Source organism: Acidovorax sp. LjRoot74, assembly GCF_964254355.1.
Lineage (GTDB): Bacteria > Pseudomonadota > Gammaproteobacteria > Burkholderiales > Burkholderiaceae_C > Acidovorax.
The window spans coordinates 3,068,345-3,183,407 of record NZ_CAXUTI020000001.1; the positions used below are offsets into that span (position 1 = coordinate 3,068,345).

Genomic DNA, 115,063 nt, shown 5'->3' on the forward strand with positions numbered 1-115,063 from the left:
CCATCCACCAGCGCCACACGCGGGGTAAAACGCAGGGCCCACCAGCCCGCAGCGGGGCCTGGCACTTCAGCCCCTCTGCCTGCAGCAGCCCCTGCGCCCGTGTTGGCCGGGCTGGCTGCGGGCTCATCCCGCCACGGCAGCGGCAATGCGATCCAGTGCATGCCCCCTCCCCTGCAGCCCCGCCGTCGCAGATTCCATGTGCACGGGCTGCGCCGTCCGGCCTCCCGGGGCCGCTGGGCTGTAGCGCACCACCGTGGCGCGGGCCACCATCTGCGCGGCGTGGCGGCGCTCGGCCTGCGCCACCAGGGCCTGCGCCAGCCGGGGGTGACAACCCGGCAGATTGAGCGCCTGCACCAGGGGCGGCCCCCGGCGCTTGAGGATTTGCACCTGCATGCCGGGCGCGACAGGCGTGGACGCCCCGGCAGACGGCACCAGCCCCTGCTGCACCTGCAGCCGTAGCAGGGCTGGCGATGCCTGTGGTGCTGCGCTGACCGGGCGGAACACCCACAGCAGTTGCTGTTGCTGCGCCGCCGCCAGCTGCAACCTGCGCAAGGCGGCGGCAGGTGCCTGCGGCAGCCAGGCCATGACGGCCAGCACACCGTGGCAGCGCAGCGCCTGTTCAGCCGCCCAGAATGCAGCGCGGGCACTGCCGGCGCGCACCACACACAGCCGCTCGGGCGGCAGCCCCTGCGCCTTCAATGCCGGGCCAAAGGGCTCGCAGGGGGGCGCCACCACCACCACGGCCCCTGCGCGGCGGGCTGTGGCCTGGGCCAGCGCGGGCAGCACCAGCTGCCATTCATGCAACCCCGCCAGGGACTGCAGCACCTCGCACAAAGCCCCCACCGGCCAGCCCCCGCCGGGCAGCTGGGCATCCAGCAACGCATACCCCGTGGGCTGGGCCGCCTGCGGGCCCGCACCCAGCGCATCCGCATGCCAGACACCGGGCACGGCAGAAGGCAGGTCGGGCGCAATCCGCAAGGACAGGCTGGGCGCAGGCATGGCGGGAAAGACGCTTCAAAGAACAAGAATACTGTAAATATAACCAGTATTTTGAAGCGTGGCGAGCCATGCGGGGGAAGGCGCCAGGGGCGAAGGGGTACAGGCCTGCGGGCGCTTGCAGACAAGAGCGAGGCGCCCTGGGCGGTCTTCAGAGCCCGTTCAAGTTCTCAAAGCCGCCGCAGCGCCCAGTCGCACCAGTCGGCCACTGCCGCCTCCATGGGCGTGGCGCGGTCCGACAGCTGGGGCCAGCGGCGGTGGCTGGCGTTAAGAATACTTTGCAGTTGCCACAGCGCCTCACGCCCCACCAGGGCCACCTCAGCCATGCCAATGGCATCGCCCTGCAACTGCGCCAGCAATTCACCCTGGTGCTGGGGGTGGGAACCCGCCTCAATCAAGGCCTTCTGCAAGGCCAGCAAGCGGGAGTCGGTAAATGCAAAGGCGCTGTCTACCGGGGCCTTGGCCGTGCCAGGGGGCAAGGCAGCCTTGAGCTGGTCCCAGTAGGTGAAGGCCTCGGCCAGCAGGTCAATCTGGCGCGAAGCATCGTTGCTCAGCGGCATGAGGGCCGACTCGCGCGCCACCTCCTCCTGCAGCAACGGCAGGATGTGGGCCACCAGGGCAGAAGGGAATTTGCGGTGGTTGAGCCGCAGCACCAGCGACAGCCGCTGCGCGGGCATGTCCTCGTATTTTTCGTAGAACGCGGTCACCACCTCTGCCAGCAGCAGGATGCGGCCCATGGGTGTGATGTCGGCACCGGCCAGGCCACGGGGGTAGCCACTGCCATCCATGCGCTCGTGGTGCTCCAGCACGGCCACCTCGGCAGCGCGGGCATAGGCTTTGGTATCGCGAATCATCAGCATGGCCGTGATGGGGTGCGCCACCAGGTGCTTGCGTGCCACGCCCACCACCTTGTGGTCAGGGTCGCTCCAGGCTGGGTCCATGTGCAGCACGCCCAGGTCATGCAACAAGGCCGCAGCAGCCAGGCTGCCGCAATCACGCTCCGCCAGACCGCTCTTGATACCCAGGAAAACGGCCACGGTCATCATCTGCAGGCTGTGTTCGAACAACTCGGGGCGCTGGTCGCGCATCACCGTGAGCTTGCAGGCCATGGGCGCCGGCAGGGGCAAGGAGCGCAATGGCGCCAGCAGGCGGGCGGCCGAAAGGCCCAGTGCCTCGGCCAGCATGTTGGGCAAGGCCTCCTGCTCGATGAGCGCCTGCCCCGCTGCCAGCAGGGCGGGCATGTCCACGGGGTTTTCGATGGACAGGTGGCGGTCGATGGGTTCGCGCAGCTTGTGCTGTACCAGGCGGTCGTACAGGCGGCTGTCGATGCGGGCCCCCTTCTCCACCAGTTTGATGCCGTTGTCGGTGTAGATGGCGGCATCCGCCACCACCGTCCTGCGGTCGGCCATGTCGGTCAGCGCGCGCAGGTAATGGGGGCTGTCAGCGGTGTCAATGTCCGCCGGAACAAGGGGGTCTGTCATGCGAGAAACAACAAATCGTTACCTCGGACTATAAGACGTCCTCTTGCGGGGCTCCGACAGAGAACCCGGTTCGGCACCTCACTGTCTTGAGGAAGATCAATTGCTGCCCCGGGCCGACAAAAGGGAGCGGCCCCACCCTAGCAACTCCGCCGAAGCCTGCCTGCCATGGCAGCCAGTCCAGCAGCAGGCCATGAGGAGGCCATCGGCACATCGTCCCAAATTCGCATCAGGGTTTCCATGGAACCCAGGTGGCCAAAGACAGTTTTTTGCCTTCCCCGGGCAGTCAGGCTTGGGCAAACCCTGAAAAGTTCCGCATTCATTGTTTCCAATACTGGAACAGTTAGTTCGCGACCCAGTGGTTTTTCCCTGAACACCATCGGCGTACAGTTCAACCCATCGATGAGCCGAACCCGCAAGGCGACTCACCGAACCCGGTTCAGGAATGGTTTTTTGGCCCGGCTTTTTTGAGACGCTTTTTAACTTCAAGGATTTTCATCATGAACAACACCGCACGTTTCCTCTCCATTGCCGCTGTCGCTGCTTTCGCCTCTTTCGGCGCCCACGCTGACGAAGCCGATGCTTCGCAATTCGCCACCAAGTTCGAAACGAACCGCACCCGCGCTGAAGTGGCTGCCGAAGCCGCCACTGTGGCCCAGACCCGCAGCATTGAGCCTGCTGGTTCCCGCGTCGTGACCTACAAGAGCACCGCTGATCGCGCTGCTGTGCGTGCCCAGGCTGCTGAAGCTGTGCGCACTGGCCAGATCTCTTACGGCGAGCGTGGTTGATTGATCAGCGCTTGATTCGCTGAATCCACCGCTCTTCCTGTTTCGTATTGCCTAGTACATCCCTCTTTTTTGAATTTCATCGGAGTTTCACCATGAACAAGACCGCTCGCATCATCTCCATCGCTGCTGTGGCTGCTTTCTCTGCTTTCGGCGCCCACGCTGACGAAGCCGATGGCTCGCAGTTCGCTCTGAAGTTCGACACCAACCGCACCCGTGCTGAAGTGGCTGCTGAAGCCGCTACTGTGGCCCAGACCCGCTCTATCGAACCCGCAGGTTCGCGTGTGGTGACCTACAAGTCCACGGCCGACCGCGCTGCGGTACGTGCCCAGGCTGCTGAAGCCCTGCGTACGGGTCAGATCCCCTCGGGCGAATTCAGCGCCATGTAATTCCAGCCAGCCTGTGCAGGCCGGTCGTGAAGTGCAAATGCCATACAAAAGGCCGGAGTCCCTTGCGGGGCTCCGGCCTTTTTTGCTGCATGCCAAGCAGCCAACGCATGGCTGCGAGCAGGTGTATTACTTAATCAGCGTAACGCCCGTCTTGGCCTGCAGGGCTTCAAACGTCACGCCGGGGGCCAGCTCAATGAGCTTGAGGCCTTCGGGCGTCACGTCCAGCACAGCCAGGTCGGTGATGATGCGGTCCACCACACCCACGCCCGTGAGGGGCAGCGTGCAGGCGGGCAGGATCTTCAGATCTTCAGTGCCGTCTTTCTTCTTGGCGACATGTTCCATGAGCACGATCACGCGCTTGACGCCCGCCACCAGGTCCATGGCGCCGCCCATGCCCTTGACCATCTTGCCGGGGATCATCCAGTTGGCCAGGTCGCCCTTTTCGCTGACCTGCATGGCACCCAGGATGGACAGATTGATCTTGCCGCCACGGATCATGGCAAACGACTGATCGCTGCCGAAGATGGACGAGCCCTTGATGGTGGTCACCGTCTGCTTGCCAGCGTTGATCAGGTCCGGGTCCACCTTGTCGTCGGTCGGGAAGGGGCCGATGCCCAGCATGCCGTTCTCGGACTGGAGCCACACCTCCTTGTCACCGGTGAAGTTGGCCACCAGCGTGGGAATGCCAATGCCCAGGTTCACATAAAAGCCGTCTTCGAGTTCTTGGGCCGCACGGGCGGCCATCTGGTCTTGGGTCCACGGCATGGTCAGGCTCCTGCTTTCTCGGTGATCGTTCGTTTTTCGATGCGCTTTTCGGGGTTGGCATTGAGCACGATGCGGTGCACGTAGATGCCGGGCAGATGGATGTCGTCGGGGGCCAGCTCGCCCACTTCCACAATCTTTTCCACTTCAACGATGCAGACCTTGCCAGCGGTGGCCGCTGCGGGGTTGAAATTGCGTGCCGTCAGATTGAAACGCAGGTTGCCCGACTTGTCGGCCACGTCGGCCTTGACCAGCGAGACTTCGGGCACCAGGGAGCGCTCCATCACATAGGTTTCGCCATCGAACTCGCGCAGCTCCTTGCCGTCGGCCACGATGGTGCCCACGCCGGTCTTGGTGAAGAAGGCCGGGATGCCCGCGCCGCCCGCGCGCAGCTTTTCGGCCAGCGTGCCCTGGGGGGTGAATTCCAGCTCCAGCTCGCCCGCCAGGTACTGGCGCTCGAACTCCTTGTTCTCGCCCACATACGACGAGATCATCTTCTTGATCTGGCGGGTTTCGAGCAGCTTGCCCAGGCCAAAGCCATCCACGCCCGCGTTGTTGGAGATCACGGTGAGGTTCTTTGCACCCGAATCGCGCAGCGCGTCGATCAGGGCTTCAGGAATGCCACACAGCCCGAAACCGCCAACAGCCATGAGTTGGCCGTCTGCAACCACGCCCTTCAGGGCTTCGGCTGCGGAGGGGAATATCTTGTTCACCACGATCTCCTTATGAATGGGATGCGCTACGATACTACGTATCTAAATAAGTAGTTTCTCGTAAAGACTTGCACTATGGACGTTGACTACCGACTGGCTTTCGACATGGCCCCCGTGGGGCTGGTGCTGTCACGCAACCGCACCATGGTCGATTGCAACCGGCACGTGTGCGAGATGTTCGGCGCCTCGCGCGAGGTGCTGATTGGCCAGTCGTTCCAGATACTCTATCCCAGCGCCGACGAATATGAACGGCTTGGGGCCCATATGGAGCCCATCCTGAACGCCAAGGGCCACTATGCGGACAACCGCATCATGAAGCGCGCCAATGGCGAAGTGTTCTGGTGCCATGTCTCGGGTCGCGCGCTCAACCGCGAGAATCCGCACGCTTCAGGCATCTGGAGCTTTGAAGACCTGAGTTCGCAACGCACCGTGAAGGCCGAACTCACCGGCCGCGAGCGCGAGGTGGCTGCGCGCCTGCTGGAGGGGCTGACCTCCAAGGAGATTGGCCGTGCGCTGGAGATCAGCCACCGCACGGTGGAGATCTACCGCGCACGCCTCATGCGCAAGTACAACGCCTCCACCGCTGCCGACCTGGTGCACAAGCTGCTGGCGGGGGGATAGCCCCCCTGAGTCGCTTCGCGCCTTCCCCCTGAGGGGAACGCCACCAGTGGCCTGGCAAAGCCAGTTCCACGGTGGCGCTGGCTTGGTGCATGCAAGTTCTACGGGCGACAGGAAGCAGTCCAAGCGGAAGACCGCGTCGTCAGCCCTTCTTGGGTCCGTCGATCACCTCGGCAGCAGTGCGGAAGGCCTCCACGGCTGCAGGCAGCCCGCAATAAATGCTGGCGTGCAGCAGCACTTCCTGGATCTCTGCCGACGTGGCGCCGTTGTTGAGCGCGCCACGCACATGGCCCTTGAGTTCATGCTGCTTGCCCAGCGCCGTCAGAAAAGCCACGGTGATCAGGCTGCGCGTCTTCATGTCCAGCCCCGGCCGCTGCCACACGTCGCCCCAGGCATTGCGGGTGATGAACTCCTGGATCGGCTGGGTGAATTCGGTGGCGTTGCCAAAGGCATTGGCCACAAAGTCCTCGCCCATGACCTGCTTGCGCGTGGCCAGGCCTTTGTCGAAGTCCTTGGTGGAGGGTGTGGATGGTTGGGTCATGCGGGCTATCTGGTTCAGTTGGGGCCGCCATCGTAGCCGCCCCCCTGCACGCACAAGGCGCGCACCCATAAAAACACCCCCTGCGGCGTCCCTCGGGACCTGCAGGGGGCGCGGGCATAACGCTCAGGCCTTGGTCGTCGCCAGATCAAACCGGTCCAGGTTCATCACCTTGGTCCAGGCGCGGGCGAAGTCCTGCACAAACACCGCCTGCGCATCGCTGCTGGCGTAGACCTCGGCCAGCGCACGCAGCACCGCGTTGGAGCCAAACACCAGGTCGGCCACCGTGCCTGTCCACTTCTTGGCGCCCGTGCTGCGGTCCACACCGTCCAGCACACCGGCTGCGCCCGCCGACTTCTGCCATTGGGTGCGCATGTCGAGTAGGTTCACGAAGAAGTCATTGCTCAGGGTGCCAGGGCGCTGCGTCAAGACACCATGGGGCGCCTGGCCCACATTGGCACCCAGCACGCGCAGGCCACCGATCAGCACCGTCATCTCGGGTGCCGTCAGAGTGAGCTGGTTGGCACGGTCCACCAGCAACTCGGCCACTGCGCCTTCCAGGCCGGGGCGCACATAGTTGCGGAAACCATCGGCCACGGGCTCCATGACCTCGAACGAAGGCACATCGGTCTGGTCCTGCGATGCATCCGTGCGGCCGGGGGTGAAGGGCACGGTCACGTTCTGTCCCGCCTGCTTCGCTGCGGCCTCGACGGCGGCGCCGCCGGCCAGCACGATCAGGTCAGCGAGCGAGATCTTCTTGCCGCCCGTCTGCGCCGCATTGAACGCCTGCTGGATCTTTTCGAGCTGGCCCAGCACCTTGGCTAGCTGCGCGGGTTGGTTCACGGCCCAGTCCTTCTGTGGCGCCAGACGGATGCGCGCGCCATTGGCACCACCGCGCTTGTCGCCGCCCCGGAATGTGGAAGCAGACGCCCAGGCCGTGGACACCAGCTCCGAGATTGACAGGCCCGAGGCGAGCACCTGGGCCTTGAGCGCTGCGATGTCTTGCGCATCGACCAGCGCGTGGTCCACCGCCGGGATCGGGTCTTGCCACACCAGCACTTCAGCAGGCACTTCAGCCCCCAGGTAGCGTGCACGCGGCCCCATGTCGCGGTGCGTGAGCTTGAACCAGGCACGCGCAAACGCATCGGCAAACTGCTCGGGGTGCGCCAAAAAGCGGCGCGAGATCTTCTCGTAGGCCGGGTCAAAGCGCAACGACAGGTCGGTGGTGAGCATGGTGGGCACCAGCTTTTTCGACAGGTCGTGGGCGTGCGGGATCGTGGCTGCCGCGCCCTTGGCCGTCCACTGGTGGGCACCCGCCGGGCTCTTGGTCAGCTCCCATTCGTAGCCGAACAGGTTCTCGAAGAAGTTGTTGCTCCACTGCGTGGGCGTGGTGGTCCAGGTGACTTCCAAGCCGCTGGTGATGGTGTCGCCAGCCTTGCCAGAACCATGGCTGCTCTTCCAGCCCAGGCCCTGCTCTTCGATGCCTGCGCCTTCGGGCTCCTTGCCCACCAGCGCAGCGTCGCCTGCACCGTGGGTCTTGCCAAAGGTGTGGCCGCCAGCAATCAGGGCCACGGTCTCTTCATCGTCCATGGCCATGCGGGCGAAGGTGTCGCGGATGTCGCGCGCGGCGGCGATGGGGTCAGGGTTGCCGTTCGGGCCTTCGGGGTTCACATAGATCAGGCCCATCTGCACGGCGGCCAGGGGGTTGGCCAGGTCACGCTCGCCGCTGTAGCGTTTGTCGCCCGCCAGCCAGGTGGATTCGGCACCCCAGTACACGTTCTCATCGGGCTCCCACACGTCGGGACGGCCACCGGCAAAGCCAAAGGTCTTGAAGCCCATGGATTCCAGCGCCACGTTGCCCGCCAGGATCATCAAGTCGGCCCACGAAATCTTGCGGCCATATTTTTGCTTGACGGGCCAGAGCAGGCGCCGCGCCTTGTCCAGGTTGGCGTTGTCGGGCCAGCTGTTGAGCGGCGCAAAACGCTGCTGCCCGGCCCCCGCGCCACCACGGCCGTCCGCCAGGCGGTAGGTGCCCGCGCTGTGCCAGGCCATGCGCACAAACAATGGGCCGTAGTGGCCAAAGTCTGCAGGCCACCAGTCCTGCGAATCGGTCATGACCGCATGCAGGTCCTTCTTCAGGGCCGCCAGGTCCAGGGTCTTGAATTCTTCGGCGTAGTTGAAGCCGTCACCCATCGGGTCGGTGAGCGGCGAGTTCTGGTTCAGGGGGCGGAGATTGAGCTGGTTGGGCCACCAGTCGGCATTGCGGGGGCCTGTGGGCACCGCCTTGGTGTGGTCAAAGGGGCACTTGGCTTCGGTGGTCATGGGGCATCTCCTGTAGGAACGTGAATGAACGTATCGACAGGACAGATGGTAGGAAGCAATCGATGACAGGTAAATTGAATCGATTGAATCCCTTTAATAGTCAATTTCAATAGAACATCCCATCACCATTGGTGTTTCCGAAAATGCACCCCGCCAGAGCGACCACCCAATCAGCGCGGCCGTGCCAACGGCAGCCCACCCACCTCCATCTGCGTATGCAGGATGTGGCCATGGGTGGAATCGGTCACGTACACCACGGTGCGCCCTTCTCCGCCAAACGCCAGGTTGGTGGTAGAGGCGCCCGCAGGCCCGCGCAGCACCAGCACGGGCTCGGCCCGGTGGTTGAGCACCCACACATAGCCCAGGCCCGGGTTGGCCACCAGCAGCCGCCCCTGCGCATCCACGGCCAGCCCGTCGGGGCCACTCGGGCCATATGACGTGAAGAACTGTCCCACCTTGGCCACGCTGCCATCGGGCAGCAACGGCACGCGCCACACGCAGTTGCCACGCGTGGCGGCGAGGTACAGCACACGGCCGTCGGGCGACAGTGCCACGCCGTTCGGGCTGGGCACATTCGCCAGCAGCAGGTCAAGCTGCCCGTTGGGGCGCAGGCGGTACAGGCGGCCGCTCGGGTCGTGCAGCCCGCTCTGGCCCTGGTCGGTGAAATACAGGTTGCCTTCGGCGTCGAAGATCAAATCGTTCACCCCCTTGAAGCGTTCGCTGTTGCGGCGCTCCAGGTAGGGCGTGACGGTGCCGGTGGCGACATCCAGCCGCATGAGGCCGTTCTTGTAGTCGGTGACCAGCAGCGTGTCTGCGTCCATGAACTTCATGCCGTTGGGTTCGCCGTCGTACTCGGCCACCAGCGTCCACGCGCCCTCGGGGTCGATGCGGAAGATGCGGCCCCAGGGGATGTCGGTCACGTACAGGTTGCCTGCACCGTCGAACACCGGGCCTTCGAGGAACGAGTCGGTGATGGTGCCGCCCCGGTTGGCGTCGGCCCAGGCACTGCGCTCCGGGCGGCGGAAGGCCTCGGGCATGGCGCTGAACAAGGCCAGATCGCGGATCTCAGGGGGTTGCAGAAGAAACATGGAAAAGTCCCTCGTTGTCAGGAAATGGCCTCGAAACCATACAGCCGCGCCGGGTTGTCCACCAGGATGCGGTGCATCACAGCCTCCGATCCCGCCCAGGCGTGCAGCAGGCCCACCAGGTCGGCATCGTTCACACTGCCCGGTGCCTCGGTGGTGTGGGGCCAGTCGCTGCCCCACACCAGGCGCTCAGGTGCGGCCAACACCAGCGCGCGGCCCAGCGGCAGCGTGTCGGCGTAGCTTGGGCCCTGCACGCGGGAGCGCATGTAGGCGCCCGAAAGTTTGACCCAGGTGTTGCCCCCGTCCAGCAACCGGCGCAGCGCGCCCATCGCCTCAGACGACGGCCTTTCGGCCGGATCCATGCGCCCCAGGTGGTCGATGACCAGCGGCACCGGCATGGCGCGCAGCACAGGTTCAAGCGCCACGATCTGCTCCGGGTGTGCAAACACTTGGATGTGCCAGCCATTGCAGTCTGCATGGCGCACCACCTTGCCCGCCAGCGTGGCCAGCATCTCAGGGGTCGTGGTGCCCCAGGACTGGGGCGAGACAAAGTTGATCCGCAGGCCGCGCACGCGCCGGGCGGCCAGGTGGGCCAGCTCCGCGTCGCTCACGCCGTGGTCCACCACGGCCACGCCGTGTGCGCTGTCGCCCAGTTGGTCCAGCGCATCCAGCGTGCAGGCGTTGTGGGTGCCATAGGTCGAGGGCGTGACCACCAGCGCGCGCGAGGTTCCAAGGCGCTGCTGCAGCTGCCGGTAGGCAGCCACGGGTGCATGGGGCGGCGTGCGCGGCCAGTGGGGCGACGGAGAAAACCGCGGATCGAAGATGTGCATGTGGCTGTCGCACGCGCCGGGCGGCAGCGGGCGCTGGGGGCGGTCCAGGCCCGCCGAGTGCGGCACAGGCGCAGTCAGCGCAGGCAAAGGCATGGCTCAGTCCAGCTTGATATTGCCCTTCTTGACCACCTCGCCCCACTTCGCGTCTTCCTTCTTCAGAAAGGCGGCAAAGTCGGCGGGCGTGGAGCCCACGGGCTGTGCACCCATGTCGGCCAGGCGTTGCTTCACCTCGTCTTCCTTCAGCACCTCCTGCAGCGCCTGCTGCAGCTGGGTGGCCACAGGGGCGGGCGTGCCGGCGGGCAGGAAAACGCCATTCCATTCAAAGGCCTCGTAGCCCGGAACGGCGGCCTCGGCCACGGTGGGCACGTCGGGGAGGCGCTTGGAACGCTCAGGCGCCGACACGGCCAGCGCGCGCAGCTTGCCACCCGACACATGCGGGTAGGTGGCAGCCACGGTGCCAAACATGAAGTCCACCTGCCCACCCATCACATCGGTGATGGCGGGGCCGCCACTTTTGTAGGGCACATGCACCATGTCCAGCCCCAGCTGCTGACGGAACAGCTCCGCCGCCAGACGCTGCACCGTGCCGCTGCCGCCCGAGGCAAAGTTGATCTTGCCGGGCTGCGCCTTGGCCTTGGCGATGAGGTCGCCCACGTTCTTGAAGGGCGCATCGGCCCTCACGATGAGCACGTTGGGCGCCAGCATCACCAGCGACAGCGGCTGCAGCGCGTTGCTGGCATACGGCATCTTGGGGAACAGGTGCGGGTTGATGGAATGCGGCGTGGCGTCGTACAGCATGGTGTAGCCGTCGGCCGGGGCCTTGGCCACAAAGCTGGCGCCAATGGTGCCGCTGGCCCCGGCCTTGTTGTCCACCACCACGCTGGTGCCCAGCTTGATCCCCAGGCGCGTGGCCACCACGCGGGCCACGGCATCTGCCGCGCCGCCGGGGGCGTAGGGCACGACAAGGGTGATGGGCCGCTCAGGGAAGGCGGCATGGGCCAGGCCAGCGGTCAGGGCGCAGGCGGCGATCAGGGGTTTCACAAAACGGAACATGGGGAGTCTCCTCGCGGGATTGAATGTTGGGGCGTAAAAAGTGCGGCGGTTTCTGCAGCTCAGTCCGCCTTCAGGTCCAGATCGCGCGCAATCTGTGTGTAGGTAACCACCTCGCGGCCCACCTGGCTGGCAAACGCGGCGCCGCAGGTGGCATCGGCGCCCAGCCCCAGGCCACGCAGCTTGTCAGCGGTCGCAGGGCTTTGCACAAAGTCCCGGGCCACGCGCTCCAGCTGCTGGGCTATGGCGTCGTCCAGGCCCGCCAGGGCCAGCAGGCCATACCAGGCGTCGGCCGAATAGTTGCCACCACCGGCTTCGGCAAACGTGGCCACGTCGGGCAGCAGCGACGACCGCTTGGGCGACGCCACGGCCAGCGCAGTGAGTTTGCCGCTCTTGATCTGCGGCAGCACCGAGCCCAGCGTGGCAAACGAGCTGTCGAGCTGGCCGCCCACCAGGTCCGTCACCACGGGCGCAGCGCCCTTGTAGGGCACGTGATTCAGTTGCAGGTTGTTGGCGCGGGCAAACATCTCAGTGGCAAAGTGGCCCGAACTGCCCACACCCGCCGTGCCCGCAGACAAGCGCCCCGGCTCCTTGCGCGCACGGGCCATGTAGTCGGCCAGCGACTTCACCGGCAGGGCCTGCCCCACCACCAGCACCGTGGGGCTGGTGGCCACGGTGCACAGCGGCTTGAACGATTTGACTGCATCAAACTTGACCCGCCCGGCATACAGCCCCGGGATCATGGTGTGGTTGGTGGCGCCAAACAGCAGCGTGTAGCCATCGGCCGGTGCGCTGGCCACTGCCTGGGCGGCCAGGATGGTGTTGGCGCCAGGTTTGTTGTCCACCACAAAGGGCTGGCCCAGCGCGCGGCTGGCGTGGTCGGCAAACGCGCGCGCCACCACGTCGGTGGGGCCGCCTGCGGCAAACCCCACCACCAGCTTCACAGGCTTGTGGGGGTATGCGGTTTGCGCCCCTGCAGCGCCAGATGCTATACAAACAATAGCTATCAGCGCTTGATGGACGCGCGCAGAGGCCGCTTTTTTCTTCACAATTTGGTGCATATCGTTGTCTCCACAGGCCGGGGCGCCCTGCCCCATGCCTTTTTCTTTTTGTGTTCAGCGCGTGGCTGTCGTCAGGCAGCAGCAGCCGCCGCCACTTCGCCAGGAGTGCGGGCCAGCACGGCCAGCAGGTTCTGGGCTGCACCCACGCCCATGTTCACGTAGGCATCGCTGGTCACGCCGCCGATGTGGGGCGACAGGATGACGTTCTTCTCACCCTGGAACGGATGGCCCGCCACCATGGGCTCGACTGCAAAGCTGTCCAGCCCCGCAGCCATCACCTGGCCCGAACGCACGGCAGCCAGCAGCGCGGCCTCGTCGATCAGACCGCCCCGCGCGGTGTTCACCACGATCACGCCGCGCTTGCATTGCGCCAGCGTGGTGGCGTTCAGCATGCCGCGGTTCTCGTCGGTCAGCGGGCAGTGCAGCGAGATTGCATCCGCTTCGCGCCAGAGGGTTTCGAGGGGAACGCTCTGCACATAAGTGGGCAGGTTCTTGGCGAAGGGGTCGAAACCGATCACACGCATGCCCAGCGCGTCGGCCATCTTGGCAAAACGCAGGCCGATGGCGCCCAGGCCCACCAGGCCCACGGTGCGGCCACCCAGCTCCAGGCTCTTGTGCGTGGCCTTGTCCCAGTGGCCGACGTGCATGCGCGCATCCAATGCCACCACGGATTTGGCGCAGGCCAGCAGCAGGGCCAGGGCCTGTTCGGCCACGGCGGCGGCGTTGGCGCCCACGGCGGCCACCACCTCAATGCCACGGGCTTTGGCAGCCACCTTGTCGATGGTGTCGGTGCCGCTGCCGTGCTTGGAGATGACCTTGAGGGCGGGGGCTGCGTCCATCACCGCCGCGCCCACCTTGCCGTAGCGCACGATGATGGCCACGGGGTTGTGCGCGCGGCACAGGGCCACCATGTCGTCTTCGGTAGGCGTCTTGCCTGCATAGACGACTTCGTAGCCTGTGAGCAAATCCAGGGCTTGTTGCGCCAGGTCGGCGCCGGTCACGATGATGACGGGGTGGGTTGCGTTGCTCACAGCGATTCCCCTTCCTTGAGAACACCGGCAGCGCGCAGTGCAGCGGGCAGCCATTTCGATGCGGTGTCGCCACGGGCAATGGCTTCGATGCGGGCGGCTTCGTCAGCCACCTTCTTGTCGGCCAGGGCCAGCATGCCGGGGGCCTTTTCGCGTTCGATGACGACCACGCCATCGGCGTCGCCCACCACCAGGTCACCGGGGTTCACCACCGCGCCACCGGCACAGATGGGATGGTTGATGCGGCCGGGCACATATTTGGTGGGGCCTGCGGGGTTGAAACCTGCGCTGAACACGGGGAAGTCCAGCTCCAGGAGCTCCAGCTTGTCGCGGATGGCGGCGTCCACGATCACACCCGCCAGGCCACGCTTCTTGCAGGCGCTGAGCATCAGCGTGCCCATCAGCGCGGCGGTCTGGTCGCCCTTGCCGTCGATCACCAGCACGTCGCCCGGCTGGGCCAGCGCAATGGCAGCGTGGATCATGAGGTTGTCGCCGGGGCGCACTTCCACGGTGAAGGCGGGGCCCGCTACCTTCATGCTCTGGTGCACCGGCGCCACGCGGCCGTGCATCGTGCCGCGCCGGCCCGCCACGTCGGCCAGGATCGCGGCCTGGTAGGTTGCGGCCTGGGTCACCACGTCGGCGCCCACGCGCTCAATGGTGCGGATGATTTCGGGGAGTTGGCTCATGGTGGGTTCCGTTCGATAGAAAAAGAATGTGAGGAATGCGCAAAGGGGCCGAGTGCGGGCCGGGCTCAATCGGCCTGGATGTTTCCGTCCTTGATGACCTTGGCCCACTTGGCGGAGTCGGCCTTTTGCAGGTCGCCCAGCTGCTGGGGCGTGCCACCCACCAGCGTCACGCCCAGCTTGTCGGCAAGGGCGACCACGGCAGGGTCTTTCAGGGTTTTGTTGATTTCATGGTTCAGGCGCTGCACCACGGCCGCAGGCGTTTTGGCCGGTGCAAACACGGCCTGCCACTGCTCGACCACAAAGTCCTTCAGGCCCGCCTCGCCCATCGTGGGCACGGCAGGCAGCGGCTTGAGGCGCTGGGCCGACGTGACGGCCAGCGCGCGCAGCTTGCCCGCCTGCACATGGGGCAACGCAGCGGCGGCGGGTGCGAACATGAACTGCACCTGCTCGGCCAGCGTGTCCTGCAGCGCCGGGGTGTCGCCCTTGTAGGGCACGTGGATGAAGCGTGCGCCCGTTTGCTGCTGCAGCAGCTCGCCCTGCATCTGCAGGATGGTGCCGTTGCCGCCCGAGGCAAACGCGAGCTTGCCTGGCTGCGCCTTGGCGGCAGCCAGCAGGTCGGCCACGTTCTTGAACGGCTGGTTGGCCCCTACCACCAGGATGTGCGGAATGGTGCCCACGGTGACCACGGGTTCAAACGCCGTGATGTGGTCATACGGCAGCTTGGCCATGAGGTGTGGCGCAATCGCCTGCGGGCCGATCGAGGTGCCCAGCAAGGTGAATCCATCGGGCTGCGCCTTGGCCACAAAGGCCGCACCAATGGTGCCGGTGGCGCCCGCCTTGTTGTCCACGATCACGTTGGTGCCCAGGGCCGGGCCCAGGCGCTGCGCGATGTTGCGGCCCAGCACATCGGTGCTGCCGCCTGCGGGGTACGGCATCACCCAGGTGATGAGCTTGTCGCCCGGCCAGTCTGCCTGGGCCCAGGCAGGCACAGCCAGCATGGCTCCCCCCAGAGCCAGCAGGCTGCGGCGGGCGATGCGATGAAGAGTGCGTGAAGTGGTGGTCATGGCAATGCCTTCCAAACAATCGAACAAAGGGGTTGTCACAGCGGGCGGCCGAAGCCGTAGAGCGCCTGCGGGTTGTCCACTAGCACCTGGTGCAGCAGCGCAGGGCCGCCGCAGGCTGTGGTCCAGTCCGCCAGTCGGTCCACCTGGCGGGCGTCGTCGGGCAGGGGCTGCACACCGGCCGATGCCGTGGCGTGGGGCCAGTCACTGCCCCACACCACACGCCCGGGCGCGCAACGCAGGTAGCTGGCGGCCAGGGCGTCGAGCAGCGGGTCTTCCACCGAATGCAGGCTGCTCACGATGTAGCCCCCCGACAGCTTCACCCACGCCCGCCCGCTTTGCAGCAGCCCCAGCAGCACCGCATGTGCGGCATGGCGCCCGGCCTGCGCGGGGGCGATGCGCCCGAAGTGGTCAAACACCAGCGGCACGGGCAACTGGCCGAGCACGGCGCCCTGCTCTGCCAGCTGCTCGGGCGGCATCAGCAACTGCAGATGCCAGCCCCACGGTGCGATGCGGTGGGCCAGCGGCACGATGGAGTCCACCGAACCCGACACTCCCAGCGACAGGTTGAGCCGCACGCCGCGCACACCGGCAGCATGCAGGTGGTGCAGTTCGGCGTCGCTTTCGCGGCCGTCAATCACGGCCACGCCGCGCGCCTCCACGCCCATCGCCGCGAGCGCGGCCAGCCCTTCGAGCAGGCAGCGGTTGTCACTGCCATAGGTCGAGGGCGTGATAAGCACCACCCGCGTGGTGCCGATGTGCTGCTGCAGCGCGCGGTAGTCCTGGGCCGAGGCATCGGGTGGCAACAGCCTGGCGCCGGGTGCGGCAGGAAACCGCTGGTCATACACATGCACATGGCAATCGCAGGCGCCAGCAGGCAGAGCGGTGTGTGGCGCGGCGGTGCCCGCCGAGAACGGGACGGGCGTGGCAAGGCAATCGCGGGACATGGCGATGGCTGGGCGAGCGTGGGTGGGGCTGCGGTGCGGGCGGCGGTGTCAGTCCAGGCTGGCGCCCGAGTCCTTCACGATTTTGGCCCAGCGCGGCACTTCGGCCTTGAGCAGCTGGCTGAACTGTTCGGCCGTGCCGCCCAGCACGTCGCCGCCTTCGGAGCGAAGCTTGTCGGCCACATCGGGCTGCTGCAGGGCCACGTTGATGGCCTTGTTGAGCTGCGCCACGATGGGTGCGGGCGTGCCAGCAGGCGCGAGGATGCCAAACCAGGTCACGGCCTCGAAGCCCTTGTAGCCAGATTCGGCCAGCGTGGGCACATCGGGCAGCTGCGGCGAGCGTTTGGCCGAGGTGATGGCGATGACCTTGAGCTTGCCGTTGCGCACCTGGCCCAGCAGCGTGGGCACGGAGGACATGTACAGGTCGATCTGCCCGCCCACCAGGTCCGTCATGGCCTGGGCGGCGCCCTTGTAGGGGATGTGGCGCAGCTTGATGCCTGCCGCGTCTTCCGCCAGTTCGCCTGCCAGGTGGGCAACGGTGCCGTTGCCCGAATAGCCCAGCGTGAGCGCATCGGGCTTGCCCTTGGCGGCCGCCACCACGTCGGCGTAGCTCTTGAAGGGGGAGTTGATGGGCGCGGCCATCACGATGGGAGAAGACGACACCAGCGCCACGGGCACCAGGTCCTTGATCGGGTCGTAGGGCAGCTTGGGGTACAGCGTGGGGTTGATGGCCAGGTTGCTGGTCTGGCCCATGACCAGCGTGTAGCCATCGGCGGGCGACTTGGCGACGGCATCCACGCCCAGGTTGCCGCCCGCGCCGGGACGGTTGTCCACGATCACGTTCCATTTGTTCTGGTCCGCGAGCTTTTGCGCCACGGTGCGCGCGATCATGTCGGTGCCACCACCGGGAGGGAAAGGCACGATGAGGCGGATGGGCTTGTTCGGGTATGCGGCCTGCGCCAGGGCTGCGCCGGTGGGCACGGCTGCGGCCGCAAGGCCCAGGAAGGCAGCGCACAGGGAGCGCGAAAGCGAAGTGAAGGCGGTCATGGATTTGTCTCCGTTGGGGTGGTTCGTCACACCGGTCTGCGGGCCTTTGTTGTGATACGTGTTCTGGCCCGGCGCCGTGGGTGCGACTGTACGCAGACGTTTCAACCCATACAATGCAGTTGCGCACCATGAAACGAATTGCATCATGAGCAACCACCCCACCAAGCCCTCCCAACCCGCCCCCGCGCCCCGTGCCGTGGCATCGGCAGATGCAGAACCCGGTGGTGGTGGAGTCATCGCCGTCACACGCGCCCTGCAGGTGCTGGAGGCCTTTGCCCTGGGCGAATCCAGCCTGCCCCTGGCCGAGTTGAGCCGCCGCTGCGGCCTGCACAAGACCACCGTGCTGCGCCTGGCGCGCACGCTGGCGCAGTCAGGCTTCATGGTGCAGCGCGAGGACGGCGACTGGCGCCTGGGGCCCGCTGCGGGCTGGCTGGGCGCGCGCTACCAGGCCGGTTTTGATGTGCAGAACGTGCTGGAGCCCGCGCTGCGCGAGCTGACCCACGCCACCGGCGAGAGCGCGGCCTTTTACGTACGCGAAGGCAATGTGCGCACCTGCCTCGTGCGCGTGGAAGGCCCGCAGGCGCTGCGCCACCACGCGCGCATGGGCGAGGGCCTGCCACTGGACAAGGGCTCGCCGGGCCGCGTGATCCTGGCGTTTTCGGGCGAGCCGGGTAAGGCCTATGAAGAGATTCGCAAGAAGGGCTACCACTGGTCGATTGGCGAACGCGAACAGGGCGTGGCCACGGTGTCAGCGCCCGTGTTCGGCATGCACTGGCGGCTGATGGGCTCGGTGTGCATCTCGGGCCCGGCATCGCGCCTGCCCGCCGAAAAACTCGAAGCGCTGGCGCAGACGGTGATGGCTGCGGCCACCCAGTTGTCGTATGCGCTGGCGGGCAATTCGGCTGCGCCCGCACAAAGCCCGGTGCGGGCCACCCACTGGCACCCTTGATCCATCCGTGATACTTGCGGTATCCATCACAACAACCCCAGGAGACCGCCGTGAGCCGCTACCCTTTTCCCGACCTGAACACCCTGCCCGAAGACATCCGCGCACGCATTGTGGAAGTGCAGGAGAAGGCGGGTTTCATCCCCAACGTGTTCCTGGCGTTTGCACGCCGCCCGGCCGAGTGGCGCGCGTTCTTTGCCTACCATGATGCGCTGATGCTGAAAGAGGAAGGCAGCTTGACCAAAGGCGAGCGCGAGATGATCGTCACCACCACCAGCGCCGCCAACCAGTGCCTGTACTGCGTGGTGGCGCACGGCGCGATCCTGCGCATCTACGAAAAGAAACCTCTCATCGCCGACCAGGTGGCCGTGAACTACCGCAAGGCCGACATCAACCCTCGCGAGCACGCCATGCTCGACTTTGCGATGAAGGTCTGCCAGCGCTCGCACGAGATCGAGGACGCCGACTTTGCCGCGCTGCATGCCCACGGCTTTGACGACGAGGACATCTGGGACATTGCGGCCATTACCGCGTTTTTCGGCCTGTCCAACCGCATGGCCAGCTTTGCGGGCATGCTGCCCAACCCCGAGTTCTATCTGATGGGCCGCGTGCCCAAGCCCAAGGCAGCCTGACACCATGCCTCGCCTTCGCCTGCACTCCAATGGCACCGCAGCTATGCTGCTGGCACTGGGCCAGGCCATGGCGTGCAGCCTGGCACAGGCTGCTGGATTTGGCGCGCCATCGGGCTCCTGGCCAGTGCACCCCCTGCCACTGCAAGTGCCCCAGGGCGCCCTGTCGCCGCTGATGTCGTCATCGCTGTACCGAGCCGAGGGCGAACCACCCGCCTACTACCTGAGCGCAGGCGCGGGCGTGCCACGGCTGCAGATTCCCGACCTGCCGGGCGCCACGGCCTGGGCGGTGGTGCCCGACGGGGTGTGTGCACACCTGGCGCAGGTGCCCATGGATGTACTCAAGACAGGTGCGATGGAACCCGTTGTGGTGCAGCGCAATCCGTTGCCCATGGACTGCGCTGCAGCCTTCGAAGGTACCTGCACAAGCCGCGATGGGCAGTTGCGCATCAGCACTTCATTTGATGGGCAGCGGCGCAAGGCCCAGGTACGCGGCGGCTTCTTTGGTTCGGAAGGCCTGATAGACACCACCTTCTACACCGGCACCCGCACGCTGCAGATCGAACACCTGCCCAGCGGGCAAGCGGTGCGCATGCGCGAACCCCTGGTCGATGACCTTGGTTACAGCGCTCCGCAGACCGCCATCCGCTACCTGCCAGAGCTGCGCCTTGTGCTTCTGCTGGGCGTGACGCAAAACAGGGGCATGCCCGTGGCCCATTGCATGGCTTTGCCACCGCAGCCCCCCAGCCCGCCTTCGTCCATCAGGTGACAAGCGCACGCATCCAGTCCGGCAGCGGCGCGGCCTTCTGCTGCGGGAAGTCCACCCAGATGGTGGTGGCTCCACCTGCAGCGCAGATCACGCCGGGCTGGTCCACGCGTTCCATCGTGCCCCAGGTCTCGAACGTGGTGCGGCCAGGGTCGCTCACGTAGAGCTTGAGCAACACGTCTGCCGGGTATTCGAGCTGCTTGTAGAAATTGCAGAACGCATTGACGATGACCGGCCCCTGGCCGCGTGGGTCGGGGTTGCAGCCCACCGACACCATCCAGTCGATGCGCGCCGTTTCCAGGTACCTGAAGTACACCGTGTTGTTGACATGGCCCATCGCGTCCATGTCGCCCCATCGCACCGGGAAACGTGTCTCAAAGACCAGCTTTTTGACCTCAGGGATTTCGATCTTCATGCCCGCATGTTCCCTGGGGATCAGACCGCAAAACCGTCGTCGGCCGCAATCACCGCGCCGTTGATGAAATGGCTCTGGTCACTGGCCAGCATGACCAGCAGCGCATCCAGGTCCTGCGGGCTGCCCACGCGCTTGCGTGGCAGCATGGCGATGAGCTTCTGGCCCTGCTCGGTGTCCCAGTGGTGGTGGTTGATCTCGGTGTCGATGTAGCCGGGGCAGATGGCATTGGTATTGATGCCGAACTTTCCCCACTCCATCGCCATCGCGCGGGTCATCTGCACCACGGCGGCCTTGCTCATGCAGTAGGCGCCGATCTGCGGCAGCACCTTGAGGCCCGCCATCGACGCGATGTTGATGATGCGCCCACCCGTGAAGCTGCCCGGCGCCGCGCCGCGCGAGCGGGCCAGCATGCGCTTGCCCACCTCTTGCGCCACAAAGAAGGCGCCCTTCACATTGGTGTCGAAGATGAAGTCGTAGTCCTCGGGCGTCACGTCCTGCAGGCGCTGGGTGGTGCTCACGCCCGAGTTGTTGATCAGGATGTCGATGGAACCCATCTCGGTCTCGGCGTGTGCCACGGCGGACTTGATCGAAGCGTGGTCGGTCACGTCGAGTTCGATCACATGGGCGTCACCGCCCTCGCCTTCGATGCGCGCGCGCAGTTCCTTGAGTTTTTCCACCCGGCGGCTGGCCAGCACCACCCCGGCACCGGCACGCGCCAGCGTGCGCGCAAACTGCGCGCCCAGGCCACTGGATGCGCCGGTGATGAAGGCCACGCGGCCCGACAAGTCGATGCTGTACGCCATTTAGAGTCTCCCCACTGATCAAAAAAGAACGGTCGTTCGATTGTCCATATTCCGTGAATACAATCAGTCGCCAGACAGACAGGGTCTGGCCCATGCTCTGCCGACAATAGTCCATTATCAAACGCCCGACGAGAAGCCCATGACAAACGAAGAAATCCTCGCCCAATATGGCCCCCGCGAATCCATGGAATACGACGTGGTGGTCGTTGGCGGTGGCCCTGGCGGCTTGGCCACAGCCATCCGCCTGAAGCAATTGGCGGCCGAAAAGGGCCAGGATGTCTCGGTCGTGGTGCTCGAAAAAGGCTCAGAACCTGGCGCGCACATCCTCTCGGGCGCCATCATGGACCCCAAGGCGCTGACCGAGCTGATCCCCGACTGGAAAAAGCGCGGTGCACCACTGAATCAGCCCGTCACCGACGACGCCTACATCTTCCTTGGTGAAAAATCGGGCTTTCGTGTGCCCAACATGTTCCTGCCGCCGTTTGCACACAACCACGGCAACTACATCATCAGCCTGGGTGCGCTCACCAAGTGGCTGGGCGAGCAGGCCGAAGCCCTGGGCGTGGAAATCTTCCCCGGTTTTACGGCTGCCGAGGTGCTCTACAACGACAATGGCTCCGTCAAGGGCGTAGCCACCGGCAACATGGGCATCGGCAAGGATGGCGAGCCCACCGAGAACTTCCAGCTCGGCATGGAGCTGCTGGGCAAGTACACCGTGTTTGCCGAAGGCGCACGCGGCCACCTGGGCAAGCAGCTGATCGCCAAGTTCCACCTCGACAAGGACCGCGACCCGCAAAGCTTTGGCATCGGCGTGAAGGAACTGTGGGAAATCGACCCCAAGAAGCACCAGCCCGGCTTTGTGATGCACACCGCCGGTTGGCCCATGGAAAACGACACCTACGGCGGCGCCTTCCTGTACCACCTGGAGGGCAACAAGGTGGCCCTGGGCTTCGTCACCGGCCTGGGCTATACCAACCCCTACCTCAGCCCATTCGAGGAATTCCAGCGCTGGAAGACGCACCCCAACGTCCGCTACTACTTCGAGAACGAAAAGGGCGAGATCACGGCCAAGCGCCTGTCGTATGGCGCGCGCGCCATCAACGCCAGCGGCATCAACGCCCTGCCCAAGACGGTGTTCCCGGGTGGCGCACTGGTGGGCTGCAACGCGGGCTACCTGAACGTGGGCCGCATCAAGGGCAGCCACGCCGCCATCAAGACCGGCATGCTGGCTGCCGAAGCCGCCTATGACGCCGTGGTGGCGGGCCGCCAGCACGACGAGCTGACCGCCTACCCCGAAGCCTTCGAGGCAAGCTGGCTCTACACCGAGCTGAACAAGGACCGCAACTTCAAGAACTGGTTCAAGTACGGCCTGACCACGGCCACGCTGATGAACGGTTTCGAGCAGTTCGTGCTGCGCGGCCACATCCCCTGGACGCTGCACCGCGACAAGCCCGACCACGCCTACCTGAAGCCCGCTGCCGAGTGCAAGCCCATCGTCTACCCCAAGCCCGATGGCAAGCTCACGTTCGACCGCCTCTCCAGCGTGTTCATCAGCAACACCAACCACGAAGAGAACCAGCCCGCCCACCTCACGCTCAAGGACGCGAGCGTGCCGGTCAACATCAACCTGACCAAGTACGCAGGCCCCGAGGCCCGTTACTGCCCCGCCGGTGTGTACGAGTTCGTGGCCGATGAAGCCAAGGGCGGCAACGCCCAGCGCCTGCAGATCAACGCGCAGAACTGCGTGCACTGCAAGACCTGCGACATCAAGGACCCCACACAAAACATCGTGTGGGTGACACCCGAAGGCGGCGGTGGTCCGAACTATTCAGGCATGTAATCAAAATTGATAGCAAACAATGCTTAAGGGGCCCGCGCATGGCCCCTTTTTTTATTGATTTTTACGCCGTCCGCGCCAGCTGAAACTGGCCCATCGCACCGGCCAGCCGGTTGGCCTGGTCCTTGAGACTCTGGGCGGCTGCAGCGCCCTCTTCCACCAGCGCGGCGTTCTGCTGCGTCATGTGGTCGAGCTGGTCCACCGCCTGGCTCACCTGGCCGATCTGTGTGCTCTGTTCGCTGCTGGCCTCGTTGATCTCGGACATCAGCGTGGTCACGCGTTCCACGCTGTGCACGATGTCGCCCATGGTGGAGCCTGCGGTCACCACCAATCTGGCGCCATCGCTCACCTTGGCCACGCTGTCGGAAATCAGCGCCTTGATCTCTCGCGCCGCGTTGGCGCTGCGCCCGGCCAGGCCGCGCACCTCGCTGGCCACCACGGCAAAACCACGCCCCTGCTCGCCCGCGCGGGCGGCCTCCACGGCGGCGTTGAGCGCCAGGATGTTCGTCTGGAACGCAATGCCGTCGATGATGCCCACGATGTCGGCAATCTTCTTGCTGCTGGCGTTGATCTCCTCCATGGTCTTGACCACCTGGTGGACCACCTCACCGCCCTTGCTGGCCACCTGCGTGGCGCTGTGGGCCAGTGCGTTGGCCTGGCGTGTGCTGTCGGCATTGGCCGCCACCATCTGCGCCAGCTGGGCGATGCTGGCCGCCGTCTGCTGCAGGTTGCTGGCCGCGTGCTCGGTGCGGGCGCTCAGGTCGGTGTTGCCCGCCGCCACCTCGGAGCTGGCCACATGGATGGACTCGCCCGAATCGCGCACCTCGGTCACCACGTAGTGCAGGGACTCGACCATGCGGTTGAGCGCCATGAGCAGTTGGCCGATCTCGTCGGTGCGCTGCGTGTCCATGCGCACCGTGAGATCGCCCCGCGCCACCACCGCAGCGGCTTCTGAGGCCTGGCGCAGCGGCAGCACGATGGAGCGCCGCAGCAGCCAGCCAAACAGCGCCGACAGGCCCACCACCACCAGCACCGCAATGGCGCTGATCCACTGCGCGCGCGAGGCATCGCTGATCATGCTGTCGCCCGCTTTTAGCGATGCCTGCTCCGACGCTGCCAGCAACTGGTCGATGGCCTTGAGGTACTGGGCCAGGGCGGCGGCATGCTCCTGCAGCTCCTTCTGGCTGATGATCTTGGCTTCGAGGGCGTTCTGCACCAGCGCATCGCGCAGCACCGCATAGCGCTGCCGCTGCGCCTGGGCCTCGGCCCACAGGGGCTTGGTGCTTTCGGCGGTCGAGGCCTGGGCCAGGGCTGTCTCGATGCGCTTGCGCAGGGCGTCTTCGGCGGCCAGCTGGGTGCGCATCTCGGCCACCAGCGGGAACACGTCCGACGACAGCGTGGCGCGCAGCGCAATCTGGCCGATGGCCACCGACTGCGTTTTCCAGTCGCGCACCGAGCGTTCGATGGGCAGTTGCTCCGCCGTCAGCAGCGCGGCCTGGCGGCCCGTGCCCTCACCCGTCATCCAGGTGGTGGCCCCCAGCAGCGCCACAGCCAGGCCCAGGATGCCGAAGCTGGCCGCGAGCTTCTGGCCCACGCTCAGGCTGCGGCGCCCCCGCTGGGCCACAACTGGCGCCTGGGCCTCGTCGGCCCGTGGCCCCTGAGCGGTTGCATCAAGAAGCGCTCCAGGCAAGGAGGTGGCGTGAGAGACCCCAGCTGTAGCGGGCAAGTAGTTCATGAGCGTTCTCCTGGTTCATCCATGCCCCGCACTCGGCGGGGCCGAATGCAGGACCGAAGGCGGCGCTGGCAGCAACTGCAGCCAGCGCCCGCCCCTATCGCGGCGGTCAGTGCGCGACACACTCTCCAAACCCGCCACCGCCGGGTGTGGAGATCTCGAACACGTCACCCGGCTCCATCAGTGCAGCGCCGATGTGGCCCAGCTCCTCGACCTGGCCGTTGGCACGCAGCACCCGGTTGGCGCCCGCGCGGCCCGGCTGGCCGCCTGCCATGCCGAAGGCGGGATTCAGGCGCCCGTTCGAAAGGATGCTGGCCGTCATGGCCTCCAGGAACCGCACACGCCGCACGCCACCGTCGCCCCCCGCCCAGCGGCCTGCACCGCCCGAGCCGCGCTGGATCTCGTAGCTGTCGAGCACCACCGGAAAGCGGAACTCCAGCACCTCGGGGTCGGTCAGGCGCGAGTTGGTCATGTGGGTCTGGACCACGCTGGTGCCATCAAAGCCACGCACGGCCTGGCCCGAGGCATCCAGCACCGCGCCCGCGCCGCTGCCACCGGCGATGGTTTCGTAGTACTGGTACTGCGCATTGCCAAAGGTGAAGTTGTTCATGGTGGGCTGGCTGCCCGCCATCACGCCCAGCGCGCCAAACAACGCGTTGGTGATGCAGGTGGAGGTCTCCACATTGCCCGCCACCACCGAGGCCGGCGGGTTGGGATTGAGCATGGACCCCTGCGGGATGATGACCTGCAGCGGCTTGAGGCACCCGGCATTGAGCGGGATGTCATCGTCCACCAGCGTGCGGAACACATACAGCACGGCCGCCATGCACACGGCACGCGGGGCGTTGAAGTTGTTCATCTGCTGCGCGCTGGTGCCCGCAAAGTCGATCACTGCACTGCGCTCGGCCACATTCACCTTGACCGCCACGCTGATCTGCGCGCCGTTGTCCAGCGGCAGCGTGAACTGGCCGTCCTTGAGGTGGGTGATCACACGGCGCACGGACTCTTCGGCGTTGTCCTGCACATGGCGCATGTAGGCCTGCACGACATCCAGGCCAAACTGGTCCACCATCTTCGACAGCTCTTGCACGCCCTTTTCGTTGGCGGCGATCTGCGCACGCAGGTCGGCCAGGTTCTGCTGCGGGTTGCGGCTGGGGTATGGCGTGGTGCCACCGCCCGTGGCCAGCAGTGTGCGCACTTCTTCCTCCAGGAAGATACCCCGGTCCACCAGCTTCACGTTGTTGATCTGCACGCCCTCTTCATCGATGCGCGTGGAGAACGGCGGCATGGAGCCCGGCGTGGTGCCGCCAATGTCCGCATGGTGGCCCCGGCTGCCCACATAAAACGTGGGCTCGGCACCTTCGGACACATAGACCGGCGTGATCACCGTCACATCGGGCAGGTGGGTGCCGCCGTGGTACGGGTCGTTGAGCATGTACACATCGCCCGGGTGCATCTTGCCCGCGTTCTCGCGGATCACGGTCTTGATGCTCTCGCCCATGCTGCCCAGGTGCACGGGCATGTGGGGCGCGTTGGCGATCAGGTTACCTGCAGCATCGAACAGCGCGCAGCTGAAATCGAGGCGCTCCTTGATGTTGACCGAGTAGGCCGTGTTCTGCAGCTGCAGCCCCATCTGCTCGGCGATGTTCATGAACAGGTTGTTGAACACCTCCAGCAGCACCGGGTCCACCGTGGTGCCGGCGGCGTACTGCACCTTGCGGGCGGTGACGCGGTCCAGCACCAGGTGGTCCAGATCGGTCAGACGCGCAGACCAGCCGGGCTCCACCACGGTGGTGGTGTTCTTCTCGGCAATGATGGCCGGACCGGGGATCACGTCGCCGGGGCGCAGGTCTTCACGCACCACCAGGGCGGCGTCGTGCCACTGGCTTCCCGAATACATGCGCACGGTTTCGCGCTGCGGGTGCTTGCGATGCGGGTGCACCGCCAGGCGCGGCTCGGCGGGGGCATCGCCTGCAATCACGGCCTCGACCGATACAGCCTCCACCACCAGGCACTTGCCCGCCATGAGGAAGGCAAAACGCTGGCGGTAGGCCGTTTCAAACGCAGCCTGGATGCTGGCCATGTCGCCAAACGGCACGACCAGGGCCGAGTCTGTGCCCTCGTAGCGCACATGCACGTTGTGGCGCACCTGCACGGGGTTGGTGCTGACCTGCTGGCGCTCCAGCTCGGCCTGCGCGGCATTGCCCAGCGTGTCCAGGCGTTCGGCGATCAGCGGCAGGGACTCTGCAGCCAGCGGCATCTCCACCGCCTGCTCACGGATCACGGTCTGGTCGGCCAGGCCCATGCCATAGGCGCTGAGCACACCGGCCAGCGGGTGCACGAATACGCGCGACATGCCCAACGCATCGGCCACCAGGCAGGCATGCTGGCCGCCCGCGCCGCCAAAACACTGCAGGGTGTAGCGGGTCACGTCATACCCGCGCGCCACGCTGATCTTCTTGATCGCGTTGGCCATCTGCTGCACGGCAATCTGGATGAAGCCTTCGGCCACTTCCTCGGGTTGGCGCTGGGTCTGGGTGGCGATCTCCTGAAAACGGGCGCGCACCGCGTCGGCGTCCAGCGTTTCATTGGCAGCGGGGCCGAACACGCTGGGGAAGTAACGCGGCTGCACCTTGCCCACCATCACGTTCGCATCGGTCACGGCCAGCGGGCCGCCACGGCGGTAGCTCACGGGGCCCGGGTTGGCGCCTGCGCTTTCGGGGCCCACACGAAAACGGGAACCGTCATACGCCAGCACCGAGCCACCGCCCGCCGCCACCGTGTGGATGCTCATCATGGGCGCACGCATGCGCACGCCAGCCACGTGGGTCTCGAACTCGCGCTCGAACGCACCGGCGTAGTGGCTCACATCGGTGGACGTGCCGCCCATGTCAAAGCCGATGACTTTTTCGTGCCCCGCCAGGCCCGCCGTGCGCGCCATGCCGACGATGCCGCCCGCAGGGCCAGACAGGATCGCGTCCTTGCCCTGAAACGTGCCCGCATCAGTCAGGCCACCAGACGACTGCATGAAGAACAGCTTGACGCCTGGCATCTCGCAGGCCACCTGCTCCACATAGCGGCGCAGGATGGGCGAGAGGTAGGCATCCACCACCGTGGTGTCGCCCCGGCTCACGAACTTCATCATGGGGCTGGTTTCGTGCGAGGTGCTGATCTGCGTGAAGCCGATCTCGCGTGCAATGCGCTGCGCCGCCTTTTCGTGCTGGGCATAGCGGTAGCCGTGCATGAACACAATGGCCACGCTGCGCAGGCCGCGCCCATAGGCCGCCAGCAGGTCACCGCGCAAGGTGGCTTCGTCCAGGTTCTGCAGCACGTCGCCATGGGCGCCCATGCGCTCACGGGCTTCGATGACCTCGGTGTAGAGCAGCTCGGGCAGCTGGATGTGGCGGTCAAACAGGCGCGGGCGATTCTGGTAGGCGATGCGCAGCGCATCGCGAAAACCGCGTGTGGTGACCAGCAGCGTGGGCTCGCCCTTGCGTTCCAGCAATGCGTTGGTGGCCACGGTGGTACCCATCTTCACGCATTCGACCAGCGCGGGTGTCACCGGCTCGCCAGGCGCAAGGCCCAGCAGGTGACGGATGCCTGCCACAGCAGCGTCCTTGTACTGCTCGGGATTCTCGGACAGCAGCTTGTGGGTGGTCAGGGAGCCATCGGGCCGCTTGGCCACGATGTCGGTGAAGGTGCCGCCCCGGTCGATCCAGAACTGCCAGCGGTTGCCAGCCGGTGCGGTGGTCATGGTGGAGGATGCTTGCATGGTGATGAGACTCACTGGTTAACGGACTAACGTTGAAAGTAGTAGGGAATGAAAATCTTGTTGGCCTCATTGCCAACCGACTGCACCCATTCCCGGGAAAAGCGTTCACCCAGGCGCTTGAGTTCGGTGTCCAGCTCGGCGGATGCGCGTTCGACCTTGATGCCCTTGCGCTGCAACTCGCCCACCGACTCTTCGGCCACGGCCGCGCTCAGGGCCCAGCCGCGCGTTTCAGCCTCGGCAGCGGCCTGGGTCACGGCCTGGCGTGCCGGGGGCGGCAGTGCATCAAAGGCCTGCTGGTTCACAAAAACGATGTTCTTGGGAAACCAGGCATTGATGCTGTAGTACTGCTTGATCTGGCCCCAGACCTGGTTCTCCACCCCGGTCAGGGCGGAGGTGATCATGGAATCGAGCTTGCCCGCCGACAGCGCCTTGTTGACCTCGACCATGGGCACATCCACCGGGGCGGCGCCCAGCAGCTCGGCAATGCGCACCGTAGCCGGGTTGTAGGTGCGCATGCGCGTGCCCTTGAAATCGGCCGAGGAGCGCACGGGCGCGATGGAGAACAGCCCCTGCGGCGGCCAGGGCACGGCATACAAGGCCTTGAGGCCCTTGGCCGCAAAGTGCACGTCGATCAGCGGGCGCTGCAAATCCCACAGGCGGCGCGCATCGGCATAGCTGCGCACCACAAAGGGCACCGCATCGGCCCCGGCAATGGGCATGGCCTGCACCAGGCTGGTCATGATGGTCTCGCCTGCCTGGGCTTTTCCGTCCTGCACGGCCTGGGGGATCTCGCCCAGCTTGAACAGCGTGTTGTTGGCATGGACCTCGATGCGCAACGCCCCGCCCGAGGCGCGCTCCACGTCTTGCGCAAACTGCACCACATTGCGGGTGTGGAAGGACTCTGCGCGGTAGCCCGTGGCCAGTTTCCACTGGGTTTGGGCGTGCAGCACCGGGGCCACGGCAAGCGCGGCCAGCAACACAACGGTTTTCATGGGGACTCCTGTGCAGGCTGGGTCGCAGTGCGGTGGATCAGCCCTGCATCTGGCGCGGCAGCCAGAGCACCACGTCGGGCACGAAGTAAGTCATGATGACCGCGACGATCATCAGGGCAAACAAGGGCAGCGCGGTGCGGGCGATCCAGGTGACTTCGCGGCGCGTCATGCCCTGCAGAACGAACAGGTTGAAGCCCACGGGCGGCGTGATCTGTGCCATCTCCACCACCAGTACGATGAAGATGCCGAACCACACCAGGTCAAAGCCCGCAGCCTCCACCGTGGGCAGCAGCACGGCAATGGTCAGCACCACCATGGAGATGCCATCCAGAAAGCAGCCCAGCATGATGAAGAACACGATGAGCAGCAGCATCAGCGCAAACGGCGACAGGTGCAGCGCGCCGATGAACTCGGCCAGATGCCGTGGCAGGCCGATGAAACCCATGGCCAGCGTGAGGAAGGCTGCGCCCGCCAGGATGAGGCCGATCATGCAATACACGCGGCAGGCCGCCACCAGGCCTTCCTTAAAGCAGGCCCAGTTGAGCGAGCCCTCGATCTTGGCCAGGATCAGCGACCCGGCCACGCCCAGCGCGGCGGCCTCGGTGGCCGTGGCGATGCCGCTGTAGATGGCGCCCAGCACCACCACGATGAGCGACACCACGGGGATCAGGTGGCGCGAGGCGTAGAGCTTCTGTGCAAAACTCAGCCGGGCATCAGGCGCGGGTACCTTGTCCTTGTTGAACAGTGCCCACACGATGATGTAGCCCATGAACAGTGCCGCCAGCAGCAGACCTGGAATCACGCCCGCCAGGAAGAGTTTGGAGATCGACACATTGGCCGCCACGCCATAGACGATCATGATGATCGACGGCGGAATGAGCAGGCCCAGCGTGCCCGCCCCAGCCAGGGTGCCCACCGAGATGTCTTCGGGGTAGCCGCGCTGCTTGAGTTCGGGCAGCGTGATCTTGCCAATGGTGGCGCAGGTGGCGGCCGACGAACCCGAGATGGCGGCAAAGATGGTGCAGCCCACCACGTTCACATGCAGCAGGCGGCCCGGCAAGCGCTCCAGCCACGGGGCCAGGCCCTTGAACATGCTGCTCGACAGCTTGCTGCGGAACAGGATCTCGCCCATCCACAGGAACAGCGGCAAGGCCGTGAGCGTCCAGCTGGAGGTAGATCCCCAGATGGTCAGCATCATGCTGTCGCCCACGGGGCGGTTGGTAAAAAGCTCCATGCCGACCAGGGCCACTGCCAGCAGTGACAGGCCGATCCACAGGCCCGAGCCGAGCACTGCGAACAGCACCACGATCAGGCCCAACGCGATGATGACGTCCATGATGGTGTCTCCGGGTTCGGTTTATTCGGAACGCGCCGATTCGGACACGGCCATGAAGGCCACACCCTGAAAGCGCAGGACAAGGGCATGGGCAAACGACAGCGCAAAGCCGATGCAGCCCATGGCCATGCTGATCTGCGGGATCCACAGCGGCGAGGCGTCGGCTGCGGGCGAGATGTCGTGCGTGATGTACGAGATCCAGACCGAGCGCACGGCATACCAGGCGATGTAGAGCGTGAGCACGAGCGCCGCACTCAGGCAGAACCATTCGAAGGCCGAGCGCAGGCGCGCTGGCAGGCGGTCCAGCACCAGCGTCACGCGGATGTGGTCGCCGTTTTGCAGCGTGCTGGGCAAGGCGAAGAACAGCGCAGCGGCGATGGCGTAGCCTGCGTACGCATCAAGCCCGTCGATGTTCAGGTGGATGACTTCACGGGCAAACACGCCCAGCGTGACGGCGGCGAACGCGGCCAGCATGGAGATGCCGGACAGCAGCATCAGCAGCCTGTAGAAATTTCGGACGAGTTTGTCCATGGCGTACTCCGGTAACGCTTGAAAAATGAAAAGGGAGTGGCTGGAAACGGGGCAGCACGCACTCAGGTGCTGCCCGGCCCCCTGGCGGGGCCTGGAGCGCGGCGCTTACTTCTTGCGGTAGGCGTCGATGATGGCCTGGCCCTCGGCACCGGCCGACTTCACCCAGTCAGCCGTCATCGATTCACCAATGCTGGCCAGCTCCTTCTTGATGCCGTCGCTGGGCTCGGCCACCGTCATGCCTTTGGCAGTCAGCTCCTTGATGAACTCCTTGTCCACCCGCTCGCTGGTGGCCCAGCCGCGCGCCTCGGCATCGGCCGCAGCCTTCAGCACAGCGTCCTGCAAGGGCTTGTCGAGCGCATCAAAGGCCTTCTGGTTGACCACCGTGGCGTTGCGCGGCAACCAGGCGCTGACGGGGTAGAAATACTTGACCTGCTCATACAGCTTGGACTCCACGCCGCTGGCGCTCGACGTCAAGAAGTTCTGCACGGTGTTGGTAGCCAGGGCCTGGCCCAGTTCGGACAGCTGGATCGTGACGGGCTGGGCCTTGAGCAGCTGCGCGATGCGTGTGGTGGCCGGGTTATAGGCGCGCATCTTGGTGCCTGCGAAGTCTGCAGGCGTGCTCACAGGCTTGAGGGAATACAGCGACTGGCCGGGCCATGGCACGCTGAACAGCACTTTCACCCCCTGCGATGCCAGCAGCTTCTCTTGCGCAGGCTTTGCAGCCAGGTACAGGCGCTTGGAGTCTGCGTAGCTCGTCGCCAGGAAGGGGATGGAATCCACACCAAACAGCGGGTTCTCGTTGGAGGCACCCGAAAGGATGAACTCGGCCGACGGCACCTGCCCGGTCTGCACGGCACGCTTGATCTCATTGGCCTTGTACAGCGAACCACCAGGGTGCAAGGTGATCTTGAGCTTGCCGCCCGTGAGCTTGTCCACATCGGTGGCGAACTGCTGCACGTTTTGCGTCTGGAAGCTGTTAGCACCGTAGCCGGTGGGCAGATCCCACTTGACCTGGGCCTGGGCCGCGCACACGCTGAGAGCGGCCGTCATACACAGTGCAAATTTTTTCATGGTGAGACTCCTGGGGGTAAGCCGCTTAGAAGCTGGCGAGTTGGTGGTTAAGAAGATCAGTGACCAGCATGCAACCCGGTGCGTGGGTGATGCAGAACGCCGGTTGGGCGTTGAGGATGGCGGACTGCGGCGTGACCCCACAGGCCCAGAACACAGGGATTTCGTCGGGCAGCAGCGCCACGGCATCGCCGTAGTCGGGTTGGGCAATGTCGGCAATGCCGATGAGTGCCGGGTCGCCGATGTGCACCGGGGCGCCATGCACGTTGGGGAAACGCGAAGTGACCTGCACGGCGCGGATCACATCGGCAGCAGGCATGGGCCGCATGGACACCACCATGGCGCCGCCAAAGGGCCCGGCGGCTTCGGTGGCGATGTTGGTGCGGTACATGGCCACGTTCTTGCCCTCGTTGATGTGGCGCAGGCTGATGCCGGCTTCTTGCAACGCCGACTCGAACGAGAACGAGCAGCCGAGTACAAAGGTCACGAGGTCGGCGCGCCAGAGGTCGGTGATGTCGGCCACCTCTTGCGCCAGCTCGCCGTGGCGCCAGACGCGGTACTGGGGCACATCGCTGCGGATGTCGATGCCCTGCCCCAGCGAAGGTAGCGTGACCTGGCCGGGCTCACTCACGGCCAACACTGGGCAGGGCTTGGGGTTGCGCTGGCAAAAGCGCAGAAAGTCACCCGCCTGCACCTCGGGCAGGATCACCAGGTTGCCCTGCACCCGCCCGTGTGCCAGACCACTGGTGTGCGACGACCAGGCCCCTTGCCGGATGACGCTGCGCACGTGGCCGGGGTTGTTGATTCCCTCGGCGCCAAACACTGCCAGCGCTTTGTCTTGAACTGAATCCACCGTGTTTCCTTGCATTGAGAAATGTCAATTGCATGACGTTGGGCGGATTGTGTTGGCCTGCACTGCCTGCTGGCAAATTCAAAAATTTTCTCTTAGCTCATCGATTTTTTCGATGCACTTCATTGGGGCGGAGTGAACCAGACTGGTGCCCAAGGGTTAACCCTTGGTGGCAATTTAAGGGTTAACCCGGAAAAAAAAGAGCCTCTGACGGCCGTGGAACGCGCGCGTGCTGGCCGACATGCTTTTCAATCGCTCTGTGTTGCTGCAGCGGATGCGCAATGCAGGTGCTGCGCCCATGCACTGCGCAGGTGCAGGGGCGCCTACGGTGGCACGAAAAATTGCTCAGGCGCGGGCTTTGCGCGCCTTGGGCAGTGGCGGCTGCGCGTCGATGAAGCTGAGTGCCGAGCGCACAACAGCTTCCATCGCCGGTGAGGATGGGTCTTCGTGGTAGCTCACGTGGATGGGTAGGGGGCGCAATGCCGTGTCGCAGGCCAGCGCCCGCAAGTCCGGAAAGGCCAGCAGCCGCTGCACCGCCAGCCGGGGCAGCGTGGCCACGCCAAAACCGCCCTGCACCAGCTGGACCATGGCCGAGATGGACGAGATGGTGTGCACGCAGCGCGGCTCCACCTGGGCCTGGCGCAACGTGTCGAGCAAGGACACATGGGGCTGCGAGCCGCGCTGAAAGGTCAGGATGTCGGCCCCCGCAAAGTCTTCGAGCGCGTAGCGCCGCTTGCGGTGCGTTTTGCTGTTGCCCACAAACACCATCTCCATGGGCGTGACGGCCTGGCTGCGGATGCCGTCGGCTGCCGCAGGCAGCGCGGCAAACACGGCGTCCAGCGTGCCCCGGCGGATCTGGTCGAGCAGCACGGGCGTGGTCTCCACTGTCAGCTCCAGCTCCAGCAAAGGATTGTCTTTGCGCAGCTGCTCCACCCACGGGATGAGCCACGAGTGCAGCACCGATTCGATGGCCCCCAGGCGGATCGACACCTCCAGCGGCCCGCCCGAGCCCATCTCGGCCTTGAGCTGGCGCTGCAGCTCCAGCATGCGTTTGGCATAGACCAGAAAACGGGCCCCTGCCACCGTGAGCTTGAAGTGCTTGTCGCGCCGGTCCAGCAGCAGCACACCCAGCTCCTCTTCGAGTGCAGCGATGCGGCTGGACATGGCCGACTGCGTGAGGAACAGCTTCTCGGCCGCACGCGTCACGCTTTTGAGGGAGGCCACCCAATAGAAGGCTTCGACAAATCGCAGGTTCATGGTAAGGGCTCCCAAGCGCATTCCGGCAAATGCAGAATGCTCCTATTTTTATAGCTTAAAGCGCTTATCCATAGCGCGGAAGCGGCCATTTTTACTCAAACTCACCCGACAAAAAGCGGCAGATCCGCCTTCTTGAGCGTGCGCAGCACAAAGCTGGAGCGGCTGTGGCGTATGCCTTTGATCTTGTAGAGCTTCTCACGCAACAGGCGCTCGTAGTCGCGCGTGTCTTTCACCACGATGCGCAGCAGGTAGTCGTAGTCGCCCGACACCAGGTGGGCCTCGATCACTTCGGGGATGCTGGCCAGCGTCTCGCCAAATTTTTCGAGCGTGTTGTCCGAGTGGCTGTCGAGCGTGACCTGCACCAGCACGGTGTCCGCCAGGTCCAGCGACTGCGGGTTGATGCGCACCGTGTAGCCCTGGATCACGCCCGCTTCTTCCATCTTTTTGATGCGGCCCCAGCAGGGCGAGGGGCTCAGACCCACGGCCTGGCCGATCTCTTGCAAGCTGGCGCGCGCGTTGCCCTGCAGCACGGCGAGAATTTTTCTATCGAGGCGATCCATCGGCCGGATTATTCACAAAAAATCTCCAGTACAGAAAATTTTTCTGCGAATGAGATGAAACCAAGCGAATTCAGCAAATTCATCTCTGCCACGCGGCGCATACTTCTTCCATCAAGGCGCTCTTACCGGAGTGCACAAATTGACAAGGCCCCGGCTGGTTACCGCCAGCACGGGGCCCTTGGCATTCCGGCCCCCATTGCTAGCACCCATCGGCCGCCATGCAGACTGCGTGCAAACATCTGCCAACCCGGCATCAGGGGTGTCGCCAACGCAACTGCAAGCGCCCTGCCGCCCAGTTGATAAGCACGCTTACCAGCACAAACCCGGATGCCTGCGGTCATGCTGCACCGCCATAATTTCAGCGAGGTCGGGGGCAGCTCCGCAAGGGTGCCAAACGCGCCCCCTGACCCACCATCAACAGGAGACACCATGCAATTGACCAAACTCGTCGTTGGACTGAGCCTCGCGCTCGGCTTTATGGCCACCGCTGGCGCGCAAACCACCATGCGCATCAGCATCTCGACGGCCCAGAATTCCCACCAGGGGGTTGCCATCGACACGTTTGCCAAGGAAGTCGAAAAGCGCACCAGCGGCCGCTACAAGGTCCAGACCTTCTACAACGGTGCCCTGGGCGGCGAGCGCGAGTCGATTGAAGCCGTGCAGCTGGGCACGCAAGAGCTGGCTTTCAGCTCCACGGGGCCCATCCCCAACTTTGTGCCTGAAACCAAGATCCTGGACGTGCCCTTCCTGTTCCGCGACAAGGCGCATGCCCGTGCTGTGCTGGACGGCCCCATCGGCCAGGAGATGCTGACCAAGTTCGACAGCAAGGGCTTCAAGGCCCTGGCATGGGCCGAAAACGGCTTTCGCCACATGACCAACAGCAAGCGCTCGGTCAACACGCCCGAAGACCTCAAGGGCCTGAAGATGCGCACGATGGAAAACCCCGTGCACATCGCTGCCTACAAGGGCTTTGGCATCATCACCACGCCCATGGCCTTCCCCGAAGTGTTTACCGCCCTGCAGCAAGGCACCGTGGACGGCCAGGAGAACCCGCTGCCCGTGATCATCTCGGCCAAGTTCGACCAAGTGCAAAAGCACCTGACGCTGACCGGCCACGTGTACTCGCCCGCCATCTTTGTGATGAACAAGGGCTCGTTCGACAAGCTCACGGCCGCCGACAAGCAGGCCTTCATCGAGGCCGCCAAAGAAGGCACCAAGGCCAACCGCGCCCGCGTGGACGAGGACGACGCCAAGGGTGTGGCTGACCTGCGTGCCAAGGGCATGACGGTGGTGGACAACCCCGACAAGTCCAAGTTTGTGGCGGCCCTGGCCCCCGTGAATGCCGAGTTCGAAAAGCAGTTCGGCAAGGCCACGCTCGACAAGATCCGCGACGTCAAGTGATGCGCGCGCTACTATCTTTGTAGTAGCAACCAACGCCCGTAGCCATTGCGCTATCGGGCGTTTTTATTCTTACCCCGTGTTTCCTTCCTGCGTTCCTACCGTGTTGTCCTACCTGTCGATTCAACAACTGCCCATGGTCGGCGCCGCCCCATGAAAAATGCTTTTCTCACTTTTGAGCGATGGACCACCTTCATCGCCATGCTAGGGGCCTGCACCATGCTGGCCCTGTCTGCCTCGCTGGGCATGTTCCAGATCCTCATGCGCTTTGTGCTGGAACAGCCCGCCGAATGGACTGAAGTGCTGATCCGTTTCAGCCTGATCTGGATGGTGTTCCTCGCCATCCCCGCAGCCTTCCGCCAGGGGGCAATGGTGAGCGTGGACGTGCTGTACCGCTGGAGCCGCCCTGCCATGCGGCGGGTGCTGGACTGGGTGGTGGCGCTGGCAGCGCTGGCGCTGATCGGGATTGTCATCTGGTACGGCTGGGACTACGCCCAGCGCGGCGGCGTGCAAAGCATGGCCGGGCTGGAGTCGGTCTCGATGTTCTGGGCCTACCTGGCCATGCCCGTGGGCGGCGTCTTTTGCGCCGTGGGCATCATCGGCAACCTGATCGACCCCTTGCGCATGGAACTGGAGACCGCCCAATGAGCGCCGTGATGATTTCCACGATGGTGCTGTGCTTCGCGCTCACCATCTCGGTGGCTGTATCGATTGGTCTTGCATCCATCCTCGGCATCCAGGCGTCCAACGCCAATATGCTGATCTCGGTGAAGGAGATGTTCGCCTCGATCAACAAGTTTCCGCTGGCGGCCATCCCCTTCTTCATCCTCGCGGGCAACCTGATGGAGACCGGCGGCATCTCGCGCCGCCTGGTGGAATTTGCCAAGAGCATTGTGGGGGGCGTGCAGGGGGGCCTGCCCATGACCTGCGTGCTGACCTGCATGATCTTTGCGGCGGTGTCCGGCTCATCGGTGGCCACCACGTTTGCGATTGGCGCCATCCTGATTCCGGCGCTCATCAAGCATGGCTACCCCACCAGCTACGCAGCCGCGCTGCAGGCCACCAGTGCCGAGCTGGGCGTGATCATCCCGCCCTCCATCCCGATGATTCTGTATGGCGTGAGTGCCGAGGTGTCGATTGGCGAGCTGTTCATTGCGGGCTTTGGCCCGGGCCTGCTGATCAGCGGTGCACTGATGCTCTTCGTATGGGCGTACTGCAAGTACAAGGGCTGGGGCAAGAACGATGGCGATGGCCGCCTGTCCTTTGGCAAGGCCACGCTGCAGGCGGGCTGGGCGCTGCTGATGCCCGTCATCATCCTGGGCGGCATCTATGGCGGTGTGTTCACCCCCACCGAGGCATCGGCCGTGGCCGTGTTCTATGCGCTGATCGTGGGCGTGGTGATCTACCGCGAGATCAAGCTCAAAGACCTGTACGCCATCCTGCGCAAATCGGCCATCTCGTCGGCGGTGATCATGTTCATCATCGCCAATGCGGGGCTGTTTGCGTTCCTCATCACCCGCGCCGGGGTGCCCGATGCCATCGGCCGCTGGCTGGAGGCGGTGTTGCAATCCCCCGCCCTGTTCCTGCTGGGCGTGAACGCGGCGCTGTTCGTGATCGGCATGTTCATTGAGACCAGCGCCGCCATCATCGTGCTGGCCCCCATCCTGGCGCCCGTGGCCATGCACTTCGGCATCGACCCGGTGCACTTCGGGCTGATCATGGTGGTGAATCTGGCCTTGGGCATGATCACGCCGCCCTTTGGCGTGAACCTGTTTGCGGCCTGCACGGTGGCCAAGATTTCGTTGGACCGGATCATCAAACACTTACTGCCTTTTGTGGGTGTGATCCTGGTGTGCCTGCTGGTCATCACCTATGTGCCATCGATTTCTCTGGCCTTGCGCGACCTGGTCTATGCCAAGTAGGCGTTAGAATCCCGCCCGTCAGGAGAGAGTGCTCCGCCCACCCAACCGGGCGTGCAGCACCGCCGAAGGCGCAGGCAGCAGCCGAACGCTCAGGCAAAAGGACTGGCAACCGCCCGCAGTGATGCGGGCGTTCCCTTGCTGGAGAGAGGTGGCCCCACAGAAAAGAAACTGTGTGCAGGCCATCCACCGAAGGAGCAAACCGCACGGCCAGCCAGGGCGTTGCGGTGAATCTCTCAGGTAAAGCGGACAGCAGGGCAAATCCCGTAGTCACCTTGGTGGCTGCGGCCCCCATTTGCCCCGGAGTTCCGCCATGTCCGCCACCGCCCCCCTGCTCACCACGCCCCTGAACGCCCTGCACATTGAGCTAGGCGCCCGAATGGTGCCTTTTGCCGGCTACTCCATGCCCGTGCAGTACCCCGCAGGCCTGATGGCCGAGCATGTACACACCCGCACCGCTGCGGGCCTGTTTGACGTGTCGCACATGGGCCAGCTCAAGCTCATCGGTGCCGATGCCGCTGCGGCGTTTGAGACCCTGATGCCCGTGGACGTGATCGACCTGCCCGTGGGCAAGCAGCGCTACGGCCTGCTGCTGACCGACGAAGGCACGGTCATCGACGATTTGATGTTCTTCAACCAGGGCGTGGTGAATGGTGAACCCACGCTGTTCGTCATCGTGAACGGCGCCTGCAAGGTGGGCGACATTGCCCATATAGAGGCCCGCATCGGCCAGCGCTGCACCGTGGCGCCCATGCCCGACCACGCCCTGCTTGCCCTGCAGGGCCCACAGGCCGTCACCGCCCTCGCCCGCCTTGCGCCCGGCGTGGAAAAGCTGGTGTTCATGACCGGTGGCGCGTTCAGCATCGCGGGCTGCGACTGCTTTGTGACCCGCAGCGGCTACACCGGCGAAGACGGCTTCGAAATCTCCGTGCCCGCCGCGCAGGCCGAGACGCTCGCCCGCGCCCTGCTGGCCCAGCCCGAGGTCAAGCCCATCGGCCTGGGCGCCCGCAACTCGCTGCGCCTGGAAGCCGGCCTGTGCCTGTATGGCAACGACATCGACACCACCACCACGCCCCCCGAAGCCGCGCTGAACTGGGCCATCCAGAAGGTGCGCCGCACCGGTGGCGCCCGCGCAGGTGGTTTCCCTGGCGCAGACAAGGTGCTGGCCCAGATCGACAACCCCGCCACCCTGCCCCGCAAGCGCGTAGGTCTGGTCGCGCTGGAGCGTGTGCCTGTGCGCGAGCACACCGAGCTGCAAAACACCGATGGCCAGAAGATTGGCGAAGTGACCAGTGGCCTGCTGGGCCCCACGGTGAACGAACCCGTGGCCATGGGCTATGTGGCGCCCGCCTTTGCCGCCATCGGCACGCGCGTGAACGCCATCGTGCGCGGCAAGGCCGTGCCGATGGAAGTGCGCGCCATGCCTTTCACGCCCGCCAACTACTTTCGCGGCTGATTTCGCAGGTGGCTGCACACCAACGCGGCCCGCGCCCGCTACATTGCTGATTCCTTTATTTATCCCCTTGCTTGAGGAGCTTCCCCATGACCGTCAAATTTTCCAAAGAACACGAATGGATCAACACCGCCGACACGGCCGCTGCCGTGGTGGGCATCACCGTGCACGCACAGGATGCGCTGGGCGATGTGGTGTTTGTGGACCTGCCCGAGGTCGGTGCCACGTTCAACCAAGGTGACGTGGCGGGTGTGGTCGAGTCCGTGAAGGCTGCTGCCGATGTCTACATGCCCGTCACCGGCGAGATCGTCGAAGTGAACGAAGCCCTGCGCGCCGACCCCTCGCTGGCCAACAGCGACCCGCTGAACGCTGGCTGGTTCTTCAAGGTCAAGCTGGCCGATGTCGCCCAGCTCGACGCCCTGATGGACGAAACCGCCTACAGCGCATTTGCGGCCAACGCCTGAAGGCGCTTGGCCCATTCATCTCTGGTTTCAAAAACCATAGCTGCCAGCGCTTGATTCCATTAGGTTTCAGATAAAAAACCTCTGAAACCGATAGCTAAAAAGCGCCAGCAGCTCTTTTTTCATAGCACCTCGAACGCCCGCCATGACTGCCGCCCTGCCCACCTTCTTGCCGTTGTCCGCGCTGGAAAACGCCGCTGAATTCCTGCCCCGCCACATCGGCATCGACGCAGCGGACGAAGCCCACATGCTGTCCGTGATCGGCGAGGCCTCGCGCCGCGCGCTCATCGACTCCATCGTGCCGCGCTCCATCGCACGCAGCCGCGCCATGGACTTGCCAGCAGCCACCACTGAGGCATCGGCACTGGCCGAGCTCAAGGCCATCGCGGGCAAGAACAAGGTGCTCAAGAGCTTCATCGGCCAGGGCTACTACGGCACACACACGCCGGGCGTCATCCTGCGCAACATCCTGGAGAACCCCGCCTGGTACACCGCCTACACGCCCTACCAGGCCGAAATCTCGCAGGGCCGCATGGAAGCGCTGGTCAACTTCCAGACCATGGTGTGCGACCTGACCGGCATGCCGATTGCCAATGCATCGATGCTGGACGAGGCCACCGCCGCTGCCGAAGCCATGACCCTGGCCAAACGCTCGGTCAAGAGCAAGAGCAACGTGTTTGTGGTGGCGGGCGACGCGCACCCGCAGACCATTGAAGTGATCCAGACACGCGCCAAGCCCCTGGGCCTGGAAGTGCGCCTGGCCAATTCGGCCGAAGAATGGAACAGCCTGCTGGCGGGTGACTACTTTGCCGTGCTGGCCCAATACCCCGCCACCAGCGGGCGCATTGACGACCTGCGCGCCGACGTGGAAAAAGCCCACGCCAAGCAGGCCGCCTTCATCGTGGCGGCCGACCTGCTGGCCCTCACGCTCATCACCCCGCCCGGCGAACAAGGCGCAGACATTGTGGTGGGCACCACCCAGCGTTTTGGCATGCCCATGGGCGCGGGCGGCCCGCACGCGGCCTTCATGGCCTGCCGCGACGAATACAAGCGCAGCCTGCCTGGCCGCCTGGTGGGCGTGAGCGTGGACGTGCACGGCAAGCCCGCCTACCGCCTGGCGCTGCAGACGCGCGAACAGCACATCCGCCGCGAAAAAGCCACCTCCAATATCTGCACGGCCCAGGTGCTGCCCGCCGTGATCGCCAGCATGTACGCCGTCTACCACGGCCCCGAGGGCCTTGCGCGCATTGCCCAGCGCGTGGCCAGCTACACCGCCATCCTGGCCCTGGGGCTGCAACAACTGGGCGCCCCCGTGCGCGAACAAGCCACGTTCGACACGCTGGTGCTGAAAACCGATAACGCTACAAAATCAATAGCTGCAAAGGCAATACAGTCAGGCGCAAACCTGCGTATTTACTTCGAAAACTACCTGTGCATCTCGCTCGACGAGACCACCACCCGTGCTGACATCGAGCTGCTGTGGAAGATCTTTGCCAAGGACGGCCAGGCGTTGCCCACGTTTGACGCGTTTGAGAACGGCATCGAGCCCCTGATCCCCACCGCGCTGCGCCGCACCAGCCAGTACCTCACGCACCCGGTGTTCAATACCCACCACAGCGAAACCGGCATGCTGCGATACATCCGCCAGCTGTCCGACAAGGACCTGGCGCTGGACCGCAGCATGATCCCGCTGGGCTCGTGCACCATGAAGCTCAACGCCACCAGCGAGATGATCCCCATCACCTGGCCGGAGTTTGCCCACATGCACCCCTTTGCCCCGGCCGACCAGCAGCAGGGCTACAAGGAGCTGGACGAGCAACTGCGCGCCTGGCTGTGCGAGGCCACGGGCTATGCGGGCATCAGCCTGCAACCCAACGCGGGCAGCCAGGGCGAATACGCGGGCCTGCTGGCCATCAAGGCGTATCACGAGTCGCGTGGCGAAGGCCACCGCAACATCTGCCTGATCCCCAGCAGCGCGCACGGCACCAACCCCGCCAGCGCACAGATGGTGGGCATGCAGGTGGTGGTGACGGCCTGCGACGCCAGCGGCAACGTGGACCTGGCCGATCTGCAGGCCAAGTGCGAGCAGCACAGCGGCAACATCGCCTGCGTGATGATCACCTACCCCAGCACGCACGGCGTGTTCGAGACCCAGGTGAAGGAACTGTGCGCCCTGGTGCACAGCCACGGCGGCCGCGTGTATGTGGACGGCGCCAACATGAACGCCCTGGTGGGTGTGGCCGCCCCCGGCGAGTTTGGCGGCGACGTGAGCCACCTGAACCTGCACAAGACCTTCTGCATCCCCCACGGCGGTGGCGGCCCCGGCGTGGGCCCGGTGTGTGTGGTCGCGGACCTCGTGCCCTTCCTGCCCGGTTTGCCTGGCCAGGATGACCAGCCGAAGAGCCCTACCAACGGCAAGGTGGGCCCCGTGAGCGCCGCCCCCCTGGGCAACGCCGCCGTGCTGCCCATCAGCTGGATGTACATCCGCATGATGGGCGCCGACGGCCTGCAAGCGGCCACCGAAACCGCCATCCTCAGCGCCAACTACATCAGCGCGCGCCTCAAGGACCACTACCCCACGCTGTACGCGAGCGAGAACGGCCATGTGGCGCACGAGTGCATCCTGGACTTGCGCGGCTTGAAGGACACCAGCGGCGTGATGGCCGAGGACGTGGCCAAGCGCCTCATCGACTACGGCTTCCACGCGCCTACGCTGAGCTTCCCGGTGCCCAACACGCTGATGGTGGAGCCCACCGAGAGCGAAACGCTGTTCGAGATCGACCGTTTCATCGACGCCATGATTGCCATCCGCGAAGAGATCCGCCAGATCGAAGCGGGCAAGCTGCCGCAGGACAACAACCCGCTGAAGAACGCGCCCCACACGGCGGAGAACCTTCTCACCGGCGAATGGGCCCGCCCCTACAGCCGCGAAGCGGCTGCCTACCCCGTGGCAGCCCTGCGCCAGGCCAAGTATTGGTCGCCCGTGGGCCGCGTGGACAACGTGTGGGGCGACCGCAACCTGAGCTGCAGTTGCATCCCGGTGTCGGACTACGCCTGACGGGGCGCAGCGCTGTGACCGCCTCGCCCAGCGTCTGCAACGTCTGCGAACCGCCCGCGCTGGAGGCGCTCGTCCAGACGGAGCCCGGTCTGGCTGCACTGTGGCAAGCGCTGCCCCGCCGCCAGTTCAGCGCCGGTGCGCTGCTGCAGCGTGCCGGAGAAACCAGCACACACTGCTGGCACCTGCGCAGCGGCGTGGTGCGGCTGTTCTACCTGAACGAACAAGGTACCGAGCGCAACCGCTCGTTCCACGGCGCGGGCAAATGGGTGGCGGGCAGCCTGCCGCCGCTCGCGCTACGCAGCCCCTACGCCATTGAGGCACTGGCGCCCGTGGACGCAGTGGAGTTGGACTATTCCACCTTGCAGGACTGGATGGGAGCCTTTCCGTACATCGCCCCCCCGCTGCAAGAAGCCCTGGGCTACGTCTTCCAGTCGCACGCCCGGCGCGAGGCCGAACTGCTCAGCCATCCGCCAGAGACGCGCTACCAGGCGTTCCTGGCTTCGCACGCAGAGTTGGCCAGCCAGTTGCCCCAGCACCATGTGGCCAGCTACCTGGGCATCTCGCCGGTGTCGCTCTCCCGCATCCGAGCCCGGCTGGGCATGCTGGATGCAGCACGCGGCGGATGAAACCGCCGTTCACCGCCCCAGCGGCCAGGCGCTGACCGTGCGGTCCCGCCCCGGCATCACCACCTGGGGCAGGCTTTCCTTGTTCATTACCGCACTGGCGCTGACCAGCCCATTCAAATGCAGCAGATGCGCGGTCACGGCATATACCTCGTCATCGGTCAGGCTCTTGGGCGCATGCATCGGCATACCCCGGCGAACGTAGTCGAACACCGTGGTGGCATACGGCCACATCGCCCCCACCGACAGCACCTGCAAAGGGTACTGGCGCACACGCAAAGGCCGCAACAGGTCGTTCCAGGCGATGAAGCCATCCGACCCCACGAGGCGGGAGGCCGGCCCCTCCATGCCCTGCGCGCCGTGGCACGCCGCGCAGTGCCGCGCGTAGAGCTGCGCGCCCTGTGCCGCGCTGCCTTGGCCCGGCGGCAAATTGCGACCATCGGGAAAGATGGTGATGGAGTAGCGCGCAACCTCCTCGGAAGACAGTGGCTGCGCCAGACCAATGACGGCCGGCGGGGCCGCAGGTGCCATGCTGGGCGCGGGTTGCGTCTGCGCCTGGCTGGCGACCCCGGCGTACAGCAGCAGTCCGGCCGCGGCGAACATCCCTCCGCCCCACCGCAAGGTGGCCATCCTCGTGAAAAGGCGGTGATGGAACAGGCGCTCACGCATACAGGTTCTCCACGCGCCCATCGGCCTGCACGCGCCAGGCCTGCATCGCGTTGTAGTGGTTGAAGGAATGCATGGCGTAGCGCCGCTTCCACTCGCTGCGCAGCGGCTGCGTGCGACCATGCTCATCGGTGGCCCGGCTCAACAGGTCGGCACGGCGTCCATTCCACTTCCAGGGCAGCGTGAAGCGCGTGAACGCGCGGTCCAGCACAGGCCCATGCAGCTGCGCTGCCGTCCAGGTGCGGCCGCCGTCCACCGACACATCCACCCGGGCAATGCGGCCGTAGCCGGACCAGGCCAACCCGGCGATCTCGTAGAAGCCCTGGGTTTCGGGCATCGTCTGCTGGCCCGAGGGGTGGGTGATGACGGATTTCACGTCCATGTGGAAGGCAAAGCGTTCGATGCGACCGTCGGCCAGTACCTGGGTGTACAGGCCCGATTCGTCCTTGGTGTAGGCCGGCGCGTCGGTCACCTCCAGCCGGTGCAGCCATTTGATGTTGACGTTGCCTTCCCAGCCGGGCATGAACAGGCGCATGGGGTAGCCCTGCGAGGGCCGCAGCCGCTCACCGTTCTGGTACAGCGCCACCATGCCATGCTTCAGCAGCGCTTTGAGCGGAAGGCTTCGGCTGTGCGATCCGCCATCGGCCCCCTCAGCCACCACCCAGCGGGCGCTGTCCTTCAGCCCCGCCTCGTTCAGCAGGTACGCCAGCGGCACTCCCGTCCATTCTGAGCACGACACCTCGCCTGCGAGTTCGCCCAGGGTCTGGTCCAACGCTGTGGGCGACAGCGCATTGGCTGCCGAGTTGCCTGCGCATTCCAGAAAATGCACGCGGCTGACCATCGGGTAGCGCAACAGCCGGGGCAGGTCAATGCGCAAAGGCTTGTTAACCAAACCGTGCAGCCGCAGTTCGTGCCGACCAGGGTCGATGTCGGGCACCCCGTTGTGGTGCACGGCAAAGTGCAGCCCGCTCGGGGTGATGATGCCGCGCTGGTGCTGCAGCGGCGTGCGCCACCCCGCAAAACCCGAGACGTGCGACACCGAGCGCTGCACGGCCGCCTCGTAGGCCGACGGCTGCCCATAGGGCACATCGGCACCGCCAGCCCGCGCCATGCTCTGCGGCAGCCGCGCGGCCAGGGGTTCTTGCGAGGATGGCGCTGGCTGTGCGGCTGCCGCGCCACTGCCGACTGCCAAAGCGCCCAAAAAAGCCCTGCGTGCCCACAGTCCGCCAGGGCCGTCATGTGATTGCATCCGTCTATCTCCGCGAATGAAAACGGCACCCATCGGCCGCGGCGCCAGTGTGGTGGCGTGCGGCGCCGCGCGCATTAACGCTTGTTAACGCGGCCTCCTGCGTCCGAACCCCCTTACACTGGCGCGCCACTGGCCCCACGTCCCTGGTGCCAGCCCGTCCCCTTCGTTGAATTCAAAGGAACCCCGTGCGCATCTCCCCCGCCCTCCTCGTCGTTGGCCTGCTGGCTGCTCCGTTTACCGCTGCACATGCGCAGACCTCCAAGCCCGTCACCACCGCCAGCGGCCTGGTCTACGAATCCCTCAAGGACGGCACGGGCGAATCGCCCAAGGCCACCGACACGGTCAAGGTGCACTACAAGGGCGTGTTCCTCGACGGCAAGGAGTTCGACAGCTCCTACAAGCGTGGCGAACCGACCTCGTTCCCGCTCAATGGCGTGATCCCTTGCTGGACCGAAGGCGTGCAGCGCATGAAGCCAGGCGGCAAGGCCAAGCTGACCTGCCCACCCTCCATCGCCTACGGCGCTCGGGGAGCAGGTGGCGTGATTCCACCCAACGCTACGCTGAACTTTGAAGTCGAGCTGATTTCCGTCGGCCGTTGATCCCATGTTGCTGAAGGTCGGTGACCTCGCGCGGCGCACTGGCCTCACGGTGCGCACGCTGCACCACTACGACGAGATCGGCCTGCTCACGCCCTCGGGCCGCTCGGAGGCGGGTTACCGGCTCTACAGCCAGGCCGATGTGCAGCGCCTGCACGGCATCCAGACCATGCGCCAGATGGGGTTGGCGCTCAGCGACATCGGCGATCTGCTGGCCGGCGAAGGCATGGCACCCGAGCGCATCATTGCCCAGCAAATTCGGGCACTGGACCAGCAGATTGCGCAGGCTACCGAACTGCGCGGGCGCCTGACCATTCTGCGCGATGGCCTGATGGCCGGGGCAGAGCCCAACATGGGCAACTGGCTCGAAGCACTGGCGCTGATGACCACCTATGGCAAGTACTTCAGCACCACCGAGCTCAAGCAGATCTTCACCAACTGGAGCCTGATCGAGGCGGACTGGCTTGTGGTCAAGGACCTGGTGCGCGATGCCATGGACCGGCAGCTGCCACCCGAAGCGCCCGAGGTCCAGGCACTGGCCTACCGCTGGATGGCGCTCATGCTGCACTGGATGGGCGGCGACCTCGACCTGCTGGAGCGCTGGGGCCACATGTTCCGCACCGAGCCCAGCACCCAGGGCCGCAACCACGCGCCACCGGGCGACATGATCGAGTACGTGGAGACAGCAATCAAGCTGCGCCTTGCCCTGCTGGAGAAGTACCTGACCCGCGACGACCTGCGCATGCTGGGCCATGTGCCGCACACCGCGTGGGCGGCGCTGGAGCGCGACGTACAGCAATTGCTGACCCGCCAAATCCCCACCGACCACGCCGAAGCAGCGGCGGCTGCACTGCACTGGAACAAGCTGTTTGACCAGCTGACGCGCGGCGATGCGCCACTGCGGCAGAAGCTGCTCACGGCGTCGGCCAACGAGCCACTGCTGCAGGCAGGCTCGCCCCTGAGTGCCCCCGTACGCGCCTACCTGCATGCGGCGCTGGCGCTAGCGATGCCAAGCCCTGCTGTGGCTGTAGCCATCTCTGCGCACCGCTGAAACGGTCTCGCACCGCCTCCAAAAAAACCACTGAAAAGCGCTTGACCCTCACGCGACGTGAGGCACCACAGTTGGTCCCCATGAACGGATCGACGCCCTCCCCCGCCCCCTCCACCCGGCGGCTACACGCCCTGGACAACCTGCGTGCCACCATGATGTGGCTGGGCATCGTGCTGCATGTCTCGGTCCTCTACATGAGCCGGCCATCGCCCCTGCCCTGGCACGACGACCAATCCAGTCCTCTGGCCGACCTGCTGGTGGCGGTGATCCATGCCTTCCGCATGCCCTTGTTTTTTATCCTCGCAGGGTTCTTTGTGGCGGCGCTGGTCCAACGGCACGGGCTGGCTGGCATGGTGCGCAACCGGCTGCGTCGCCTGGGACTGCCCTTTGCGCTGTTCTGGCCGCCGCTGTTCGTCGCCTGCGCGCTGCTCGGGCTGATGTTCCTGCACCGCATGGCCTATGGAACCTGGGGCGTGGACCGCAGTCTGCTGCCCCAAGGCCCCAACGTGCCCCAGGGCCCGGCCACCATGCACCTGTGGTTCTTGTGGATGCTGTTGTGGCTGGCGCTGCTGACGCCCGTGGCATGGACAGCGGTGCGTGCCTTGCCGCACAAGATGCAGCAGGCCCTGCAACGCGGAGCCCTCTGGATGGGTGGCACCCCGGCGGGCCTGCTGGTGCTCACGCTGCCGCTGGCCTGGATTGGCGCGGGCTACGACCATGGCATCGTCACGCCCAGTGGGTCCTTCCTGCCGCCGCTGGCGGAATGGATACACAACGGGCTGTTCTACGGCTTTGGGCTATGCCTGTATGCGCACCGCAAGGCGCTGATGGCACGCTACGAACGGCACTGGCCTGCGCTGGCGGGCCTGGGGCTTGCGGGATTCCTGATCACTGCGCTGCTGTCAGAAGTGCTGGCCCAGCCGGAGGCATCGGCCTTTGCACTGGTGCTGGTCACCGGGGCGTTCACCGACCTGCTGGCCGCGCCCGTGTCTGCCACCCGGCACCTGCAGTTCTGGATGGCGCTGGCCTACAACAGCGCGTCGTGGCTGTGGAGCTTTGCGCTGATCGGGCTTTTTCTGCGCCATGTGGGCCAGCCCCGCGCCTGGCTGGCCTACCTGGCCGACAGCTCGTACTGGGTGTACCTCGTGCACCTGCCACTCACGATCGGCCTGGGTGCGCTGCTGTATGGCCTGTCCATTCCGGCCCTGGCCAAGATGCTGATCAACGTGCTGGCCACGACGGCACTGTGCCTGGCCAGCTACCACCTGTTTGTGCGTTTTACCGCTGTGGGCCGCTTGCTCACGGGGCGCACGCACGCCCGTCATTCTTTGGGAGACCTCATCCATGCGACCTGACACCTCACCCCGTCCTGCCCACCCACCCGCAGACCCGCGCGCCACGCTGCTGCAGGACCGCAACTTCCGCTGGATGCTTGGCGGCTCGGCCTTGTCCATGCTGGGCGACCAGTTCACCCTGATTGCCCTGCCCTGGCTGGTGCTGCAGATGACCGGCGACACGCTGGTGCTGGGCACCGTACTGGCCCTCGTCAGCGTGCCACGTGCGCTGTTCATCCTGATCGGCGGCGCACTGGTAGACCGGCATTCGCCCAAGCAGGTGCTGATGATCACCAAATACATCAACCTGGTGCTGCTGGCCGTGCTGGCGGGGCTGGTGTTTGCGGGCACGCTCACGCTGTGGATGGTGTATGCGCTGTCGCTGGGCATTGGCCTGGCCACCGCCTTCAGCATTCCGGCCGGCACGGCCATGATGCCGCACGTGGTGGAACGATCGCAGCTGCAGGCCGCCAATGGCATCAGCCTGGGCCTGCGGCAGTTGACGATGTTCCTCGGCCCTTTGCTGGCAGGGCTGCTGATCGCGCTGTTTGGCACGGGCGAGGCCCCTGGCACTGTGGCCGCTGAAACACCCACTCGCGCCAACGCTTTCGGCATTGGCCTGGCCTTTGCACTCGACGCGCTGAGTTTTGCCGTGTCGGCCTGGACGCTGTCCAAGGTGCAAACCCATGCCAGCCATGCAGCTCCCGCAGCCGCACCCCAGGCAGTGCTGGCGTCGGTGGCCCAGGGACTGGTGCATTTCTGGCGCGACAGCGAGCTGCGCACCTGCTTTCTCTACTGGAGTGCGATCGCACTGTTCATCATGGGCCCCATCCACATAGCGATCCCGGTGCTGGCCAGCAGCACGCCCGCGCTGGGGGCGGCGGCTTTCGGCATCATCGTGGGCGCCCACGGTGCGGGCACGCTGCTGGGCATGGTGGTGTCAGGCATGGTGCCCCGGCTGCGTTTTGGCAGCCTGGGGATGACCATCCTGGCATTTGACGTGGTCATCGGCGCGCTGTTCATGCCCATGGGCCTGATCACCGCCGTGTGGCAGGGGGCAGCGCTGATGCTGCTCATCGGCCTGCTGGGCGGCTTCATGCAAGTGAGCGTGTTCACCTGGATACAGCAGCGTGTGCCCCCGGCGCTGCTGGGCCGGGCAATGAGCCTGTTCATGTTCATCTTCATGGGCCTGGCGCCCATCTCGGCCGCTGTGACCGGCTGGGTGATGAAGAGCATCACGCTCACCCAGCTGTTTGCGGCCAGCGGTGGCACGCTGGTGGTGCTGGCAGCACTGGCCTTTGTGCTGACACCCATGCGCCACGTGACGGATGCGGCGCCCGCCACACGCTGATACTCCACACGCAAAAAAGGCTGGACCACTGTCCAGCCTTTTTTGTGCTTGAGGAGAAGAGCCTCAGACTTCGGTAACGAACTGCTCGCGGGGGCGGCGCACCTTCTTCAGGTTCACCAGCCAGTCGCCTTCGTCGGCACGGTAGCCCAGCGGCAAGATGGCAACGCTGCGCAGGCCACGAGCCCGCAGGCCCAGGATTTCATCGAGCGCGTTGGGATCGAAACCTTCCATGGGCGTCGAGTCCACTTCTTCAAACGCCGCAGCGATCAGGGCTGCGCTCATGCCGATGTAGGCCTGGCGGGCGGCGTGCTGGAAGTTCACTTCGGCATCGCGCTGGGGGTAGCTGTTCAGCAGCATCTGGCGGTAGTTTTCCCAACCTTCGTTCTTGAAGCCACGCTGGTCGTTGGTCATGTCGAACATCATGTTGATGCGGTCAGCCGTGTAGTTGTCCCAGGCAGCGAACACCAGCAGGTGCGAGCCGTCGGTGATCTGGGCCTGGTTCCAGGCGATAGGCTGGATCTTGGCGCGCACGGTGGGGTCGGTCACCACAATGATCTCGAACGGCTGCAGGCCGCTGGAGGTGGGGGCCAGGCGTGCGGCTTCGAGAATGCGCTCCACCTTGTCCTGCGGAACCTTCTTGGCGGGGTTCATCTTCTTGGCGGCGTAGCGCCATTGCAGCTTGTTCAGCAGGGGTTGGGCGAGGGTGGTGTCTGTGGTCATGGCAGGGTCCTGAAAGAATGTGTGGATCGAGGGATGTATCGATGGTTGAACTGTAGGCACCCCACAACGGTTCGGTAAGCCCTGCCAAAGAAACGGATTGTTCGCGATTCATCAACAATCGACCTCCATCCACGTTGCAACTGCGCTTTAACGCTGCAGTCGCCATCGCATGGCGTCAGATGGGCGGGCGTACACTTACTTGAGAAAGCCTGGGCGAGCGCCCGGGCACGCACCCGGCTGACCGCGCCCCTCCATGAGTGAACCCGACCTGTCTTTTCTGGACCCTGCAGGCCGCCAGCCCGCAACTGCAGAACACATGCCCCGCCAGCCTGCCAGCCCACCCCGCACGCCCGGCGCTCCGGCCGAGGGCCTGGTGGCTGAGTTGCGCGCCTACCAGGCCGAGCTAGAAAACCAGAACAAGGTGCTGCGCTACAGCCAGACCGTGGCCGAGAGCGCCTACGAACGCTTCGAGACTCTGTTTGCCAGCGTGCCGCTGGCCCTCATGGTGGTGGACGACCACGACATGGTGGTGCAGGCCAACTCCATGGCGCACCGCTCTTTCCAGCCCACGGAGCGCGACCGGCCACTGACCGCGCTGATGCCTTTTGTGTGCCCGCAAGACGCCGCCCGCGTGCGCGAGGCCTTTGCCCAGGCGCAGGACCTGGGGCACAGCGAGGTCAAGGAGGTTGTCTTCACCATCAGCGACACCACGCGCATCACCGGCGACCTGCACATCGCCCACATCGAGGCACCGCAGACCAGCGGCCCGCCGCTGTCGCAGTTCTTGTGCGCCGTGATCGACCAGGGCCCACTGCTGGCCGAGCGCCAGGCGCTGCAGCACAGCGCAGAGACCCTGCAGCAGCGCAACGAGCAGATCCGCGCCAGCGAAAAGCGGCTGGAGGCCGTCATCAACTCCGCGCTGGACGCCATCATCTGCGTGGACCAGCACCAGCGCATCACCGTGTTCAACCCCACAGCCGCCGCGCTGTTCCAGTGCAGCGCCAGCGATGCGCTGGGCAGCACGCTCGACCGCTTCCTGCCTGACGCGGCGCAGGCCCTCGCGTTTGCACAGCTCACCACGCAGGCCCTGCTGGGCGAGATGACCGCGCTGACCGCCAGCGGCAAGGAGCTGGCGGTGGAGGTGAGCGTGTCGTTCGAGCGCCATGCCGACGGGGAAACCACCACCGTGTTTGCCCGCGACCTCACCGGCCGCAAGAAGGCCGAGGCGCACCGCAACGAACTGGAAGCCCAGCTGCGCGAATCGCACAAGATGCAGGCCGTGGGCACCATGGCCGGGGGCATTGCGCACGACTTCAACAACATCCTGGGTGCGATCCTGGGCAACGTGGAGCTGGCCAAGGCCGACTGCGCCGCAGGCTCGCCCGTGCTGGAAAGTCTGCTGGAGATCGACAAGGCCGGCCGCCGCGCGCGCGACCTGGTGCGCCAGATCCTCACCTTCAGCCGCAACGAGCCCCCGCAGCGTTCGGCGGTGTCGCTGGCCGAGGTGGTGCACGACACCGAACGCCTGCTGCGCGTGACCCTGCCCCCTGCCATCGAGCTGCACATGCAGCTGCAGGCGGGCCTGCCGCCCGTGCTGGCCGATGCCACGCAGGTCGAGCAGGCACTGCTCAACCTGTGCACCAACGCCGTCCATGCCATCCAGGGCCAGGGCGCAGAGCGCGGCAGCATTCATGTGGAGGCTGCCACCGTGCAGCCCGACCAGCGCCTCTCCGAACGCCTGGGGCTGGCCCCCATCGACTACGTCGCGCTGACGGTGCGTGACACCGGCCCCGGCATGGATGCCGCCACCCTGGAGCGCATCTTTGAGCCCTTCTTCACCACCAAGCCCGTGGGCCAGGGCACAGGCCTGGGCCTGGCCGTGGTGCATGGCGTGATGCGCACCCACGAAGGCGGTGTGGACGTGCAGAGCACGCCCGGCCAGGGCAGTCGGTTCACGCTTTACTTTCCGGTGGCGACCAGTGCCACAACCGCTGCGCCAGCCAACTCGGCGCCGCAGACACAGCCCCTAGCCACGGAGGCCGCAGCGCCCGCACCTGCGGCACCGTCCAGCTCCACACCCGCCAAGAAGCACCATGTGATGTACGTAGACGACGACCAGGCGCTGGTCTTTCTGGTGCAGCGCCTGCTGCGCCGCCGGGGCTACGAGGTGAGCGGCTTCACCGACCCCCACGAGGCCACGGCAGCATTGCGCGCGGCGCCCCAGCGCTACGACCTGCTGGTCACCGACTACAACATGCCCGGCTTTTGCGGCGTGGACCTGGTGCGCGAGGCCCGCCTCATCCGCCCCGACCTGCCCGTGGCCCTGGCCTCGGGCTACGTCACGGCCGAGATCGAACAGGCCGCGCTGGCCGAAGGCGCCCAGGCCCTGATCCATAAACCCAACGACGTGGAAGAACTCTGCGCCACCGTGCAACGGCTGATCGTGGGCAATGACCCTGCCTGAACCCGTGGCAGATGGCGTACTGGCGCTGTACGAAGACGACGACCTGCTGGTGCTGTGCAAACCCTCGGGCCTGCTGTGCGTACCCGGCCGGGGGCCCGACAAGCAGGACTGCCTGAGCGCCCGCGCGCAACAGCGCTGGCCCGGCGCGCTGATCGTGCACCGGCTGGACCAGGCCACCTCGGGCCTGGTGCTCATGGCGCGCCACATCGACGCGCAGCGCCGCCTGAGCCATGCCTTTGCCGAGCGCCAGGTGCACAAGCGCTACCAGGCGGTGGTGCACGGCCTGCTGGGCGCGGCAGACCCGGGCTGGAACGAGATTGACCTGCCCATCGCCGCCGACTGGGAGCGCCGTCCGCTGCGTGTCATCGATCAAACCCTGGGCAAGCCCAGCCAGACCCGCTGGCGCCTGCTGAGCCAGGATGGCACCACATGCACCTCGCGCGTCGAACTGGAGCCCGTGACGGGCCGCACCCACCAGCTGCGCGTGCACCTGGCCGCCCTGGGCCACCCCATCCTGGGCGACATGCTGTATGCCGACGAAGCGGCCCAGCAAAAAGCGCCCCGGCTGCTGCTGCACGCCTGCGTGCTGGAGTTTGCGCACCCCCGGCACGGGGCCGCGTGCAGTTTCGAATCCGCGCCGGATTTCTGACGCCACACACGGCAGCTGCCAGCCCAGCGCTCACACCCGTACTCAGGCCAGCGCCAGCACTTCGGCCACCGGCCTGCGCGGCTTGGGCGGTGCCACTGCTGCAGCGCGCCCCACTGCCACCAGCATCACGGGCAATTCGTCGGCCTGCAGCCCGAAGGCGCTCGCCACCCCCGCTGCATCAAAACCGCCCATCGGGGCACTGGCCAGGCCCATGCCCTCGGCCGCCAGCATCAGCGTCATGGCGGCCAGCGAGGCCGAGCGCACCGCCTCGTCGCGCTGCAGCTGCGCATCGGGTGCATGGGCTGCAGTGGCCTGGGCCACCCAGGCATCGCCCACCGCCTGGGCAAAAACACCGGCATGCACCACGGGCGCCAGTCTGTTGGCCAGCTGTATGTGGGCGCCTAGCGTGCCGCACACGATGTAGGTGACAGCCGCATCCAGCACCTTCTGCTGCCGCCAGGCCAGCGCGTGCAGCTGCGCCTTGGCCGCTGGCGTACGCACCGCAATGAAGCGCCAGTTCTGCAGGTGGTAGGCCGTGGGCGCCAGCGTGGCCAGGCGCACCAGCTCTGCAATCTGGGCTTCGTCCAGCCCATGGGTGGGGTCGAAAAAGTGGGTGGAGACACGGTTTTCAATGGCCGAAGCCACGGTGTGGGCAGACATGGAAGAACAGACCTTTCAGATCAAACGAAGAAGAAGGGAGGAAAACGAAGAGCGAAACCAGACGGCCGGGCGTGGGCAGACGCCAGGGCGGGCTCACCGCCCCGCGCCGCGCTGCGCCATGGCCCACTGCACCGCCAGCACACAGCCCAGCACCGTGGCCATGCCCAGCAGCGACACGCCACGCATGGACTGACCCAGCAGCGCCCAGCCCAGCACCACGGCGGTGAGCGGGCTCAACAGCCCCAGCGATGCCACCGCCACCGTAGGCAGGCGCTCGATGCCCCGGAACCACAGCACGTAGGCCACCAGCGCCCCCGCCAAGCAGAGGTACACATACCCAGCGGCCTGTGGGGCCGTCAGTGCGGGCAAAGGTGGGTCGGCCCACCAGGCCACCGGCGCCAGCATGAGCCCGCCCAGCAGCAGCTGCCAGCCGGTAAAGGCCAGCACTGGCAGGCCGGACTGCCAGCGGCGCGAGAGAAAGGTGCCCATGGCCATGCACACCGTGCCCGCCAGCGCCGCCGCCACGCCCCAAGCGTCCCAGACGGTGCCGGGTGCCAGCAGCAACAGCGCCATGCCCGCCACCGCCAGCACACCCGCCCCCAGCGCCACGTCTGGCGGACGGCGTTGGTCCACCGCCCAGGCCAGGCCCATCACCACCAGCGGGCCAATGGCCCCAACCACGGCCGCCAGCCCGCCCGGCAAGCGGTACGCCGCCACAAACAGCAGCGCCTGGAAAACACCAATGTTGAGCGCAGCCAGCAGCGCCATGCGTCCCCAGCCACCGGGCACCGGCCAGCGCCGTGCCCACAGCACCAGCAGCAACCCGGCGGGCAGCGCCCGCAGCAGCGCGGCGGTGAACGGCCGCCCGGGTGGCAGCAGCTCGGTGGTGACGATGTAGGTAGAGCCCCAGATGGCAGGCGCCAGCGCGGTGATGCACACGTCAAGCCAGCGGGAGGACGGTGAAGGGGTCGAGGTGGAGGTCATGATTTTTATCTTTAATTCAAGATAAATCACTGTAGCATAAAATCTCGACATCAAGATAAATAACGCCTATGCCTGACCTTCGCCCCGCCGACGCCGTGGATGCCATCCTGGCCCAATGGCACACCGAACGCCCCGACCTGGACGTGTCCCCCATGGGCCCCATTGGCCGCCTCAAACGCTGCGCCGCACTGGTGGACCGGCGGCTCGAAGCCGCCTTCGCGCCCCTCGGCCTGTCGTTCTGGGAGTTCGACATGCTCGCCACGCTGCGCCGCTCTGGCGCGCCTTATTGCCTGGCGCCCACCACGCTGTTCTCCACGCTCATGGTCACCTCGGGCACCATGACGCACCGCATGAACAGGCTTGAAGCCAGCGGCTGGATCACACGCCTGCCCAACCCTGCGGACGCCCGCAGCCTGCTGGTCCAGCTCACCCCGGCGGGCCTGGCGCTGATCGACCGTGCGGTAGAGGCCCATGTGGCCAACGAACACGCGCTGCTGGCGCCGCTGCGCGCGGCCGACCTCGCCGCCCTGGACCGCAAACTGGCCCAGCTGCTCGCCGTGCTGGAGTCGCCCGAAGGTCAGTGAGAGCCTTTGTGCGGTGCGTACTGCGCAGTAACATGGCGGGATGCCTCACAACCACCTCATCATCCTCACCGGCGCATCGCGCGGCATGGGCCTGGCCATGGCCCAGCAGCTGCTCCAAAGCGGCAACACCCTGATCTGCATCGCCCGCAGCACCAACCCCGATCTGGCCGCCGAGGCCAAGGCCGCAGGCGCCACGCTGGAGCAGTGGCAGCAAGACCTGTCGCAGGGCGCACAGGCCGCCCACCAATTGCAGGCCTGGCTGCAAGCCCAGGGCCCGCAGGCGTTTGCCAGCGCCACGCTCATCAACAACGCGGGCGTGATCCCGCGCATCGCGCCACTGTCGGCCAGCGCCAATCCGCATGACCTGGCCGACCTGGCCCACGCGCTGCGTGTGGGGCTGGAGGCGCCCATGCAGCTCACCGCCGCCTTCCTGGGCGCGACGGACGCCTGGACGGTGGCGCGCAAGGTGCTCAACATCTCGTCGGGCCTGGGCCGCCGGGCCATGGCCTCGCAGGCCGCCTACTGCGCCGCCAAGGCGGGCATGGACCATTTCACGCGCTGCGTGGCGCTGGACGAGGCCATCAAGCCCCATGGCGCCAAGGTATGCTCGCTGGCGCCCGGTGTGATCGACACCGACATGCAGGTCCAGCTGCGCGGCGCCGACCCGGCCGCCTTCCCGGACCGCCAGAATTTCGCCAACCTCAAGACGGGTGGCCAGCTCACATCGCCTGCCGACGCCGCCACCCGCGTGCTCGCCTGGCTGGAGCGCGCAGACTTCGGCGCCAACCCGGTGGCCGACGTGCGCGAGGCGTGAGCCCGCTTACTCCTTTTTTAATAGCTACTAACGCATGATGGACGCGCGGAAGCGGCCATTTTTATCCATATTTTTTCTACAAGGACCTCCCCATGACCCGTGAAGTCGTCGTCGTCAGCGCTGTGCGCACCGCCATTGGCACCTTTGGCGGCAGCCTCAAGGACATCGCCCCCACCGACCTGGGCGCCCTGGTCGTCAAGGAATCGCTGGCGCGCGCCAGCGTGGAAGGCAAGGACGTGGGCCATGTGGTGTTTGGCCATGTGGTGAACACCGAGCCCAAGGACATGTACCTGTCGCGCGTGGCGGCCATCAACGGCGGCTGCGCCGAAGGCACGCCCGCGTTCAACGTGAACCGCCTGTGTGGCTCGGGCCTGCAGGCCATCGTGTCGGCCGCGCAGGCCATCCAGCTGGGCGATGCCGATGTGACCATTGGCGGCGGCGCCGAGGTGATGAGCCGTGCGCCCTTTGCCAGCCTGAACATGCGCTGGGGCGCCCGCATGGGCGACACCAAGATGGTGGACATGATGATCGGCGCGCTGCACGACCCCTTCCACACCATCCACATGGGCGTGACGGCCGAAAACATCGCCGCCAAGTGGGGCATCAGCCGCGAAGACCAGGACAAGCTGGCCGTGGAAAGCCACAACCGCGCCGAACGCGCCACCGCCGCGGGCTACTTCAAGGACCAGATCGTGCCCGTCACGCTCAAGTCCAAGAAGGGCGATGTGCAATACGCCACCGACGAGCACTTCCGCTCCGGCGCCACGATGGACGACATGGCCAAGCTCAAGCCCGTGTTCGTGAAGGAAAACGGCACGGTGACGGCGGGCAACGCCTCGGGCATCAACGACGCCGCCGCCGCCGTGGTGCTGATGGACGCCGCTGTCGCCAAGGCGCGCGGTGCCAAGCCCCTGGCACGTCTGGTGGCCTACGCCCACGCGGGTGTGGACCCCAAGTACATGGGCATTGGCCCCGTGCCCGCCACGCAGCTGGCGCTGAAGAAGGCCGGGCTCACCGTGGCCGACCTGGACGTGATCGAGGCCAACGAAGCCTTCGCCGCACAGGCCTGCGCCGTCACCAAGGACCTGGGCCTGGACCCGGCCAAGGTCAACCCCAACGGCTCGGGCATCTCGCTGGGCCACCCCATTGGCGCCACGGGCGCGCTGATCACCGTGAAGGCCATTCACGAGCTGCAGCGCGTGCAGGGCCGCTATGCGCTGGTGACCATGTGCATTGGCGGCGGCCAGGGCATTGCGGCGATCTTCGAGCGCCTTTGATTCTCAGCGTCGCGGTGTGGTTACCATCGCCAGCGGCGATGCTGCCACCCGCTATTGGCAAGGCGGGCGCTGCCAGTGATCAGCGATCATTGGCGCCCGCTGACCCAGATCAGCCGGGCGCCCCCTCCCCCCCCCAGCGGCAGCCCGCACACCCCTGAACCGACGGAGACATTGCCCACCATGATTCGCACCCTGCTTTCCTTCACCGCCCTCGCCTTCGCCATGGGTGCCACGGCCTACGCCCAGGCGCCTGCACCGGCTGCGGCCTATCCCGCCAAACCCATCCGCTTGATCGTGCCCTTCCCGCCCGGCGGCGGCACCGACATCCTCTCGCGCCTGGTGGCCACCAAGCTCACAGAAAGCGCCAAGTGGACCGTGGTGGCCGACAACAGGGCGGGTGCGGGCGGCACCATCGGCATCGGCGAAGCCGTGAAGGCCGCGCCGACCGGCTACGACATCGTGATGGGCCAGAAAGACAACCTGGTGATCGGCCCCTGGCTCTACAAGAACCTGCCCTGGGACCCGACCAAAGACCTCACGCCCGTGGCCCATGTGGCCTGGACGCCGGTGGTCATCGCCACCAGCGTCAACTCCAAGTACAAGACCCTCGCCGACGTAGTGGCTGCCGCCAAGGCCGCCCCCGGCACCATCACCTATGGCTCGCCGGGCAACGGCACGTCCATCCATCTGGCGGGGCATCTGTTCGAGCAAGCCGCTGGCGCCAAGCTCAGCCACATCCCCTACAAGGGCTCCAACCCCGCACTGATGGATGCGCTGGCGGGCAATGTGGACCTGCTCGTGTCCTCGCTGCCCTCGGCCATGGGCCAGATCAAGGCTGGCAAGCTGCGCCCGCTGGCCGTCACATCGGCCAAACGCAGCTCGTCGCTGCCCGACGTGCCCACCGTGGCCGAATCCGGCTTCAAGGACTTTGACGTGAGCACCTGGTACGGCGTGTTTGCCCCCGCTGGCACGCCTGCGCCGGTGGTTGCCGCGCTGAACGCTGAGGTCAACAAGCTGCTGGCCACGGCCGACATGAAGGCCGCCATCCATGCCCAGGGCGCCGAGCCCGAAGCCATGACATCGGCCCAGCTGGGTGCCCTCCTGAAGAAGGAATACACGCAGTGGAAGGGCATTGTGGAAGCCTCTGGCGCGAAGATCGAGTGACCCCCTGAGTCGCCTGCGGCGCCTTCCCCCTGAAGGGGGACGCACCCGGTGGCCTGGCGGAGCCAGCTCCACGGGTGCACTGGCCTTGGGGCGTGCCTCTTCCACGCGCAGTGGGCTGCGGGTAGTGTTCCGCGTTGTCGAGAACTGAAATGAAAACGGCTCCTTTCGGAGCCGTTTTTCATGGAGGGAAGGCGATCAGTCGCGCACAACCAGCACGGGGATGTGCACCACGCCCAGCACGCGCTGGGTGACACTGCCCAGCACCAGCTTTTCCAGCCCACGGCGGCCGTGCGAGCCCATCACGATGAGGTCGGCGCCCGAGGCTTCGAGTGCGCGCAGGATGCCGTCGTGCACCGCATGGCCCTCGCCCACCAGGGCGTTGGCCTGCACGCCCGCTTCGGCCATGGCCTTTTTGGTGGCGTCCAGGGCGGCATTGGCTTCGGCCGTGGCGGCGTTGATGTATTGCGCCTGGCCGTAGGCAAAGTCGGCGCCCACGCCGGTGAAGGGATAAGGATCGATCACATACACCGCCGTCACGGCACTGCCAAAGGTCTTGGCAAGGGCTGCGGCTTTGGAAACAGCCAGCATCGAGGTCTTGGAGCCATCGACGGGAACCAGAATGTGCTTGAACATGGTGCTACTCCTTGAATGAAGGGGGGGACCAGGCTTAGAACCTGTTCAAGATCTTTTCGGGGATCGCATTGGAGTGCAATCGGGAGGAGTGGAGGCTTCGGGTGCGCCGCATGGGCTCGTGCCCGTGCAAGCAGCCGGGGCGTCCAATCGCCCGATTTCACTCCAACCCTTCGGGCAAGTGCCTTGCCGGGCGGTCTGCGGCGTTGCGGCGCTTGCCAATAGCCGAGCTATTGGCTGCGCACCGCGCCTAGCATCCCATCCCAGTAAGGTACTTGTGCGACCCCGAAAAGATCTTGAACAGGTTCTTATGGCCTGACCATGGACACAGTGTGAACCGCCACCATACCCTGCATCTTGATTCGCATCAAATCCAGCGCACTCGCACCGGTTTTCAGGCGGCCGGGCTCCGCCCCACCACATCGGCGCCCTGGAAATTGCCACGTCGGCAGGTCACCACCAGCGTGTCGCGGTGCCCACCCGCAGCCACGGGCTGGATGGGGGTGGATTCATGGATCATGCGGGCATCGTCTAGCAGCAGCAGCGACCAAGGCTCGGTGAGGGTGAAGCGCTGGCCGCTGGGGCCTGTGGCCTCGAACACGCGGGTCTCGCCGCCCTTCACGCCTTCGCGCCCCACCAGAAACACCGCCACCAAGTCCACACCATCGCGGTGCGCGCCCTCGGGTGTGGGGCGGCCAATGCCGTCGGTGGTGTCGATGCGGAACTGGTGCGCTTCCACAAACCAGGGTGCGGGCGCGTGCGGCCCGGCAAACACAGCATCGGACACGCCCGCCAGTGCAGCCAGCAACTGCTGCCACACGGGCTGGGCCACAGTGGCAAGCTCCATGGGCGCAAACCAGCGCTCCATGCCGCCATGCAGCGCGTTGTATTCGACCGGCTGCCAGTGCGCGCGGTGCGGGGCCTGCTGCACCTGCCCGCCCTGCACCACAAAACAGGCGTGGCGGCGGCGGCGGTAGCGGCCACCGTCCTTCAGAAACTCATCGGGCGGCAGCGCGGCCCAGTCGCTGTTGAGGGCCATCAGCGCAGGCAGATCACAGCCAATCCACTCGGCCACAGCCGCCGGGGACAACACGGCAAAACCGCCCTGGCGCAGCTGGCTGGCGACTTCGGAAGGGGTAGTGAATGGTGGGGAAAAGGTGACTTGGGCCATAGAAGCCCGAGCTTAACCGCTGGCGCAGGCCCGCGATCTGCGGTGGCGCAAGGAGAGGACGGGAGCGGGCGTAACACCCGCCGCACGCAGCCGCTCAGGCCGCCAGTCCGTCCGGCAGCTCAGGCCGTTCAGTCCCGGGGGCCATGGCCCTTGCCACGGCCTTCGCCACGCTCACCACGGTCATCACCCCGTCCATGGCCACGCCCGTGATCGCGGTCGTGTTTGCCGCCGCCGTGGCGGTGGTCGTCGTCCCAGCGGCGGTCATCGCGGCCCTGGTGGTGGTGTTTGGGGCCCTTGCGTGGCGGGGGTTCTTGAACAAAGTACACCGGCTGGTTGCAGGCGTTGTAGCGTGCGCAGTGTTTGCCCCAGTTCTTGGCGTGGCCCGGGGGCACATACAGGTAGATGGGTGCGCGTGGCACCACCACGGCAGGGCGGTGGATGATGACGGGCTCGGCGTAGATCAGGGGTGGCGGTGGCGCATTGCCGATGTTGATGCGGCCATACACGCCGGGTGCCAGTTCGCCCCCCACCGTGGCGTTGATGTAGGTCTGGGCGTGCGCGCCGCCTGCGGCCGCCAGCAGCAGCGCAGCTGCGGCGCCATAAACCTGGCGACGCAAGGTGGTGAAGGTTGTTGTGGTTGTGATGGTGTTCATGGGGGGACTCCGAAAACATGCCAGCACCGCTGCGCGGGCTGGAGGGGGCCTGCGCTGATCGCCAAGCCTGCCGTACCTTACCTCCGGGGAGACAGCCAGGATGTCAGCCAATGGCGACAGATGCCGCGCATCGGGTGCCCCGCTACAGGGGCGGAGCATCATCCAATTTTATGAATAAAAATGGCCCCCACCGCGCATCCATCATGGCCTTTAAGCTATCAAAAAAGGAGTTCCAACACCCCTGGCGCTCCCCCATCAAGGCGCCACAGCATGGGCGGCGGCGGCCGCCAGCAGCGCATCCGCAGGGCCCGGGCGCCCAAACAGGTAGCCCTGCCAGGTGAGGCAGCCCAGGCCGACCAGCATGTCGCGCTGTTCGCGGGTTTCCACACCTTCGGCAATCACGCCCAGGTCCATGCTGTGCGCCAGCGTGACGATGGTGCGCGCAATGCTCGCGTCGTCGGCATCGGTGAGCAGGTCGCGCACAAAACCCTGGTCGATCTTGAGCTGGTCCAGCGGCAGCCGCTTGAGGTAGCTCAGGCTGGAGTAGCCTGTGCCAAAGTCATCGAGCGAGAAGCCCACGCCGTGGCGGCGCAGCTGCTCCATGCGCTCGATGGTGTCTTCCACGTCGTCGAGCAGCAGGGTTTCGGTCAGCTCCAGCTTCAGGCGGTGGGGGTTGGCGCCGGTTTCCTCCAGCACGCCCAGCACCTCGTCCACAAAGTGGCTGTGGCGGAACTGCCGCGCACTCACGTTGACGGCCAGCGTCCAGTGCGCGGTGCGCGAGTCCTGGCCCCACGCCACCAGCTGCTGGCAGGCGGTGCGCAAGATCCAGGTGCCCAGGGGCACGATCAGGCCCGAGGCCTCCGCCACGGGGATGAACTCGGCGGGCGACACCAGGCCGCGCTGCGGATGCTGCCAGCGCACCAGGGCCTCGGCGCCCACCACGCCCTGGTGCGCGTTGATCTGCGCCTGGTAGTGCAGCAAGAACTGGCCCTCGCGCAGCCCCTCGCGCAGCCCGGCCTCCAGCAGCGTGCGTGCCGTGACGTTGGCCTGCGTGCGCGGGTCAAAAAACCGCAAGGTGTTGCGCCCCGCGCCCTTGGCCTGGTACATCGCCATGTCGCCATGCTTGAGCAGCTCGTCCACCGAGCCCCGTGCATCGGCATACAGCGCAATGCCGATGCTGCACGCGCTGTGGTGCGACAGCCCGCCCAGCAGGTAGCTCTGGCTCAGTGCCGCCAGCACCGTGCGGCCCACGGTCTCGGCCTGGGCCGCGGCTTCGGCGGCCTGGGGGCTCAGGCCCTCCAGCAGGACGATGAACTCGTCGCCCCCCAGGCGGGCCACGGTGTCGCCCATCCGCACGCAGCCCGACAGGCGGGCCGCCACCTGGCGCAGCAGCTGGTCGCCCAGCTCATGGCCCTGGGTGTCGTTGAGGTCCTTGAAGTTGTCCAGATCCACAAACAGCAACGCCCCGCCCGTGCCCGACCGCGCGCTGGCCGCCAGGCTGTGCTGCAGGCGGTCGGTCATCAGGCGCCGGTTGGGCAGGCCGGTGAGCGGGTCATAGAAGGCCAGCAGGCGGATCTCCTCCTCGGCCGCCTTGCGGCTGGAGATGTCGGTCTGGGTGCCCACATAGTGCGTGACTTCGCCCTCAGGCGAGCGCACTGTGGTGATGGTGATCCAGGCGGGGTACTCCGTGCCATCCTTGCGCCGGTTCCACACCTCGCCCTGCCACATGCCGGTGGTGCGCAGCGCAGTTTTCATGGCGGCATAGAAGGCCGCGTCCTGTCGGCCCGAGTGCAGCAGCCGGGGCGTCTGCCCCACCAGTTCTTCCACCGCATAGCCCGTGAGGCGCGCATAGGCCTGGTTGGCCTTGAGGATGCGCTGGTCCGGCCCGGTGACGATCATGCCCTCGAACGACTCGAACACTGTGGCGGCGATCTGCAGCGATTCCTCGGCCTTGCGGCGCTCGGTGATGTCGGTGGAGATGCCACACAGCGCATGAACGCTGCCGTCGGCATGGCGCAGCGGGATCTTGACGGACAGGTAGGCCCGGGTCTCGCCGGTGGCCAGCTGGGTGTTCACTTCCTCGGCTTCCAGCGTCTCGCCGTCCTCCAGCACACGCCGGTCGTTGGCGCGCAGCCGCGCAGCCGTGGCGGCATCGAACACGGCGGTGTCATCGTGGCCCACCACCTCGCTAGCCGCCTTGCCAAACAGCTTGAGCGTGTGGTGGTTGGCGTATTGGTAGCGGTAGTCGCGGCCCTTGATGTAGATGAAGGCGCCCACGCTGTCGAGGATGGTGGCCAGCTTCTGCTCGCTGTCCTGCAGGTGCCGGGTGCGCTCCTGCACCTGGCGGCGCAGCACCAGGGCCGCCAGCGCCGCCAGCAGCCCAAACGCCAGCAGCCCGCCCAGGCTCCACCACACCAGGGGCGACATGCGCCTCTCCTGCGCCTGCACGCCCCAGCGGCGCAGCACCTCGGCATACGCGGGGTCGGCACCGCTGCGCCAGTCCTGTACCGACCGGTCGATGGCCGCCAGCAGATCGGTGTTGCGCCCCGGGGTGGTGGCAAAAAACAGCGTGGCAGGCTGAAAGACGATGCCCGAGTCCGCCACCCCGAACCGCACCGAGTGGAAGTTGCCGAACAGGTGGTTGGCAATCACCGCATCGGCCTCGCCGCGCTGCACCAGCGCAAAGGCCTCGATCAGGCTCGGAGCATCGACCAGCGACACCTGGATGCCAAAGCTGTCCATCATGTTGATGAAAGTGGCGCGCTGCACCGAGCCCTTGAGCACCGCCACTCGCTTGCCCTGCAGGTCAAACAGCGAGTGGATCGCGCTGCCCTGCGCCCGGTAGATCTGCGACCAGCTGTGCAGCACCGGCAGGGTGTGGAAGTCGTACAGCGCCTCGCGCTCGGGCGAACGGGCCACATCGGGCATCAGGTCAAGCTGCCCGGTGCGCAGGGCCTCCAGGCAGTCCTGCCAGTTACAGGGCACAAACTTCAGCGTCCACTGCTCGCGCGCGGCCACCAGCTGCAGCAGATCCACAAAAATGCCCGCAGCCTTGCCGTCCTCATCGACAAACACCTTGGGCTCGTTGGAATACACCCCCACCCGCAGCTCGCGCGGGGCCGCAGATGCGTTGATCGCGCTGACGCCCACCCACAGCAGGGAGATCACCACAACCCATCGCAGCACGCCAATACCTCGGCGCCTGAACCGGTAAACGCCTGGACCCACGGCCTGACTCCATCCATCAACGGCGGAAGCCGCATCGTAACGAAAGCTTGCCAAAAGCTCCAAAGGCAATCTGACCAGGCGGTGGTTGGAGTAGCATGTGCCCACCACGCCTCGCTCAGGAGACAGCAATGCCCCATGAACGCCGCCACTTTGTCCGCGTCAGCTTTGATGCACCGGCCCTGCTCACCACCTCCCACGATGCGTTCAGCGTGCATGTGCTGGACTTGTCACTCAAGGGCGCCCTGATCACGGTGCCCGCCCAGGCCGAGCTGGAGCCCGGCATGCTCTGCCAGATCACCATCCCCCTGGCCGAAACCGGCAACCACATCGCCATGTCCACCGAGGTGGCCCATGTGCACGGGCTGCACACTGGCCTGCTGTGCCGGGGCATCGACCTGGACAGCGTGACTCACCTGCGCCGCCTGATCGAGCTACAACTGGGCGACCCGGCCCTGCTGGAGCGGGACCTGGGCGAGCTGACCCTTGCGTCGGCTGCGTCCTGACGCAGCCCCACCCCGCCCTACCCCACCCGCCAAAAGAAAGGGCTGCGCACCGGCAGCCCTCCACACAGTCTTCCCGCTTTTCCTTTCCCGCGCTAAGCGGCCTCTTGCTCCTGCAGCGTGCGCCACATCACCTTGCCGCTACCACTCTTGGGCAGCGCCGGCACAAACTGCACGATGCGCGGCACCTTGTACACCGCCATGTTCTCGCGGCACCAGTCGATGATCTGCTGCTCGGTGGTGTCCTTGTGGGATGCGCGCAGCACCACCACCGCCTTCACCGTCTCGCCCCGATAGCTGTCCTTGGCAGAGATGATGCAGGCCTCCTGGATCGCAGGGTGGCGGAACATCAGCGCCTCCACCTCAGCGGGCCACACCTTGAAGCCGCTCGCGTTGATCATGCGCTTGAGCCTGTCGGTGAGGAAGAAATAGCCGTCCTCATCCATGCGCCCCAGGTCACCCGAGCGGAAAAACCGCTTGCCCTCGAACTCGATGAAGGCCGACGCCGTGGCATCGGGCCGTTTCCAGTAGCCCTCGAACACCTCGGGGCCGTGGATGATGATCTCGCCCTGCTCGCCCACGGGCACTTCCTGCAAGGTGTCGGGGTCGATCACCCGCGCATCGGTGCTCATGAACGGGATGCCCAGGCACTGCTGCTTGGGGTTGTCGGGCGGGTTGGCATGCGACGGGGCCGCCGTTTCGGTCAGGCCATAGCCTTCTGCGTAGCGCAGGCCATATTGCTCCAGCAGGCGCTGCGCCACCGCCTGGGGCATGGCCGCCCCACCGCCGCCGATGTAGGCCAGGCTCGACAGGTCGTAGCTGGCAAAGTTCGGGCTGCCCAGCAAGTCGATGACCATGGTGGGGATGTTGGTCCAGGTGGTGACCCGGTAGCGCGAGATCAGGCGCCCGGCGAGGTCCCGGTCCCACCGGGGCATGATCACCAGGGTGGCACCGCAGTAGATGGACGTGTGCATCACGCTCACCATGCCGGTAATGTGGAACATGGGCACCACGGCCAGCGTCACGTTGTCGGCCGACCCACTGCCCCACAGGCTGCTGGCCACCGCGTTGTGCATGACGCTTTTGTGCAAGTGCATGCAGCCCTTGGGCAGGCCCGTGGTGCCGCTGGTATAGGGCAGCAGCGCCAGGTCGTGCGGCCCCACCGCCAGCGCCGGAGGGGTGTCGGTGCAGGCCACAGCGTCCGTCCACGCATGGGCCTCACCGCCCTCCAGCACGGGCAGCGGGTGCCGGGTGCCCAGCCACTCGGCCCAGGCCTCGGGCGGCGCATCGGCACCCGTCACGTTGACATCAAACGCATCGCTGAACTGCGTCACCACCAGGTGCGCCAGGCGCTCCGACGGGTGCAGCGCATTGCTCGCCTTGGCCATCTCCGGGGCCAGGTCGCCCGTGGTGATCGCCACCTTGGTGTCGGGGTCGGTGATGTAGTGCTTCAGCTCCTCGGCCCGGTTCATGGGGTTGACCGGCACCACCACCGCATTGGCGCGCAGGATGCCAAAGTGCGCCATCACCAGCTGCGGGCAGTTCTGCATGCACAGCACCACCCGGTCGCCCCGCTGCACCCCCAGCGCCGCCAGCCGTGCCGCCACCCGTTCGGCCCCCGCAGCCAGCTGCGCATAGGTCACGGTGCTGCCAAAAAAGACCAGCGCAGGCTTGTCCGGATAGCGTCGGGCATTGGTGGCCAGGTTGTCCCACAGCGAGGTGGCAGGCAAGGTGATGGAATGCGGCAGGCGGCGAGGCCAGAACTTGTGGTGCGAACGCATAGGGCAGACAGTCTCCTTTTGCCCGCTAGCCTAGATGCCGCGCGGTGGCCGGGCAATGGGGGTGGCCCGGTTCGGCGTCGCCAAAGTGACCATGCTGCCACGCAGAGCAGCTCGGCACAGGCGAGAACGTATGTGCCGCGACAACGCATGCGGTTGTGGAGGAGTTAGGTGTCAGATTCAGGCTGGCAGCAGCCACTCATGCCTTGACCCTTGAATGACTCCACACACCGAAACCAGCTGCTTCACTTTCGTTAGGGAAGGCGTACAAACCCAACATGCCGATTAATAAACTGGTGTGCTAAAAAATCCTCGAAACTTCCGCGAGGAACTCCTGGTGGCAATGATCATGCATGCCAAGCAATTCTCGTCGCAGCAATGCGCCACTCACTGGTTCGAGCCAGCTCGCAGAGCGAGCCGCGGTTAGACCGTTCGCACCCTAGAAATCGTATTGTTCTCGTTGCTGCCCAAGAGTTGTTCGCTTTTGACGCGAGGGCATTGTCTGTCACGCCCAACTCGTTGGTGAAATACCGGAGGGACATCAAGACAAACTTCACTTGCCCATAGCTTTTTGGCCACTCTACTTGGAATGCAGGTGATCGCATGGGACCATGCGTTCTGCAAGTTTCGAGACCTTCCCACCTCGCTTAAAGCCTTAGTGGGGCCGCTCGCAGATTGGCTACAAGCCAACCCGAGCCGGCCGACCGTGCAAACCTGATCCGAGCATCGAAACTGGCTCGCTTTGCGCTGGACCATCCCGGCTTGATGGGTGACCTGCAGGCGCTGCCAAGCGCTGGTGCACCTTTAGCGCCGAGAGGCGGACATCGTCATCCCGCTGGAGCGTCCCGCCTGCGGTGCACTGGTGGGCATTCTTGCGCGATACCGTAGCGGCGCAGCAAGGGCTTCTGCTGTCCACTGCATTGCCATCTAATTGATAGCTATTGGGGCCTCATAGATAAGCGCTCAGGGTACTTCGTATTGGTTTTTAGCTGCGGATACTTTTGCGAAACATCCAGACGCTTTCGGGACACTGCTGGCGAGATGGCGTGGACTGACAGTGCAACGGCACTCCAACCTGCCGGTGGGGCGTGAAGGTTCCTCGTATCCACAAATTAACATTCGTAGTTGAAATTACTTTCTGGTAAAAAACGGTATCGCCGTTGGTCACTTCTGCCCAGAGTGATGCCAAACCCCGGGTTGGTATTCGAAATGCAAGGTACAGCGCCCTGCATAAAGGGCATTGCAGTGAACTACGCCCCTTCTTCGCCCCCCCGCGCGCAGATCTGCCCAGAGGGTTCCTGTGTGCAGCCAGTGTCCCCTTTCGTGAATCCACAACCATCTGCTACCCCTTGGTGACCTACCGGACTCCCCGGCGTCGCCCCCCCTTGCGCACGCATGGGCGCAAGCCGTGCCGACAGCACCAGGCGCCCCCTGCACTGACTACGATTTGATAGCTGCCACCGCAATAACCATAAGCGCTAGAGCCACTTTCTCCCCAAACCACCATGACCACTGACACCCATACCCGTGAAATCTTTATTGTCGACAGCCGTGTGCAGGACGTCGCTACGCTGCTCAAAGGCCTGCCCCCGGGTGCGGAGGTGGTGGTGCTGAAAGCCGGTGAAGATGGCTTGCAGCAAATGGCTGCAGCGCTGGGGGAGCGTGGCGACGTGAGGGCGGTGCACGTGCTGGCCCATGGAAGCGAAGGGCAGTTGCTGCTGGGCAATACCGTGCTGGGCAACCAACTGGACTCCCATAGTGCGCAGTTGACCGCCATCGGCCGTGCCATGACCCCGGATGGCGACCTGCTGGTGTATGCCTGTGATGTGGGTGCCGGCGAGGGGGGCGCGCAATTCGTATCGACACTGGCCCAGTTGACTGGTGCCGACGTCGCGGCTTCAACAGACTTGACGGGAGCCGCGGCACTGGGTGGCAACTGGGCGCTAGAAGCGCACGAAGGCAAGATCGACACCAAAACCCTAGAGATTGCCGACTATCAGGATGTATTCACCCTGATCAGCCTCACTGGCATGGATGCCGACTACTCTTCCACCACTATCGTAAAACAGGTCAACGGCCAAAATATCACCTTTACAGGTGGCGCCGCCGCCGGCGGGCTGGGCATAGATAATTTTTCTTATAGTTCGGACGGCTTGTACTCCTATCAAGGCCCCACCAACGAGATCAAGCTGACCATCACCGCCGCGGCTGGCTACTCGTTTGACATCAACTCATTTGCTGTCGGCGTCCTGACAGGTAGCCTGACGATAGACTTTACGTATGCCGACGGTACGACGGACACCCTGACAGTCAACTCGCTCGCCAACTCCTGGCAAACGCTAATCAATGGCAGCCTGAGCAAACCGATCAACGACGTCAAGCAGGTGGTGTTCAGTTCCGGCGATTTCGGGCTGTTCCAGAATTTCGACATCACCGACGTCAAGGCCGTGCTGCACCCGCCCACGGTCACGGTCAGCAGCGCCAGCCTGTCGGCCGACACCGGCACCAGCGGCAGCGACTTCATCACCAAGACCGCCGCGCAAACCATCAGCGGCACGCTGTCGACCACGCTGAGCACAGGCGAAAAGGTCCAGGTGTCGTATGACAACGGCGGCAGCTGGAGCGACGCCACCACCTACGCGGTCGGATCCAGCAGCTGGAGCACCACCACCACGCTGGCCGGCAGCAGCACCTTCCAGGCCCGCGTCACCAACGCCGACGGCTCCAGCACCGCCTACACGCACAGCTACACGCTGGACACCACGGCGCCCACCACCAGCTTCACCGCCATCACGCTGTCGGCCGACACCGGCACCAGCAGCAGCGACCTGATCACCAAGACGGCCAGCCAGACCATCACCGCCACGCTCAGCGGCGCGCCAGCCGGCACCGACATCGTCTGGGGTTCCGTCGACGGCGGCAGCCACTGGACCGACGTCACCAGCAAGGTGGCTGGCACCTCCTTGACCTGGAATGGCGCCACGCTGGGCGCCGGCAGCAACGCCATCGCGTTCAAGGTGACCGACGCGGCCGGCAACGACAGCGGCTTGAGCTCCCAGAACTACACGCTCGACACCACCTCGCCCACCACCACCGTGGCCAGCGCCAGCTTCTCCAACGACAGCGGCACCTCGTCGTCCGACTTCATCACCCGCACGGCGGCGCAGGACCTGAGCGGCACGCTGTCGGCCAACCTGGCCGCCGGCGAGTCGGTGCTGGTCTCGCTCGACAACGGCGCCACCTGGGCCACCGCCACCACCACCGTGGGCCAGAACACCTGGTCGCTGACGGGGCGCACGCTCACCGCCAGCAACACCCTCAAGGTCAAGGTCAGCGACACCGCCGGCAACGACGGCAGCGTGCTATCCCAGGCCTACCAGTACGACATCACCGCGCCCACCACCACCTTCAGCAATCTGTCGCTGTCGGCCGACACGGGCGCCAGTGCCACCGACTTCATCACCAAGACCGCGGCCCAAACCATTACCGCAACGCTCAGCAATGTTCTGAGCGGCGGCGACATTCTGTATGGCTCGCTCGACAACGGAGCCACATGGACTGATATCACCAGCAAGGTGTCTGGAACGGCGCTGACCTGGAATGGCGTCACGCTGACTGCCAGCGATACGTTGCAGCTGCGAGTGACCGACTCTGCCGGCAACGATGGCACCGTGCGCAGCCAGGCCTATGCGCTCGACACCAACACCCCAGCCACGCCAGGCACCCCGGTGCTGAACAGTGCTAGCGACAGCGGCTTGTCCAACAGCGATGGCATCACCAGCGACACTACTCCGACATTGACCGGCAACGCAGAAAACGGTAGCACCGTCACGGTTTTTGACGGTGCTACCCTGCTTGGCGCCGTCACTGCCGGCGCTGGTGGTTGGACCTTGACCACTGGCGTATTGGCGGAGGGTGGCCACACCATCACCGTCGTGTCGACCGATACGGCCGGAAATGCTTCGGCCGCCTCGGCTGCGCTGGCCTTCACCGTCGACACCACCGCCCCTGCCGTAACATCGGTTACAGTGCCTGCCGACGGCACTTACTACAGTGGGGCCGCACTGGACTTCACGGCGAACTTCTTCGAGGCGGTTGTTGTAGACACCAGCGGGGGTACACCACGCATCGCCCTCGTGGTCGGCGCCACCACCCGCTACGCCGACTATGTGTCTGGCTCGGGTACAAGCGCGCTGTTGTTCCGCTACACCGTTCAAAGTGGCGACGTCGACGCCAACGGTATCACCGTTGGTGCACTGTCGGTCAATGGTGGCACACTGCGGGACGCCGCTGGCAACAGCGCCGCGACCACTCTCAACAGCGTTGCCAGCACCGCCGCTGTCGATGTCGACGGCTCCAACCCCAGTATCACCAACGTCAGCGCCAGCACGGCCGACGGCGCATACGCAGTCGGTTCGACGGTCACCATCACTGTCGACTTCTCCACGGCAGTGGATGTTGATACCACCGGCGGTATTCCGACCCTGGCGCTGGATGGCGGTGGCAGCGCTACCTATTCAGGTGGCTCTGGGAGCAGCACACTGACCTTCGTCTACACGGTCGGCGCCGGCCAGAACAGCGCCGACCTCGACTACAGTTCGACCGGCGCGCTGACGCTCAATGGCGCCACGATTGTTGATGCAGGCGGTTCTCATCAGCCTGCCGCACTGACCTTGGCTACGCCGGGAGCGGCCAGTTCCTTGGGCGCGAACAAAGACCTGGTCATCGACACGACTGCGCCGACCAACACCATTGCCAGCGCCACCTTCTCGGCCGACACTGGCACGTCCGCTACTGACTTCATCACCAAGACAGCCGCGCAAACCCTCAGCGGCACGCTGGTATCCAATCTGGCCGGTGGCGAGAAGGTCTATGTATCGCTCGATAACGGAAGCACATGGGTGCTGGCTGCTGCCTCGGCTGGGGCCAGCGCTTGGTCGCTTCCCGGCCAGACTCTGGTGGGCAGCAATACGCTTCAGGTCAGAGTGGTGGACGACGCCGGTAACAGCGGCACCGCGTACGGGCACGCCTATGTGCTCGACACCACGGCGCCGACCATCAGCTTCAACGGCATCGCGCTGTCGGCCGACACCGGCGTGGCGGGCGACCTGATCACCCACACGGCGGCGCAGACCATCAGCGCCACGTTGAGCGGCGCGCCGGCCGCTGGCGACGTGGTGTACGGCTCGCTTGACAACGGCGCCACCTGGACCGACGTCACCAGCAAAGTGTCTGGCACCACACTGACCTGGAACGGCGTCACTTTGGCCGGCAGTAACACCCTGCAATTGAGAGTGAGCGATGTGGCCGGTAACAATGGCACCGCAACCAATGCGGCCTACGTGCTTGACACTACCGCCCCGACCACGAGCGTAGCCTCGGTGGTCTTGTCGGCTGACACTGGAGTCTCGTCCACCGACTTCATTACCAAGACGGCAGCGCAGACGGTCAGCGGCACATTGTCTGCCAACCTGGCTGCTGGAGAGCAGGTGCTGGTCTCGCTCAATAACGGCGCCACCTGGACTGCAGCCACATCGACTGTCGGCAACAACGCCTGGTCGCTGGGGGGCCAGACGCTGAGCGTCAGCGACACACTGCTGGTCAAGGTCACCGATACGGCAGGCAACGATGGTGCTGTGCTCGGCCAGGCCTACATTTACGACACAGCAGCTACCGTACCGACCGTCGCTGCCTTGTCGAGCCAAAGCTTGACGCCGGTGCTAACGGGCGCCGCCGCCTTGGGAGCCGGTGAAACCATGACTGTCACGGTGGGCGGCGCCACCTATGACGTCGTGCCGGTGGCCGGTGCCTGGAGCCTGGATCTGGCTACGGCGGTGCCGGCCACCGGCACACTGACACTGGCACTGAACCAGCGCTACGAGGTGGTGGCTACAGTTACCGATCTCGCTGGCAATGTTGCAAGTGATACAACGGCCGGAGAACTGCTACTGGGTACTTTGCCAGTCACTCCCGACCCGGAACCACCGGTAACCCCACCCGTGACCCCGCCGACGCCCGGGGTGCCAGACAACGACGGCGTGCCTAACGCTGTGGAAGACCTGACCCCAGGGATCCCTGGCCCCGGTGGCACAACAACCACCGGAGACGGTAACGGAGACGGCGTCAGGGACAGCGAACAGCCGGGAGTGGCCTCGATAGGCTTCGTGCTCAGCCCCACGGGCGAGAGCAACCCCGGCAACGCACCGCCTACCTTCACCACGTTGGTGGCCAGCAGTCAAGACGGCAAGGTGGGCAGTGGCAACGACAATTCACGCATCACCAGCCTCAAACAACTGGATGCGCCGCAAGACCTGCCAGCGGGCATGCAAATGCCCATTGGATTGGTGAGCTTCACGGTAGAGCTGGGACAAGGCAAGACAGGAGAGAACTTCAGCCTGTACGTGGACCCGGCGCTGGGCGTGAATGGATACTGGAAAGAGAACGCCAGCGGCCAATGGGTGAACATCGCCAGCGAACCTTACGGAGGCAAGATGGTGATGGAGGGAGGACGCCTGCGGCTGGACTTCCACATCGAAGATGGCGGGCAGTTCGACGCGGACGGGAAGGTGGATGGGATCATCACGGACCCGGGGGCGCCGGGGCACATGGCGCTGTCGGTAGTGGGGATGGCGCCGGACATGCCACATGGGTTCTGGTTCTGAATGACACATGCCCAGGACCTCACCCATTCTGAAATCGTAAAACGCGAACTATCAGCAACCATGGAAGAGCAACAACAGCCATCAAAGACTGTGACCAAGTACACCTTAAAGTGCCTGCAATCGCGCTCACTGTAGTCCCGACCCGCTTGCTTGCTGCTTGTGGCGGAGTTGGAGGGGGTGATGCAGCTGGTCCCACCATCGACCCCACCCAGCTCAAGGGCCGCTGGGTCACGGCAGCTGGCGTAACGCCAGCTGTAACCGCTCTGGTGCCTGATTGCCGAGCCAGGACGCTACCCGGCTGGTCAAGCTGGTAGTGCGCGGTGACAGCAGTGCCAATGGCAGGTCCTATTCATTGAGCCAGGGCAATATCGGAATTTGCGCTCCGCAATGTCTGGAATGCGTCCTAGAGCGTGAGTAGTGCGCAAGTTATCGGGCGGCCGCAATCGCTGCAAAGCCGCCTGGAACGCCCATAGCCCCGCCTGCCGCCCGTCCCCTTACATCAGCTATTCACCTGCGCCCACAGCTTGTCCAACCGCTTGACGCTCACCGGCTGCGGCGTGCGCAGCTCTTGTGCGAAGAAGCTCACGCGCAGTTCCTCCAGCAGCCAGCGCAGCTCCTGCATGCGGGCATCCACCGCGCCCTTGCGCTCGGCCACCAGGCGCCAGTAGCGCTGCTCTTGAGGGCGCAGTTCGGCCAGCTTGGCGGCGTCGCGGGCAGGGTCGGCGCGGACCTTGTCCAGGCGCAGGGTGATGGCCTTGAGGTAGCGGGCGTAGTGCGCCAGTTGCGTCCACGGGGCCACGGCGATGAAGTTCTTGGGCACGAGGCGCTGCAGCTGTTGTTGCGCGTCGGCCGTCGCATCCGGGGCGTTCTTGGTGTCCTTGATCTTGCGGGCGGCGGCGGCGTATTCGATGAGGATGGTGCCCGCCAGGCGCGCGACCTCATTGGCGATCAGCGTGAGGCGGCCCCGGCCCTCTTCCACGCGGCGCTTGAAGGCGTACTCGTCGGTGGGCAGCGGGTCGAGCAGAAAGGCGCGGTCCAACGCCACATCGATGATCTGGGTGCGCAGCTCTTCCTGCGTGCCCAGCAGCATATAAGCCACGGCCATCTTCTGCAGGTCGGGAATGTTCTTTTCGAGGTACTTGAGCGCGTCCTTGATCTGCAGCGCAAACAGGCGGCGCAGGCCCGCGCGGTGTTTGGCGGCGGCCACCTCGGGCTCGTCAAACACTTCGATGCTCACGGCGTCGCCGCCGTCGATCAGGGCCGGGAAGCCAATCAGCGTCTGCCCAGCCTTCTTGATCTCCATGAGTTCGGGCAGCTCGCCAAACGTCCAGCTGGTGTAGCGCTGGCCTGCGGGGGCCGATGGCGTGGCGTGCACTGGCGAGGTGGCCTGCGCGGGCTGTGTTGACGCAGACGCTCCTGATTTGATAGCTGCTTGCGCTTGACCATCGCGCGCAGAGGGCATTTTTGACTCAGGTTTTTGACCCTCTGCCGCTGTGCCGCCCAGCTTGAGCCCCGCCAGCGCCTGGAAGGCGCCGCGCGCCTTGGCGCCCCATTCGGCCTTAAGCGCGCCCAGGTTGCGGCCATGGCCCAACTGGCGGCCATGTTCGTCCACCACGCGGAAGTTCATGAACAGGTGGGGGCTGAGCATGTCGAGCTTGAAGTCGGCGCGCTTCACGTCGAGCGAGGTCTCGTCGCGCACCTGCTTGAGCAGCGCGTCCGTCAGGCTGCCGGTGCCAAAACGCTCGGGCGCATTAAACAGCTCGGCCAGCCGCGCGGCCGATTCGGGCAGCGGCACAAAGCGGCTGCGCGGGCGCTGGTGCAGGCTTTTGAGCAGCGCCTGGATCTTGTCCTTGAGCATGCCGGGCACCAGCCATTCGCAGCGCTCGTCGCTCACCTGATTGAGCACAAAGAGCGGGATGGTCACAGTGATGCCGTCGCGTGCGTCGCCGGGTTCGTGCAGGTAGGTGGCGGTGCAGTCCACGCCGCCCAGGCGCACGGTCTTGGGGAAGGCGCTGGTGGTGATGCCCGCCGCCTCGTGGCGCATGAGTTCGTCGCGCGTGAGCTTGAGCAGCTCGGGGTTGGCGCGGCTCGCGTCCTTGTACCAGCGCTCGAAGGTGGTGCCGCTGCACACGTCCTGCGGCACCTGCTGGTCGTAGAAGGCGTAGATGAGTTCGTCGTCCACCAGCACGTCCTGGCGGCGCGACTTGTGCTCCAGCTCTTCGACCTTGGCGATGAGCTTCTGGTTGGCGGCCAGGAACGGCAGGCGGGTGTCCCACTCGCCGCCCACCAGGGCTTCGCGCAGAAAGACTTCGCGGGCGCCCTGCGGGTCCACCTTGCCGAAGTCCACGCGGCGGTTGTTGTAGACAACGATGCCGTAGAGCGTTGCGCGCTCCAGCGCGGTGACCTGCGCGGCTTTTTTCTCCCAGTGCGGGTCCAACATCTGCTTCTTGAGCAGATGGCCGCCCACCTGCTCCAGCCACTGGGGTTCGATAGCGGCGATGCCCCGGCCGAAGAGGCGCGTGGTCTCGACCAGCTCGGCCGCCACGATCCAGCGGCCCGGCTTCTTGTTCAGGTGGGCGCCCGGGTGCTTGTAGAACTTGATGCCACGCGCGCCCAGGTACCAGTCTTCCTCATCGCTCTTGACGCCGATGTTGCCCAGCAGGCCCGAGAGCATGGAAAGGTGGATCTGTTCGTAGCTCGCGGGCTGGGTGTTGATCTGCCACTTGTGCTCGGTCACCACCGTGAGCAGTTGGGTGTGGATGTCACGCCACTCGCGCAGGCGGCGAATGCTGATGAAGTTCTGGCGCAGCAGCTGCTCGTACTGGCGGTTGCTGAGTTTGTGGGTGGGCGCTGGAACGGCCGCAACGGTCGCAACGGCCAATGCGGGTGCCGCAGCAGCCACGGCACGCTGAGCCACGGGCAGATGCGCTTGCGAAGGCGCCTTGTGCTGGGCCATGGCTTTTTGTGCGCGCGCCGACGGCAGGCTGGGCGCCCCGCCCCGTGCTTCGTTGATCCACTTCCAGAGCTTGAGGTAGCCGCTGAACTCGCTTTTTTCGTCGTCGAACTTGGCGTGTGCCTGGTCGGCCTGCTGCTGCGCTTCGAGCGGGCGGTCGCGCACATCCTGCACGCTGAGCGCGCTGGCGATGACCAGCACCTCGTCGAGCGCGCGGCGCTCGCGCGCTTCCAGGATCATGCGGCCCACGCGCGGGTCCAGCGGCAGCTTGGACAGCTCCACGCCCATGGGCGTGAGTTCGTTCGCATCGTCCACCGCGCCGAGTTCACCCAGCAGCTGGTAGCCGTCGGCAATCGCGCGGCCCGAGGGCGCCTCAATGAAGGGAAACTGCCCCACATCGCCCAGGTGCAGCGACTTCATGCGCAGGATGACGCCTGCGAGCGAGCTGCGCAGGATTTCGGGGTCGGTAAAGCGCGGGCGGCTGTTGAAGTCCGCCTCGTCGTACAGGCGGATGCAGATGCCGTTGGCCACGCGGCCGCACCGGCCTGCGCGCTGGTTGGCGGCGGCCTGGCTGATAGGCTCGACCAGCAGCTGCTCTACCTTGCTACGGAATGAATAGCGCTTGACGCGCGCGGTGCCTGCGTCAATGACGTATCGGATGCCCGGCACGGTGAGCGAAGTCTCGGCCACGTTGGTGGCCAGCACGATGCGGCGGCCGGTGTGGCCGTCGAAGATGCGGTCCTGCTCGGCCTGCGACAGGCGGGCGAACAGCGGTAGCACCTCGGCGTTGCGCATCACGGGCTGGTGCGACAGGTGTTTGCGCAGGTGGTCGGCGGCTTCGCGGATCTCGCGCTCACCGGGCAGGAAGATCAGGATGTCGCCTTCGGCGTTGCCCTGCCAGAGTTCATCCACGCCATCGGCAATGGCCTCGTTCAGGCCGTGGTCGCGCGTCTCCTCAAACGGCCGCCAGCGCTGCTCCACTGGAAAGGTGCGGCCCGAGACCATGATGACCGGGGCCGGGCCCTTGGCCGACTCGAAATGCTTGGCAAAGCGGTCGGCATCAATCGTTGCAGACGTGACGATGACTTTCAGATCAGGCCTGCGCGGCAGGATCTGGCGGATGTAGCCCAGCAGGAAGTCGATGTTGAGGCTGCGTTCGTGCGCCTCGTCGATGATGATGGTGTCGTAGGCCTTGAGCAGCGGGTCGGTCTGCGTCTCGGCCAGCAAGATGCCATCGGTCATGAGTTTGACGGAGGCATCGCGCGAGAGGCGGTCCTGAAAGCGCACCTTGAAGCCCACCACATCACCGAGCGGCGTGTTCAGCTCTTCGGCAATGCGCTTGGCCACGCTGCTGGCGGCAATGCGGCGCGGCTGGGTGTGGCCGATGAGCTGGCCTTTCTGACCTGGCTTGGCATTGCACTTGCCCCGGCCCAGCGCCAGCGCAATCTTGGGCAACTGCGTGGTCTTGCCCGAGCCCGTCTCGCCGCACACGATGATGACCTGGTGCTTGGTGATAGCCGCCATGATCTCTTCGCGCTTGCCCGAGACGGGCAGGGATTCGGGAAAAGTGATGCGCAGCGGCGGGGTGGCAGGGGCGGCGCGGGGGGCGGTGGGCGGGGGGGAGAAAGGCGCGGATTCGGTCATGAAGGCACGCATTATCCGAGAGCCCGCATTTTCGGTATGTAATGCGCACAGTTCCTGCACCGCCTGGCGATGTCTCCGTGGCGTGCGCCCCCCTGGAATGAATGCCCGAATGCCCTTTCAGACATCTGCCCACCCGCTCGCCGCCGACGACCGCGCCCCGCCCCGTGCAACATCCCGCACCCCATCACGCCGCGACTGGCTGGCGTGGGCGGGAGCCACCGCCCTCGCGCCCCTGCCCGCCCTGCTGTCGGGCTGCGGGGGCAGCAACAACCCCGGCCCCCATCTGGCGGCCACCCAGGCCTGGGGGCGCCATGAAATACGGCAGGCCATGCAGGCCAGCCAGGCGCGCGCTGCCTCCGTCGCATTGCTGCAGGGCGACCGCCTGGTCTGGCAGGAGGCTTTTGGGGTGCTGGACGAAACCTCCCGCGCGCCCGCCACGCCCGACACACGCTTTAACGTGGGCTCCGTGAGCAAGGTGCTGGCGGCGCTGGCCGTGATGATTCTGGTGGACCGCCAGCTGGTGGAACTGGATGCACCCGTGGTGCGCTACCTGCCGCAGTTCACCATGCTGTCGCCGGGCTACCGCGACATCACGGTGCGGCACCTTCTGAGCCACGCATCGGGGCTGCCCGGCACCTATGCCCGCCACATGTTTGCCTTTGCCCCGCAGCCAGGCTATGCGGCAGACCTGGAGGCGGCCCTGGCCGACATGCACCTCAAGCACGCACCCGGCGCCATGGCGGTGTACTGCAACGATGGTTTCACGCTGGTCGAACGCATCGTGCACGCCGTCACAGGGCAGGCCTATCCGGCGTTTGTGCAGTCGGCCATCCTCAACCCGTTGGGCATGGCGCGCTCGGGCTACACGCTGCAGCCCTTGCCTGCGGGCAGCTTTGCCCCGGGGTACATCGGCGATGTGCGCCAGCGCCAGGAGTTTGTGATGGGCCACGCCACCGGCGGGCTATGCACCACCCCGGGCGACATGATGAAGCTGGCCACCTTGCTGATGCGGGGCGGCGAGCTGGATGAGCAGCGCATTGTTTCCAAGGCTGGTGTGGCCGAAATGGGCAGCGCCCAGAACCAGGGCATGCGCCTGAACCTCACCCCCGACTGGCACTGGGGCCTGGGCTGGGACAGTGCCCGCCAGCAAGGCCTGGCTGCGGCGGGCTTTGTGGCATGGCAAAAAAGCGGCGGCACGATGTTTCACTCCAGCGACTTCTATGTGCTGCCACAGGCAGGGCTGGCGCTGCTGCTCACCGGCAATGCGCCTGGCTTCAAGCCCGGCCCCATTGCCGAAGGCATCTTGCTGCGTGCGCTGCAGGAAACAGGCCAGTTGCGCGTGCTGCCGCCGAGGGTGTCGGTGGCCATGCCTGCGCTGGCGACCATCTCTTCTGTGGCGGTGGAGGCAGTGCTGGGCATCTACGGCTGCTCCTCCCACCCCATGAAAGCGGCTTCGCCCGACGGCCAGCAAGTGGATCTATCGATCTGGTCGGCCAAGGCCAAAGACTGGGAGCCGCTGTGCACGGGGATGCGCCTGCGCAGTGACGGCTGGTGGTGGTCGGACACGCAGCCCCGCACCCAGTACCGCTGGGAGCAGGCCGAAGGCCGCCGCTACCTGCTCTCGCGCGAGCCTGCCACGGCCGGGCATTACGGGGTGACCATGCCAATGGCACAGCAGATGCCCAAGGCACCGGCCCCGCTGCCGCCGCAGTGGTCCGCGCGGCTTGGCAGCACCTGGCTGCTGGCCAACGAAACCCCCGACTCCATCCCGCTGGCCATGGGCGCAGGGACCGCCACCCTGCAAGAGCTGCCGGAGCTGCCTGGCTACCTGCTCTGGGACGACAGCCAGCTGTTGCTGCCCCTGACGGCAGACCGCGCAGGCATGACTGTGCAGGTGCCGCTCAACGCGGGCCGCGACCTGGTGGAACTGGTGGTGCAGATCCGTGACAAGGAAGAGTGGATACACGCCGCAGGCTGGGCGTATCGCCGCCACGACTGAGCCGCCCCGCCCTTTGCACTGTGCGTTTTGTGCGACATATCCGCCGGTGCCGCGCCCTGTGCGCTTGCCACGCGCGGCACGCCTCGCCACAATCGCGCCTTCTTTCAGCACTGCGTGGCCCTGTCGGCCAGCCCCTGAAAGCCCTGGAGGTCACCACTATGTTTGTTCCCTTGTTCGCTCCCGCCTGACCACTGTCCACCGCCCCGGCTGGACTGTGTTTTCACGCATCCAGCCACGGCAGACAAGCGACCTCCTGCACCCCAGTGCAGCGCTCCACAAGCCCTGGCTTATTTGCCGGGGTTTTTTGTTTGTGGAACGCACACATGAGTGCCAAAAAACTGTCTCGGGCCTTCGCCCAGGGTGAAATCAAAAAGCTGCGCCGCATGAAGCAGCCCCTGGTGCTGAAGCTCGAAGCCTCGGGCCCGCCCCGAAACCCTGTGGCCGCAGCACTGGCCCAACGCAGCCTGTCCAGCGCAGCAGGCAAACACATCCGAGCCCGTGGCGCCCAGCGCCGTGCGGACACCGTCGCCCTGCGCAAGGCGACCCTGAACGCTCGTTTTACCGAGCGCGACTGACAAGAACGATAGAAAACATGGACCTTTCAATCCAAACCCCAACGCTGCCGCATGGGCAGCACCCGCCCTCACCTACACACCGGGCACTGCTGGCCCAGCGCCAGCAGGCACTGGCCCACGCTGCCGAGCAGCTCAAGACCGAGCTGTTCGGCATCGACGACGTGATCGACCGCGTGATCGACGCGGTGCGTGCCTGGTATGTGCTGCCACAGCTCATCACCCGGCCCGTCATCGTCTGCCTGTGGGGCCTCACCGGCACGGGCAAGACGCAGCTCACGCGGCGCCTGGCGCAGCTGCTGGGCTTTTACGACCGGTTTGTGGAAGTGCAGATGGATGGCTTCAGCCATGGCGCCAGCTACCGCAGCTCGTCCATATCCGGCATGCTGGGCGACTCGGGCATCCACGAAGGGGCGCCCGGCATCCTGGTGCTGGACGAGTTCCAACGCTTTCGCACCGTGGACCGCAAGGGCGAAGACGTGAAGGTGGAACGCTACCAGGACGTGTGGACATTGCTCTCCGACGGGCGCCTGCCCCCGGCCCTGAGTGCGCTGACCAACATCGAACGCAAGCTGGCCGATGCGCACTACGAGGCCGAACGCGCCGAAGACGGCGACGACGAGCGCGCAGGCAAGAAGCCCTACCGCTTCCAACTCGACGCCTGGGATGCGCAGGAACTCAAGCGCATGCTCAAGCTGCAAGAGCCCCTGGCCGAAATCATGCAATGGCCGCCCGCGCAGGTGCAGGCGCTGTTCACCCGGTTCCAGCAGTCGCTCACGTCATGGGAAACCGACTACAGCAAGCTGCTGGTGTTTGTGTGCGGCAACCTCGACGAGATGTACCACGAGACTGCGCAGCGCGTGGAAGACTGCGACACCGATGCCGACATCTTTCACCGCCTCACACGCAAGCTGTCGCTCATCGATGTGAAGAAGGCGCTCGCTGAGCGCTTCAAGCCCGAGCAGATTGCGCGGCTGGGCAACGAGCATGTGGTCTACCCGTCGTTCAACAAGGCCACCTACGAGCAGCTCATCCGCACCCTGTGCGCGCGCTATTGCGACGACATTGCCGCCCAGTGTGGCGTGCGCTTTGCCATCGGGCAGGATGTGCTGGACGAGCTGTATGCCAACGCAGTGTTCCCGGCGCAGGGAACGCGCCCTTTGTTCTCGTCGGTGCACGCCATCCTGAGCGCCAATCTGGTCAAGGCCGCGCTGTGGGTGCTGGAGCAGGCGCTGCCCCTGGGCACCACCTACCCCATCGCGCTGGCGGCAGACAAGCGCCACCTGGTGGTGCAGGCCGGGGCGCAGCAGGCCCTCCTCCCAGTCACGTTGGAGCTGAACCGCCTCAAGCAGCGCGCCAACGCCGACTTTCGCGCGCTGCTGGCAGTGCACGAAGCAGGCCACGCGCTGGTCTATGGCCTGCTGCTGGGCCAGGCCCCGCAGGAGGTGAAGATCAACATCGCATCTTTTGAGGGCGGCTACAACAGCTTTGCAGGCCTGAAGGTCACCACACGCCAGAACGCGCTCGACATGATGTGTGTGGGCCTGGCAGGCCGCGTGGCCGAGGAGCTGGTGTTTGGCGAAATGGCCTGCACCACGGGCGCCGAGCAGGACTACAAGCAGGTAACAGCCGAAGCCGCGCGCTACATCCGCCACCACGGCTTTGGCGCCCGGCTGGCGCGCACCGATGTGACGGTGGAGATGGACCACCACATCAACACCGATGTGGGGCCCAGCAACGCCGCCATTGAGGAGCTGCTACAGGCGCAATACCAGCGCGCAGGCACCTCGCTGCGCCAGCACCAGGGCGCGCTGAACCGGCTGGTGGATGCGCTGATGGACCACGGCATGATTGCCCGGACCGAAATGCAGGCGCTGATGGCCGACAGCGGCATCGCTATCGCCGTGCCGCCCGCATCCGGCACGGACGAAGCCCTGGTGCTGGAGCCCTTTGCGGCGCGGCTGGCGGCGTTTCAGCAACACACCAACGGCACCGCTGCACCCGCTGTGGCGCCGAATGTGGCGCGGCAAAGCTCAGCATGCTTATGATGCGCGGTTTGGCGGCCCCAGGGGGCCGCCCACCGTTGCCGCTTTTTCCGTCATTCCAAGGTCCGCCCCACCGCTTGCACCGCCATGTCCGCCGTCTTCAACTTCACCTTCGTGCCCTGGTTCCGCTCGGTGGCGCCTTACATCCACAAGTTCCGCAACCAGACCTTTGTGATCGGACTCACGGGCGAGGCGATTGCGGCAGGCAAGCTGCACAACATTGCGCAGGACTTGGCCTTGATTCAGGCCATGGGCGTGAAGATCGTGCTGGTGCACGGCTTTCGCCCGCAGGTGAACGAGCAGCTGGCAGCCAAGGGGCATGCAGCCAAATACTCCCACGGCATCCGCATCACCGACTCGGTAGCGCTCGATTGCGCGCAGGAAGCTGCGGGCCAATTACGCTATGAGATCGAGGCCGCTTTCAGCCAGGGCCTGCCCAACACGCCCATGGCGGGCGCCACGGTGCGCGTGATCTCGGGCAACTTCCTCACGGCACGGCCCGTGGGCATTGTGGATGGCGTGGATTTTCAGCACTCGGGCCTGGTGCGCAAGGTGGATGTGGCGGGCATCCGCCAGACGCTGGACATGGGCGCGCTGGTGCTGCTGTCGCCGTTTGGCTTCTCGCCCACGGGCGAGGCCTTCAACCTGAGCATGGAAGAAGTCGCCACCAGCGTGGCCATTGCGCTGCGGGCCGACAAACTGATCTTCTTGACCGAGGTGCAGGGCATCCGCATGTCGCCCACCGAGCCCGAGAGCGACGACAACCCCATCGACACCGAACTGCCGCTGGCCGCCGCGCAGGCCCTGCTGGCCCAGTTGCCACCCGCCCAGCAGCCCACCGACACGGGCTTTTACCTGCAGCACTGCGTGAAGGCCTGCAAGGCAGGCGTGGAGCGCAGCCACATCCTGCCGTTTGCGGTGGATGGCTCGCTGCTGCTGGAGGTCTATGTGCACGACGGCATCGGCACCATGGTGATTGACGAAAAGCTCGAAGAGCTGCGCGAGGCCACGATTGACGATGTGGGCGGCATCCTGCAGCTGATCGAACCCTTCGAGAAAGACGGCACCTTGGTCAAGCGCGACCGCACCGAGATCGAACGCGACATCGCCACCTACACCATCATCGAACACGACGGCGTGATCTTTGGCTGTGCTGCGCTCTACCCCTACCCCGAGGCCAGGACGGCCGAGATGGCCGCCGTGACGGTGTCGCCGCAAAGCCAGGGCACGGGCGACGGTGAAAAGCTGCTCAAGCGCATCGAGCAGCGCGCACGCCTGCTTGGGCTGGACAGTATCTTTGTGCTGACCACCCGCACCATGCACTGGTTCATCAAGCGCGGCTTCTCGCCCGTGGACCCAGACTGGCTGCCCGATGCGCGCAAGCGCAAGTACAACTGGGACCGCAAGAGCCAGGTGCTGGTCAAGAAGCTCTGAAGAACCGGGCTTCAAAATCACACCACCGTTCGGGCTGAGCACGTCGAAGCGCTGCGCAAGGCTTCGACAGGCTCAGCCCGAACGGTTTGGAGACATGCCGACCAAGGTCCGCCCTGGCTCAAGAACCCGCAGGCGGACTACCCTTGGCGCGCTGCCACCACGGCGCGCGCCACCTGCGCAATCGCCGCATCCCGCTGCTCGGCGGATGCCTTGGAGCGCGTGAGGTAGCAGGTCACCAGCACCGGTGCGCCCCCGCCTGCGGGCCACAGCACGCCGATGTCGTTGGCCGTGCCGCTCTCGCCCGCCGTGCCCGTCTTGTCGCCCACCTTCCAGCCCGGCACACCGGCGCGCAGGCGCTTGTCGCCCGTGCTCGTCTCCACCAGCCAGCGCTGCAGCCAGGCGCGCGACGTGGGGGTGAGTGCATCGCCCAGCACCAGTTTTTGCAGCGTTTGCAGCATGGCCAGTGGCGTGGTGGTGTCGCGCGGGTCGCCCACGGCGGCCTCGTTGAGTGTGGGTTCGGTGCGGTCCAGCCGCGTGATCGGGTCGCCCAGCGAACGTACGAACGCAGTGAACCCGGCCGGGCCGCCATGGCGGGCCAGCAGCACATTGGCGGCGGTGTTGTCGCTCAGGCTCACGGTGGCAGAGCACAGCTCGCCCACCGTCAAGCCGCCGCCGTTTCCTGCACGCGGGCCGCTCACAGGAGAATAAGCCACCACGTCGGCGGCGGCATAGTGCACGCGCGCATCCAGCCGCTCCTTGCCTTGGTCTACCAGCGCCAGCATCCAGCCCGCCAGCACGGCCTTGAAGGTGCTGGCCATGGCAAAACGCTCGTCCTGCCGCCAGCCCAGGGCCAGGCCCGACCCGGTGTCCAGCATGGCCACACCCAGGCGGCCCTGGGCGGTACGTTCGATGTTGGCGAGGGCATCGCTCCAAGCACGGGTGGTCTGGTCGCTGGGGGCGGGGTTGCTGGCAGCGGCACAACCCCACAGAGGCAGGGCCGTGGCAGCTATCAAACCCAAGGAAAACTGTCTTCTTTGCATATCAATTGGAAGCGTGATGGGACGCGTGATGGGAGACAAGGCACGAACGATACGGAGGTTCTTCCCGCAGCACCATCGACAATAATTGCCAAAAGCCCCAAGAAAAACTTTTACCTTTTGACAATATGCACCTGCCGCTCAACGCCCTGCGCGCCTTCGAGGCGGCTGCACGCCACCAGAACCTCACCCGCGCCGCCGAAGAGCTTCACGTGACCCAGACCGCCGTGAGCCAGCACATCCGCAAGCTCGAAGACCGACTGGGCAAGCCGCTGTTCCGCCGCCTGCCGCGCGGGCTGGCGCTGACAGACGAGGGCCAGGCGCTGCTGCCGGTGGTGGTGGAATCGTTTGGCAAGCTGCAGCGCGCACTGGAGAAGCTGGGCGACACCCGCCCGCGCGAAGTGCTGACCGTGGGCGCCGTGGGCACTTTTGCCGTGGGCTGGCTGCTGCCCCGGCTGCGCGACTTTCAGCAGGCTTGCCCCTTTGTGGACCTGCGCCTGCTTACGCACAACAACCGGGTGGACATGGCGGGTGAAGGGCTGGACTTTGCGATCCGCTTTGGCGACGGCGCCTGGCACGGCACGCATGCGCAGCGCATCATGGATGCGCCCATGTCGGTGATGTGCGCGCCCGCGCTGGCCCATGGGCTGCGCACGGTGGCCGACCTGGCACGCCAGCCCCTGCTGCGCAGCTACCGCACCGACGAATGGGCAGCCTGGTTTGACGCCGCAGGCGCGCCCTGCCCCGTGGTGCGCGGCGCGGTGTTCGACTCGTCCCTCACCCTGGCCGAGGCCGCCGCCCAGGGCGCAGGCATGGCCTTGCTGCCCGTGAAGATGTTCACGCGCGAGCTGCAGCAAGGACGGCTGGTGCAGCCCTTTGCGCAGGAGCTGCCTCGCGGCGCCTACTGGCTCACACGGCTGCAGTCGCGCCCGGCCACCGGGGCCATGGCGGCTTTCAGTGACTGGCTCATGGAAGAGGCCCGTGTGGACGAGAGCAGCGAAGCAAGATGAAAAACATGAAGAAAAATAGGCCTTTGCGCGCGTCCATCATGCCCTGATAGCTATCAAAACAATAGCAACAAGAGGCAGTCTGTAGCGGTACAGCGCCACAACCGATGGGGGCATTGGTGCCCGCGCAGCGTCTACACGGCGGATGTGGCCAGCGCGGGGTGTTCGGCCTGCGGCTGGTCCAGGTGGTAGCCCTGCACCATGTCTACGCCCAGCGTCTTCAGCATGTCCAGGATCTCCTGGCTTTCCACAAACTCTGCCACCGTGCGCCTGCCCAGCCCACGGGCCACGTCGATGATGGCGCGGACAAACACCTGGTTGTCGTGCTCGTGGGTGAGGTTGCGGATGAACAGCCCGTCAATCTTCAGCACATCCACCTTGAGGTGCTTGAGGTAGGCAAACGACGCAAAACCGGTCCCGAAATCGTCCAGGCACACCTGGCACCCCGTGTGGCGCAAGGCGTCGATGAACCGCTCGGCATCGCGCAGGTCCGACACTGCCGAGGTTTCCGTCAGCTCCACCAGCAACCGCTGGGGCGCAACGCCCGCTGCCTGCAGCTGGCCCGCGATGTAGGCAGGAAGGCTGGGGTCGTCGAACGAGCGCGCCGAGATATTGATCGCCAACGCAGGCAGCTGCGGCTGCGCACCCAGCAGGGCAATGCTCTCGCGCGCCACCCAGCGGTCGATCTCCAGGATCTTGCCGCTCTTCTCGGCATAGCCAATGAACTGGCGGGGGGCGATCAACCGCGTGCCATCGGCCTCGTCCCGCATGCGGACCAGCACCTCCAGGTGGGACAGCTCCCCGGTGGCGGCGTCGTACACCCCCTGGTAGTGCAGGCGCAGCAGGTCTCTTTCGAGGGCCCGGGATATGCGCTCATTCCAGGCCAGGCGCGTGATTGTTTCTTGTGATGCGTGGTGACCTGGCTGGTAGACCGACCAGCAGTTTTTGCCCAGGTGCTTGGCCTGGTACATCGCGGCATCCGCGTGGGCCACCAAGTCTTCCGCGTTGTCCGCATGCTGCGGCGCCAGGGCAATGCCCAGGCTGGTGGTCAGCCGCAGGCTCTGCCCCTCGATGACAAAAGGCCCCTCTGAAATGGCGCGAACAATGCGCTCGGCCAGATGCTGGGCCTCTTCCACCGAGGCATGGGGCATCAGCACTGCAAACTCGTCACCGCCCAGGCGGCACAGGGTCTCCGTCTGGCGCACCAGCGCCTGCACATCGCCGCCCACCCGCACCAGCACCGAGTCCCCGATGCGGTGGCCAAAGGTGTCGTTGATGGCCTTGAATTCGTCCAGATCAAAGAACAGCAAGGCACCCTGCCGCTCGCGCAGGTCACTCGGATCGCGCGGATCGCGCCGGTCATGCCGCTCGTACCCCCGGAAGAACCGCAGCAATTCGTCTTCAAACCTGCGCCGGTTGTACAGGCCCGTGAGGGCATCGCGCTCGGCCAGATAGATCAGCTGTGCGGCCGTCTCGCGCTCGCGTGTCACGTCCTCGTGAATCCAGAGCCTGCCGATGTAGCGTTTGTCGCTGTCGTGCACGGGGTGCGATCGCAGCAGCAAGGTCCGCCCGTCGCCCACGTCCATCTCGTAGCGACTGGAAAGCCCTGGCGCCACCAGCGACTCCCGCGCATGGTGCGCGTGGTGTGCCAGGGCCGCCAAGGACGTTGGCCCATGCTGCACGGCCTGGAAGATGTCGCTGGCAGGGCGGCCCACAAACGAGGCTTCATCGCCTTCGATACGCCAGATGCTCAAGAACGCGGGGTTGCAGTAGGTCACCTGGTTCTCGGTCGTGACAAAGAGGATGCCCAGCTTCATGGCCCCCAGGAGCGCAAAAAGGCGGGCCCGCTCCTCCTCCAGGCTCACCATGTACTGGCGCCGCCCGTCCACCTCGGCCTGCAATGCCTGCGCCTGCGCCGTGGCCATGGCGCGCTTCTGGACCAGTTCGGACACCATGCAGTCAAATGCCCGGGCCAGGCGGCCCAGTTCGTCTTCAGTGTCCAGGGCGACAGGGGTCGGCGTCTGTCCCTGGCCCAGGGTATCGACGGCCTCCGTCAGGTGCTGCAGCGGGCGGACCACCAGCGTGTTCACCCTGCGGCGCATGGACCACAGCACCGGCACCAGCCCCAACAGGCCAATGCCGCCCAGGCCCAGCATGCCCCACATGACCAGTCCGTCCACCCGCGACTGGGGCATGAGGTAGATCTGGTACCAGTTCGGCCCCCGGATGCGCGACCAGGCAATCCACTGCGTCCCGTCGGCACTCAGGCCCGCACCCCGGTCGGTATGCGCGTTCGACACCATGCGGTGCACCTGCTCCAGCAGGGGGTCCTTGAGGCCTGCAATCTGAAGCTGCCCATTCGCTGCAGCGATCCGGTCCCGCAAGTCGGGGTGGGAGATCAGATCGCCCTCCGCACTCAGGATCAGCTGCATGCCCAGTTGGTCCCGGCTGGCGGCCACGGCGTCAATCAGGGTTTCAATCGACAGGTCGTGGCCCACCGTGCCCACCCAGCGGCCCTGCCAGTCCAGGGGCTGGATCACCGACACCATCCAGGCCTTGGCCTGCTCGTCAAAGTACACCGGGGTCCAGAAGATGCGCCGCTCCGAATTGCGCTGGGGGTCGGCCCCCCGCATGGTGGGGTAGTCGGCGTTGCTGGCATCGGCCGTGGCGCCGCTGCCCCAGTCCACACCGCGCGCATAGACCATCAGGCCGTCTTCCACAAAATCCATATAGGCAGAGAAAAAAGGCGGCACCAGCGCAGGCCCCCGCTCCCTGAACAGGTCATAGCTGACGGCTGCGCGCACGCGCGTGGACTCATCGGGGCCAGCCGGGCCGTGGTGCAGGTACAGCGTGGGCGCATTGGCCGTGTCCACCTTGCCGGGCCGAAGCCGCCACAGCCCGTCCGGCCCGCGCGCAAACAACTCATCGAACCGGCTCAGGGCAGCCTCGGTATCGGCAGCGCGCAGCCGTGTGAGCAAGTCCTGCTGCACCTGCTGGGCACTCTGCCCCGCCTGCACAAAAAGGCCCTCGACCGCCTGCGCACGCAGCTCCACCGCCTGGCGCATCAACAATGGCACCGCGTGATCGGCTACCGCACTCAGTGCTGCGTACCCTAGCAGGGACAGAAGGACCACCAAGCCCAGAAACAATCCCCATATCGACAGGGACAGCCGGTGAATCACCGATGCACGAAGCCGGGAAGTCAGCAAACAAGGCCTCTTGAAAAGGTCAGGAGACGAATGGAACGGCGCAAGCGTTTCAACATGTTACTGAATTCTGGCGCGAGCATGTGCCGTTCTGGCACGCCACACCAGGAAAACCATGGGGCGCCTAAAACCCCAGCGCCCCCACATCCACCGCATCCACCTGCCCCGCGTCCAGAAACGCCTGCCCATAGCGCAGGTACACCCCTTCGCGCACAAACACCTCGAACAGGTCCGGATCGATGTGGCCGTTGTCACGCATGCGGCACATGATCGCCAGCGCCTGCGACAAGGTCATGCCGCTCTTGTAGGGCCGATCGGCGGCCGTGAGGGCCTCGAAGATGTCGGCGATGCCCATCATGCGGGCCTGCAGCGACATCTGCTCGCGCGTGAGACCGCGCGGGTAGCCCTTGCCGTCCATGCGCTCGTGGTGGCCGCCCGCGTATTCGGGCACGTTCTTGAGGTGGCGCGGCCAGGGCAGCGTCTCCAGCATCTTGATGGTGGCGACGATGTGGTAGTTGATGGTGTCGCGCTCGGACTGGTTCAGCGTGCCTGCACGGATGGTGAGGTTCTCCACCTCCTCGGCACTCAGAAAGCTCGTCTGCACACCCTGCGGGTTGCGCCAGTGCCGCATCACGGCGATGTCGCGCACGCGCTGCTGGTCTTCGGGCCGCATGGCCTCGGTGCCGGTGTTGCAGCGGCGCAGAAACTCGCGGTCTTCCTCCAGCGTGTGGATCTCGTGCTGCAGGGCCTGCAGCTCCTGACCCTCGGCCCGCGCGTCCACCACGGGGCGCAGCGCCAGCTGGCGGCGCAGCGCGGCCATTTCGGCGTCGCGCTTGAGCACTTCAAACCGCGTGTCCACCAGGCCGATCCGGTCGTAGATGGTCTGCAGCTTGGTCGCCTTGTCCACCACATGCACGGGCGTGGTGATCTTGCCGCAGTCGTGCAGCAGGCCGGCCATCTTCAGCTCGTAGCGGTCGCGGTCGGTCATCGCAAAGCCCGCCAGCGGCCCTTCGCGGGTGGCATCCACGGCCTCGGCCAGCATCATGGTGAGGGCGGGAACGCGCTGGCAGTGGCCGCCGGTGTAGGGGGACTTTTCGTCGATCGCCAGGTTGATCAGGTTCACGAACGATTCGAACAGGCGTTCAAGCTGCGTGATGAGCAGCCGGTTTGTGAGCGCAATGGCCGCCTGCGAGGCCAGCGACTCGGCCAGGCTCTGGTCGGCCTGCGAGAAGGTGATCACATCCCCGGTATCCGGGTCACGCGCATTGATGAGTTGCAGCACGCCGATGAGTTCGCGGTCGTGGTTCTTCATCGGCACCGTGAGGAACGACTGCGACCGGTAGCCCGTGCGCTGGTCAAACGCGCGTGTGCCCGAAAAATCAAACCCCGCCGCGCTGTAGGCGTCGGCAATGTTCACCGTGCGGTCATGGATGGCCGAGTGGGCAGCCACCAGCGAGTCGTTGGGCGCGCCAGCGGCCGTACGCAAGGGCAGCAGCGGCAGGTCGATGGGCTTGCCCGTGGTGCCCCCCAGGCGGATGCCCAAGGAGTCGGTGCGCAGGATCTCGAACTTGAGGGCCGACTGGTCTTCCGTCACGCTGTAGAGCGTGCCGCCATCGGCTCCCGTGATGGTCTTGGCGGCCTCCAGGATATTCTCCAGCAGCCGGTCGATGTCCCGCTCGCGCGAGAGCGCGGCGCCAATGCCGTTGAGCTGCTCCAGCCGGCGGAACAGATGGATCGTGGATTCCTTGCTCATACAACCACCTTGGAAACAGCGTTGGCGACCCTGCATCGTAACGAAAGGTGACAGCTATCATCACCCCCTTGTTTCAAAAACGCCCATTTAGTGGACTCGGTAACACCCCGCTTTCTCACCGCCGCGCTCTACCAGTTTGTGGACCTGCCGGACTTTGCCGCCCTGCGTGAGCCCCTGCAGACCCTGTGCGACACCCACGGCGTGCGCGGCATGCTGTTGCTGGCGCCCGAGGGCATCAACGGCACCATCGCGGGCGAACCGCAGGGCGTGCACGCCGTCCTGGCCTGGCTGCGCAGCGACGCGCGATTCGCCGCCCTGCAGCACAAGGAGGCGCAGGCAGAGCGCATGCCCTTCTACCGTATGCGCGTGCGCCTCAAGCGCGAGATCGTTACCCTGGGTGTGCCAGGCCTGAACCCCGCGCGCAATGCGGGCACGTATGTGAAGCCCGAAGACTGGAACGCGCTCATCGACGACCCGGGCGTGGTCGTGGTGGACACACGCAACGACTACGAGGTGGGCATTGGCACGTTTGAACGTGCGGTCAATCCACACACAAAAACCTTTGCGGAGTTTCCCGCGTGGGTCGAACGTGAAAAACAGGCCGGTGGCGTGCTGGCGGGCAAGCCCCGTGTGGCCATGTTCTGCACCGGCGGCATCCGCTGCGAAAAATCCACCGCCTTCCTCAAGTCACAAGGCTTTGACGAGGTGTACCACCTCGAAGGCGGCATCCTCAAATACCTGGAGACCGTGCCCGAAGAAGCCAGCCGCTGGCACGGCGACTGTTTTGTGTTCGACGAACGCGTGTCGGTAGGCCATGGCCTCGCACCGGGCCACCACCAGCTTTGCCGCTCTTGCCGCATGCCCCTGGGCGAAGCAGAGCTGCAGTCGCCACACCACGTGCCCGGCGTGAGCTGCCCCTACTGCCACGGCACCCGCACACCCGAGCAAGAGCGCGCCCTGGCCGAGCGCGAGCGGCAGATGCAACTGGCCCGGCATCGCGGGCAAGAGCACATCGGCGCGCAACAACCCGGCCGCCCCCCGCGCACTGCGGCCAAGGACACCGATGGCGACGGCACGGATGGCACAACGTGACCGCCCTACCCGTCCTGTACTCATTCCGCCGCTGCCCCTACGCCATGCGCGCCCGCCTGGCCCTGGCCGTGAGCGGCCAGATGTGCGAGCTGCGCGAAGTGGTGCTGAGGAACAAGCCCCAGGGCCTGCTGCTGGCATCGCCCAAGGGCACCGTGCCCGTGCTGGTGTTGCCCAGCGGCCAGGTGCTGGAGCAAAGCCTGGACATCATGCAGTGGGCGCTGGCGCAGCACGATCCTGAAGGCTGGCTCACGCCCAGCCACGGCACCGTGGCGGACATGCTAGCGCTGATTGCCGAATGCGATGGCCCGTTCAAGCAGGCGCTGGACCGGTGCAAATACCCCAGCCGCTACCCCGATGCCGACCAAGGCGCAGAGCGCGCCTGGGCCATGACCTGGCTGGGTGCGCTGGACGCGCGCCTCTCGCCGGACCAGCCCTGCCTGTTCGGCACCCACGCGGCCCTGGCCGACATGGCGATTGCGCCTTTTGTGCGGCAGTTTGCCGGCATTGATGCCGACTGGTGGGCCGCACAGCCCTGGCCCCGCCTGCAAGCCTGGTTGGCTCAGTGGCAGGCTGGCGATCTTTTGGCCAGCGTGATGCACAAGCTGCCGGCGTGGGTGGATGGGACAGAAGGAGTGCTGTTCCCGCACGGGGTCGAGAGCACCGACTGAATCCCTCGCCAAGGTTCTGCTTGAGATTGAGGCCCAGGGCACCATGTTCTTCAGACACCCCGCGCACCACACCGTCTAAAGTGGCCGGAGCGCGCCCTATTTCGGCAATCCGCCATCGGCCCCTCCCGGGCTTTGCGGATGCACAGCCACACCCCACAACCCTGGATTTGCCAAAGATGAAGATCATCGACGAGATGCTGAACCTGGACCTGCTCACCCACGAGCAACACACTCAAATCAGCGCATGGATCGCCCGCTCCTCGACCCCTGACGAGATCCTGCAAATGCCAGCGCCCCTGTGGCAGGCCGTGGAACGCGCCAGCCAGACCATGGGCATCGACGAGGACCTTCTGCGTCCGCCCTCCCTGGACGCTGGTGGCGCTCTTTTTGTTTGACCGCCCCATCCGCCCGTACAGACGCTCGGGGAGGTGGGCATCTCTTGATCAAGGCGGCACAGGACTCACAACCTGTCCCACAACGAAAAAGGCGCTCTGAAGAGCGCCTTTTTAAAGGGTCCGTTGCATCACGGGCATCAGGCCATCGAGTATCCCGAGCCGCCCTGGCGCCCGCCCCGGAGGCCACGCACCAGCAAGGCCAGCAGCACCACGGCAAACCCCACAAAACAGACAAACGACCAGTTGGCAATCGAGCCACCCAGGAAGGTCCAGTCAATCGCAGCGCAGTCGCCGGAGCCCCGGAAGATCATGGGGATGGCGCGGCTGATGGGGTAGTTTTCGATCATGCCGTAGAAGTCGCGGCCACAGGTGGCGACCTCGGGCGGATACCACTGCAGCCAGCTCTGGCGGGCCGCCACAAAGGCGCCGAAGCCCGAGGCAATGAGCGCCATCACACCCCAGCCCATCCACCAACCTTTTGAGCCTCTAGCGCTTGCCAGGCCTGTGAAGATTGCTACACCAATGAGAGCATAGCGCTGCACGATGCACATGGGGCAAGGCTCCAGGCCCACCACATGCTGCAGGTACATGCCAAAGGCCAGCATGGCCACACAGGCCACGCTGATCAGGGCCAGCACGCGGCGCGGGGCCTGATCGATCCAGTTCAACAACATCTTTGTTATCCCTCAAAGCCGCGCGACACCTGGCGCGGCATCCCGAGGGAGGCTGCTCAGATACCTGCGGCGTGATCCAAGAACACTCGGGCGCGGCGTGGTGTGACCACCAGCGTTTCGCCCTCTTTGAAACCCATTTCCTTGAACTGCTGCGCAGGGATCTGCGCTTCGATCAGGGACTCTGGGGACGCATTGTCCGCTGGTTTGTGGTCATCGGTCGGAATAAGTTCCAGCCGCGCAATCGGCCCCACCACAATGGCGCGGCTCAGCTGGGCCACGATGCCCCGGGGACGGCCTTCGGCGTCCAGGCCTGCGCCGGGGGAGTAGCGCTCCACATCCAGGTCGTGCGGACGCACATAGGCAAAGGCCTTGGCGTTCTGCGCGGCCTGGTGCTCGGGCGAGTCGATCTGCATGCCCTCCAGGTGCACCAGGCCTTCATGGGCGCGGCCATGGAACAGATTCACATCACCCAAAAAGCCATACACAAACGGGCTGGCGGGCTGGTCCCACACCTGCTGGGGCGAGCCGCTTTGCTCGATCTTGCCCTGGTTGATCACCACCACGCGGTCGGCCACTTCGAGGGCTTCTTCCTGGTCGTGGGTCACGAAAATGCTGGTCACATGCAACTCGTCGTGCAGGCGGCGCAGCCAGCGGCGCAGTTCCTTGCGCACTTTGGCATCCAGCGCGCCGAAGGGTTCGTCCAGCAGCAGCACCTTGGGCTCCACTGCCAGGGCGCGGGCCAGTGCAATGCGCTGGCGCTGGCCGCCCGACAGTTGCGAGGGGTAGCGCTCTGCCAGCCAGTCGAGCTGCACCAGCTTGAGCAGGTCCATCACCTTCTTCTTGATCTGCGCCTCGCTCGGACGCTCGCTGCGGGGCTTGACGCGCAGGCCAAAGGCCACGTTTTCAAACACCGTCATGTGACGGAACAGCGCGTAGTGCTGGAACACGAAGCCCACGTTGCGCTCGCGCACATGCACGTCGGTGGTGTCTTCGCCGCTGAAGTGGATGGTGCCCACATCGGCTGTCTCCAGGCCAGCGATGATGCGCAACAGCGTGGTCTTGCCGCAGCCCGAGGGGCCCAGCAGCGCGATGAGTTCGCCCGAGGCAATGTCCAGGCTCACATCGCGCAGCGCCTGAAAGTCGCCAAACTGCTTGCTGACGTTACGGATTTCAATGCTCATGTTCTGTTTCCTTCACACGCCAGCGGGCGCGGGGCGCTCGGGCGGCAATTCAGCGGCAGCCTTCAAGGCCTGCTCGTTGCGGTGTTCGGCTATGGTCTTGATGACCAGCGTGACCAATGCCAGCAGGGCCAGCAGCGATGCAGCAGCAAATGCGGCCACCGACTGGTATTCGTTGTAGAGAATCTCCACGTGCAGCGGAATGGTGTTGGTCTGGCCCCGGATGTGACCCGACACGACCGACACCGCGCCAAACTCGCCCATGGCCCGTGCGTTGCACAAGATCACGCCATACAGCAAACCCCACTTGATGTTGGGCAAGGTCACGTACCAGAAGGTCTGCCAGCCGCTCGCGCCCAGCACGATGGCAGCCTGTTCCTCGTCGTTGCCCTGGGCCTGCATCAGCGGAATCAGCTCTCGGGCGATGAAGGGGAACGTGACGAACACGGTGGCCAGCACAATGCCCGGCACGGCAAAGATGATCTTGATGTCATGTTCGGCAAGCCACGGGCCAAACCAGCCCTGCGCGCCAAACATCAGCACATAGATCAAACCGGCCACCACGGGCGAGACGGAAAACGGCAGGTCCACCAGCGTGGTCAAAAACGCCTTGCCCTTGAACTCGTATTTGGCAATGCACCAGGCCGCCGCCACGCCAAACACCAGGTTCAGCGGCACGGCAATCAGCGCGGTAATCAGCGTGAGCTTGATGGCCGACCAGGCATCGGGCTCGCGCAGGCCTTCCAGGTACGCACCAAAGCCCTTGCGCAGCGCCTCGGCAAACACAGCGGCCAACGGCAGCACGAGGAACAGCAGCATGAAAGCCAGTGCCAGCGTGATCAGCGTGTAGCGCACCCATGGCGCCTCGGTGGTGCCGGCCTGGGCGCGGCGAACAGTTCGAGAGTTGGCGCCGCTCATGCTGGGGCCCCCGCGTGGCGGCGCTGCCAGGCTTGCAGCGCGTTGATGATGAGCAGCAGGATGAAGGAGATGACCAGCATCACCACGGCCACGGCCGTAGCGCCTGCGTAGTCGTACTGCTCCAGCTTGCCGATGATGATGAGCGGCGTGATCTCCGACACCATGGGCATGTTGCCCGCGATGAAGATGACCGAGCCGTATTCACCCACGGCCCGCGCAAACGCCATGGCAAAGCCGGTGAGCAGTGCGGGCGTGATGGAGGGCAGGATGACCTTGGTGAAGGTCTGCAGGCGTGTGGCGCCCAGGCAGGTGGCGGCTTCTTCCAGCTCCTTCTCGGCGTCTTCCAGCACCGGTTGCACGGTGCGTACCACAAACGGCAGGCCGATGAAGATCAGCGCAATCACGATGCCTGCAGGCTTGAACGCGAGCTGGATGCCCATGGGCTCCAGAATGCTGCCCACCCAGCCATTGCCCGCGAGCAAAGCCGTGAGCGAGATGCCTGCCACGGCCGTGGGCAGCGCAAACGGCAGGTCCACCAGCGCATCCACGATCTTCTTGCCCGGAAACTTGTAGCGCACCAGCACCCAGGCGATCAGCAGGCCAAACACCAGGTTGACCAGCGCCGCGATGAACGACGCGCCAAAGGTCAGCCGGTACGACGCCATCACGCGCGGTGCACTGATGGCGGCCCAGAACTGGTCCCAGGTCAGGGTGAAGGTCTTGAAGATCAGTGCCGACAGCGGGATCAGCACGATGATGCTCAAGTAGAAAAGGGTGTAGCCCAGTGACAGCCCGAAGCCGGGCAGCACGCGCTTGGGCGCGCGCCGTCCGGCCGGGGCTGCGGCCACAGCGGTCGCAGTGGTCATAGATGCAGTGGTGTGACGGGGGAAGCGCCGGGCCTACTTACTTGGCGCCGGGTGTGTAGAGCTTGTCGAACTGGCCACCGTCATTGAAGTGCACCTTCTGCGCTTCGGTCAGCGAGCCAAAGTACTTGGCCACGGTGAACTGCTTGAGCGGCTTGAAGGTGTCGGCATACTTCTTGAGCACGGTTTCAGAGCGGGGACGGATGGCGTGCTTGGCGGCGATTTCCTGCGCTTCCTCGGAGTACAGGTAGTCCAGGTAGGCCTTGGCCAGTTGCGCAGTGCCCTTCTTGGCCACGGTGCGCTCCACCACGGCCACGGGGTTTTCGGCCACCACGCTCACCGAGGGGTAGATCGCATCGACCTTGCCCGCGCCGAACTCGCGGTCGATGGAGACCACTTCGGATTCGAAGGTGATCAGCACATCGCCCTGGTTGCGCTGCAGGAAGGTGGCGGTGGCGTCGCGCCCGCCCTTGGCCAGGATGGGCACGTTCTTGTAGAGCTTGCCCACGAACTCGGCGGCCTGGGCTTCAGTGCCGCCCTTTTCGCGCACGGCGCCCCAAGCGGCCAGGTAGGCATAACGGCCGTTGCCGCCGGTCTTGGGGTTGACCACAATCACCTGCACGCCGGGCTTGATCAGATCATCCCAGTCCTTGATGTTCTTGGGATTGCCGTTGCGCACCAGGAACAGCATGGTGGAGGTGGTGGGCGATGCGTCGTGCGGGAATTTCTTGGCCCAGTCCTTGGCCACCACGCCGCTGTCGGCCAGAAACTGCACGTCGGTCGTCGTGTTCATGGTCACCACGTCGGCGGCCAGGCCGTCGTTCACGGCGCGCGCCTGGGCGCTGGAGCCGGCGTGCGACTGGTCGATCTTGACCTCCTGGCCGGTGGTCTTCTTGTAATGGGCGGCGAAGGCAGCGTTGTAGTCCTTGTAGAACTCGCGAGCCACGTCATACGACACGTTGAGCAGCGAGTTCTGCGCGGCAGCCATGCCGCTCGCGGCCAGGGCCAGGGAGGCCAGGAGGGTCTTGAGTTTCAGAGAAGTCATGGTGGTGTCGCCCAAAAAATTGCTGGAGATGCCGGATTGTGCGGAGGCGCTCTTAAAACTCAAAAGAATATATTCTTGTTAAATAATCAGCTATTGGCATATGGATTGTTCATGGGCTGCCTGAGGCAGATAGCCGCTGCCATCCATGCATCAAAAATAGCCTTCACCGCGCTATCAGCATGGATTTATAGCTACCAAAATAGTAGCAACTACATCACAGCCGGATGGGAATGGGCTGGGGTGGCTGCCAGGGGATGCGCAGCAGGCCCACCCTCCAGCGACTGCAATAGCGCCCAGCCCAGCGGCCATTCGCCGTGGCCCGAATCGACGTTGATATGCCCCGCGTTCTGCATGCGCACAAACTCGCTGCCCCAGGCCCGGGCATAGGCGCCCGCCAGGCGGATAGGGCAAAACGGGTCATTGCTGCTCGCCACCACGATGCTGCGGTAAGGCAGCGCGGCGTAGGGCACGGGGGCAAAGTCGCTCAGGATGGCGCGGCGCTCCGGGTCGGCCGGGGCCACCAGCAGCGCGCCGCAGACCTTGGCCGCAGCCTCGGGCCCCATGTGGGTGGTGGCAATGCAGCCCAGGCTGTGCGCCACGATCACCACGGGCTGGGGCGCAGCCAGCACCGTCTTTTCCAACTGGCTCACCCAGGCCGAACGCGTGGGCGTGATCCAGTCATCCTGCACCACACGGCCCGCGTTGGGCAGGCGCTCAGCCCACAGGCTCTGCCAGTGGCCGGGGCCCGAGTCGCGCCAGCCGGGGACGATGATGATGGAGGTGGTAGAGGTCACAGGGCTGGCATTCTGCGAGCCTCTCTTTAAAACCCAAACGACTTAATTCTTGTTATTTAATCGCCAAATCATCTAACCACCGCTCATTTCGTCGTTTTCGGGGCTCCAGCCCACTGTGGGCCCCTTTTTTTCGCCTGGTTTAACCCCGTTCCATCGCCCCGTTCGTTTCACCCAGCACCACCACTTTTTTGATGGAGCTGCCATGAAACCCCGTTCGCTCACCCTGCCCGCCCTCGCTGCCCTGACCGCACTGCTGGGCCTGGCCCACCTTCCTGCCCAGGCCATTGGCCGCCTGGCCGATGTCACCATCGTGGACCGCGACACCGGCGCCACGCTGCCGGTGCACTACGCCCGGGGCGAATACTGGGTGGCCGGGCGGCCTGGGGCGCGGTATGCCATCACGGTGCGCAACCGGCTGGGCGAACGGGTGCTGGCCGTGCCTTCGGTGGACGGTGTGAATGTGCTCAGCGGCGAAACCGCCGCATGGGACCAGCGCGGCTATGTGTTCTCGCCCTACGAGCGCTACCAGATCACCGGCTGGCGCAAGAGCGACAGCCAGGTGGCGGCCTTCGAGTTTTCCCACATTGCCAACTCGTATGCCGCCCGCACGGGCCGCCCGGCACATGTGGGCGTGATTGGCGTGGCCCTGTTCCGCGAACAGCCACCGGTGCCCCAACCGGCCCCGGCAATCACCCCCGAGCCCTACAGCCAGCGCCGCGACAACGGCCTGGGCCTCGGGCGCCTGCGGGAGGAGCCCGCATCGCCCGCAGCCGCTGGGGCTGCCGGTGCTCCAGCTGCCCCAGCCCCATCGGCCGAGGCCGAATCCTCTGCCCGCTCGCAGTCTGCCGACAGTGTGGCCAAGGCCGCCCCCATGCCATCGGCCAAGCTGGGCACGGCGCATGGCCAGCGCGAGACATCGGTCGTCACCCACACCAGCTTCACGCGCTTGCAGGAGCAACCCAATGAAATCATCAGCATCCGCTACGACAGCCGCGAGAACCTGATCGCCAGCGGCGTGATCCGCGAGCCCATCGCCCGGCCCTACGTGCCCCCGGTGCCCCGCGCGTTTCCGCAGTCGGACAACCTGTCGTACGTACCCGACCCACGGTAGGCCGGGACCGGCCCGTGAGCGCATGGGGGTTTCGCATAATGCCCGGGTGCCCACCGCCCCACCCTCTGACGATGTCCACGACGCCGACGAAGCGCTGATGTTGCGCTACGCCAAGGGCGACATGGCCGCTTTCGACCGGCTGTACGCCCGGCATGAACTGGCCGTGTGGCGGTTTGTGTTTCGCAGCGTCAAGGTGCAGGCGGTGGCCGACGACTTGCTGCAGGACGTGTGGTTTGCAGTGGCACGCCATGCCAGCCGCTACGAGGTGAAAGCCAAGTTCCGCACCTGGCTGTTCACGCTGGCGCACCACCGCCTGGTGGACCACCTGCGCACCGCCAAACACCACACCAGTCTGGACGCGAGCGACGACGATGCGCGCACGCTGGCCGACACACTGGTGGCCGACTCGGGCTTCGGGCCTGTGCGGCAATTGCAGTCGCGCGAGCAGGCGGCCGCGCTGATTGCGGCGGTGGAGCAGTTGCCGCTGGAGCAGCGCGAGGCCTTTTTGCTGCAGGCCGAAGGCGACCTGAGCGTGCAGGAGATTGCCGAGGCCACCGGCGTGAATTTTGAAACCGCCAAGAGCCGCCTGCGCTACGCACGGGGCAGCCTGCGCCAGCACCTCAAGGAGTTTGTATGACCCGGCAGGACGACGAACTGGTCCGGCGCTACCACGAAGCCAGTGAACAGGAAGGCGCCCGCCCCGGCACACACGTGCGCGATGCCGTGCGTGCGCATGCCCAGATGCTGGCCAACGCAGCGGCGGCAGGCCCGGCCCCCCAGGCTGCGGCCCCTGCCGCCAACCAGGCGCGCTGGAAGATTTCGGCCCTGGCCACGGTGGCCGTCGTGGGGCTGACCGGCTTGCTGATGCTGCAATTTGAACGCGGCACGCCAGAAGAGCGGGACACCGCGTTCAGCCACCGCCGGGCCGAGGCACCGGCGCCAGCCTCCCCTGTGCCCTTGGCCACACCAGCGGCCCAGCCACCGACAGAGCCCCCACCAGCGTCGCCTCCTGCCCCCGAAAGTGCCCAGAAAAGCGCGCGGAGCAGCACCGGTCCATCAGCCGACGCCGTGGCCCCCAAGCCCGCCACGGCACCTGCGCCCTCGCCTGCGCAGCCACCGGCACCCGCACAAGCTGCGGCCAGGGCTGCGCCCGCGTCGCCTTCTGTCACCGAACCGGAAACCCAGTCAGCACCCCGCGCAGCCGGGGCCCCATTCGGGTTCCCGGCGTCGCCCTCCACGGCTGCAGCCCCCAGTGCCGAAAGGCGCGAGCGCCCGGCAGCAGCCGCAGCACCAGTACTGCAAGAGGCAGCCCCGGCCCCCCCCACGACCCCCATGGCTCCTGGGGCCGCCGCCCCGGCAGCCCGCAGCCCGCTGGCCGATCCATTGGCCCCTGACCACAACACAGCAGCAGCCCCCGCCATGCAAAAGAGGCTCGGCGCTGCTGTGCCCCGCAGCGTGTGGGATGCGGCCCGCGCAGGACACACCCAGCAGGTGGAAGCCCTTGTGCAACAGGGCACGCCGGTGGACGCCCGCGACCCAGAAGGAAAAACCGCCTTGATGCTGGCGGCCTTGAACGGCCACACCGCCACCGTACAGAAGCTGCTGGCCCTGGGCGCCAAGCCCGCCCTGGTGGACCGCGAGGGCCAGAACGCGGCGCAGCAGGCAGCCCAGCGGGGGCACACGCGCCTGGCCGAACTGCTGGACGCTGCGCGCTGAAAGAGTTCTAGCGCATCAGCCGCGCACCGAGATCAAAACCGCACCGCCTCAAACGCCGGGTGCAACTCGTCGATCCAGTGGTCCAGCTCGTCCTGCGTCACATGCAGGTGGTCCATGCAGGCCTCGCCATGCAGCAGCCACTCGCGCGTGGGCGCCAGGCCGTCGTGCTGGTTGACCAGAAACTCGGCCAGCAAGCCCAGCGCCACCAGGTGGCGCACCGTGGGGTCAAACTGCTCGTCGTTCAGGCACGCAAAGTCGTGGTGCAGCCAGATGGCCTGGGCCACGTTGCCCGGCAGGTGCCAGGTGCGCGCCACGATGGCGCCCATCACGGCGTGGTCGGTGCGGTGGCTGGCGTTTTCGGTCTGGGTGAAGGTGCGGTCCTTGCGAGCCAGCGCTTCGGTCACGGTGCTGGCGTAGCCGCGCACGGCCTTCACCAGCACAGGCATGCCCACGTGGCAGAACAGGCCAAAGCTGTAGCCCAGCCCGGGGTCAAAGCTGTAGAGCTGGTGGCCGATGTGTTCGCAGGCAATGGCGCGGCGCTGCGAGCTTTCCCAGAAGTGGTCGAGCAGCGGCGAGCGCACCTGCAGCGCGTTGCGCGTGATGAAGGCCGACATCAGCTCCACCGCCGGGCGCAGCCCCAGCACCGTGAGCGCCATGCCCACCGTCTGCACCGGCTGGGCCAGGCCATACAGCGGGCTGTTGGCCAGCCGCATGACGGCGGCTGCAAGGGCCACGTCGGAGGCGGCCAGTTGCTCCAGGGCCGCTGCGTCCAGCTCGGGCTCGGCCAGGATCTGCTGCAGGCGCAGCAGCGACTCGGGGCATGGCGGGATCACGATGGCGCGCACGGCGGGGTGCACGCGGGCCTGCCGGATGTCTTGGTCGATGGGGTGAGAAGCGGTCACAAGGGCCCAGTTCCGGGCCGTTCCGCGCCGCGCGACACCCTGGTGCGCCCAGGTGCGCGGTGGTGCAAGAAAGCGGCCCACACAGTTGCAATTCGTTGCATTGTGGGGCCAAAAATGCGTGCTGCGGGCGCCGTCCCACGGGGGCACGCGGTCTTTGTGGCGGCCGCTTGCCAAACCCGTGCAAGGCCGCTCTGGGTGCCCTAGATGTCTGCGCCGTCCAGCCCTTGCAGCGCCTGGCGCGTGCGCAGGCTGCTGCGCCCCGGCATGGCCTCGCCCAGAAAATCCAGAAACCGCCGCACCGCAGGCGACAGCCCCCGGCGCGACGGAAACACCGCGTGCACGATGGCGGGCGCGGGTGCCCAGTCGGGCAGCACACGCACCAGCTTGCGCTCGCGCATTTCGTCCTGGCACATGTAGTCGGGCATCCAGCACACGCCCGTGCCCGCCACGGCGGCGAACTTGAGCGTGAGCAGATCGTCGGCCACGTAACGCGGCGTGTGCTGCACCACCTGGTGCACGCCGCCGGGGCCGATCAGGTTCCAGGTGGAGCGGCCGTCGGGGGCCGACATGGCGATGCTGTCGAGCCGGGCCAGGTCGTCCAGCGTCTGGGGCGTGCCCTGGCGGATCAGCAGCTCGGGGCTGGCCACCAGGATCTGCGTGGTGTGGTCCAGGCGCTTGACCACCATGCTGCCGCTGTCGTCCACCGAGGGACGCACGCGCAGCGCCACGTCGATGCCCTCTTCCACCAGGTTCACCGCGCGGTTGCTCACCAGCATGTCGATGCGCACCTCGGGGTACTGGGCGAGAAACCGGGGCATCAGCTCGGCCACCACGGTCTGCGCCAGCGTTACCGGGCAGCTCACGCGGATGGTGCCGCGCGGCGTGGTCTGCACCTGGGCCACGGTGTCGGCCGCCGCCTGGGCCGATTCGCGCATGGCCTGGCAATGGCGCAAATAGGCTTCGCCCACCTCAGTCAGCGAGAGCTTGCGGGTGGTGCGCTGCAGCAGGCGAACGCCCAGCTGCGCTTCGAGGTCAGACACCCGGCGCGACAGCCGCGATTTGGGAATGCCAAGCGCGCGGCCCGCAGCGGCAAAGCCGCCGCGCTCCACCACTTCGGCGAAATACAGCATGTCGTTGAGGTCTTGCATGGGCTTCATCGTCCTATGGATAGAACAATCTATCGCAAGTTCCGCGCCTTATCAACAGTTCGGTGAACAACCACAATTCATCCCATGGCCACACGCTGTGGCTCCGATCCACAGAACCCCAGGAGTTCCCTCATGCAACTGCTTCACATCGACTCTGCCATCACCGGCGAACAATCCGTGTCCCGCCAACTGACTGCCCGCACCGTGGCTGCGTGGCAAGCTGCCCACCCCGGCACCACCGTGCAGTACCTGGACCTGGCCCAGCAGGCGCCTTCGCACCTGTCGGCACAGTCGCTGGGTTTTCGCACCGGCCAGGCCGCTGCCACTGAGGCAGAGCGCGCTGAAAACGCGCTGTCCGAAGCGCTGGTGAGCCAGTTCCTGGCCTCCGATGTGATCGTGATCGGCGCACCGCTGTACAACTTCTCCATCCCCAGCCAGCTCAAGGCCTGGATCGACCGCCTGGCGCAAGCGGGCCGCACCTTCAAGTACACCGACAAGGGCCCCGTGGGCCTGGCCGGTGGCAAGACAGTGATCGTGGCCTCTACCCGGGGCGGCGTGTATTCGACCAGCGAAGGCGGCCAGGCCATGGAGCACCAGGAGAGCTACCTGAAGGTGGTGTTCGGCTTCTTCGGCATCACCGACGTGCGCTTTGTGCGCGCCGAAGGCGTGGCCATGGGCCCGGACGCCAAGGCTGCTGCCCTGGCCTCGGCGGACGTGGAGATCAGCAGCCACACCAGCGTGGCCGCCAACCAGGCGCGTGTGTCGCAGGTGGCATAACCCGCAGGCTGCTTCAGCAGCAGCAGCAGCGGCTGCCTTGCGCTCCCCCACACCCGGCCACGCGCCGGGTGCTGCGGTTTGGAGGGCACGATTCAAAGAAAAAATCGGCCCTCCCGCGCGTCCATCATGCCTCGCTAGCTATCATTTTTGACAATCTGCACCAACGGACCACCTGCCACCGGCTGCAGCCAGTGCCGCGCCAACTCCCCGGGCGCCAGCGCAGGCGCAAACAGCCAGCCCTGAAACCGCTGGCAGCCCATCTTGACCAGGAGCTGCCACTGCTCCTCGGTCTCCACCCCTTCGGCCACCACCTCCAGGCCCAGCGCGCGGGCCAGGGCGTTGACGGTGGCACAGATCTCGCGGTCATTCGGGTCCACCACGATGTCGCGCACAAACTCTTTGTCGATCTTCAGCTCGCTCACCGGCAGGCGCTTGAGCTTGACGAGCGACGAGTGGCCGGTGCCAAAGTCGTCGATGGACAGCACAAACCCGGCGTTTCTCAGGTCCAGCGCCATGGCGTACAGCGACTCGTCCAGCAGCTGCGATTCGGTGATCTCCAGCACCAGGCAGGCGGGCGCCACCCCGGTGCGCTGCGCGATGTCCAGCAAGGCCTGCGCAAACCCCGGCTCGCGCAGCTGGATGGTGGAGACATTGACCGACACCACCGGCACCTGCCACCCCTCGGCGCGCCACTGCGCCACCTGGCGGCAGGCGGTCTCGAACACCCACAGCCCCATGGCCACGATGAGCCCGCTCTCCTCGGCCAGGGGAATGAACTCGTCGGGCGGCACCGGCCTGCCATCCACCGACCAGCGCAGCAGCGCCTCGGCCCCCACCGTCTGGCGCAGGTGATTGAGCTGCGGCTGGTACACCAGCGTGAACTCGCCGCCCTGCAGCGCGCCATGCAGGCGGCGGCGCAGCTCCAGCCGGCTGCGCGTGGCCTGGGTGAATTCCTCGATGTAGAAGCGGTACGAGCCCCGCCCCGCGCTTTTGGTGGCGTGCAGGGCCGAATGCGCGTGCCGCACCAGCTCCACGCTGTCGCCCGAGTCGTCGGGGAACAGGCTGATGCCAATGCTCGCGCCCATGTACTGCGCGCCCACCTCCGACAAACCCCAGGGCCGCGCCAGCCCCTCCAGCAGGGTGGTGGCCAGCTGCGCCAGCACCGTGCGCGACGCGGGGCGCTGCAGCATCACCGTGAACTGGTCATTGGCCAGCCGCGACACCAGCCCCCGCCCTTCCAGCAGCAGGTGGATGCGATGCGCCACCTCGCTCAGTAGCGCATCGCCCACGCGGTGGCCGTAGGTTTCGTTCACGCTTTTGAAGTGGTCCAGGTCAATCAGCAGCAGCGCCACGCAGTGGTCGGGTGCCTGTGTGTACCGCCCAGCCTCGGCCACGGCGCGCTCCAGCGCATCCTCAAAATAACGGCGGTTGGGCAGCCCGGTGAGGGCGTCGAAATGCGCGACGTGGTAGAGCCGCTCTTCGTTGCGCAGCACCGCTGCCTCAGCCGTGCGCAGGCGGTTGAGCAGGCCCACCACAATCGCCTGGCGCAGCGCCGCCAGCAGCAGCACCAGCAGGCAGCACACCAGGATGAGCGCCTGCACGCCCGCCCGCCCCTCGGGCGTGATGATGAAAAGCCGCACCAGCGTGACGCCCGCCAGCCCCATCGCCACCAGGGGCACATAGTTCATGGCCTGGTCGCAGCGGCGACGGTAGTCCGCGTCGTCCGACACCTCAAACCGCAGCCTGCGCGCGCCCCAGCCCAGCGCCAGCGCAGCCAGGCTGAAGCTGGCGTTGAACACCATGCCCGGCAACACATCGCCGCGCAGCAGCATCAGGTTCCACTGCATCCAGCTCAGGCCATAGCCCAGCATGCCCGCCAGCACCAGCAGGTGGGCCCGCGTGACCCGCACACCCACCGTGGGCATGGCCAGCGCCGTCACACCCGCCGCCGTCAGGTACACCGCCGGGTACAGCAGCAGCACCGTGGCAGTAGCCAATGGCTGCGCCTGCCCCGAGGGCAGGTAGATCACCAGGGTAAAAGCCAGCAGCGCCAGCACCGCGCCGCCAAAGTCCAGCGCTGCGGGATAGGCGCGGTCCTTGGAAAGCCGCGCAAACGTGGCGCGGATCACCGTGGCCGCCCACAGCGGCCCCACGCTCAGGAAGAACAGGTCAGCAGGCGCCGGGAAGGGGTTCCAGTCCAGTGCCACCTGCAGGTTCCACACCAGCTGCCCGGCCAGCACCAGCACCGTGCCCACCCACAGCCCCGTGTGCAGCAAGCGCTGTGCGGGCGGCACCTGCGCCCGCCCCCGCCAGGCCCAGAAGGCCGACAGGCCAAACGCCAGCGTCCAGGAGGCGTTGTCCAAAAACAGCCGCGTCGGCGCATCCGGCACCCAGAGCGATGCGGCGAACAACAGCAAGGCTGCGCCCAGCCAGACCGCTGTGAGGGCTCGTTCGGCGAAGGGCATGGGTGAGGAAGGGGGCGGGTGTTACCGGGCGTTACCCTTCCATTGTGGAGGCAAGCGCAGCCGCGCAGTTCTCCCAGAGAAGCGCTGGGGTACTGCGGCGGCTCAAAAGCTACAAATTTGATAGCTATCAGCGCATACTGGACAGGCGCAAGGGCCTTTTTTAATCCATATTTTCGTGCGCTATGCACAGTATGGCCACGGCCCATCCGGTTGTGGGTTGGAGCGTGGGGCATACAGGTGAGGTGGTGGCTAGGAGCCCCCTCTCCCCGGCCCTCTCCCGCGAGGGGAGAGGGAGCGAGGAGAAATCGCGCGCGGCGACTACAAAGCAATGCAATGCATGGCATGAATGCATCACCCAGGGCAGGTCAGTCGATCCACCCCGGCCCACGCCCCCTCTCCCCTCGCGGGAGAGGGTTGGGGAGAGGGGGCGCACAGGCAAAACCATTGCCCCAAGCCCACCCTTCCTTGCAGGGCAGTCAGACCCTCAGCCTCAGAACCCTGGCAGCACTGAGCCCTTGAACTCGGTCTGGATGAACTTCTTGATTTCTTCGGAGTGGTAAGCCTTCACCAGCTTGGCCACCCAGGGCTTGTCCTTGTCGGCTTCGCGCACGGCGATCAGGTTGACGTAGGGGCTCTTGGCGTTTTCTTGTGCAATCGCGTCCTTGCCGGGGTTCAGGCCTGCCGACAGCGCAAAGTTGGTGTTGATGGCCGAGGCGTCCAGGTCGTCCAGCGAACGGGGCAACTGGGCCGCGTCGAGTTCGACGAACTTGAGCTTCTTGGGGTTGCTCACCACGTCCAGCGGCGTGGCCTTGAGGCCCGCGCCATCACGCAGCTTGATCAGGCCCTTGTCCTGCAGCACCAGCAGCACGCGGCCGCCGTTGGTGGGGTCGTTGGGGATGCCGAACTTGGCGCCTTCCTTCAGGTCTTCCAGCTTCTTGACCTTCTTGGAATACAGGCCGATGGGGAAGTTGACGGTGTAGCCCACCGACACCAGCTTGTAGCCACGGTCGGCCACTTGCGCATCGAGGTAGGGCTTGTGCTGGTAGCTGTTGGCGTCCAGGTCGCCAGCGGCCAGCGCAGCGTTGGGCTGCACGTAGTCGCTGAACTCGACGATCTGGATCTTGAGGCCGTCCTTCTCGGCGACCTTCTTCACCTGCTCAAAAATCTGCGCGTGGGGGCCGCCGGTCACGCCCACCTTGATGGGCTTGTCCTGGGCCATGGCGCCCGACGAGAAAGTGGCAGCGGCAGCCAAGGCCAGGGCGGATTGCAGGAGAAGGCGCTTGTTGTTGTTCACAGGGAAAACCTTTCGTTGAGAGATGGCTCGCATCCTAGGGTTTTCCCGATAAAACGGGAACAACTAAGTTTTCATTTCATTACAACCCAATCGCATAACAAGCACTCAACGCTCCTTCTTCAGCCCCGCAGTGCTACGTTGTTCAGCTTGTCCAGCCGCTCGGGCCAGGTGCCCTCCACTGTCGCGCCCTGCAGCAGGATGCGCGTCCAGGCCACCCAGGCGTCCCACTGCACGCGCTTGTCCCACGCATTGCCCCAAGCACTGAACAGGTGCAGCGCGCTTTCAGCGGCAGCCTTGGCGTCGTCCTTGCGGCCCGCGGACAGATACAGCTGCGCCAGCACCATCTGCGGTTCGCCCACCCAGGGGTTGTGGCGCACGGCGCTTTCCAGCACGCCAGTGGCCACGTCCAGGTCCACCAGGGGCTGGTCTTGCTGGATGACCGACCAATACAGCGACGTGGCCGCCGCCTCGTTGGCGGCCGACAGGTACTGCGAGCAGTGCGCAAACACGGGCGGCATGGGCAGCACGTCCTTCAGCCCCGGGTGCTGCAGCGCCTTCGCCAGGCCATTGATCTGGTGCACCATGCGCCCCGACGGCCGCATGGGCCCGGGCCAGAGCGATGCGGCCCAGTGCGCCTTCTGGCTGCGGTGCTGCACCTCGGGGAAGCGCGAAAAGATGTCGTCCTGCCAGCTGAACCACTGCTCAATGGTGTCGGCCATGCTCACGATGATGAAGGCCGCCACCTCGTAGGGCGTGAGCACATGGTCCTGCCCGTCCTTTTGCAGCACCAGGCTGCCGTCGGCCTCCAGCGCATGGGCCAGCACCTTCTGCACAAACTGCGTGCGCGACTGGGTGCAGAACAGGTAGACCAGGTGCTCGGCCGACTCGCCCGCGATCTCGCGCACCCGGGCGCGCTCCTTGGCGGGGTCGAACTTCACCAGGTCCACAAACGCATTGCCATACACGCTGTGCAGAAGGCCCAGCAGGCGCACATCGCGCGGCTGCTGCCACACCGTCAGCGTGCGCGTCACGCCCACCAGGTGGTGGCGGAAGGTGCCCGCCTTGTGCCAGTCTTGCCCAACGTTGCGCGCCAGCACCGTGGGCAGCACGGGCGCCAGCTCGGGATCGCGGGTCAGCCACTCGTCGTCCAGCAGCGGCAAGGCGCGGGCAAACAGGTCAGCGTCCAGGGGGTGAAGCGGCAGGGTCATGGTGGGTTGTCTCCGGTGTTCTCGTGCGATCCGCCATATCGGGCGGCCTGAAGGGATCGGCGGGTGGGTGAAGAAAAATGCAAAGTACACACAGTATCAGCATCGCCCAGGGCCCGCGCCAGCGGGCACACCCTGTGGGTTACAAGGAAAAATGGGCCTCACCGCGCGACTGTATTGCCCAACAAGCTATCAAAAATATAGTAAACACCCACAACGTAGCGCACAACGGCGCACCGTATCGCGCCAAAGCGCTCTGGTTGATTTAGGCAATTTCCAGTTTTATGGATTTTATTTCCAATAAACTGCCGCCATGGACATCCACCACCACATCGCCCAGCGCCTGCGCGAACTGCGCGGCGCCCGGGGCTACTCGCTCGACGCCCTGGCCGAACGCAGCGGCGTGAGCCGTTCCAACATCTCGCTCATCGAGCGTGGCGAAAGCAGCCCCACGGCGGCCGTGCTCGACAAGCTCGCCATCGGCCTGGGCGTGGCGCTGGCCTCGTTTTTTGACGACAGCGCGGATGGTGGTGAAGGCCATGAAAGTGCCGCAGCCCCCTCCCCCCACATCCGCGCCGCCGACCAGCCCCAATGGCAAGACCCCGCCTCGGGCTACGTGCGCCGCCGCCTATCGCCCCCTGCGCCCTCGCCGCTGCAGCTGGTGGAAGTCGTCTTCCCCCCCGGCCAGCGCGTGGCCCTGGACTCGGCAGTGCCCGGCGCCGACATCCACCAGCAGGTTTGGCTGCTGGAAGGCCGCATGGAGCTGACCGTGGGCGACACCCTCTGGCCGCTGGCTGCAGGCGACTGCCTGGCCATGCAGCTCAACCAGCCCATCGTGTTCCACAACCCCGGCACCGTGCCCGCGCGCTACCTGGTTGCGCTGGCCAAGGTCACGCCCTTTGCACCGCTCGCGCCACTACTCGGCCTGCGCAGCCAACCCCCAGTGCGCGTGGCCGCCCCCACCCCACCCACCGCCCGGAGAAAACCATGACCGCCGCCGCCCGCCACGCACCAGCCCAGCCCCCATCCGCAACCACCATCCGCCGCCTGGGCCCCAATGAGGCCGCCGCCAGCGTGGGCGCGCTGGCCGATGTGCTGATCGACTGTGTGCACGGCGGCGCCTCGGTCAGCTTCATGGCGCCCCTGCCGCGCGACAAGGCCCTGGCCTTCTGGCGCAACGTGGCCGACGGCGTGGCGCGCAACGAACGCGTGCTGCTGGTGGCCGAAGACGCCAGCGGCGCCATCGTGGGTACCGTGCAGCTCATCACCGCCATGCCCGACAACCAGCCCCACCGCGCCGACGTCGCCAAGATGCTGGTCCACCGCCGCGCCCGCCGCCAGGGCATCGCCCAACAGCTCATGGCCGCCGTGGACGACGCCGCGCGTGCCGAGCGCAAAACCGTGCTGGTGCTCGACACCGTCACCGGCGGCGACGCCGAGCGGCTGTATGAACGCGCAGGCTGGCAGCGCGTGGGCGTGGTGCCGGACTACGCGCTGATGCCGGATGGGGCGTTGTGCGGGACGACGTTTTTTTGCAAGAGGGTGTGAGGAGGCTGCGCGGGGCGCGTTGATGCGCGGCGGGTCAGCAGCTTGCCAATTGCCCGCTTGGCGCACAGATTTAGCAGGTTCGCGGGCTATAGTCCGCTCATCGCAAGCCTGCCAAGTTTTTCAGATTTTTTACCTGAATTTTCACACCGCGCAGCGACTGCAAACCCAGGCATGCAAGCCATGGCCAGGGGAAATCAGTGTCCAGAATGTCCCGCACGACCTAATTTATCCCGCAGGTTTTGCAATCTAAATTACGTTAGGCCATGTTCTACTTCCTTATCTTCATTGCCCTACTCATACCGATTGCAGTAGTGGGCGTGCTGGTATTTGCGTACAAAAAACTTTCGGCCAAGCATTTTTTGATATTGATCGCACTAATTGCGGGAGCTCCATATCTCACCTACAAGTTGTATGAGCGAGCATTCATGCTCGAAGTGATACCAGATGCTTTTGGCGTCACTTCAATTTCATACAGCAAAGAAGAGTCCTGGGGATTCGGGCCTGGCGGCAATGAAGCCGGCATTCTTGTTTTTCCACTCCCTGAGAGCGTTTCGCATCGTATAAAAGACCATGGCATGGATTTCTTCAGGAACATGCCATCGAACGAAGATCAACAGAATCGAAGCTGGCGGGGCCAATACAGCGACTGGGAGGAAACTCCAATTAAGCCTGAACGGAATTGGGGGGAGAGCAAGACCGTTGGCAACCTCGATATTTACGACTACATATGTGCCTACGGTTTTTGTATCGAAATCGAGCCATCCATTGTTGAAGAGGCAAACTCCGTTATTAACAGTCCTGGAAGTTTTTATGCTTACGGACGAATCGGCATGATCGTTGTAAGCCCCCAAAAAAACTTGGTGATGTATTTTTACAATGGATAGCAGGACCCCTAACCCTTCGGGCAAGCGAGACGCTCCGCCGGAAAGCCAGATCCGCGCCCCTTACCTAGAACGTTGATACCGCCCCCCTGAAGCCGCCACCACAAAATCCAAAACCGTCTTGACCCACCACGACGTCCGGTGCCTCTGCACATGAACCGAACGAATATCCGCGTCCGAGCCGTTCTACCGCACCAATAGCAGCCCCATCCAACCCGACCGCAGACATTCCCGCACCCCCCACTCAGCGTGCCGCGACTCCCAATACCTCCCAAAGCCCTCATCAGGCCCATGAAAAAATCCGCCCCCTTCGCCGCTCCTCCATGCAGCTCACATTCAGCCACGTCGATGTCCTGGTCCTGAATCTGGAGGAGGCCTGAGCCCCATGCACATCCTGCTGATCGAAGACGACCTGGACCTGGGGGCTTCGCTGGTGCGGGCGCTGCAGCAGGACGGGTTTACCGTGCAATGGCTGCGCCGCGCCCACGATGCGCCCTTGCAGTTGGACGATCCGGGCTGCAGCGCCGTGCTGCTGGACCTGGGCCTGCCCGATGGCAGCGGCATGGAGCTGCTGCGCCGCTGGCGCCGTGCCCAGGCAGCCGCGCCAGTGCTGGTGATCACGGCACGCAGCGCGCTGCAAGACCGCCTGGGTGGCCTGGACGCAGGGGCAGACGACTACCTGGTCAAGCCCTTTGACATCCCCGAGCTGCTGGCCCGGCTGCGCGCTGTGCTGCGCCGCACGGCCGCGCAGTCGGGCGAGCAGTGGCAGTTTGGGGCCCTGAGCGTGTGGCCCCGCAAGTGCCAGGCCCAGCTGGGTGGGCAGCCGCTGGAGCTGACGCCGCGCGAGTTCCAGCTGCTGCTGGCGCTGGCCCAGGGCGGTGGCGATGTGGTGCCCAAGCGCACGCTGGCCCAGCGCCTGGAGCCCCTCGGCGACCCGATGGATACGGCAGCACTGCAGGTGCACATCAGCAACCTGCGGCGCAAGATTGGTGTGGAGCGCGTGGGCACGCTGCGGGGCGTGGGCTACTGGCTGGAGTCGGTGTGAAGAAAACCCTGGGCCGTCGGCTGGTGGCGGCGTTGCTGCTGGCGTTTGCGCTGATCAGCGTGCTGGTGATCGCGGTGAACTACTGGACTGCCCGCAACCAGCTTGCCGAGCAATCCAACGCGGCGCAACTGGCGGCCCTGCTCATCACCGGGCTGGACGCGCTGGACGATGCCGATGCGGCCACCGCCGTGCTGCAAGGGCTCACGGCAGAACTCAACCGGCTGCGGCGCGAGGCCGGGCAGCTGGGCGGCCAGGTCACGGTGCGGCTCAGTCGGCGCGATGGCGGCTTGGTCTATGAAAGCAGCCCGGCACTGCAGGGCCAGGTGGTGCCTGCCGGTCTCACCCGCCTGGACCTGGGCGGCCAGCCCCATGCGGCCTACCACGCCGAAGGCCAGCACTGGAGCCTGCTGGTGCTGGAGCCTTTGCCCACCGATGCCGAGCTGCTGCAATGGCTGCTGGGCCAGGTGGGCATCTCGCTGCTGATCGCCCTGCCCGTGCTCCTGCTCACGCTGTGGCTGGCGGTGCGTAGCGGCTTGCAGCCCCTGCGCCAGTTCTCGCAGCGCATCGAGGCGCTGGACACACGGCGCGACCTGCAGCCGCTGGGTGCGGACCTGCGCTACGCCGAGCTGCAACCGCTGGGCCGCGCGTTCGATGCACTGCTGGCGCGCCTGCGCGAGCACCTGGCGCTGGAGCGCGCTTTTGTGCACGACGCTGCCCACGGGCTGCGCACGCCGTTGGCGGCGCTCTCAGCACAGGCGCATGTGCTGCTTGGCAGCCCCGACGAAGCCAGCCGCGCCGCAGCCGCCCAGACGCTGCAGCAAGGCCTGCAACGCACGGCCCACCTGGGCCAGCAGCTGCTGGACCTGTCGGCGCTCGACCCCACGCGCAGCGGCGATGCGCAAGACGTTGATGTGTGCAAGCTGGCGGCGGGCGTGCTGCGGGACGCCCATGCCGATGCAAAGCGCCGCAATGTCACCCTCGCCCTGGAAGGCCCGGAGTTGCTGGCCTGGCATGGCGAGCCGCTGCCGCTGCAGTCCATCCTGCAGAACCTGGTGGACAACGCACTGCGCTACGGCGCCACGCGGGTGGAGCTGTCGATAGAGCAGCACCAGAGCGGCATCCGAATGGCGGTGCGCGACAACGGGCCGGGCATTGCCCCGGCGCTGCGCGCACAGGTGTTCGAGCGCTTCTGGCGTGGCACGGGCCACGACGAACCCGGCACCGGACTGGGCCTGGCCATCGTGGCCCAAGCGGCCGAGCGCCTGCATGCGCGCCTTTGGCTGGACGACGGGCTGGACGGGCGGGGCGTGGGTTTTGTACTGGAGCTGGGTGGCGTGCAGCCGGGCTGAGAAGGTGTGAGCTTGGCTGGGAAGGTGCGCAAGGGGCAGCCCCCGCGCGTTTCTTTAGGGAATCTTTAGGGCACCGTTTTCAGAATCGGCGGCTTCTTCTGATTCTGAAAAAGCCCCGGCATGCCCCCCTGCACAACCCCGCACCTCACCCGCCGCCGCGTCCTTGCCTCGGCACTGGCCCTCACACCCCTCACCCTGCTGGGCGCCTGCGGCGGTGCCGAAGGCGATGAACTGCGCGCCCCCCGCCTGCTGCTGGAAAACCAGGCCCTGCGCGAACGCGCCCAGGCCGCAGTGGATGCGGGCCTGGCGGGCGCCGTGTTTGGCAGCCAGCACGACAGCGCCGACAAGCTCTACCTGGGTG

The 115,063-nt window shown here is 65.6% G+C and carries 96 protein-coding genes and 2 riboswitches (2 of these 98 cut by a window edge); of the genes, 44 read left to right on the forward strand and 52 right to left on the reverse strand.

Annotated elements, in window-relative coordinates; all coding sequences use genetic code 11:
• From ACSQ3O_RS14365 to ACSQ3O_RS14375, 3 genes are all read right to left on the reverse strand, one after another.
• On the reverse strand, positions 1-161 hold the 5' end (the start) of the coding sequence (locus tag ACSQ3O_RS14365; protein ID WP_436139378.1) for a Y-family DNA polymerase. Its footprint begins 1,375 nt before the window's first position; 161 of the gene's 1,536 nt are visible here — the first part of the coding sequence; its start codon is at positions 159-161; the stop codon falls past the left edge of the window.
• The gene (gene imuA, locus ACSQ3O_RS14370; RefSeq protein ID WP_436139379.1) at positions 124-999 is read right to left on the reverse strand and encodes a translesion DNA synthesis-associated protein ImuA; all 876 of its coding nucleotides are present in this window, start codon (positions 997-999) and stop codon (positions 124-126) included. The genes ACSQ3O_RS14365 and imuA overlap by 38 nt, the downstream gene beginning before the upstream one ends.
• Before the next feature lie 167 nt (positions 1,000-1,166).
• On the reverse strand, positions 1,167-2,477 hold the full coding sequence (locus ACSQ3O_RS14375; RefSeq protein WP_436139380.1) for an HD-GYP domain-containing protein: 1,311 nt from the start codon (positions 2,475-2,477) through the stop codon (positions 1,167-1,169).
• Positions 2,478-2,974: 497 nt separating this feature from the next.
• Between ACSQ3O_RS14375 and ACSQ3O_RS14380 the strand changes: the two genes are divergently transcribed.
• Together ACSQ3O_RS14380 and ACSQ3O_RS14385 are read left to right on the forward strand one after the other, a co-directional pair.
• Positions 2,975-3,262: a DUF4148 domain-containing protein gene (locus ACSQ3O_RS14380; RefSeq protein WP_298450385.1), complete on the forward strand. Its 288-nt coding sequence runs from the start codon at positions 2,975-2,977 to the stop codon at positions 3,260-3,262.
• A 92-nt stretch (positions 3,263-3,354) separates the two neighbouring features.
• The gene (locus tag ACSQ3O_RS14385; protein WP_137745186.1) at positions 3,355-3,648 is read left to right on the forward strand and encodes a DUF4148 domain-containing protein; all 294 of its coding nucleotides are present in this window, start codon (positions 3,355-3,357) and stop codon (positions 3,646-3,648) included.
• A 126-nt stretch (positions 3,649-3,774) separates the two neighbouring features.
• Here the strand turns inward: ACSQ3O_RS14385 and ACSQ3O_RS14390 are convergent, their stop codons facing one another.
• Complete coding sequence (locus tag ACSQ3O_RS14390) at positions 3,775-4,413, reverse strand: 3-oxoacid CoA-transferase subunit B (RefSeq protein WP_436139381.1); 639 nt, start codon at positions 4,411-4,413, stop codon at positions 3,775-3,777.
• Positions 4,414-4,415: 2 nt separating this feature from the next.
• Positions 4,416-5,123, reverse strand: coding sequence for a CoA transferase subunit A (locus ACSQ3O_RS14395; protein WP_063462793.1), 708 nt, complete (start codon positions 5,121-5,123; stop codon positions 4,416-4,418).
• 75 nt (positions 5,124-5,198) lie between these two features.
• Here ACSQ3O_RS14395 and ACSQ3O_RS14400 point away from each other — a divergent pair, with 75 nt between their 5' ends.
• Entirely contained in the window at positions 5,199-5,744 is a 546-nt protein-coding gene (locus tag ACSQ3O_RS14400; RefSeq protein ID WP_137748992.1) for a PAS and helix-turn-helix domain-containing protein, read from the forward strand.
• Positions 5,745-5,883: 139 nt separating this feature from the next.
• Here the strand turns inward: ACSQ3O_RS14400 and ACSQ3O_RS14405 are convergent, their stop codons facing one another.
• The 11 genes from ACSQ3O_RS14405 to ACSQ3O_RS14455 form a co-directional block, all read right to left on the reverse strand.
• Positions 5,884-6,282 carry a carboxymuconolactone decarboxylase family protein gene (locus ACSQ3O_RS14405; protein WP_137748991.1) on the reverse strand — a complete coding sequence of 133 codons (399 nt, stop codon included), beginning with the start codon at positions 6,280-6,282 and terminating at the stop codon, positions 5,884-5,886.
• Between the two features lie 123 nt (positions 6,283-6,405).
• Positions 6,406-8,601 (reverse strand): catalase/peroxidase HPI, encoded by a 2,196-nt coding sequence (katG, locus tag ACSQ3O_RS14410; protein WP_436139382.1) that lies wholly within the window; start codon positions 8,599-8,601, stop codon positions 6,406-6,408.
• A 170-nt stretch (positions 8,602-8,771) separates the two neighbouring features.
• Positions 8,772-9,689 carry an SMP-30/gluconolactonase/LRE family protein gene (locus ACSQ3O_RS14415; protein WP_436139383.1) on the reverse strand — a complete coding sequence of 306 codons (918 nt, stop codon included), beginning with the start codon at positions 9,687-9,689 and terminating at the stop codon, positions 8,772-8,774.
• A gap of 17 nt (positions 9,690-9,706) precedes the next feature.
• Positions 9,707-10,609, reverse strand: coding sequence for an amidohydrolase family protein (locus ACSQ3O_RS14420; RefSeq protein WP_436139384.1), 903 nt, complete (start codon positions 10,607-10,609; stop codon positions 9,707-9,709).
• A gap of 3 nt (positions 10,610-10,612) precedes the next feature.
• A complete protein-coding gene (locus ACSQ3O_RS14425) occupies positions 10,613-11,569 on the reverse strand; it encodes a Bug family tripartite tricarboxylate transporter substrate binding protein (RefSeq protein ID WP_436139385.1) in 957 nt (318 codons plus the stop codon).
• Between the two features lie 59 nt (positions 11,570-11,628).
• The gene (locus tag ACSQ3O_RS14430; RefSeq protein WP_436139386.1) at positions 11,629-12,627 is read right to left on the reverse strand and encodes a Bug family tripartite tricarboxylate transporter substrate binding protein; all 999 of its coding nucleotides are present in this window, start codon (positions 12,625-12,627) and stop codon (positions 11,629-11,631) included.
• Positions 12,628-12,698: 71 nt separating this feature from the next.
• On the reverse strand, positions 12,699-13,658 hold the full coding sequence (locus tag ACSQ3O_RS14435; RefSeq protein ID WP_436139387.1) for an NAD(P)-dependent oxidoreductase: 960 nt from the start codon (positions 13,656-13,658) through the stop codon (positions 12,699-12,701).
• Complete coding sequence (locus ACSQ3O_RS14440; RefSeq protein WP_436139388.1) at positions 13,655-14,341, reverse strand: RraA family protein; 687 nt, start codon at positions 14,339-14,341, stop codon at positions 13,655-13,657. The genes ACSQ3O_RS14435 and ACSQ3O_RS14440 overlap by 4 nt, the downstream gene beginning before the upstream one ends.
• Before the next feature lie 65 nt (positions 14,342-14,406).
• The gene (locus ACSQ3O_RS14445) at positions 14,407-15,405 is read right to left on the reverse strand and encodes a Bug family tripartite tricarboxylate transporter substrate binding protein (RefSeq protein ID WP_436139389.1); all 999 of its coding nucleotides are present in this window, start codon (positions 15,403-15,405) and stop codon (positions 14,407-14,409) included.
• 35 nt (positions 15,406-15,440) lie between these two features.
• Entirely contained in the window at positions 15,441-16,349 is a 909-nt protein-coding gene (locus ACSQ3O_RS14450; RefSeq protein WP_436139390.1) for an amidohydrolase family protein, read from the reverse strand.
• Between the two features lie 48 nt (positions 16,350-16,397).
• A complete protein-coding gene (locus ACSQ3O_RS14455; protein ID WP_436139391.1) occupies positions 16,398-17,393 on the reverse strand; it encodes a Bug family tripartite tricarboxylate transporter substrate binding protein in 996 nt (331 codons plus the stop codon).
• A 145-nt stretch (positions 17,394-17,538) separates the two neighbouring features.
• Between ACSQ3O_RS14455 and ACSQ3O_RS14460 the strand changes: the two genes are divergently transcribed.
• Genes ACSQ3O_RS14460 through ACSQ3O_RS14470 form a run of 3 tightly spaced genes read left to right on the forward strand, consistent with a single transcriptional unit; the run spans position 17,539 to position 19,737 of the window.
• Positions 17,539-18,342 (forward strand): IclR family transcriptional regulator, encoded by an 804-nt coding sequence (locus ACSQ3O_RS14460; RefSeq protein ID WP_436139392.1) that lies wholly within the window; start codon positions 17,539-17,541, stop codon positions 18,340-18,342.
• 50 nt (positions 18,343-18,392) lie between these two features.
• Positions 18,393-18,971: a peroxidase-related enzyme gene (locus tag ACSQ3O_RS14465; protein WP_436139393.1), complete on the forward strand. Its 579-nt coding sequence runs from the start codon at positions 18,393-18,395 to the stop codon at positions 18,969-18,971.
• Between the two features lie 4 nt (positions 18,972-18,975).
• Positions 18,976-19,737 carry a hypothetical protein gene (locus ACSQ3O_RS14470; protein WP_436139394.1) on the forward strand — a complete coding sequence of 254 codons (762 nt, stop codon included), beginning with the start codon at positions 18,976-18,978 and terminating at the stop codon, positions 19,735-19,737.
• Here the strand turns inward: ACSQ3O_RS14470 and ACSQ3O_RS14475 are convergent.
• Positions 19,730-20,149, reverse strand: a complete 420-nt coding sequence (locus ACSQ3O_RS14475) for an acyl-CoA thioesterase (RefSeq protein WP_436139395.1) — start codon at positions 20,147-20,149, stop codon at positions 19,730-19,732. The two genes, ACSQ3O_RS14470 and ACSQ3O_RS14475, sit on opposite strands and share 8 nt — an antisense overlap.
• Before the next feature lie 20 nt (positions 20,150-20,169).
• Positions 20,170-20,952 carry an SDR family oxidoreductase gene (locus ACSQ3O_RS14480; RefSeq protein WP_094290647.1) on the reverse strand — a complete coding sequence of 261 codons (783 nt, stop codon included), beginning with the start codon at positions 20,950-20,952 and terminating at the stop codon, positions 20,170-20,172.
• Positions 20,953-21,091: 139 nt separating this feature from the next.
• Here ACSQ3O_RS14480 and ACSQ3O_RS14485 point away from each other — a divergent pair, with 139 nt between their 5' ends.
• Positions 21,092-22,792, forward strand: coding sequence for an electron transfer flavoprotein-ubiquinone oxidoreductase (locus tag ACSQ3O_RS14485; RefSeq protein WP_436139396.1), 1,701 nt, complete (start codon positions 21,092-21,094; stop codon positions 22,790-22,792).
• Positions 22,793-22,853: 61 nt separating this feature from the next.
• Here ACSQ3O_RS14485 and ACSQ3O_RS14490 read toward each other — a convergent pair whose 3' ends face one another.
• The 9 genes from ACSQ3O_RS14490 to ACSQ3O_RS14530 form a co-directional block, all read right to left on the reverse strand.
• Positions 22,854-24,524: a methyl-accepting chemotaxis protein gene (locus ACSQ3O_RS14490; RefSeq protein ID WP_436139397.1), complete on the reverse strand. Its 1,671-nt coding sequence runs from the start codon at positions 24,522-24,524 to the stop codon at positions 22,854-22,856.
• A gap of 106 nt (positions 24,525-24,630) precedes the next feature.
• On the reverse strand, positions 24,631-28,293 hold the full coding sequence (locus tag ACSQ3O_RS14495; protein ID WP_436139398.1) for a hydantoinase B/oxoprolinase family protein: 3,663 nt from the start codon (positions 28,291-28,293) through the stop codon (positions 24,631-24,633).
• 26 nt (positions 28,294-28,319) lie between these two features.
• Complete coding sequence (locus tag ACSQ3O_RS14500; protein WP_436139399.1) at positions 28,320-29,285, reverse strand: TRAP transporter substrate-binding protein; 966 nt, start codon at positions 29,283-29,285, stop codon at positions 28,320-28,322.
• Positions 29,286-29,322: 37 nt separating this feature from the next.
• Positions 29,323-30,621: a TRAP transporter large permease gene (locus ACSQ3O_RS14505; RefSeq protein ID WP_436139400.1), complete on the reverse strand. Its 1,299-nt coding sequence runs from the start codon at positions 30,619-30,621 to the stop codon at positions 29,323-29,325.
• Positions 30,622-30,642: 21 nt separating this feature from the next.
• Complete coding sequence (locus ACSQ3O_RS14510) at positions 30,643-31,152, reverse strand: TRAP transporter small permease (RefSeq protein WP_094290642.1); 510 nt, start codon at positions 31,150-31,152, stop codon at positions 30,643-30,645.
• Between the two features lie 105 nt (positions 31,153-31,257).
• Positions 31,258-32,223, reverse strand: coding sequence for a TRAP transporter substrate-binding protein (locus tag ACSQ3O_RS14515; RefSeq protein ID WP_436139401.1), 966 nt, complete (start codon positions 32,221-32,223; stop codon positions 31,258-31,260).
• A 25-nt stretch (positions 32,224-32,248) separates the two neighbouring features.
• Complete coding sequence (locus ACSQ3O_RS14520) at positions 32,249-33,043, reverse strand: putative hydro-lyase (RefSeq protein WP_375708165.1); 795 nt, start codon at positions 33,041-33,043, stop codon at positions 32,249-32,251.
• Between the two features lie 372 nt (positions 33,044-33,415).
• The gene (locus ACSQ3O_RS14525) at positions 33,416-34,327 is read right to left on the reverse strand and encodes a LysR family transcriptional regulator (protein WP_137748971.1); all 912 of its coding nucleotides are present in this window, start codon (positions 34,325-34,327) and stop codon (positions 33,416-33,418) included.
• 101 nt (positions 34,328-34,428) lie between these two features.
• Positions 34,429-34,887 carry an Lrp/AsnC family transcriptional regulator gene (locus ACSQ3O_RS14530; protein WP_298207511.1) on the reverse strand — a complete coding sequence of 153 codons (459 nt, stop codon included), beginning with the start codon at positions 34,885-34,887 and terminating at the stop codon, positions 34,429-34,431.
• A gap of 429 nt (positions 34,888-35,316) precedes the next feature.
• On the opposite strand from ACSQ3O_RS14530, the gene ACSQ3O_RS14535 reads away from it, so the two are divergent.
• From ACSQ3O_RS14535 to ACSQ3O_RS14565, 7 genes are all read left to right on the forward strand, one after another.
• A complete protein-coding gene (locus tag ACSQ3O_RS14535) occupies positions 35,317-36,288 on the forward strand; it encodes a TRAP transporter substrate-binding protein (RefSeq protein ID WP_137748969.1) in 972 nt (323 codons plus the stop codon).
• Positions 36,289-36,438: 150 nt separating this feature from the next.
• A complete protein-coding gene (locus ACSQ3O_RS14540; RefSeq protein ID WP_137748968.1) occupies positions 36,439-36,933 on the forward strand; it encodes a TRAP transporter small permease in 495 nt (164 codons plus the stop codon).
• Complete coding sequence (locus ACSQ3O_RS14545; RefSeq protein WP_436139402.1) at positions 36,930-38,207, forward strand: TRAP transporter large permease; 1,278 nt, start codon at positions 36,930-36,932, stop codon at positions 38,205-38,207. Before ACSQ3O_RS14540 ends, ACSQ3O_RS14545 begins: the two co-directional genes overlap by 4 nt.
• 17 nt (positions 38,208-38,224) lie before the next feature.
• Positions 38,225-38,314: riboswitch (glycine riboswitch) on the forward strand.
• Between the two features lie 21 nt (positions 38,315-38,335).
• Positions 38,336-38,467: riboswitch (glycine riboswitch) on the forward strand.
• A 50-nt stretch (positions 38,468-38,517) separates the two neighbouring features.
• On the forward strand, positions 38,518-39,660 hold the full coding sequence (gene gcvT, locus ACSQ3O_RS14550) for a glycine cleavage system aminomethyltransferase GcvT (RefSeq protein WP_436139403.1): 1,143 nt from the start codon (positions 38,518-38,520) through the stop codon (positions 39,658-39,660).
• Between the two features lie 86 nt (positions 39,661-39,746).
• Positions 39,747-40,121 carry a glycine cleavage system protein GcvH gene (gene gcvH / locus ACSQ3O_RS14555; RefSeq protein ID WP_137748965.1) on the forward strand — a complete coding sequence of 125 codons (375 nt, stop codon included), beginning with the start codon at positions 39,747-39,749 and terminating at the stop codon, positions 40,119-40,121.
• A gap of 142 nt (positions 40,122-40,263) precedes the next feature.
• Entirely contained in the window at positions 40,264-43,176 is a 2,913-nt protein-coding gene (gene gcvP, locus ACSQ3O_RS14560) for an aminomethyl-transferring glycine dehydrogenase (RefSeq protein WP_436139404.1), read from the forward strand.
• 14 nt (positions 43,177-43,190) lie between these two features.
• The gene (locus ACSQ3O_RS14565; protein WP_436139405.1) at positions 43,191-43,802 is read left to right on the forward strand and encodes a Crp/Fnr family transcriptional regulator; all 612 of its coding nucleotides are present in this window, start codon (positions 43,191-43,193) and stop codon (positions 43,800-43,802) included.
• Between the two features lie 9 nt (positions 43,803-43,811).
• Here the strand turns inward: ACSQ3O_RS14565 and ACSQ3O_RS14570 are convergent, their stop codons facing one another.
• Positions 43,812-44,468 carry a c-type cytochrome gene (locus ACSQ3O_RS14570; RefSeq protein ID WP_436139406.1) on the reverse strand — a complete coding sequence of 219 codons (657 nt, stop codon included), beginning with the start codon at positions 44,466-44,468 and terminating at the stop codon, positions 43,812-43,814.
• Positions 44,461-45,714: a sulfite dehydrogenase gene (soxC, locus tag ACSQ3O_RS14575; protein WP_436139407.1), complete on the reverse strand. Its 1,254-nt coding sequence runs from the start codon at positions 45,712-45,714 to the stop codon at positions 44,461-44,463. The genes ACSQ3O_RS14570 and soxC overlap by 8 nt, the downstream gene beginning before the upstream one ends.
• 185 nt (positions 45,715-45,899) lie before the next feature.
• On the opposite strand from soxC, the gene ACSQ3O_RS14580 reads away from it, so the two are divergent.
• The 4 genes from ACSQ3O_RS14580 (at position 45,900) to ACSQ3O_RS14595 (ending at position 50,046) form a co-directional block, all read left to right on the forward strand.
• Positions 45,900-46,313 (forward strand): FKBP-type peptidyl-prolyl cis-trans isomerase, encoded by a 414-nt coding sequence (locus ACSQ3O_RS14580; protein WP_436139408.1) that lies wholly within the window; start codon positions 45,900-45,902, stop codon positions 46,311-46,313.
• A 4-nt stretch (positions 46,314-46,317) separates the two neighbouring features.
• Entirely contained in the window at positions 46,318-47,361 is a 1,044-nt protein-coding gene (locus ACSQ3O_RS14585; RefSeq protein WP_436139409.1) for a MerR family transcriptional regulator, read from the forward strand.
• Positions 47,362-47,441: 80 nt separating this feature from the next.
• Entirely contained in the window at positions 47,442-48,716 is a 1,275-nt protein-coding gene (locus ACSQ3O_RS14590; protein WP_436139410.1) for an acyltransferase family protein, read from the forward strand.
• On the forward strand, positions 48,706-50,046 hold the full coding sequence (locus ACSQ3O_RS14595; RefSeq protein ID WP_436139411.1) for an MFS transporter: 1,341 nt from the start codon (positions 48,706-48,708) through the stop codon (positions 50,044-50,046). The genes ACSQ3O_RS14590 and ACSQ3O_RS14595 overlap by 11 nt, the downstream gene beginning before the upstream one ends.
• A 63-nt stretch (positions 50,047-50,109) precedes the next feature.
• Here ACSQ3O_RS14595 and ACSQ3O_RS14600 read toward each other — a convergent pair whose 3' ends face one another.
• Complete coding sequence (locus tag ACSQ3O_RS14600; protein ID WP_436139412.1) at positions 50,110-50,766, reverse strand: NAD(P)H-dependent oxidoreductase; 657 nt, start codon at positions 50,764-50,766, stop codon at positions 50,110-50,112.
• Between the two features lie 253 nt (positions 50,767-51,019).
• Between ACSQ3O_RS14600 and ACSQ3O_RS14605 the strand changes: the two genes are divergently transcribed.
• Both ACSQ3O_RS14605 and ACSQ3O_RS14610 read left to right on the forward strand, forming a co-directional pair.
• The gene (locus ACSQ3O_RS14605) at positions 51,020-53,230 is read left to right on the forward strand and encodes a PAS domain-containing hybrid sensor histidine kinase/response regulator (RefSeq protein WP_436139413.1); all 2,211 of its coding nucleotides are present in this window, start codon (positions 51,020-51,022) and stop codon (positions 53,228-53,230) included.
• On the forward strand, positions 53,217-53,879 hold the full coding sequence (locus ACSQ3O_RS14610; protein ID WP_436139414.1) for an RluA family pseudouridine synthase: 663 nt from the start codon (positions 53,217-53,219) through the stop codon (positions 53,877-53,879). The genes ACSQ3O_RS14605 and ACSQ3O_RS14610 overlap by 14 nt, the downstream gene beginning before the upstream one ends.
• A gap of 42 nt (positions 53,880-53,921) precedes the next feature.
• Here ACSQ3O_RS14610 and ACSQ3O_RS14615 read toward each other — a convergent pair whose 3' ends face one another.
• Together ACSQ3O_RS14615 and ACSQ3O_RS14620 are read right to left on the reverse strand one after the other, a co-directional pair.
• Positions 53,922-54,539, reverse strand: coding sequence for a nitroreductase family protein (locus tag ACSQ3O_RS14615; RefSeq protein WP_436139415.1), 618 nt, complete (start codon positions 54,537-54,539; stop codon positions 53,922-53,924).
• A gap of 93 nt (positions 54,540-54,632) precedes the next feature.
• Positions 54,633-55,523 (reverse strand): EamA family transporter, encoded by an 891-nt coding sequence (locus ACSQ3O_RS14620; protein WP_436139416.1) that lies wholly within the window; start codon positions 55,521-55,523, stop codon positions 54,633-54,635.
• A 68-nt stretch (positions 55,524-55,591) separates the two neighbouring features.
• Between ACSQ3O_RS14620 and ACSQ3O_RS14625 the strand changes: the two genes are divergently transcribed.
• The 4 genes from ACSQ3O_RS14625 to ACSQ3O_RS14640 all read left to right on the forward strand — a co-directional run bounded on the left by ACSQ3O_RS14625 (position 55,592) and on the right by ACSQ3O_RS14640 (position 59,362).
• Positions 55,592-56,107 (forward strand): MarR family winged helix-turn-helix transcriptional regulator, encoded by a 516-nt coding sequence (locus ACSQ3O_RS14625; protein ID WP_436139417.1) that lies wholly within the window; start codon positions 55,592-55,594, stop codon positions 56,105-56,107.
• A 40-nt stretch (positions 56,108-56,147) separates the two neighbouring features.
• A complete protein-coding gene (locus tag ACSQ3O_RS14630; RefSeq protein WP_436139418.1) occupies positions 56,148-56,921 on the forward strand; it encodes an SDR family NAD(P)-dependent oxidoreductase in 774 nt (257 codons plus the stop codon).
• A 92-nt stretch (positions 56,922-57,013) separates the two neighbouring features.
• Positions 57,014-58,198: a beta-ketothiolase BktB gene (bktB, locus tag ACSQ3O_RS14635; RefSeq protein ID WP_436139419.1), complete on the forward strand. Its 1,185-nt coding sequence runs from the start codon at positions 57,014-57,016 to the stop codon at positions 58,196-58,198.
• A 180-nt stretch (positions 58,199-58,378) separates the two neighbouring features.
• Complete coding sequence (locus tag ACSQ3O_RS14640) at positions 58,379-59,362, forward strand: tripartite tricarboxylate transporter substrate binding protein (RefSeq protein ID WP_436139420.1); 984 nt, start codon at positions 58,379-58,381, stop codon at positions 59,360-59,362.
• Positions 59,363-59,557: 195 nt separating this feature from the next.
• Here ACSQ3O_RS14640 and ACSQ3O_RS14645 read toward each other — a convergent pair whose 3' ends face one another.
• From ACSQ3O_RS14645 to ACSQ3O_RS14660, 4 genes are all read right to left on the reverse strand, one after another.
• Positions 59,558-59,995, reverse strand: coding sequence for a universal stress protein (locus ACSQ3O_RS14645; RefSeq protein WP_298457285.1), 438 nt, complete (start codon positions 59,993-59,995; stop codon positions 59,558-59,560).
• A gap of 391 nt (positions 59,996-60,386) precedes the next feature.
• The gene (locus ACSQ3O_RS14650) at positions 60,387-61,163 is read right to left on the reverse strand and encodes a 2OG-Fe dioxygenase family protein (protein WP_436139421.1); all 777 of its coding nucleotides are present in this window, start codon (positions 61,161-61,163) and stop codon (positions 60,387-60,389) included.
• A gap of 128 nt (positions 61,164-61,291) precedes the next feature.
• On the reverse strand, positions 61,292-61,816 hold the full coding sequence (locus ACSQ3O_RS14655) for a hypothetical protein (protein WP_436139422.1): 525 nt from the start codon (positions 61,814-61,816) through the stop codon (positions 61,292-61,294).
• A 255-nt stretch (positions 61,817-62,071) separates the two neighbouring features.
• The gene (locus ACSQ3O_RS14660) at positions 62,072-65,002 is read right to left on the reverse strand and encodes an EAL domain-containing protein (protein ID WP_436139423.1); all 2,931 of its coding nucleotides are present in this window, start codon (positions 65,000-65,002) and stop codon (positions 62,072-62,074) included.
• 170 nt (positions 65,003-65,172) lie between these two features.
• Here ACSQ3O_RS14660 and ACSQ3O_RS14665 point away from each other — a divergent pair, with 170 nt between their 5' ends.
• Entirely contained in the window at positions 65,173-65,547 is a 375-nt protein-coding gene (locus tag ACSQ3O_RS14665) for a PilZ domain-containing protein (RefSeq protein ID WP_137748949.1), read from the forward strand.
• A gap of 92 nt (positions 65,548-65,639) precedes the next feature.
• On the opposite strand, the gene ACSQ3O_RS14670 is transcribed toward ACSQ3O_RS14665, so the two are convergent.
• On the reverse strand, positions 65,640-67,325 hold the full coding sequence (locus ACSQ3O_RS14670; RefSeq protein ID WP_436139424.1) for a long-chain fatty acid--CoA ligase: 1,686 nt from the start codon (positions 67,323-67,325) through the stop codon (positions 65,640-65,642).
• A gap of 1,502 nt (positions 67,326-68,827) precedes the next feature.
• On the opposite strand from ACSQ3O_RS14670, the gene ACSQ3O_RS14675 reads away from it, so the two are divergent.
• A complete protein-coding gene (locus tag ACSQ3O_RS14675) occupies positions 68,828-73,984 on the forward strand; it encodes an Ig-like domain-containing protein (protein ID WP_436139425.1) in 5,157 nt (1,718 codons plus the stop codon).
• Between the two features lie 499 nt (positions 73,985-74,483).
• Here ACSQ3O_RS14675 and hrpA read toward each other — a convergent pair whose 3' ends face one another.
• On the reverse strand, positions 74,484-78,581 hold the full coding sequence (gene hrpA, locus ACSQ3O_RS14680) for an ATP-dependent RNA helicase HrpA (protein WP_436139426.1): 4,098 nt from the start codon (positions 78,579-78,581) through the stop codon (positions 74,484-74,486).
• A 109-nt stretch (positions 78,582-78,690) separates the two neighbouring features.
• Here hrpA and ACSQ3O_RS14685 point away from each other — a divergent pair, with 109 nt between their 5' ends.
• From ACSQ3O_RS14685 to argA, 4 genes are all read left to right on the forward strand, one after another.
• A complete protein-coding gene (locus ACSQ3O_RS14685) occupies positions 78,691-80,580 on the forward strand; it encodes a serine hydrolase domain-containing protein (protein WP_436139427.1) in 1,890 nt (629 codons plus the stop codon).
• Between the two features lie 323 nt (positions 80,581-80,903).
• A complete protein-coding gene (locus ACSQ3O_RS14690) occupies positions 80,904-81,155 on the forward strand; it encodes a hypothetical protein (protein ID WP_137748944.1) in 252 nt (83 codons plus the stop codon).
• 17 nt (positions 81,156-81,172) lie between these two features.
• Positions 81,173-83,200, forward strand: a complete 2,028-nt coding sequence (locus ACSQ3O_RS14695; RefSeq protein ID WP_436139428.1) for an AAA family ATPase — start codon at positions 81,173-81,175, stop codon at positions 83,198-83,200.
• An 84-nt stretch (positions 83,201-83,284) separates the two neighbouring features.
• Entirely contained in the window at positions 83,285-84,631 is a 1,347-nt protein-coding gene (gene argA / locus ACSQ3O_RS14700) for an amino-acid N-acetyltransferase (RefSeq protein ID WP_436139429.1), read from the forward strand.
• A gap of 137 nt (positions 84,632-84,768) precedes the next feature.
• On the opposite strand, the gene blaACA is transcribed toward argA, so the two are convergent.
• Positions 84,769-85,671, reverse strand: coding sequence for an ACA family class A beta-lactamase (gene blaACA / locus ACSQ3O_RS14705; protein ID WP_436139430.1), 903 nt, complete (start codon positions 85,669-85,671; stop codon positions 84,769-84,771).
• A gap of 125 nt (positions 85,672-85,796) precedes the next feature.
• Here blaACA and ACSQ3O_RS14710 point away from each other — a divergent pair, with 125 nt between their 5' ends.
• Positions 85,797-86,678, forward strand: coding sequence for a LysR family transcriptional regulator (locus tag ACSQ3O_RS14710; protein WP_137748941.1), 882 nt, complete (start codon positions 85,797-85,799; stop codon positions 86,676-86,678).
• Positions 86,679-86,809: 131 nt separating this feature from the next.
• Here ACSQ3O_RS14710 and ACSQ3O_RS14715 read toward each other — a convergent pair whose 3' ends face one another.
• Together ACSQ3O_RS14715 and ACSQ3O_RS14720 are read right to left on the reverse strand one after the other, a co-directional pair.
• Positions 86,810-89,752, reverse strand: a complete 2,943-nt coding sequence (locus tag ACSQ3O_RS14715) for an EAL domain-containing protein (protein WP_298457260.1) — start codon at positions 89,750-89,752, stop codon at positions 86,810-86,812.
• 253 nt (positions 89,753-90,005) lie between these two features.
• A complete protein-coding gene (locus ACSQ3O_RS14720; protein WP_436139431.1) occupies positions 90,006-91,634 on the reverse strand; it encodes an HD domain-containing phosphohydrolase in 1,629 nt (542 codons plus the stop codon).
• Positions 91,635-91,724: 90 nt separating this feature from the next.
• Between ACSQ3O_RS14720 and trhO the strand changes: the two genes are divergently transcribed.
• From trhO to ACSQ3O_RS14735, 3 genes are all read left to right on the forward strand, one after another.
• Positions 91,725-92,726, forward strand: a complete 1,002-nt coding sequence (gene trhO / locus ACSQ3O_RS14725; protein ID WP_436139432.1) for an oxygen-dependent tRNA uridine(34) hydroxylase TrhO — start codon at positions 91,725-91,727, stop codon at positions 92,724-92,726.
• A complete protein-coding gene (locus ACSQ3O_RS14730) occupies positions 92,723-93,394 on the forward strand; it encodes a glutathione S-transferase (protein ID WP_436139433.1) in 672 nt (223 codons plus the stop codon). The genes trhO and ACSQ3O_RS14730 overlap by 4 nt, the downstream gene beginning before the upstream one ends.
• Positions 93,395-93,570: 176 nt before the next feature.
• Positions 93,571-93,789 carry a hypothetical protein gene (locus ACSQ3O_RS14735; RefSeq protein WP_436139434.1) on the forward strand — a complete coding sequence of 73 codons (219 nt, stop codon included), beginning with the start codon at positions 93,571-93,573 and terminating at the stop codon, positions 93,787-93,789.
• Between the two features lie 137 nt (positions 93,790-93,926).
• On the opposite strand, the gene ACSQ3O_RS14740 is transcribed toward ACSQ3O_RS14735, so the two are convergent.
• The 6 genes from ACSQ3O_RS14740 to ACSQ3O_RS14765 all read right to left on the reverse strand — a co-directional run bounded on the left by ACSQ3O_RS14740 (position 93,927) and on the right by ACSQ3O_RS14765 (position 99,261).
• Positions 93,927-94,463, reverse strand: a complete 537-nt coding sequence (locus ACSQ3O_RS14740) for a disulfide bond formation protein B (RefSeq protein WP_171012357.1) — start codon at positions 94,461-94,463, stop codon at positions 93,927-93,929.
• 56 nt (positions 94,464-94,519) lie between these two features.
• Positions 94,520-95,644: a sulfate/molybdate ABC transporter ATP-binding protein gene (locus ACSQ3O_RS14745; protein WP_298457246.1), complete on the reverse strand. Its 1,125-nt coding sequence runs from the start codon at positions 95,642-95,644 to the stop codon at positions 94,520-94,522.
• A 12-nt stretch (positions 95,645-95,656) separates the two neighbouring features.
• Positions 95,657-96,559, reverse strand: coding sequence for a sulfate ABC transporter permease subunit CysW (cysW, locus tag ACSQ3O_RS14750; protein ID WP_436139435.1), 903 nt, complete (start codon positions 96,557-96,559; stop codon positions 95,657-95,659).
• Positions 96,556-97,425 (reverse strand): sulfate ABC transporter permease subunit CysT, encoded by an 870-nt coding sequence (cysT, locus tag ACSQ3O_RS14755; RefSeq protein WP_436139436.1) that lies wholly within the window; start codon positions 97,423-97,425, stop codon positions 96,556-96,558. The genes cysW and cysT overlap by 4 nt, the downstream gene beginning before the upstream one ends.
• 37 nt (positions 97,426-97,462) lie before the next feature.
• Positions 97,463-98,467, reverse strand: a complete 1,005-nt coding sequence (locus ACSQ3O_RS14760) for a sulfate ABC transporter substrate-binding protein (RefSeq protein ID WP_436139437.1) — start codon at positions 98,465-98,467, stop codon at positions 97,463-97,465.
• A gap of 209 nt (positions 98,468-98,676) precedes the next feature.
• The gene (locus tag ACSQ3O_RS14765; protein ID WP_436139438.1) at positions 98,677-99,261 is read right to left on the reverse strand and encodes an RBBP9/YdeN family alpha/beta hydrolase; all 585 of its coding nucleotides are present in this window, start codon (positions 99,259-99,261) and stop codon (positions 98,677-98,679) included.
• Between the two features lie 202 nt (positions 99,262-99,463).
• Here ACSQ3O_RS14765 and ACSQ3O_RS14770 point away from each other — a divergent pair, with 202 nt between their 5' ends.
• The 3 genes from ACSQ3O_RS14770 to ACSQ3O_RS14780 all read left to right on the forward strand — a co-directional run bounded on the left by ACSQ3O_RS14770 (position 99,464) and on the right by ACSQ3O_RS14780 (position 102,088).
• Entirely contained in the window at positions 99,464-100,372 is a 909-nt protein-coding gene (locus ACSQ3O_RS14770; protein ID WP_436139439.1) for a hypothetical protein, read from the forward strand.
• Between the two features lie 97 nt (positions 100,373-100,469).
• Positions 100,470-101,009: a sigma-70 family RNA polymerase sigma factor gene (locus tag ACSQ3O_RS14775; protein WP_436141130.1), complete on the forward strand. Its 540-nt coding sequence runs from the start codon at positions 100,470-100,472 to the stop codon at positions 101,007-101,009.
• Positions 101,006-102,088 (forward strand): ankyrin repeat domain-containing protein, encoded by a 1,083-nt coding sequence (locus ACSQ3O_RS14780; protein ID WP_436139440.1) that lies wholly within the window; start codon positions 101,006-101,008, stop codon positions 102,086-102,088. The genes ACSQ3O_RS14775 and ACSQ3O_RS14780 overlap by 4 nt, the downstream gene beginning before the upstream one ends.
• A 32-nt stretch (positions 102,089-102,120) precedes the next feature.
• Here ACSQ3O_RS14780 and ACSQ3O_RS14785 read toward each other — a convergent pair whose 3' ends face one another.
• Positions 102,121-102,990: an HDOD domain-containing protein gene (locus ACSQ3O_RS14785; protein WP_436139441.1), complete on the reverse strand. Its 870-nt coding sequence runs from the start codon at positions 102,988-102,990 to the stop codon at positions 102,121-102,123.
• Positions 102,991-103,190: 200 nt separating this feature from the next.
• On the reverse strand, positions 103,191-104,138 hold the full coding sequence (locus tag ACSQ3O_RS14790) for a LysR family transcriptional regulator (protein ID WP_436141131.1): 948 nt from the start codon (positions 104,136-104,138) through the stop codon (positions 103,191-103,193).
• A 132-nt stretch (positions 104,139-104,270) separates the two neighbouring features.
• Here ACSQ3O_RS14790 and ACSQ3O_RS14795 point away from each other — a divergent pair, with 132 nt between their 5' ends.
• Positions 104,271-104,915, forward strand: coding sequence for an FMN-dependent NADH-azoreductase (locus tag ACSQ3O_RS14795; protein ID WP_137748926.1), 645 nt, complete (start codon positions 104,271-104,273; stop codon positions 104,913-104,915).
• A 134-nt stretch (positions 104,916-105,049) separates the two neighbouring features.
• Here ACSQ3O_RS14795 and ACSQ3O_RS14800 read toward each other — a convergent pair whose 3' ends face one another.
• From ACSQ3O_RS14800 to ACSQ3O_RS14810, 3 genes are all read right to left on the reverse strand, one after another.
• On the reverse strand, positions 105,050-107,380 hold the full coding sequence (locus tag ACSQ3O_RS14800; protein WP_436139442.1) for a putative bifunctional diguanylate cyclase/phosphodiesterase: 2,331 nt from the start codon (positions 107,378-107,380) through the stop codon (positions 105,050-105,052).
• Positions 107,381-107,870: 490 nt separating this feature from the next.
• Entirely contained in the window at positions 107,871-108,674 is an 804-nt protein-coding gene (locus tag ACSQ3O_RS14805; RefSeq protein WP_015014367.1) for a MetQ/NlpA family ABC transporter substrate-binding protein, read from the reverse strand.
• Positions 108,675-108,793: 119 nt separating this feature from the next.
• Entirely contained in the window at positions 108,794-109,882 is a 1,089-nt protein-coding gene (locus tag ACSQ3O_RS14810) for a DUF6817 domain-containing protein (protein WP_436139443.1), read from the reverse strand.
• 310 nt (positions 109,883-110,192) lie between these two features.
• Here ACSQ3O_RS14810 and ACSQ3O_RS14815 point away from each other — a divergent pair, with 310 nt between their 5' ends.
• The 6 genes from ACSQ3O_RS14815 to ACSQ3O_RS14840 all read left to right on the forward strand — a co-directional run.
• Positions 110,193-110,870 carry a helix-turn-helix domain-containing protein gene (locus tag ACSQ3O_RS14815; RefSeq protein WP_436139444.1) on the forward strand — a complete coding sequence of 226 codons (678 nt, stop codon included), beginning with the start codon at positions 110,193-110,195 and terminating at the stop codon, positions 110,868-110,870.
• Positions 110,867-111,427 (forward strand): GNAT family N-acetyltransferase, encoded by a 561-nt coding sequence (locus ACSQ3O_RS14820; protein WP_436139445.1) that lies wholly within the window; start codon positions 110,867-110,869, stop codon positions 111,425-111,427. Before ACSQ3O_RS14815 ends, ACSQ3O_RS14820 begins: the two co-directional genes overlap by 4 nt.
• Before the next feature lie 263 nt (positions 111,428-111,690).
• The gene (locus ACSQ3O_RS14825) at positions 111,691-112,311 is read left to right on the forward strand and encodes a hypothetical protein (protein ID WP_436139446.1); all 621 of its coding nucleotides are present in this window, start codon (positions 111,691-111,693) and stop codon (positions 112,309-112,311) included.
• A 382-nt stretch (positions 112,312-112,693) separates the two neighbouring features.
• Entirely contained in the window at positions 112,694-113,353 is a 660-nt protein-coding gene (locus tag ACSQ3O_RS14830) for a response regulator (protein ID WP_436139447.1), read from the forward strand.
• Positions 113,350-114,702, forward strand: a complete 1,353-nt coding sequence (locus ACSQ3O_RS14835; protein ID WP_436139448.1) for a sensor histidine kinase — start codon at positions 113,350-113,352, stop codon at positions 114,700-114,702. The genes ACSQ3O_RS14830 and ACSQ3O_RS14835 overlap by 4 nt, the downstream gene beginning before the upstream one ends.
• A gap of 120 nt (positions 114,703-114,822) precedes the next feature.
• A protein-coding gene (locus tag ACSQ3O_RS14840) for a serine hydrolase domain-containing protein (RefSeq protein WP_436139449.1) crosses the window boundary here: on the forward strand, positions 114,823-115,063 show its start. It continues 953 nt past the right edge of the window; the window shows 241 of its 1,194 coding nt (coding positions 1-241); the start codon lies at positions 114,823-114,825; its stop codon lies off the right edge, out of view.

Coding starts and splice junctions, on each gene's coding strand:
- ACSQ3O_RS14590 (WP_436139410.1), top strand. CDS start 47,442: ATGAACGGATCGACGCCCTCCCCCGCCCCCTCCACCCGGCGGCTACAC.
- ACSQ3O_RS14425 (WP_436139385.1), bottom strand. CDS start 11,569: ATGTTCCGTTTTGTGAAACCCCTGATCGCCGCCTGCGCCCTGACCGCT.
- ACSQ3O_RS14825 (WP_436139446.1), top strand. CDS start 111,691: ATGTTCTACTTCCTTATCTTCATTGCCCTACTCATACCGATTGCAGTA.
- ACSQ3O_RS14610 (WP_436139414.1), top strand. CDS start 53,217: ATGACCCTGCCTGAACCCGTGGCAGATGGCGTACTGGCGCTGTACGAA.
- ACSQ3O_RS14585 (WP_436139409.1), top strand. CDS start 46,318: ATGTTGCTGAAGGTCGGTGACCTCGCGCGGCGCACTGGCCTCACGGTG.
- ACSQ3O_RS14495 (WP_436139398.1), bottom strand. CDS start 28,293: ATGCAAGCATCCTCCACCATGACCACCGCACCGGCTGGCAACCGCTGG.
- gcvH (WP_137748965.1), top strand. CDS start 39,747: ATGACCGTCAAATTTTCCAAAGAACACGAATGGATCAACACCGCCGAC.
- bktB (WP_436139419.1), top strand. CDS start 57,014: ATGACCCGTGAAGTCGTCGTCGTCAGCGCTGTGCGCACCGCCATTGGC.
- blaACA (WP_436139430.1), bottom strand. CDS start 85,671: ATGCAAAGAAGACAGTTTTCCTTGGGTTTGATAGCTGCCACGGCCCTG.
- ACSQ3O_RS14760 (WP_436139437.1), bottom strand. CDS start 98,467: ATGACTTCTCTGAAACTCAAGACCCTCCTGGCCTCCCTGGCCCTGGCC.
- cysW (WP_436139435.1), bottom strand. CDS start 96,559: ATGAGCGGCGCCAACTCTCGAACTGTTCGCCGCGCCCAGGCCGGCACC.
- ACSQ3O_RS14615 (WP_436139415.1), bottom strand. CDS start 54,539: ATGTCTGCCCACACCGTGGCTTCGGCCATTGAAAACCGTGTCTCCACC.
- ACSQ3O_RS14790 (WP_436141131.1), bottom strand. CDS start 104,138: ATGCAAGACCTCAACGACATGCTGTATTTCGCCGAAGTGGTGGAGCGC.
- ACSQ3O_RS14445 (WP_436139389.1), bottom strand. CDS start 15,405: ATGACCACCACTTCACGCACTCTTCATCGCATCGCCCGCCGCAGCCTG.
- ACSQ3O_RS14385 (WP_137745186.1), top strand. CDS start 3,355: ATGAACAAGACCGCTCGCATCATCTCCATCGCTGCTGTGGCTGCTTTC.
- imuA (WP_436139379.1), bottom strand. CDS start 999: ATGCCTGCGCCCAGCCTGTCCTTGCGGATTGCGCCCGACCTGCCTTCT.
- ACSQ3O_RS14440 (WP_436139388.1), bottom strand. CDS start 14,341: ATGAGCCAACTCCCCGAAATCATCCGCACCATTGAGCGCGTGGGCGCC.
- cysT (WP_436139436.1), bottom strand. CDS start 97,425: ATGACCACTGCGACCGCTGTGGCCGCAGCCCCGGCCGGACGGCGCGCG.
- ACSQ3O_RS14770 (WP_436139439.1), top strand. CDS start 99,464: ATGAAACCCCGTTCGCTCACCCTGCCCGCCCTCGCTGCCCTGACCGCA.
- ACSQ3O_RS14570 (WP_436139406.1), bottom strand. CDS start 44,468: ATGCGTGAGCGCCTGTTCCATCACCGCCTTTTCACGAGGATGGCCACC.
- ACSQ3O_RS14460 (WP_436139392.1), top strand. CDS start 17,539: ATGAGCAACCACCCCACCAAGCCCTCCCAACCCGCCCCCGCGCCCCGT.
- ACSQ3O_RS14740 (WP_171012357.1), bottom strand. CDS start 94,463: ATGTTGTTGAACTGGATCGATCAGGCCCCGCGCCGCGTGCTGGCCCTG.
- ACSQ3O_RS14625 (WP_436139417.1), top strand. CDS start 55,592: ATGCCTGACCTTCGCCCCGCCGACGCCGTGGATGCCATCCTGGCCCAA.
- ACSQ3O_RS14515 (WP_436139401.1), bottom strand. CDS start 32,223: ATGAAAAAATTTGCACTGTGTATGACGGCCGCTCTCAGCGTGTGCGCG.
- ACSQ3O_RS14795 (WP_137748926.1), top strand. CDS start 104,271: ATGCAACTGCTTCACATCGACTCTGCCATCACCGGCGAACAATCCGTG.
- ACSQ3O_RS14485 (WP_436139396.1), top strand. CDS start 21,092: ATGACAAACGAAGAAATCCTCGCCCAATATGGCCCCCGCGAATCCATG.
- katG (WP_436139382.1), bottom strand. CDS start 8,601: ATGACCACCGAAGCCAAGTGCCCCTTTGACCACACCAAGGCGGTGCCC.
- ACSQ3O_RS14390 (WP_436139381.1), bottom strand. CDS start 4,413: ATGCCGTGGACCCAAGACCAGATGGCCGCCCGTGCGGCCCAAGAACTC.
- ACSQ3O_RS14480 (WP_094290647.1), bottom strand. CDS start 20,952: ATGGCGTACAGCATCGACTTGTCGGGCCGCGTGGCCTTCATCACCGGC.
- ACSQ3O_RS14620 (WP_436139416.1), bottom strand. CDS start 55,523: ATGACCTCCACCTCGACCCCTTCACCGTCCTCCCGCTGGCTTGACGTG.
- ACSQ3O_RS14595 (WP_436139411.1), top strand. CDS start 48,706: ATGCGACCTGACACCTCACCCCGTCCTGCCCACCCACCCGCAGACCCG.
- ACSQ3O_RS14545 (WP_436139402.1), top strand. CDS start 36,930: ATGAGCGCCGTGATGATTTCCACGATGGTGCTGTGCTTCGCGCTCACC.
- ACSQ3O_RS14470 (WP_436139394.1), top strand. CDS start 18,976: ATGCCTCGCCTTCGCCTGCACTCCAATGGCACCGCAGCTATGCTGCTG.
- ACSQ3O_RS14665 (WP_137748949.1), top strand. CDS start 65,173: ATGCCCCATGAACGCCGCCACTTTGTCCGCGTCAGCTTTGATGCACCG.
- ACSQ3O_RS14455 (WP_436139391.1), bottom strand. CDS start 17,393: ATGACCGCCTTCACTTCGCTTTCGCGCTCCCTGTGCGCTGCCTTCCTG.
- ACSQ3O_RS14690 (WP_137748944.1), top strand. CDS start 80,904: ATGAGTGCCAAAAAACTGTCTCGGGCCTTCGCCCAGGGTGAAATCAAA.
- ACSQ3O_RS14500 (WP_436139399.1), bottom strand. CDS start 29,285: ATGAAAACCGTTGTGTTGCTGGCCGCGCTTGCCGTGGCCCCGGTGCTG.
- ACSQ3O_RS14645 (WP_298457285.1), bottom strand. CDS start 59,995: ATGTTCAAGCACATTCTGGTTCCCGTCGATGGCTCCAAGACCTCGATG.
- ACSQ3O_RS14650 (WP_436139421.1), bottom strand. CDS start 61,163: ATGGCCCAAGTCACCTTTTCCCCACCATTCACTACCCCTTCCGAAGTC.
- ACSQ3O_RS14780 (WP_436139440.1), top strand. CDS start 101,006: ATGACCCGGCAGGACGACGAACTGGTCCGGCGCTACCACGAAGCCAGT.
- ACSQ3O_RS14670 (WP_436139424.1), bottom strand. CDS start 67,325: ATGCGTTCGCACCACAAGTTCTGGCCTCGCCGCCTGCCGCATTCCATC.
- soxC (WP_436139407.1), bottom strand. CDS start 45,714: ATGCAATCACATGACGGCCCTGGCGGACTGTGGGCACGCAGGGCTTTT.
- ACSQ3O_RS14530 (WP_298207511.1), bottom strand. CDS start 34,887: ATGGATCGCCTCGATAGAAAAATTCTCGCCGTGCTGCAGGGCAACGCG.
- ACSQ3O_RS14540 (WP_137748968.1), top strand. CDS start 36,439: ATGAAAAATGCTTTTCTCACTTTTGAGCGATGGACCACCTTCATCGCC.
- ACSQ3O_RS14400 (WP_137748992.1), top strand. CDS start 5,199: ATGGACGTTGACTACCGACTGGCTTTCGACATGGCCCCCGTGGGGCTG.
- ACSQ3O_RS14675 (WP_436139425.1), top strand. CDS start 68,828: ATGACCACTGACACCCATACCCGTGAAATCTTTATTGTCGACAGCCGT.
- ACSQ3O_RS14830 (WP_436139447.1), top strand. CDS start 112,694: ATGCACATCCTGCTGATCGAAGACGACCTGGACCTGGGGGCTTCGCTG.
- ACSQ3O_RS14640 (WP_436139420.1), top strand. CDS start 58,379: ATGATTCGCACCCTGCTTTCCTTCACCGCCCTCGCCTTCGCCATGGGT.
- ACSQ3O_RS14380 (WP_298450385.1), top strand. CDS start 2,975: ATGAACAACACCGCACGTTTCCTCTCCATTGCCGCTGTCGCTGCTTTC.
- ACSQ3O_RS14450 (WP_436139390.1), bottom strand. CDS start 16,349: ATGTCCCGCGATTGCCTTGCCACGCCCGTCCCGTTCTCGGCGGGCACC.
- ACSQ3O_RS14475 (WP_436139395.1), bottom strand. CDS start 20,149: ATGAAGATCGAAATCCCTGAGGTCAAAAAGCTGGTCTTTGAGACACGT.
- ACSQ3O_RS14375 (WP_436139380.1), bottom strand. CDS start 2,477: ATGACAGACCCCCTTGTTCCGGCGGACATTGACACCGCTGACAGCCCC.
- ACSQ3O_RS14630 (WP_436139418.1), top strand. CDS start 56,148: ATGCCTCACAACCACCTCATCATCCTCACCGGCGCATCGCGCGGCATG.
- ACSQ3O_RS14815 (WP_436139444.1), top strand. CDS start 110,193: ATGGACATCCACCACCACATCGCCCAGCGCCTGCGCGAACTGCGCGGC.
- ACSQ3O_RS14775 (WP_436141130.1), top strand. CDS start 100,470: ATGTTGCGCTACGCCAAGGGCGACATGGCCGCTTTCGACCGGCTGTAC.
- ACSQ3O_RS14535 (WP_137748969.1), top strand. CDS start 35,317: ATGCAATTGACCAAACTCGTCGTTGGACTGAGCCTCGCGCTCGGCTTT.
- ACSQ3O_RS14605 (WP_436139413.1), top strand. CDS start 51,020: ATGAGTGAACCCGACCTGTCTTTTCTGGACCCTGCAGGCCGCCAGCCC.
- ACSQ3O_RS14820 (WP_436139445.1), top strand. CDS start 110,867: ATGACCGCCGCCGCCCGCCACGCACCAGCCCAGCCCCCATCCGCAACC.
- ACSQ3O_RS14490 (WP_436139397.1), bottom strand. CDS start 24,524: ATGAACTACTTGCCCGCTACAGCTGGGGTCTCTCACGCCACCTCCTTG.
- ACSQ3O_RS14735 (WP_436139434.1), top strand. CDS start 93,571: ATGAAGATCATCGACGAGATGCTGAACCTGGACCTGCTCACCCACGAG.
- ACSQ3O_RS14525 (WP_137748971.1), bottom strand. CDS start 34,327: ATGAACCTGCGATTTGTCGAAGCCTTCTATTGGGTGGCCTCCCTCAAA.
- ACSQ3O_RS14510 (WP_094290642.1), bottom strand. CDS start 31,152: ATGGACAAACTCGTCCGAAATTTCTACAGGCTGCTGATGCTGCTGTCC.
- gcvP (WP_436139404.1), top strand. CDS start 40,264: ATGACTGCCGCCCTGCCCACCTTCTTGCCGTTGTCCGCGCTGGAAAAC.
- ACSQ3O_RS14505 (WP_436139400.1), bottom strand. CDS start 30,621: ATGGACGTCATCATCGCGTTGGGCCTGATCGTGGTGCTGTTCGCAGTG.
- ACSQ3O_RS14600 (WP_436139412.1), bottom strand. CDS start 50,766: ATGACCACAGACACCACCCTCGCCCAACCCCTGCTGAACAAGCTGCAA.
- ACSQ3O_RS14745 (WP_298457246.1), bottom strand. CDS start 95,644: ATGAGCATTGAAATCCGTAACGTCAGCAAGCAGTTTGGCGACTTTCAG.
- ACSQ3O_RS14405 (WP_137748991.1), bottom strand. CDS start 6,282: ATGACCCAACCATCCACACCCTCCACCAAGGACTTCGACAAAGGCCTG.
- ACSQ3O_RS14655 (WP_436139422.1), bottom strand. CDS start 61,816: ATGAACACCATCACAACCACAACAACCTTCACCACCTTGCGTCGCCAG.
- ACSQ3O_RS14800 (WP_436139442.1), bottom strand. CDS start 107,380: ATGCCCTTCGCCGAACGAGCCCTCACAGCGGTCTGGCTGGGCGCAGCC.
- ACSQ3O_RS14710 (WP_137748941.1), top strand. CDS start 85,797: ATGCACCTGCCGCTCAACGCCCTGCGCGCCTTCGAGGCGGCTGCACGC.
- hrpA (WP_436139426.1), bottom strand. CDS start 78,581: ATGACCGAATCCGCGCCTTTCTCCCCCCCGCCCACCGCCCCCCGCGCC.
- ACSQ3O_RS14810 (WP_436139443.1), bottom strand. CDS start 109,882: ATGACCCTGCCGCTTCACCCCCTGGACGCTGACCTGTTTGCCCGCGCC.
- ACSQ3O_RS14420 (WP_436139384.1), bottom strand. CDS start 10,609: ATGCCTTTGCCTGCGCTGACTGCGCCTGTGCCGCACTCGGCGGGCCTG.
- ACSQ3O_RS14415 (WP_436139383.1), bottom strand. CDS start 9,689: ATGTTTCTTCTGCAACCCCCTGAGATCCGCGATCTGGCCTTGTTCAGC.
- argA (WP_436139429.1), top strand. CDS start 83,285: ATGTCCGCCGTCTTCAACTTCACCTTCGTGCCCTGGTTCCGCTCGGTG.
- ACSQ3O_RS14720 (WP_436139431.1), bottom strand. CDS start 91,634: ATGAGCAAGGAATCCACGATCCATCTGTTCCGCCGGCTGGAGCAGCTC.
- ACSQ3O_RS14430 (WP_436139386.1), bottom strand. CDS start 12,627: ATGCACCAAATTGTGAAGAAAAAAGCGGCCTCTGCGCGCGTCCATCAA.
- ACSQ3O_RS14695 (WP_436139428.1), top strand. CDS start 81,173: ATGGACCTTTCAATCCAAACCCCAACGCTGCCGCATGGGCAGCACCCG.
- gcvT (WP_436139403.1), top strand. CDS start 38,518: ATGTCCGCCACCGCCCCCCTGCTCACCACGCCCCTGAACGCCCTGCAC.
- ACSQ3O_RS14685 (WP_436139427.1), top strand. CDS start 78,691: ATGCCCTTTCAGACATCTGCCCACCCGCTCGCCGCCGACGACCGCGCC.